Genomic DNA, 115,343 nt, shown 5'->3' with positions numbered 1-115,343 from the left:
GCCCGTGTACTCCTACGCCGACGCCATCCGCGAATCCGTCTGGGTCGACACCCGGCTCGACGGGGACGACGACGGGAAGACCGACCGGGTCGCCGTCGACATCGTCCGCCCCCGCGAACCCGCCGCGCAGGGCCGCAAAATCCCCGTGATCATGGACGCCAGCCCGTACTACTCCTGCTGCGGGCGCGGCAACGAGAGCCAGAAGAAGACGTACGACGGAGGCGGCGACGTCGTCCAGATGCCGCTGTTCTACGACAACTACTTCGTGCCCCGCGGCTACGCCTTCGTCGGCGTCGACCTGCTCGGCACCAACCGCTCCGACGGCTGTGTCGACGTCGGCGGGGCCTACGACATCGGCAGCGCCAAGGCCGTCGTCGACTGGCTGAACGGCCGCGCCAAGGGCTACACCACCAGGACCGGCTCCCAGAAGGCCGCCGCCAACTGGACCAACGGCCGTACCGGCATGATCGGCAAGAGCTACGACGGCACCGTCGCCAACGGCGTCGCCGCGACCGGTGTCGAGGGCCTGGAGACCATCGTGCCGATCGGCGCCATCTCCTCCTGGTACGACTACTACTTCCAACAGGGCGCCCCGCTCTACGACTCGGGCCCCGAGTGGCTCTCCGACTACGTCGAGAGCCCGGCGGCACGCGAACGCTGCGCCGCCGTGCAGCAGCGGCTCGTCGACGAAGCGCCCCGCAGCGGCGACTGGACCGGCCTCTGGCAGGAGCGCGACTACGTCGAGGACGCCGACCGGGTGAAGGCCAGCGTCTTCGTCGTGCACGGCATGCAGGACCTCAACGTCCGCGCCAAGCACTTCGGCCAGTGGTGGGACGCCCTCGCCAAGAACGGCGTCGACCGCAAGATCTGGCTGTCCCAGACCGGCCACGTCGACCCCTTCGACTTCCGCCGCACCGCGTGGGTGGACACCCTGCACCGCTGGTTCGACCACGAACTCCTCGGCTACGCCAACGGGATCGACCGCGAGCCGATGGCCGACATCGAGCGCGCCCCCGACCGCTGGACCACCGACAAGGTGTGGCCGCCGCGCGGCACCGACACCACCGCGCTGCGCCCCGCCAAGGGCGACGCGGCGGGCGTCGGGACACTGGGGCTCAAGACCGGCTCCGGCACCGAGACCTTCACCGACGACCCGGCCCTCGGCGAGCTCGACTGGGCGGACCGGATCGAGCAGCCGACCGCCGAGAAGGCCGGATTCCTCAGCCGCCCGCTCACCAAGGACCTGCGCCTGTCCGGCTCCTCCAAGGTGACGGTCACCGCGACCCCGTCCACGTCGACCGCGCACCTGAGCGCCGTCCTCGTCGACCTCGGACCCGCCACGATCCGCGACTACGGCGGCACCGGCGAGGGCATCACCACGGGCACCGACCGCAGCTGCTGGGGGCCGAGCACCAGCGGCGACAGCTCCTGCTTCCTCAACACCGCGACCGCGACCACCGACGTCAACTCGACCGTCTTCAGTCGTGGTTGGGCCGACCTCGGCACCGCCACCGACCCGGAGCACGGCAGCGCCCTCACGCCCGGCAAGCCGTACACCCTCACGATCCGGCTGGCCGCCGCCGACCACGTCGTCCCCAAGGGGCACCGGCTCGCCCTCGTCGTGGCCGGCACCGACCAGGGCCTGATCGACCCGCCGTCCACCCGGCCGACGCTGCGCCTCGACCTCGCCCGCACCGCCGCCCGCGTCCCCGTCGTCGGCGGCGCCGCCGCCTTCGCGTCCGCCACCTCGGGCGCCGTCACCGCAACCCCCCACTCGCCCGCGGCCGAAGGCGTGCGTCCCTACCGCCTCGACCGCCCCGTACCGGGAGGCAGCAACCGATGAGAGCACGTCCGCGCACGCTCGCCCTGGCCGCCGCCGTCGCGGCCCTCACCGTGCCCCCCGTGACGGCGGTCCCCGCCGGAGCGGACGCGGGCCCGCCCCGCACCGGCTTCGAAGAGACGCACGGCGCCCGCTGGACCACCCAGCCCGAGGAGAGGAAACTCCTCGCCACCGTCGACAAGGCCTCCGCCGAGGTGTCCGTCTCCCGCATCGGCGAGACCAAGCAGGGTCGCCCGCTGAACCTCGTACGCGTCGGAGCCCACCGCGGCGCCACGACCGTGCTGCTGATCTGTTCCCAGCACGGCGACGAACCGTCCGGCCGCGAGGCCTGCCTGACGAAGATCCGCGACCTGGCCTACGCCAAGGACCGCGCGACGCGAGCCTTCCTGTCCCGGACGACCCTCCTCGTCGTGCCCACCGCCAACCCCGACGGCAACGCCGCCGACACCCGCGGCAACTCCGACGGCATCGACATCAACCGCGACCACATCGCCCTCCAGACCGCCGAGGCGCGCGCCATGGCGGCCGTCATCCGCGACCGGCGGCCCGACGTCGTCTACGACCTGCACGAGTACGGGGCCACCCCCGAGTACTACGACAAGGACCTCTTCGACCTCTGGCCGCGCAACCTCAACACCGACCACGCCGTCCACGACGAGGCGAAGTCGCTGTCCCTGGACTACGTACGGCCCGCCGCCGAGGGCGCCGGATACTCCACGGGCACCTACGGCATCTGGACCGACCCGGTCACCGGCGAACCGATCAAGCAGACCGCGGGGGACGGGCAGGAGCGGATCCTGCGCAACGTGTCCGGCGTCAAGAACTCCGTGGGGCTGCTCATCGAGAGCCGCGTCGACCCCGACACCCCCGCGGAGGAGGCCGATCCGGCGCTCGTCAACCAGCGCCGCCGCGACTCCCAACTCGCGGCGCTGGGCGGCCTGTTCCGGTACACCGCGGAGCACCGGGACGCGATCCGGGAGGCCACCTCGGCGGCCCGCGCCAAGGGCTTCGAGGACGACGGGCCGATCTATGTCGGTGGCGCCGACAACGACCCCGCCGAACCCGCCGAGATCATCCAGGACCCGCCCTGCGGATACCGGTTGAGCGCGGCGCAATACGCGGAGTTCGGGGACGAATTGGCGCTGCACGGCATCACCGTCCGGAAATCGGGCAAGGGTGCGTTCGTGCCCCTTGGACAGTCCGAGCGGGCACTGGTCGCGTTGCTCCTCGACGCGCGCGCGACCTACCACTTGACGGAAGCGGAGCCCGACACACGCTGCTGATCGGGTTACTGGAGTGTCAGGTGTGGTAGGTCGTAAGGGGTGACAAGCCCTCAGAAGACTCCCAGCGACGCACCCATCCCCGAGGAGGGAGCGACCGGCGAGCGGAGCCCCGCCACGGACCGGATCGTGTTCGGCGTCACCGCCGTGCTCACTCTGGCCTTCGTGGTCTGGGGCGTCGCCGCCACAGACAACCTCGAGAGCGTCTCCAGCACGCTCCTCAGCGGCCTGATGCACAACGGCGGCTGGGCGTTCGTGCTCGCCGCGACCGGCTTCGTGGTCTTCGCCCTCTGGCTCGCCATGAGCCGCTACGGGAAGATCCCTCTCGGCAAGGAGGGCGAGGAACCGGAGTTCCGCACGGTCTCGTGGATCGCGATGATGTTCAGCGCGGGCATGGGAATCGGCCTCATGTTCTACGGAGTGAGCGAGCCGCTCGCGCACTTCACGACGCCGCCGCCGGGCACCGACCCGGCCGACGCCGCCCAGGGCATGGAAATCGCCATGGCCACCACCCTGTTCCACTGGACCCTGCACCCGTGGGCCATCTACGCCGTCGTCGGCCTCGCCATCGCGTACAGCACGTTCCGGCGGCGCAGGCGGCAGACCATCTCGTCGGTCTTCGTCCCGCTCCTCGGTGAGAAGCGGGCGCACGGCACGTGGGGCCGCGTGATCGACATCATCGCGATCTTCGCGACGCTGTTCGGCTCCGCCGCCTCGCTCGGCCTCGGCGCCCTTCAGATCGGCGCCGGCCTGGAGGCGGCCGACTGGATGGACAAGGCGAGCACCGGCCTGCTCGTCGTCATCATCGCGGTCCTCACCGTCGCGTTCGTCGCCTCCGCCGTCTCCGGAGTGGAGAAGGGCATCCAGTGGTTGTCGAACACCAACATGGTGCTCGCGCTGCTGCTCGCGCTCTTCCTGTTCGTCGCGGGCCCGACGATCCTGATGCTCGACATGCTGCCGACGTCGCTCGGCGCGTATCTGCAGAACTTCCCGCAGATGATCGGCCGCACCGAGGCGTCCAGCGGCAAGGGCGTCGCGGACTGGCTGAGCAGCTGGACGGTCTTCTACTGGGCGTGGTGGATCTCCTGGTCGCCGTTCGTCGGCATGTTCATCGCCCGCATCAGCAAGGGCCGCACGATCCGCCAGTTCGTCGGCGGCGTGATCCTCGTGCCGTCGACCGTCAGCCTCATCTGGTTCGCGATCTTCGGCACCACGGCGATGAGCCTCAAGGAGGACGGCAGGCTGGCCGGGGCGGACACCCCGGAGACCCAGCTCTTCGGCGTGCTCCAGGAGTACCCGATCGCCACCGTCACCGGCCTGCTCGTGATGATCCTCGTCGGCATCTTCTTCGTGTCGGGCGCGGACGCCGCGTCGATCGTGATGGGCACCCTGTCGCAGAAGGGCGCGCTCGAACCGGGCAAGTTCGTCGTCATCTTCTGGGGCGTCGTCACCGGCGCCGTGGCCGCGATCATGCTGATGATCGGCGACGGTTCCGGCGACGCGCTCACCGGTTTGCAGAACCTGACGATCCTCGTGGCCGTGCCGTTCGTCATCGTCATGATCGGCATGTGCTGGGCGCTCCTGCGCGACCTGCGCCGCGACCCGCTGATGGTCCGCGGCGAGATGGGCATCGAGGTCGTCGAGCAGGCGGTCGTCGCCGGACACGAGCAGTACGGCGGCGAGTTCGAGATCCGGATCGGCCCCGGCAGCAGCCTGGAGACCGAGGGAGACCCGATCGGCAAGCACCACGACGACTGATCGTCGATCGGCATCCGCGTACGAACGGGTGGGGCGTGGTCCGGTTCGGACCACGCCCCACCCGTTTCCGCGTCCGTACCGGCAGTACGCGACCGGGGACCGGCTCAGCCCTCGACGAGGTCGGCCGCCTCCCGCGCGCAGCCCCACGCCACCGTCACCCCGGCGCCGCCGTGCCCGTAGTTGTGCACCAACACCCGCCCCGACGCGGCGACTTCACGCTCCACGCGCACCGCGGGGCGCGCCGGGCGCAGTCCCACGCGGTGGTCGAGTATCCGCGCCCCGGCGATCTCGGGGCGCACCCGCGCGCAGCGCCGCACGATCTCCTCGGCGGTCGCCGGGTCCGGCTCCAGCGACCAGTCGTCCTCCTGGGCGGTGCCGCCCAGCAGCAGCCCGCCCGGCTGGGGCAGGAAGTACGTGGTGGCCGCGGAGGCCGGGTCGGCGGTCGTGAACCACGTGTCGACGCCCGGGTTCTCGACGACCACCAACTGGCCGCGCACCGGGCGCACGGATCCGTCCCGCGCCAGCTCGCGGGCCGCGAGTCCCGTGCAGTTCACGACGGTCGGCGCGACGTCGAGCGCCTCGTCGAGCGAGCCCACGGCGCGCTCCTCCACGGTGACGCCCGCAGCGCCCAACTCGCCGCGCAGCCAAGCGAGATGGGCGGGCATGTCGATCAGCGGGAGGCGCGCCGCGAGACCCTCCGGGGTGTCGCGCAGCCCGGCCACCTCACCGGCCCACGCCCCGAGCCCGTCAAGACGCGCATCCCCGTGTACGCCGTCGACCAGGCGTACCCCGGTCTCCTCCGGGCGCGCCGCCCACTCCTCGTACCGCCGCAGCGAGCGCAGCGACCACGCGCCCACCAGCTCCATCGGGTCGATCCGGTACGGCCACCACAGGCCGCCCGCGACCGCCGAGGTCGTGCGCTCGGCGGCGTCCCGCGACCACACGCGCACCGGGCGGCCGCGCCGCACGAGTTCCAGGGCGGTACTCAGGCCGATCACACCGCCGCCGACCACGATCACTTCACTGCCGCTGTCACTGATCATCCCCGGACGCTAACGGAATGTCCCATGCCGTGCGCAGGCCGGGTGCGCGCTGGGGATACTCACCACATGTCTGCCGACGACTACGCGACCTTCGGCCTGGCACCGGCGATGCGCGCCGGTGGCGTCCTCGCGGACGGGGACTATCAAGTCCACCGTGACTTCATGGACTTCATCGTCGACGGCCGCCCGCTGCTCTTCCAGCTCTCCGACCTCGACGCGGTGTCGCCGCTCGCCGCCGACATCCCGCCCGCCATCTTCGTCCACCACGTCAAACGCCTGCTCCTGGAGGCGGAGGCGCCCCTTCCCGACGGCCGTTGCGTGATCTACGGGTGCCCCGAGTGCGAGGGCATCGAGTGCGGGGCGGTGACGGCGGTCATCGAGCGGGACGGCGGCGCCGATGGCGAGACCTACGTGTGGCGGGACTTCGCGTGGCAGACCGACGAGCGTGCCGACCTGGAGCTCAACGGGTACCACGGCATAGGCCCGTTCCGCTTCCGGGCCGCCGAATACCGGGCGGCGCTCGGCCAGTTGCTGAACGCGGCGGACGCGCCGGCGCCGCGCCGCAAGGTGCTGCTCATCGGCGCGCGCGTCGCCGTCCTCGCGAAACTCGCGGCGGCGCTGCGGACCATCGGGGTCGGCGCGGACATCACGCAGGACGCGGCCGGCGTGCCGCCCGAGGAGCTGCGCACGTACGAGGTGGTGGCCTTCGGTCGCGCCGTGGAGGAGTCCCAACGGGCGGCGGTTCGGGGGGAGTTCGAGCGGGCGGGGGCGGACGTGGCGTACGTGGACGGCTGGGCGCCGATCATTCCGCTCCTCGTCGCCCAGATCGAGAGCGCGCTGGATCGCAGTCCGGCGGCGCGGCGGCGGCTCACGCGGTTGGTCGCGGCCGACGGGGAGGCGGGGGTGGAGGTCACCTCCACGTGCCGTGTCCGTCTCACGGCCTACCGTCTCGACCGTCTCTACCGCTCCCATGTGCATGAGGTCTTCGACGCGGTCCTGGAGCCGGGGCGGCACCGGATTCGGCTCGCCGCCAAGGTGACGAAGGGGGACGCCTACCTGGTGGCCCGCACCACCGACTCCGTCCTGACCACCCCCATGCCCCACTGACCCACCCCACACCCCGGGGCTCCGCCCCGAACCCCGCTCCTCAATCGCCGGAGGGGCTTGATCGGGCCCACCCGCCGCGGCCTCGCACCCCGCTCCTCAAGCGCCGGAGGGGCTGAGATGGGGCGTCGCGCGCCGCCTTGGGCAGTCTGCCGCCTGGGGCGGCAGGGTGGGCAAGGCGGCACCACGGTGCGGCGCAACGGAACGAGGGGGCCGGCCCCGCCGCCCGGCGCGCCCGGCAGGGCCCCGCTAGGATCGGCGCCCTGATGACTGCAACGCTCGTAGCCAAGAATCTCGCCGCCGGGCACGGCGACCGTACCCTCTTCGCCGGTCTCCACCTCGTCGTCGCCCCCGGCGACGTGATCGGCCTGGTCGGCGCCAATGGAGCGGGCAAGTCCACCCTCCTGCGCCTCCTCGCCGGCCTCACCACCCCCGAAGAGGGCGAGATCCGGCTCTCCCCGCCGACCGCCACCGTCGGCCACCTCCCGCAGGAGCCGGACCGCGTCCCCGGCGAGACGGTCCGCGCGTTCCTGGCCCGCCGCACCGGCGTCGCCGCCGCCCAGCGCGCGATGGACGAGTCCACCCAGGCCCTCGTGGACGGCGCCCCCGGCGCCGACGACGCGTACGCCACCAGCCTGGAGCGCTGGCTCGACCTCGGCGGCGCCGACCTCGACGAGCGGGCCGACGAGGTCGCGGCGCAGCTCGGCCTGGAGGTGGGCCTCGACCAGGAGATGACGTCCCTCTCCGGCGGCCAGGCGGCCCGCGCCGGCCTCGCCTCGCTCCTGCTGTCCCGCTACGACGTCTTCCTCCTCGACGAGCCCACCAACGACCTCGACCTCGACGGCCTGGACCGCCTGGAGAGCTTCGTCCGCGGCCTGCGCGCCGGCACCGTCGTCGTCAGCCACGACCGCGAGTTCCTCACCCGCACCGTCACGAAGGTCCTCGAACTCGACCTCGTCCAGCAGGAGATCAACCTCTACGGCGGCGGTTACGCCGCCTACCTGGAGGAGCGCGAGGTGGCCCGCCGCCACGCCCGCGACGAGTACGAGGAGTACGCCGACAAGAAGGCCGCCCTCGAAGGCCGCGCCCAGATGCAGCGCTCCTGGATGGACAAGGGCGTCAAGAACGCGCGCCGCAAGGCCACCGACAACGACAAGATCGGCCGGAAGTTCCGCAGCGAGGCGAGCGAGAAGCAGGCCGCGAAGGCCCGCCAGACGCAGAAGATGATCGAGCGCCTCGACGTCGTGGACGAGCCCCGCAAGGAGTGGGAGCTGCGCATGGAGATCGCGGCGGCGCCGCGCTCCGGAGCGGTCGTCGCCTCACTGCGCGACGCCCGACTGCGGCGCGGCGACTTCGAGTTCGGCCCGGTGACGCTCCAGATCGACTGGGCGGACCGCGTCGCGATCACCGGGGCGAACGGCTCCGGGAAGTCGACCCTGCTCGCCGCGCTGCTGGGCCGCATCCCGCTGGACTCCGGCCACGCGACGCTCGGTTCGGGCGTGGTGATCGGCGAGGTCGACCAGGCCCGCGCCCTCTTCCACGGCCCGGAAACGCTCCTGGAGGCGTTCGGCGCGGCCGTCCCCACCATGGAACCGGCCGACGTCCGCACGCTGCTCGCCAAGTTCGCCCTGAAGGCGGACCACGTGCTGCGCCCGGCGGCCACCCTCTCCCCGGGCGAGCGCACCCGCGCGGCCCTGGCCCTCCTCCAGGGCAGAGGCGTCAACCTCCTGGTCCTGGACGAGCCGACCAACCACCTCGACCTTCCCGCCATCGAGCAGCTGGAATCGGCCCTGGCGACGTACGAGGGCACGCTGCTTCTGGTCACCCACGACCGCAGGATGCTGGAGGCGGTCCGGACCACGCGGCGCTTCGAGGTGGCGTCGGGCAAGGTGACCGAGCTCTGAGGGGCGCGGGGAACCGCGCGAGCCCGGCCACGGCCGACCGCGCAGCTCCCCGCCCCGTCACCCCCGGACGGGGTTACGCCAGCCCCGCCTTGCGCAACGCGTCCGCCATCGCCGAGTTCGCCGGCGGCGTCGCGGGACGGCCCTTGCCGCCCCCGGACGAACCGGCGCCACCGGAACCCCCGCGGCCGCCGCCCTGCCGGGACTGCCGCGGCGGCTTGCGGTCGCCACCCCGGTCACCGCGCGGGCCACGCTCACCGCGCTCCCCGCGCCCGCCGCCCCCGCCGGAGGCCTTCTCGTCGTCGAGGCGCAGCGTCAGCGAGATCCGCTTGCGCGGCACGTCGACGTCGAGGACCTTCACCTTCACGATGTCGCCGGGCTTGACCACGTCCCGCGGGTCCTTGACGAACGTACGGGACAGGGCCGACACGTGCGCGAGCCCGTCCTGGTGCACGCCGATGTCGATGAACGCCCCGAAGGCGGCCACGTTGGTGACGACGCCCTCCAGGATCATCCCCGGCTCCAGGTCGCCGATCTTCTCGACGCCCTCCTTGAAGGTGGCCGTCTTGAAGGCGGGCCGCGGGTCGCGCCCCGGCTTCTCCAGCTCCTTCAGGATGTCCGTGACGGTCGGCAGACCGAACGTCTCGTCCACGTAGTCGGCCGGCTTCAGCGAACGCAGCGTCCCCGTGTCGCCGACCAGCGAGGCGACCTCGCCCCCCGTCGACTTCGCCATCCGCCGCACCACCGGGTACGCCTCGGGGTGCACCGACGACGCGTCCAGCGGGTCGTCGCCGCCCCGGATCCGCAGGAAGCCCGCGCACTGCTCGTACGCCTTCGGGCCGAGCCGCGCCACGTCCTTGAGGCCCTTGCGGTTGGTGAACGGGCCGTTGGAGTCGCGGTGCGCCACGATGTTCTCCGCGAGCCCGGCGCCGATGCCGGACACGCGCGCGAGGAGCGGCGCGGAGGCGGTGTTCACGTCGACCCCGACACCGTTCACACAGTCCTCGACCACCGCGTCGAGCGAACGCGACAGCTTCACCTCGCTGAGGTCGTGCTGGTACTGGCCGACACCGATCGACTTGGGGTCGATCTTCACGAGCTCGGCCAGCGGGTCCTGGAGGCGCCGCGCGATCGACACCGCCCCGCGCAGCGAGACGTCCATGTCGGGCAGCTCCTGCGAGGCGAAGGCCGACGCCGAGTACACCGAGGCGCCCGCCTCGCTCACCATCACCTTGGTGAGCTTCAACTCCGGGTGCTTGGCGATGAGTTCACCGGTGAGCTTGTCGGTCTCGCGGGATGCCGTGCCGTTGCCGATCGCGATCAGGTCGACCGCGTGCTCCTTGGACAGCTTCGCCAGCTTGGCGATCGCCTCGTCCCAGCGGTTGGCCGGCACGTGCGGGTGGATGACGTCCGTCGCGACGACCTTGCCCGTCGCGTCGACGATCGCGACCTTCACACCCGTACGGAAACCGGGGTCGAGCCCCAGCGTCGCGCGCGTGCCCGCGGGAGCGGCCAGCAGCAGGTCCCGCAGGTTCGCCGCGAAGACCTTGACCGCCTCGTCCTCGGCGGCCGTGCGCAGCCGGGTGCGCAGGTCGAGGCCGAGGTGCACCTGGATGCGCGTGCGCCACGCCCAACGGACCGTGTCCTGAAGCCACTTGTCACCGGGACGCCCCTGGTTCCGGATCCCGAACCGGTCGGCGATGATCGGCTCGTACGAGGAGGTGGCGTCGCGGTCCTCCGCGGCGGCCGGCTCCTCCGGCTCCAGGACGAGCTCCAGCACGTCCTCCTTCTCGCCGCGCAGCATCGCCAGGACGCGGTGCGAGGGAAGGTCGGTGAACGGCTCCGCGAAGTCGAAGTAGTCGGCGAACTTGGCGCCCGCCTCCTCCTTGCCGGACTTCACCTTCGCCGCGAGCCGGCCGCGCCCCCACATGCGCTCGCGCAGCTCGCCGATGAGGTCGGCGTCCTCGGAGAAGCGCTCGGTGAGGATCGCACGGGCCCCGTCGAGCGCGGCCTGCGCGTCGGCGACGCCCTTGTCGGCGTCCACGAACGCGGCGGCGGCCGCCGCCGGGTCCACCGACGGGTCGCCGAGCAGCCCCTCCGCCAGCGGCTCGAGCCCCGCCTCGCGCGCGATCTGCGCCTTCGTGCGCCGCTTGGGCTTGAAGGGCAGGTAGATGTCCTCCAGGCGCGCCTTGGTGTCGGCGGCGCGGATCTGCGCCTCAAGGTCCGAGGTCAGCTTGCCCTGCTCGCGCACGGAGTCGAGGACGGCGGTGCGCCGCTCCTCCAGCTCGCGCAGGTACCGCAGCCGCTCCTCCAGGGTGCGCAGCTGGGCGTCGTCGAGGGACTCCGTCGCCTCCTTGCGGTAGCGGGCGATGAAGGGCACCGTCGAGCCGCCGTCAAGCAGCTCGACAGCGGCCTTCACCTGCCGCTCCCGTACGCCGAGTTCCTCGGCGATCCTGCTCTCGATGGACCCGGGACCGGATCCAGCAGTGGTGCCAACTGTGGGTGTCGCCACGATTCCCGTACCGCCTATGTCGACTGAGGTTGCGCGGCAATTGTGGCAGGTGGCACCGACACCCGGGGATCAGGGAGGTCAGGCGCGGTGCGCGCGGCCGGACCGGGAGGCGCCGCCGAACAGCCGGGCGAGTGCCCGGAACGGCAAGGTCACGACGGTGGCGACGGCACCGGCGATCTGTCGAAGAATGTCGGCGATGGCACGGAACATGCGAATTCCCCTCTCGTGTGTCCGGCCGCACGGTGCGGCCCGAACACCCGAGTACCTCACCTGCGCCGATTGAGACCTACGCGGCCTTGCCGATCAGGTCCGCGGGGAACGCGCCGTTGCCGAGCGCCGCGCCGACGAAGACCGTCGCCAGCTCGGTGAGCCGGGCGACGCCCGCCTCGCCGAGGTGGTCGTAGGGGGCGCGGTCGAGGGCGTCGGTGCGGTGCTCGATCTCGGCGCGCAGCGTCACGCCCTCCTCGGTGAGCGTCAACTCCTCGGCGCCGGTGAGCAGTCCACGCGCGCGCAGCCGCTCGGCGGCCGCGTCGTACTCGGCCCGGTCCCAGCCGCGCGTGGCGAGCAGCCACTTCGGGGCCATGCCCTTGCCGGTGGCGACATGGCTCACGAGGGCCTCGACCGGGTCGAGGCCGGCGCCGAGCAGCGCCGCGATGTGCCCGTCGCCGCGGTGCTCGCGCAGCAGCGTCGCGGCGTGCCAGTACGCCATGTGCGGCGCCTCGGGGACGTCGAGGTCGGCGTGGGCCGCGTACAGGGGGCGGGCGTGCCGGGTGCAGGCCTCCGTGGCGCGCAGGGCGAGTTCGGCGGCCTCGGCCATCTCCTTGGAGGCGAGCGCCTCCTCGCCGATGAGGCGGCGCAGCGTCGTGTCGACGGCACGCGCGCGTGCCGCGAGCACCGCCTGCGGCGACGCCGTCTCCCACACGGCGGGCACGTGCCGGGCCACCAGCTCGTGCTTGAAGTTGTAGAACGTGGCGGTCACGGTCCCGGCGCCCACGGCGCCCATGGGCGCGGACCGCGCGGCGAGGTAGGCCGCGCTCGGGTCACTCACGCCTATGGCGGCGAGCTCCTTGCCCAGGTCGGGCGAGAAGTAGTGGGTCGAGTGGAACGGGTTGAGCACGTTGTGGCAGTGGCGGGCGGCGCGCAGGCGGGAATCCGAAGTCATGCCGGTCACGTTACCGACCGGTCGGTACGAGTGGGAGCACCGGCCGTCCGGCGATGGCAGGAAAGGTGGGACATTCGTCATTGCGGCCATGCGGCCAGGGCCCGAAGAATGAGCCCCATGCCGCCGCCGCGCACCGTCCTCGTCCTCCTCTTCGACCAGGTCCAGAGCCTCGACGTGACGGGCCCCGTGGAGGTCTTCTGCGGTGCCGCGCTCGCCGCGGGGGACGCCGACGCCGGGTACCGGGTGCGGACCGCCTCCCTCGACGGGGAACCGGTCCGCACGTCCAGCGGGCTCACCCTGGTCCCGGACCACGCGCTCGCCGACGCCCCGGCCCCGCACACCCTGCTCGTCCCCGGCGGCCAGGGCACCCGGGACCCCGACCCCCGCCTGATCGACTGGCTGCGCTCGGGCGCCCCGCGCGCGCAGCGCCTCGTCTCGGTCTGCACCGGAGCGATCCTGCTGGCCCGCGCGGGCCTCCTCGACGGCCGCCGCGCCACGACCCACTGGGCGTACTGCGACCGGCTGGCCCGCGACCACCCGCGGATCGACGTCGACCCGGACCCCATCTACGTACGCGACGGAAACGTGGCGACGTCCGCGGGCGTCACCGCGGGCATCGACCTCGCCCTGGCGCTCGTGGAGGAGGACCACGGCCGGGACGTCGCGCTCACGGTCGCCCGCCACCTCGTCGTCTTCCTGCGCAGGCCCGGGAACCAGGCCCAGTTCAGCGCCCAGCTCGCCGCCCAGACCGCCCGCCGCGAGCCGCTGCGCGAGGTCCAGCAGTGGATCAGCGAGCACCCCGACGACGACCTGAGCGTCGAGTCCCTGGCGAGCCGCGCCCGCCTCTCGCCCCGTCAGTTCGCCCGCGCCTTCCAGGCGGAGACGGGGCTCACGCCCGGCAAGTACGTCGAGCGCGTCCGTGTGGAGCACGCCCGCCGCCTCCTGGAGGACACCGCGGACGGCGTGGAGGAGATCTCCCGCGCCAGCGGCTACGGCACCCCGGAGGCGATGCGCCGCGCCTTCCTCAAGACCCTCGGCACACCCCCGGCGGAGTACCGCCGCCGCTTCCACGCACCCCTGGGCTGAACACCGCCCGCCGACACCCCGGAAAGGCATGCCATGCAGATCGCCGTCGTCCTCTTCGACCGGTTCACCGCCCTCGACGCCATCGGTCCCTACGAGACCCTCGGGCGGCTGCCCGACGCCGAGGTCGTCTTCGTCGCCGAGCGGCCCGGTCCCGTCCGGACCGACACCGGCGCCCTCGCCCTCGTCGCCGACAAGGCCCTCGACGAGGTGCCGCACCCGGACATCGTCGTGGTGCCGGGCGGGCCGGGCCAGTCGGACCAGATGGACAACCGCGTGCTGCTCGACTGGCTGCGCGCGGCCGACGCCCGCAGCACCTGGACCACGTCCGTGTGCACCGGCTCCCTGCTGCTCGCCGCGGCGGGCCTGCTGAAGGGGCGGCGCGCCACCTCCCACTGGCTGGCCCTGGACGCCCTCACGGGGTTCGGCGCCGAGCCGACGGGGGAGCGCGTCGTCGTCGAGGACAAGTACGTCACGGCCGCCGGGGTGTCCGCCGGCATCGACATGGGCCTGACCCTCGTCGGGAGGATCGCGGGGGACGAGCACGCCCAGGCCGTCCAACTGCTGACGGAGTACGACCCGCAGCCGCCCTACGCCGCGGGCTCCCCGGACAAGGCGCCCGCGCACCTGGTCGAGGAGTTCCGCTCGAAGAGCCGGTTCATCCTGCGCTAGACGCGGGAGCCGTCGCGGGCGGCACGGTCCACGCGAACCGCGGCGCCCGCCGCTCCAGGAACGCCGCGACGCCCTCCGCCGTCTCCCCGCCCGCGCGTGCCTGCGCGGCCCAGTGGGCGTCCCGGTCCGTGCGACCCGCCACGAACTCCTTGGCGGCGGCCTGCGTCAGCTGGGAGCGGGCGGTGAGGGTCGCGGTGAACTCGGTGACCCGGTCGCCGAGTTCGGCCTCGGGCAGCACCTCGTCCACGAGGCCCGTGCGCAGCGCCCGCTCGCTGTCGATCAACTCACCCGAGAACAGCAGGTACTTGGCGGTCGCCGGTCCCACGAGCGCGGCCAGACGGCGCGTGGACGAGGCCGGGTAGACGATGCCGAGCTTGGCCGGTGTGACCCCGAACCGGGCCCCCTCGGCGGCGAACCGCAGATCGCAGGCGGCCGCCAACTGGCTCCCGCCGCCCACGCAGAACCCGCGCACCACGGCGAGCGTCGGCTTGGGGAACGCGGCGAGCGCGTCCTCCGCCGCGACCGCGAGCCCCTGCGCCGCCCCCTCGCCCAGCGTCGAGATGTCGGCCCCGGCGCAGAACGTCTCCCCGGCCCCCGTGAGCACGACGACCCGCACCCGCGGATCGGCCGCGAGCCGTGCCAGCAGCGGCGGCAGCGACGCCCACATGGCGTCGGTCATGGCGTTGCGCTTCGCCGGATGGTCGATGACGACGGTGGCGACACCGTCGGCGACGGCGTGCGTGAGCTGCGACGGGGAGAGGGAAGCCATGGCCGGATGCTAACCGTGCCCTCGCGGGGACCGGCGTGCCGGGCGGCTCGTAGAACAAGCTGAAGACGGTGCAAGCCGGACACGATCAGGGCTGGAATGATCAATTCTCCGGCCTGGTCGGACAGGGGCGGTCAAATCGCGTCGATACACGCTGACTTCTGGTCAGTCCCGCGGTCCGGACCTGGTGATTCCCAACACTCGAAGCGTGGTGACAATCGAGCGCAAGGGCGGCGACCTGACAATGGGCGACCAGGGGTGGGGATCCCACCCGAGTCCTCAGGACAGCGGGGCAGCGCCCCCGGATGGTCCGGCGGGCGGGCCGCTCCCGTACGAAGGGGTCTGGCGGTTCACGGCGCAGGCGGTCGACGCCTCCGTGCCGCAGGCCCGGCGCGCGGTGCGCGAACTGCTCGCCCGGCAGGGCGTGCCCGCCCCGGACGACATGGTGCACGGGCTGCTCGTGATCGTCTCGGAACTCGTCACGAACGCGGTGAAGCACGCGGCCGTGGTCTCCCCGATGCTCGCCGTGGAGGTCGCGGTCGGGCCCGAGTGGGTGCGGGTGTCCGTCGAGGACGAACACCCCTACAAGCCCACGGCGCTGGAGGCCACCAGCGGCCAGACCGGCGGCCGCGGCCTGCTGCTGGTGCGCGAGATCACCGCGGAGGCGGGCGGCGTCTGCGACGTCGCGAACACCGCGAGCGGGGGCAAGGTGATCTGGGCCGCCCTGCCCCTCAAGCCCGAGAGCGCGGGTGCTACCAGCCGGCCTTCTGGCCCGTCAGTTCCCTGACGGCGGGACGCGCCGCGTCGAGGACCGTCATGAACCACGCGGAGAACGGGTCCTCGGCGTGCCGCGCCGCCAATTCCTCGGCGGTCACGAACGCCGTCTCCCCGACCTCCTCCGGGTCGGGGTTCAGCGACGCCTGCACGAGGCCCACGAAGAGGTGGTTGAACTCCTGCTCCACCAGGCCCGAATCCGGGTCCGGATGGTTGTAGCGCACCGTGCCGGCCTCGGCCATCAGCGAGGGCGAGACCCCCAGCTCCTCGAACGTGCGGCGGGCGGCCGCCGCGAACGGCGCCTCGCCGGGGTACGGATGACCGCAGCAGGTGTTCGACCACACGCCGGGGGAGTGGTACTTGCCGAGCGCCCGCTGCTGGAGCAGCAGCCGCCCCTGCTCGTCGAAGAGGAACACCGAGAACGCTCTGTGCAACTGCCCGGGTGGCTGGTGCGCCGCGAGCTTCTCAGCGGTGCCGATCGTCCTGCCGTCCTCGTCGACGAGTTCCAGCAAGATCGCTTCTCCGGTGCCGTTCGACGAGGTGCTCGCCGTGGGGGCAGGTGTGATCGGCATACCCATCCTTCGTTTCGTTCCTCGAACCAAGTCTGCCGTACGGGACGGACAGTTCCCCCACCGTCGGTGTCCCGAAAGTCCCGTCCGGCCGCCCGGCCGGGCCGGACCACCGTAGGCGCCGGTCAGACGCCGAACGCGGCAGGGTAGGTGATCGTTCCCCGCGGGAGCTGCCCGGAATCGTCGGTTTCATCCAGTACGAGAGCCATCATCGCCTCGTCCGGCACGTCGAAGCCGGGCCGGATGCCGTACTTCGAAGCGGGCGTGAAGCCGAACCGCGGGTAGTACTCGGGGTGCCCGAGCACCAGCACCAACCGCTCGCCCCGCGCGCGTGCCGCCTCCAGCACCGCGCGTACGACGGCCGATCCGGCGCCCGTGCGCTGGTACTCCGGCAGCACCGCGCAGGGCGCCAACGCCGCGGCAGGAGCGCCGTCCACGGTGCAGCGGGTGATCAGCGCGTACGCCACGACCGTGCCGTCCGGCGCCTGCGCCACGTACGACAGACCCGGCAACCACGCCGCCTCGTCGGCGCGCAGCGCGTCGACCAGATCGGCCTCGTCCTCGGTCGGGAACGCGGCGGCGTTGACGGCGTGCACGGCCGCCCGGTCGGCCTCGGTCTCCGGACGGGTACGCCACTCGTCCGTGGGACGCGGCGCCTTCTGTACGGCGTCGTTTTCGGACAACCCGAGAACCCCTCTCAGTGGCACAAGCGTGCTTCGTGCTCCGCGTGGCCGGTCGGCTCCAGCTGGAACGTGCAGTGCTCCACGTCGAAGTGGTCGCCGAGGCAGCCCTGCAACTCGTGGAGCATCTTCTCGTGGCCGATCGAGCCCAGCATCTCCGGGCTCACCACCACGTGCGCCGAGAGCACCGGCATCCCCGAAGTGATCGTCCAGGCATGCAGGTCGTGCACGTCCTCGACGCCGGGCAGCGCCAGTATGTGCGCCCTGACCTGCGCCATGTCGACGCCCTTGGGGGCCGATTCGAGCAGCACGTTCAGTGTCTCCCGCAGCAGCTTCACCGTACGCGGGACGATCATGAGGCCGATCACGAGGGAGGCGATCGGGTCGGCGGGCTGCCAGCCCGTGGTCAGGATGACCGCCGCCGAGATCAGCACCGCCAGCGAACCGAGCGCGTCGGCGGCGACCTCCAGGAAGGCGCCGCGCACGTTCAGGCTCTCCTGCTGGCCCTTCACCAGGAGGGACAGCGAGATCATGTTGGCGACCAGGCCGATCAGACCGAACACGATCGTCTGCCCGCCCGCGGTCTCGGCCGGCTCGATGAACCGCTCGACCGCCTCGTACAGCACATAGCCGCCGACGCCGAGCAGCAGCAGGCAGTTGGCGAGCGCGGCGAGGATCTCGGCGCGCGCGTAGCCGAAGGTGCGCTGGTCGCTCGGCGGGCGGTTCGCGAAGTGGATCGCGATCAGGGCCATCGCCAGGCCGAGCGCGTCCGTCGCCATGTGCGCGGCGTCGGCGATCAGCGCGAGCGAGTCGGCGAGGATGCCGCCGACGATCTCCACCACCATCACGGACAACGTGATCGTGAGCGCGACGCGCAGCCGTCCCCGGTGCGCGGCGGCGGCCGTCCCCGTCGTCGGTCCGTGACTGTGCCCGTGGTCGTGATCGTGACCGAGGCCCATCGAAAACCCCCTCCGTATCGGTCCCGCGCGACGCCCTGGTCGGGGGCGACGATCACAGTGAACTACGGGGAGGGGGTATCCGCAAACATGGCGGTGAACACCGTTGTCATGTGCCCTGACCTGCGTAAACGCTGTGCTGCGTGTACGCAGGTCAGAGCGTCGGAGCGATCACTTCCCGGCCGCCTCCGGGTGCCGCAGGCACCAGCCGGCCCACGCCGACTCGACCATCTCGCGCACGCCGCGTTGCGCCTTCCACCCGAGCTCCTCCTCGGCCAGCGCGGAGGACCCCACCGCGCGCGGGGCGTCACCGGGACGGCGCGGCTCGACGACCGCGGGCGTGTGGTTCCCGGTCACGTCCGCGATCACGTCGATCAGCTCGCGCACGGAGGCGCCCTGCCCGGTGCCGATGTTCAGCGTCAGGTCACCGCTCGCGCCCGGCGCGGCCAGCCGCCGGGCCGCCGCCAGGTGGGCCTCGGCGAGGTCGGCGACGTGAATGTAGTCACGTACGCAGGTGCCGTCCGCGGTCGGGTAGTCGGCGCCGAAGATCCGCGGGGCCTCGCCGCGCGTGAGGCGGTCGAAGACCATCGGGATCACGTTGAAGACGCCGGTGTCCGAGAGCTCCGGCGCGGCGGCGCCCGCCACGTTGAAGTAGCGCAGACAGACCGTCGCCATGCCGTGCGCCTGCCCGACCGCCCGCACCAGCCACTCGCCCGCGAGCTTCGTCTCGCCGTACGGGTTCACCGGCGCGGTGGGCGTCGACTCGGTGATGAGATCCGTCACGGGGATGTCCGGGTTGCCGTACACCGCGGCCGACGACGAGAACACGAAGCGGCGCACCCCGGCCGCCGCGACCGTCTCCAGGAGCGCGGCGAGCCCGCCCACGTTGTCCCGGTAGTACATCTCGGGCTTCTCGACGGACTCGCCGACCTGCTTGTGCGCGGCGAGGTGCACGACCCCCGTCACCGCGTGCTCCGCGCACACCCGCGCCACCAGCTCGGTGTCCAGCGCCGAGCCGCGGACCAGCGGAATCGACGCGGGCAGCCGCGCGGGCACCCCCGTGCTCACGTTGTCGAGGACGACGACTTGCTCGCCCGCTTCCGTCATGGTCCGCGCCACATGGGCGCCGATGTATCCGGCTCCGCCGGTGATCAGCCACGTCATGGCGCACCACCCTAAGACCGAACCGGACTTCTCCCGGTTCGTGAACCCGGCTACCCCCGGTTACGGACCCGGGCCGACCCTGGTTTGTGGCCCGCGTACTTGATCGTCAATGATGAGCGCGCGGTCGGCCCCGTGCCGACCGCATGAGACAGGGGCCAATCGGGCGGTAAACGGGCAGCGAACGCCCGGTGGCGCCATCCGATAGCCTCTGCCGACATGCCGCCCGGCCGCGCGTTCGCGCCGGGTGCTCCACCATGCATGAGCCCGGCGCCCACGCGCGTCGGCATCCAAGGAGTGAGTTCGTCTGTCGACCGCCATCGTCACCGGATCGCCGGTCCCCGGATCGTCCCTGGAGGGGGATCTGCGGGCGCTCGGCTTCGACGTGCGGCTCGCCCAGGACCCCGCGGACGCCGAAGCGGCGCTCGCGGCCGTCCCCGGCGACCAGCGGGTCGCGGTCGTCGACGCGGGGTTCGTGGGCCACGTCCACGCCCTGCGCCTCGGCCTGACCGACCCGCGCTTCCCCGCCGCGGCGATCCCCGGCGCGCTCACCGCGCAGCCCGCCGCCCGCCAGGCGCTGACCCGCGCGGTCGCGCGGACCGGCGTCGACCCGGACGTCGTGGCCAAGAGCCTGGAGACGGACGGCACCGCCGTGCACCGCCCCGAGCTCGGCGAGCTCGTCGCCGCGGTGCCCGCCGACCCGCAGGCCCGCAACGAGGCGCGGCAGGCCCTCGCCGCCGTCGACGACGAGGCGATCCGGCTGCGCACGGCGGTCAAGGCGCGCGACGGCTTCTTCACGACCCACTGCATCAGCCCCTACTCCCGCTACATCGCGCGCTGGTGCGCACGCCGCGGCCTGACCCCGAACCAGGTCACCACCGCGTCGCTGCTCGTCGCGCTGATCGCGGCGGCCTGCGCGGCCACCGGCACCCGCGGCGGGTTCGTCGCGGCCGGTGTCCTGCTGCTCGCCTCCTTCGTCCTGGACTGCACCGACGGGCAGCTCGCCCGGTACTCGTTGCAGTACTCGACGATGGGCGCCTGGCTCGACGCGACGTTCGACCGGGCCAAGGAGTACGCCTACTACGCGGGCCTCGCGCTCGGCGCGGCCAACGCGAGCGGCGACGACGTCTGGGCGCTCGCGCTCGGCGCCATGGTCCTCCAGACCGGCCGCCACGTCATCGACTTCTCGTTCAACGAGGCGAACCACGACGCCGAGGCGCTGGGTGAATTGGCGGGGGCCAGCCCCACCGCGTCCCTGTCCGGCAAGCTCGACTCCGTCGGCTGGACGGTCTGGGCGCGCCGCATGATCGTGCTGCCGATCGGTGAACGCTGGGCGCTCATCGCGCTGTTCACCGCGTTGACCACGCCGCGCATCACCTTCTGGATGCTGCTCATCGGCTGCTCGCTGGCCGCCTGCTACACCACCGCGGGCCGCGTGCTGCGCTCGGTGACCCGCAGGGCGCGCCGCACCGACCGCGCCGCACAGGCGCTGCGCGACCTCGCCGACTCGGGCCCGGTCGCCGACATCGTCGCCAAGGTCCTGAAGGCCTCGGCCGCCCCGGTCGTCGCGGCCGTCGGAGCCGCCGCCGTCGTCGCCGTGAGCGCGCTCACCGACTTCGGCAGCGCCTGGCCGGTCGTGGCCGCCGCCGTGTACTGCGTCACGTCGGGCGTCGCCGTCGCCCGCCCCCTCAAGGGCGCCCTCGACTGGCTGGTGCCCCCGGTCTTCCGGGCCGGCGAGTACCTGACGATCCTCGTCCTCGCCGCCCGCGCGGACGTCCAGGGCGCCCTGCCCGCGGCCTTCGGCCTGGTGTCGGCGGTCGCCTACCATCATTACGACACGGTGTACCGCATCCGCGGCAACGCCGGGGCGCCCCCGCACTGGCTGGTGCGGACGATCGGCGGGCACGAAGGCCGGACCCTGGTGGTCACGGTCCTGGCCGCGCTGCTCACCCCCACAGATTTCGCCACTGCGCTCACGGTGTTCGCCGTGGCCGTGGCACTCGTGGTGCTCGCAGAGAGCATCCGCTTCTGGGTCCTCTCCGCTCGTCGCGGAGAGCCCGCCGTACACGATGAAGGAGAACCCGCATGATCGGCCTCGTCCTGGCCGCCGGCGCCGGCAGCCGGCTCCGTCCCTACACCGAGACGCTTCCCAAGGCGCTCGTGCCCGTCGTGGGCGAGGGGACCGAGAACGAGCTCTCCGTACTCGACCTCACGCTGAAGAACTTCGCGGAGATCGGTCTCACCGAGGTCGGCATCATCGTCGGCTACCGCAAGGAGGTCGTCTACGAGCGCAAGGACGCGCTCGAGGCGAAGTACGGCCTGAAGCTCACGCTCATCGAGAACGACGTGGCCGAGAAGTGGAACAACGCCTACTCCCTGTGGTGCGGCCGTGACGCCATGAAGCACTCGGTGATCCTCGCCAACGGCGACACCGTGCACCCGGTCTCCGTCGAGAAGACCCTGCTCGCCGCCCGCGGCGACGGCAAGAAGATCATCCTCGCGCTCGACACGGTCAAGGACCTGGGCGAAGAGGAGATGAAGGTCGTCGTCGACCCCGACAAGGGCGTCCAGAAGATCACGAAGCTGATGGACCCCTCCGAGGCCACCGGCGAGTACATCGGCGTCACCCTCATCGAGGCCGAGGCCGCCGAGGAGCTGGCCGACGCCCTCAAGGCCACGTACGAGCGCGACCCGCAGCTGTACTACGAGGACGGCTACCAGGAGCTCGTGAACCGCGGCTTCAAGATCGACGTCGCGCCCATCGGCGATGTCCCGTGGGTCGAGATCGACAACCACGACGACCTGGCCAAGGGGCGGGAGATCGCGTGCCAGTACTGACGAGACTCATCCCCTCGCCGGTCGTCGTCGACATTCGGCCGGGGGCGCTCGACGACCTGGCCAAGGTCCTCGCCGACCAGAGGATCTCGTCGTCCACGGGCCGCCTGGCCATCGCGATCAGCGGTGGTTCGGGCGCCGCCCTGAAGGCCCGTCTTGAGCCTTCGCTGCCGAACGCCGAGTGGTTCGAGGTCGGCGGCGGCACCATCGACGACGCGATCAAGCTGGCCGACGACGTCAAGAAGGCCGGGCGCTACGACGCCCTGGTCGGCCTCGGCGGCGGCAAGATCATCGACTGTGCCAAGTTCGCGGCGTCCCGCGTGGGCGTGCCGCTGGTCGCCGTCGCGACGAACCTGTCGCACGACGGCCTGTGCTCGCCGGTCGCGACCCTCGACAACGACGCGGGCCGCGGCTCGTACGGGGTGCCGAACCCCATCGGTGTCGTCATCGACCTCGACATCATCCGCGAGGCGCCGGTGCGTTTCGTGCGCTCCGGCATCGGCGACGCCCTCTCCAACATCTCCGCGGTCGCGGACTGGGAGCTGGGCGCCCGCGAGCGCGGCGAGGACATCGACGGCCTGGCCGCCGCCATGGCCCGCCAGGCGGGCGAGGCGGTGCTCCGGCACCCCGGCGGCGTCGGCGACGACGACTTCCTCCAGGTGCTCGCCGAGGGCCTGGTCCTCACCGGAATCGCCATGTCGGTCTCCGGCGACTCGCGGCCCGCCTCCGGCGCCTGCCACGAGATCAACCACGCCTTCGACCTCCTCTTCCCCAAGCGCGCCGCCAGCCACGGCGAGCAGTGCGGCCTGGGCGCGGCGTTCGCGATGCACCTGCGCGGTGCCCGCGACCAGTCCGCGTACATGGTCGAGGTGCTGCGCCGGCACGGGCTGCCCGTGCTGCCGGAGGAGATCGGCTTCACCGTGGACGAGTTCGTCAAGGTCGTGGAGTTCGCTCCGCAGACCCGTCCGGGCCGCTTCACGATCCTCGAGCACCTCGACCTCTCCACCGATCAGATCAGGGACGCCTACGCCGACTATGCAAAAGCCATCGGTAGCTGAACTCCGCCCGGTCGTTCACCCCGCCGGGGTGAAGGACCGCAGGAGCGGTGAGCACTGGATGGGCCGGCTCTACATGCGCGAGGTCTCGCTGCGTGTCGACCGCCACCTGGTGAACACCAAGGTCTCGCCCAACCAGCTGACCTACCTGATGACCGTCTGCGGCGTCCTCGCGGCTCCGGCGCTCCTGGTGCCGGGCATCTGGGGCGCGGTCCTCGGCGTCGTCGCGGTGCAGCTGTACCTGCTGCTCGACTGCGTCGACGGCGAGATCGCGCGCTGGCGCAAGCAGTACTCGCTGACCGGCGTCTGGATGGACCGGGTCGGGGCCTACCTCACCGACGCCGCCGTCCTCGTCGGCTTCGGACTGCGCGCCGCCGACCTGTTCGGCAGCGGCCGGATCGACTGGCTGTGGGCCTTCCTCGGCACGCTCGCCGCGCTCGGCGCCATCCTGATCAAGGCCGAGACGGACCTCGTGGGCCTGGCCCGCGCGGCCGGCGGCAAGGAGCAGGTCAAGGAGTCCGCGTCCGAGATGCGCTCCTCCGGCATGGCCCTGGCCCGCCGGGCCGCGGCCGCGCTCAAGTTCCACCGGCTGATCCTGGGCATCGAGGCGACGCTGCTGATCCTGGTCCTCGCGATCGTGGACCAGATCCGCGGCGACCTGTTCTTCTCGCGCCTGGGTGTGGCCGTCCTGGCGGGCATCGCGCTCCTCCAGACCCTGCTCCACCTGGTCTCCATCCTCGCGTCGAGCAGGCTCAAGTGACCGGGGAAGCAAGGCAGTTGAAGGTCGGCGCGGTTGTCATCACCATGGGCAACCGGCCGGCCGAGCTGCGCGCCCTCCTCGACTCGGTCGCCAAGCAGGACGGCGACCCGGTCGAGGTGGTCGTGGTCGGCAACGGCTCCCCGGTCCCGGACGTCCCCGAGGGCGTACGGACCATCGAGCTGCCGGAGAACCTCGGCATCCCCGGCGGACGCAACGTCGGCATCGAGGCCTTCGGCCCGTCCGGCTCCGACGTCGACATCCTGATGTTCCTGGACGACGACGGCCTGCTGCCGCTCACCGACACCGCCGAGAAGTGCCGCGCGGCCTTCGCCGCCGACCCGGGTCTCGGCATCGTCAGCTTCCGCATCGCGGACCCGGACACCGGCGAGACCCAGCGCCGGCACGTGCCGCGGCTGCGCGCCGCCGATCCGATGCGCTCCTCGCGCGTGACCACGTTCCTCGGCGGCGCCAACGCCGTGCGTACGCGGGTCATCGCCGAGGCCGGACCGCTGCCCGCCGAGTTCTTCTACGCCCACGAGGAGACCGACCTCGCCTGGCGTGCCCTCGACGCGGGCTGGATGATCGACTACCGCGCCGACATGGTCCTGCACCACCCGACCACGGCGCCGTCGCGGCACGCGGTCTACCACCGCATGGTCGCCCGGAACCGCGTCTGGCTGGCCCGACGCAACCTGCCCGCGCTCCTGGTACCCGTCTACCTCGGCGTCTGGCTGCTCCTGACGCTGGCCCGCCGGCCCTCGGGACCTGCGCTGAAGGCCTGGCTCGGCGGGTTCAAGGAAGGCTGGACGACCCCCTGCGGGCCCAGGCGCCCCATGAAGTGGCGTACGGTGTGGCGGCTGACCCGACTGGGCCGACCCCCTGTCATCTGACAAGCTCGTGTCTGACGGCATGGGGGCCGCGGACCGGCCCCCGGCCCCGCTCCCATGCCCTTCCAGGCCGCGCTCTTGAAGACGAAAGTTCCTCTTGTGAGTGAGACAACGCATGACGCCGGAGTCGCGGTGACCGCGCCCCCGTCGCCCGACGACGGGCTCTCCCCGAGCGAGCTCGCCGCCAAGTACGGCTTGTCCGTCAGCGGGGCGCGCCCCGGTCTGTTCGAGTACGTGCGGCAGCTGTGGAGCCGGCGCCACTTCATCCTGGCCTTCTCGCAGGCGAAGCTGACCGCCCAGTACAGCCAGGCCAAGCTCGGCCAGGTGTGGCAGGTGGCGACGCCGCTGCTCAACGCGGCGGTCTACTTCTTCATCTTCGGGTTGCTGCTGGGTGCCAGGAAGGGCATCCCGCACGACATCTACGTGCCGTTCCTCGTGACCGGCGTGTTCGTCTTCACGTTCACGCAGAGCTCGGTCATGGCGGGCGTGCGGGCGATCTCCGGCAACCTCGGCCTGGTGCGCGCGCTGCACTTCCCGCGTGCGTCGCTGCCGGTCTCGTTCGCTCTCCAACAGCTCCAGCAGCTGCTGTTCTCCATGGTCGTGCTCGTACTGATCATGCTCGGGTTCGGGATCTTCCCGGCCTGGTCCTGGCTGCTCGTGGTGCCCGCCCTGGTGCTCCAGTTCGGCTTCAACACCGGTCTCGCGCTGATCTTCGCGAGGGCGGGCGCCAAGACGCCCGACCTCGCGCAGCTGATGCCCTTCGTCATGCGGACCTGGATGTACGCCTCCGGCGTCATGTTCAGCATCCCGGCGATGCTCGCGGACAAGAATGTGCCCTCCTGGGTCGGCGACGTCCTCCAGTGGAACCCGGCCTCCATCTACATGGACCTGATCCGCTACGCCTTCATGAGCGATCACGGCTACGGCTCCGGCTACCTGCCGCCGCACGTGTGGGCCTTCGCCCTCGGCTGGGCCGTCGTGTTCGGCCTGTGCGGGTTCATCTACTTCTGGAAGGCAGAGGAGCGGTACGGCCGTGGCTGACCTCGACAAGATCACCGACGCCCGCGTCCCGACGGTCATCGCCGACGAGCTGCACATCGTGTACCGCGTCAACGGCGCCAAGACCGGCAAGGGCAGCGCCACCTCCGCGCTCAGCCGCATGCTCAAGCGCGGCGAGGAGCGGGGCGTGCGCAAGGTGCACGCCGTCAAGGGCGTCTCCTTCACGTCGTACCGCGGCGAGGCCATCGGTCTCATCGGGTCGAACGGCTCGGGCAAGTCGACGCTGCTGCGCGCCATCGCGGGGCTGCTGCCGGCCGAGAAGGGCAAGGTCTACACCGACGGCCAGCCCTCGCTGCTGGGCGTGAACGCGGCCCTGATGAACGACCTCACGGGCGAGCGCAACGTGATCCTCGGCGGTCTCGCCATGGGCATGTCCCGCGAGGAGATCAAGTCGCGCTACCAGGAGATCGTCGACTTCTCCGGCATCAACGAGAAGGGCGACTTCATCACGCTGCCCATGCGGACGTACTCGTCCGGCATGGCCGCGCGGCTGCGGTTCTCGATCGCGGCCGCCAAGGACCACGACGTGCTGATGATCGACGAGGCCCTGGCGACGGGTGACCGCAAGTTCCAGAAGCGCTCCGAGGCCCGCATCCGTGAGCTGCGCAAGGAGGCCGGCACGGTCTTCCTGGTGAGTCACAACAACAAGTCCATCCGCGACACCTGCGACCGGGTCCTGTGGCTCGAGCGCGGGGAACTGCGTATGGACGGTCCGACGGCAGAGGTACTCAAGGAGTACGAGAAGTTCACGGGCAAGTAACCGCCCGCTTCCGGACCACGTCATAGAGGCCCTACCGGCTTCCTTCCGGTGGGGCCTCTGATATGCCTGTAGGTACCAAGTAACTGGCGATCAGGGTCAAGCGAGGGTCAACTTCCTTGCCCTGAAGGAATCTTGGCGTCAATCGGTGTGTTGTTGTGATGCGCGGAACACCCCGACGCGAGGGCGGGCGTTGTACAACGTAAGCTGTACCGGCCGTATTCGCGGCAAGTGGGGCGATAAGGCGCGACATCCCGATCCGTCCGGGGCTGGGCGGCCGTGCGGACGGCCGGGCGGCGTGTCCGAAATGGGATGTATTGGGTCCGCAGTGTAGAACGGGAGTCGTGACGGCAATGGCGATGGAAACTCTCCAGCTCCGCGGGGCTTTGGCCGTCGTCGGGGAAGCGGGCCCCGCCCGGTGAGCGCGCGCCCCCGAACGCGCCCCGAGAGCCCTGAGGAGTCAGCGAGCCCGGTGAGCGCCACCCTCGACAAGGCGGCCGCGGAGAACTTCCCCGTGGCCCCCTTCTTCCTGCCGCGCGCCTGGCGCGACGACCTGATGGCCGTGTACGGCTTCGCGCGCCTGGTCGACGACATCGGCGACGGCGACCTCGCCCCCGGCGGTGCGGACGCCCGGCTCCTCGGCGTGTCACCCGATCGGGCCCACGACCGGCTCGCACTCCTGGACGCCTTCGAGGCCGACCTGAACCGGGTCTTCGACGGCGTGCCGGACCACCCGCTCCTGAAGGCCCTCCAGCCCACCGTCCGGCGCCGCTCGCTCACCCCCGAGCCGTTCCTCGGCCTCATCGCCGCGAACCGCCAGGACCAGCTGGTCACGCGCTACGAGACGTACGACGACCTGCTCGCCTACTGCGAGCTGTCGGCCAACCCCGTCGGCCGCCTGGTCCTCGCGATCACCGGCACCGCGACCCCCGAGCGCATCCGCCTCTCGGACGCGGTCTGCACCGGGCTCCAGATCGTCGAGCACCTCCAGGACGTGGCCGAGGACCTGGACCGCGACCGGATCTACCTGCCGGCCGAAGACCTGAAGAAGTTCCACGTCGACGAGGCGGACCTCGCCGCGCCGAGCGCGGGCGCATCGGTGCGCGCGCTGGTCGCGTACGAGGCCGAACGCGCCCTGAAGCTGCTGAATGAAGGCACCCCCCTGGTGGGTAGCGTCCACGGCAGGTTGAAGCTGCTGCTGGCAGGGTTCGTCGCAGGGGGGAAGGCGGCGGTCCACGCGATCACCGCCGTGTCGTACGACGTGCTTCCGGGACCACCCAAACCCACCAGAGCGCGGTTGCTGCGCGAAGTGGGAGCGACTCTGCGAGGAGAGGGGTGAGCAGGACCGTGGAGTCAGACCAGACCGTGTCGGCACCGGTGCTCGCCGCATACAGCTACTGCGAGACCGTCACCGGGCAGCAGGCCCGCAACTTCGCCTACGGGATCCGGCTGCTGCCGACCGCCAAGCGGCGCGCCATGTCGGCGCTCTACGCGTTCTCGCGCCGCGTCGACGACATCGGCGACGGCGGCCTGGAAGCCGGGATCAAGGCGCACCGGCTCGACGAGACCCGGGCGCTGCTCGGCCGGGTCCAGGACGGCAAGGTCGAGGAGGACGACACCGACCCGGTGGCCGTCGCCCTCGCGCACGCCGCGAGCCGCTTCCCGATCCCGCTGGACGCGCTCGACGAACTGATCGACGGCGTCCTGATGGACCTGCGCGGCGAGACCTACGAGACCTGGGACGACCTCAAGGTCTACTGCCGGTGCGTCGCGGGCGCCATCGGCCGGGTTTCCCTCGGCGTCTTCGGCACCGAACCGGGGGCGCGCGGCGTCGAGCGGGCGCCGGAGCTGGCGGACACGCTCGGGCTCGCGCTCCAACTCACCAACATCCTGCGGGACGTGCGCGAGGACGCCCTCGACGGGCGCACCTACCTGCCCGCCGACGACCTCGCCAAGTTCGGCTGCTCCGCCGGGTTCCACGGCGCCGTGCCGCCGCCCGGCTCGGACTTCGCCGGGCTCGTCCACTTCGAAGTGCGCCGCGCCCGCGCCCTGTTCGCCGAGGGCTACCGGCTGCTGCCCATGCTCGACCGCCGCTCCGGCGCCTGCGTCGCCGCCATGGCCGGCATCTACCGCCGCCTCCTCGACCGCATCGAGCGCGACCCCGAGGCCGTGCTGCGCGGCCGGGTCTCGCTGCCCGGCCACGAGAAGGCGTACGTCGCCGTGCGCGGCCTGTCCGGCCTGGACACCCGCACCGTCGTGCGCGGCGTCACCCGCGCCGCCCCCAGGAGGCGCGCCTGATGGACACCCCGGGCCCGAGTGACGCGCAGGGAACGAAGCGGCGGGCAACCCTCCGCGGTGACGCCGCGTCCCTGCATGCAACGGTCGGTCGCGCGTTCGCCACACCCGTCGAACCCGGCCCCGCACAGGCCGTACGCACCACCGAGAGCACCACCCAGGGGGAGGGCGCATGACCGAGCGGACCACGCCATCCGACGCGCGCGAGGCGGACGCCGCCGGGGACCGCGCGCGGCCCACCGCGGTGGTCGTCGGCGGTGGGCTCGCAGGGATCACGACCGCGCTCGCCCTCGCCGACGGCGGCATGGACGTCACCCTCCTCGAAGGACGGCCCCGGCTCGGCGGCCTCGCGTTCTCCTTCAAGCGCGGCGACCTCACCGTCGACAACGGCCAGCACGTCTACCTGCGCTGCTGCACCGCCTACCGCTGGTTCCTCGACCGCGTCGACGCCACGTCCCTCGCGCCCCTGCAGGAACGACTCGACGTGCCCGTACTCGACGCCGAGCGCAACCGTCTCGGCCGGCTGCGGCGCACCGCGCTGCCCGTGCCGCTGCACCTCGCGAAGAGCCTCGCCACCTACCCGCACCTGTCGCTCGCCGAGCGCGCGGCCGTCGGCCGCGCCGCGCTCGCCCTCAAGGGCCTCGACCCCACCGACCCGGCGCTGGACGGACGGGACTTCGGCTCCTGGCTCGCCGAACACGGCCAGTCGCAGCGGGCCATCGAGGCGCTGTGGGACCTGGTCGGCGTCGCGACCCTGAACGCGGTGGCGGGGGAGGCCTCGCTGGGCCTGGCCGCCATGGTGTTCAAGACCGGGCTGCTGTCCGAACCCGGCGCCGCCGACATCGGCTGGGCCCGCGTGCCCCTCGGTGAACTCCACGACACTCTCGCCCGCAAGGCGCTCGACTCCGCGGGCGTACGCACCGAACTCCGTACACGCGTCACCTCCATCTCCCGTACGGACAACGGGCGTTGGGCCGTCGAGGTTCCCGAGGGGCCGGACAGTTCCGGCCACGTGCTGCGCGCCGACGCCGTCGTGCTCGCCGTGCCGCAGCGCGAGGCGCACGACCTGCTGCCCGCAGGCTCCCTCGACGACGCCGACCGGCTCCTCGGCATCGACACCGCGCCGATCCTCAACCTGCACGTCGTCTACGACCGCAAGGTCCTCAAGCGGCCCTTCTTCACCGCGCTCGGCTCCCCGGTGCAATGGGTCTTCGACCGCACCGACGCCTCCGGCCTGACCCGGACGCTGCCGGGCGGCCAGTACCTCGCCGTCTCCCAGTCGGCCGCTCAGGACGAGATCGACGCCCCGGTGGCGGCCCTGCGCGAACGCTACGTACCGGAGCTGGAGCGGCTGCTGCCAGCCGCGCGCGGCGCCACCATCCACGACTTCTTCGTCACCCGCGAGCGGACGGCGACCTTCGCGCCGACCCCCGGCGTCGGCGAACTGCGGCCCACGGCCCGCACCAATGCCCCCGGCCTGTACCTGGCCGGCGCGTGGACCGCCACCGGGTGGCCCGCGACCATGGAAGGCGCTGTCCGCAGCGGCACCAGTGCCGCCGACGCGGCCCTCGCCGCGCTCGGCCGCCCCCGCGGCCACCTGTTCCGGGAGGCGGCGTGACCAGCGGACCTCCCGCAGGCGACAGCACCTGCGAACTTCCCACGGTGGGAAAGCCACACACGGCGAATCCGGCTGTATCCACCCGGGGGACAACCCCCGGACCCCCGGCCGACACGCAGCAAGGCCGGGGTGTCCCGAGCGGACACGACCCGGTGAACTTGAGCCAACAAGGAGAGACTGTGCCACCAGTGCCCTCGGCCCCAGAGGCTGCCGACGCGGTGGACGTGACCGCGCTTTTGGAGCGCGGCCGAACCCTGGCCACCCCCGTGCTCAAGGCGGCGGTGGACCGCCTGGCACCCCCGATGGACACCGTCGCCGCCTACCACTTCGGCTGGATCGACGCCGCCGGCAACCCCGCCGACGGCGACGGCGGCAAGGCCGTGCGCCCCGCGCTCGCCGTGCTGTCCGCGCAGGCCGCGGGCGCCGCCCCGGAGGTCGGCGTGCCCGGCGCCGTCGCGGTCGAACTCGTCCACAACTTCTCGCTGCTGCACGACGACCTCATGGACGGCGACGAGCAGCGCCGCCACCGCGACACCGTGTGGAAGGTGCACGGCCCGGCGCAGGCGATCCTCGTCGGCGACGCCCTGTTCGCGCTGGCCAACGAGATCATCCTGGAGCTCGAGACCGTCGACGCGGGCCGCGCCACGCGCCGCCTCACCACCGCCAGCCGCGCGCTGATCGACGGCCAGGCGCAGGACATCGGCTTCGAGCACCGCGAGCGCGTCAGCGTCGTGGAGTGCCTGGAGATGGAGGGCAACAAGACGGGCGCCCTGCTCGCCTGCGCCTCCTCCATCGGCGCGGTCCTCGGCGGCGCCGACGACGCGACCGCCGACGCCCTGGAGAAGTACGGCTACCACCTCGGCCTCGCCTTCCAGGCCGTCGACGACCTGCTCGGCATCTGGGGCGACCCCGAGTCCACCGGCAAGCAGACCTGGAGCGACCTGCGCCAGCGCAAGAAGTCGCTGCCGGTCGTCGCCGCGCTCGGCGCCGGCGGCCCGGCCTCCGAGCGGCTCGGTGAACTGCTCGCCGCCGACGCCAAGGACGTCGACTTCGACACCTTCACGGAGGCGGACTTCGCCGCCCGCGCCGCCCTCATCGAGGAGGCCGGCGGGCGCGAGTGGACCGCCGAAGAAGCGCGGCGCCAGTACGCCGTCGCCCTCGAAGCCCTGGACTCCGTCCAGATGCCAGCCTCGGTGCGCGCGCAGTTCGTGGCGCTCGCCGACTTCGTCGTCGTCCGAAAGAGATGATCACTATCGGCCGTATATGACTCGCGTCGCCGGCCGGTGCCTCGCCAGGGCATCGGCCGACGGTTACCCAGCATCAGAACCACTGCATGAAGGGATAGCCATGACAGCGACGACCGACGGAAGCACCGGGGCCACGGCCCCGCAGGCGACCTCGGCCACCACTGCCCAACTGACCGAAACGACCTCTGAGACGGCCGGGACACAGGCTGCCGCCGGCCGAGCCATACAGCGCGCCACGGACTTCCTGCTCGCGCGGCAGGACGACCGGGGCTGGTGGAAGGGCGACCTCGACACCAACGTGACGATGGACGCCGAAGACCTGCTGCTGCGCCAGTTCCTCGGCATCAGGGACCAGGCCACCACCGACGCCGCCGCGCTGTTCATCCGCGGCGAGCAGCGCGAGGACGGCACCTGGGCCACCTTCTACGGCGGACCCGGCGAACTGTCCACCACCATCGAGGCCTACGTCGCGCTGCGCCTGGCCGGCGACTCACCGGACGACGCGCACATGGCCAAGGCCTCCGCGTGGATCCGCGAGCGCGGCGGCATCGCCGCGGCCCGCGTCTTCACCCGGATCTGGCTGGCCCTGTTCGGCTGGTGGAAGTGGGACGACCTCCCCGAACTCCCGCCGGAGCTCATCTACTTCCCCAAGTGGATGCCGCTCAACATCTACGACTTCGGCTGCTGGGCCCGGCAGACCATCGTGCCGCTCACCATCGTGTCCGCGAAGCGCCCGGTGCGCCCCGCGCCGTTCCCGCTGGACGAATTGCACACCGACCCGAGCGACCCGAACCCCGCCAAGCCTCTTGCCCCGGTGGCGAGTTGGGACGGAGCGTTCCAGCGGCTCGACAAGATCATGCACGGCTACCACAAGGTGGCCCTGAAGCGGCTGCGCAAGGCCGCGGTCAACTCCGCGGCCCGCTGGATCATCGAACGGCAGGAGAACGACGGCTGCTGGGGCGGTATCCAGCCGCCCGCCGTCTACTCCGTCATCGCCCTGCACCTGCTCGGCTACGACCTCCAACACCCCGTCCTCAAGGCCGGTTTGGAGTCCCTGGACCGGTTCGCCGTGTGGCGCGAGGACGGGGCCCGGATGATCGAGGCCTGCCAGTCCCCGGTGTGGGACACCTGCCTGGCGACCATCGCGCTCGCCGACGCGGGGCTGCCCGCCGACCACCCCGCGCTCGTCAAGGCCGCCGAGTGGATGATCACCGAGCAGATCGACCGGCCCGGCGACTGGTCCGTACGCAAACCCGCCCTCGAACCCGGCGGCTGGGCCTTCGAGTTCCACAACGACAACTACCCCGACATCGACGACACCGCCGAGGTCGTGCTCGCGCTGCGCCGCGTCGCCCACCCCGACCGGGCGCGCGTCGAGAAGGCCATCGAGCGCGGCGTGCGCTGGAACCTCGGCATGCAGTCGAAGAACGGCGCGTGGGGCGCCTTCGACGTCGACAACACCAGCCCGTTCCCCAACCGGCTGCCGTTCTGCGACTTCGGCGAGGTCATCGACCCGCCGAGCGCCGACGTCACCGGGCACGTCGTCGAGATGCTCGCCGTCGAGGGCCTCGCGCACGACCCGCGCACCCGCCGCGGCATCGACTGGCTGCTGGCCGAACAGGAGGACAACGGCGCCTGGTTCGGCCGCTGGGGCGTCAACTACGTCTACGGGACGGGGTCGGTGGTGCCCGCCCTCGTCGCCGCCGGGCTGCCCGCCTCGCACCCCGCGATCCGACGCGCCGTCGCGTGGCTGGAGTCCGTCCAGAACGAGGACGGCGGCTGGGGCGAGGACCTGCGCTCGTACCGCTACGAGGACTGGAAGGGGCACGGCGCCTCCACCGCCTCGCAGACCGGATGGGCGCTGCTCGCGCTGCTCTCGGCGGGGGAGCGGGAGTCGAAGGCCGTCGAGCGCGGAGTCACCTACCTCGCCGACACCCAGACCGACGACGGCACCTGGGACGAGCCGTACTTCACCGGTACCGGTTTCCCCTGGGACTTCTCGATCAACTACCACCTGTACCGGCAGGTGTTCCCGCTGACCGCGCTCGGCCGGTACGTCCACGGCGAGCCGTTCGGCGACCAGGGCGCCGCCGCCAAGGGGAGCTGATGACCGCGCAGCCGGCGGGCCGTCCGTCGGACTCCGCGCCGCTGCTGGTCGCCTGCGCGCTCGGCATCGAGCACCTCGCGCTGCGCAGCGGCAGCCGGGCCGGGGCCACCGGCCCCGTGACCGTGCTGCGTACGGGCATGGGGCCGAAGGCCGCCGAGCGCGCCGTGGCGCAGGCCCTCGCGGACCCCGCGCTGCGCGGCGCCGCCGTGCTCGCCACCGGGTTCTGCGCGGGCCTCGCGCCCGGCATGCACCCCGGCGACCTGGTCGTGGCCGAGGAGACCCGGGACACGCACGGCAGCACGCCGTGCGCGGATCCGGAGCTCCTGGTCAAGGAACTGGTCAGGGCGCTGCCCGGACGCACCGTGCACACCGGGCCGCTGACGGGCTCGGACCATGTGGTGCGCGGGCACGAGCGCGGCGACCTGCTCGCCACCGGCGCCATCGCCGTCGACATGGAGTCCGCCGCGACCCTGCGGACGGCCCGCGGCACCGGGAAGCGTCCCGTTGCCGCCGTCCGGGTGGTCGTGGACGCCCCAGAACATGAACTCGTCCGGATCGGCACGCTGCGCGGTGGACTATCGGCTTTCCGTGTCCTTCGTGCCGTCCTTCCAGCCTTTTTTGAATGGCACCGTTCTTTGCTGCTCCCTCGGAGGTGAGCCCAGATGGCCATGCCGCTTCGTCAATCCATCAAGGTCGCGACCTATCTCGCTGAACAGAAGATCCGCAGGCGGGACAAGTTTCCGCTCATCGTCGAACTGGAACCGCTCTTCGCCTGCAACCTGAAGTGCGAGGGCTGCGGAAAGATCCAGCACCCGGCCGGAGTGCTCAAGCAGCGCATGCCGGTGGCGCAGGCCGTCGGCGCCGTCCTCGAATCGGGCGCGCCGATGGTGTCCATCGCCGGCGGTGAACCGCTGATGCACCCTCAGATCGATGAGATCGTGCGGCAGTTGGTGGCCAAGAAGAAGTACGTCTTCCTGTGCACCAACGCGATGCTGCTGCGCAAGAAGATGGACAAGTTCACGCCCTCGCCGTACTTCGCCTTCACGGTGCACATCGACGGCATGCGCGAGCGCCACGACGAGTCCGTCGCCAAGGAAGGTGTCTTCGACGAGGCCGTCGAGGCGATCAAGGAGGCCAAGCGGCGCGGCTTCCGGGTCACCACGAACTCGACCTTCTTCAACACCGACACCCCGCAGAACATCATCGAGGTGCTCAACTACCTCAACGACGACCTCCAGGTCGACGAGATGATGATCTCGCCCGCGTACGCCTACGAGAAGGCGCCCGACCAGGACCACTTCCTGGGCGTCACACAGACCCGCGAGCTGTTCAAGAAGGCGTTCACGGGCGGCAACCGGCGGCGCTGGCGGCTCAACCACTCGCCGCTGTTCCTCGACTTCCTCGAGGGCAAGGTCGACTTCCCGTGCACCGCGTGGGCCATCCCCAACTACTCGCTGTTCGGCTGGCAGAAGCCCTGCTACCTGATGGCGGACGGGTACGTCCCCACCTACAAGGAGCTCATCGAGAAGACCGACTGGGACGCCTACGGGCGCGGCAAGGACCCGCGCTGCGACAACTGCATGGCGCACTGCGGCTACGAGCCGACGGCGGTGCTCGCCACCATGGGGTCGCTCAAGGAGTCCATCCGCGCCATGTCCGAGACCGTCGCCGGGAACCGTGGGTGACGGCCGCATGAACGCCGGAGAGCCGGTCTCACTGGGCCTGCCCGAGCTGCCGGCCCGACCCATCGCCGAGCGGCGCGTCAGCCGCCGGATCCAGGTCGGGCCGGTGGCGGTCGGCGGCGGCGCGCCGGTGTCCGTTCAGTCGATGACGACGACACGGACCTCGGACATCGGGGCCACGCTGCAACAGATCGCCGAGCTGACGGCGTCGGGCTGCCAGATCGTGCGGGTGGCGTGCCCCACGCAGGACGACGCCGACGCGCTCGCGACCATCGCGCGCAAGTCGCAGATCCCCGTGATCGCGGACATCCACTTCCAGCCGAAGTACGTGTTCGCGGCCATCGACGCAGGGTGTGCCGCGGTGCGCGTGAACCCCGGCAACATCAAGCAGTTCGACGACAAGGTGAAGCAGATCGCGCGGGCCGCCGCGGACGCCGGCACGCCGATCCGCATCGGCGTCAACGCCGGTTCGCTGGACAAGCGGCTGCTCGCGAAGTACGGAAAGGCCACCCCGGAGGCGCTCGTCGAGTCGGCGCTGTGGGAGGCCTCGCTCTTCGAGGAGCACGGGTTCCGGGACATCAAGATCTCGGTGAAGCACAACGACCCCGTGGTGATGGTGAACGCCTACCGGCAGCTCGCCGCCGCCTGCGACTACCCGCTGCACCTGGGAGTCACCGAGGCCGGGCCCGCCTTCCAGGGCACCATCAAGTCCGCCGTGGCCTTCGGGGCGCTGCTCTCCGAGGGCATCGGGGACACCATCAGGGTTTCGCTGTCCGCGCCGCCGGTCGAGGAGGTCAAGGTCGGCAACCAGATCCTGGAGTCGCTCGGCCTGAAGCCGCGGCGCCTGGAGATCGTCTCGTGCCCCTCGTGCGGGCGCGCGCAGGTCGACGTCTACAAGCTCGCCGACGAGGTGACCGCCGGGCTCGACGGCATGGAGGTGCCACTGCGGGTCGCCGTCATGGGGTGCGTCGTCAACGGCCCCGGCGAGGCCCGCGAGGCGGACCTCGGCGTCGCCTCCGGCAACGGCAAGGGACAGATCTTCGTGAAGGGCGAGGTCGTCAAGACCGTTCCCGAATCGAAGATCGTCGAGACGCTGATCGACGAGGCGATGAAGATCGCCGAACAGATGGAGAAGGACGGCGTCGCGTCGGGGGTACCCGACGTCACCGTCGCTTGAGTTCTTACGTACGGACGGGAAGGGGGCTCGAGCGTGACGATTCTGGAAACGATCCGGGGGCCGCGCGACCTGAAGGCACTGAGCGAGGAGGAGATCGCCGAACTGGCCCACGAGGTCAGGGAGTTCCTGATTCACGCGGTCGCGAGGACGGGGGGACACCTCGGGCCGAACCTGGGCGTGGTGGAGCTGTCCATCGCGCTGCACCGGGTCTTCGAGTCGCCGGTCGACCGCCTCGTGTGGGACACCGGCCACCAGAGCTACGTGCACAAGCTGTTGACGGGGCGTCAGGACTTCTCGAAGCTGCGCGGCAAGGGCGGCCTCTCCGGCTACCCCTCGCGCGAGGAGTCCGAGCACGACGTCGTGGAGAACTCGCACGCCTCCACCGCGCTCGGCTGGGCCGACGGCCTCGCCAAGGCCCACCAGGTGCAGGGCGAGCGCGGGCACGTCGTCGCGGTCATCGGCGACGGCGCGCTGACCGGCGGCATGGCCTGGGAGGCGCTGAACAACATCGCCGCCGCCAAGGACCGGCCGCTCATCATCGTCGTCAACGACAACGAACGCAGTTACGCGCCGACCATCGGCGGCCTCGCCAACCATCTGGCGACGCTCCGCACGACCGACGGCTACGAGAAGGTGCTCGCCTGGGGCAAGGACGTCCTGCTGCGGACCCCGGTGGTCGGGCACACCGTCTACGAGTCGCTGCACGGCGCCAAGAAGGGCTTCAAGGACGCGTTCGCGCCGCAGGGCATGTTCGAGGACCTCGGCCTCAAGTACGTGGGCCCCATCGACGGCCACGACGTGGGCGCCGTCGAGTCGGCGCTGCGGCGCGCGAAACGCTTCCACGGCCCGGTCCTCGTGCACTGCCTCACCGAGAAGGGCCGCGGCTACGAGCCCGCGCTCGCCGACGAGGCCGACCGCTTCCACACCGTCGGCGTGATGGACCCGCTCACCTGCGAGCCCCTCGCGCCGTCCAACGGCCCCTCCTGGACCTCGGTGTTCGGCGACGAGATCGCCGCGATCGGCCGCGAGCGCGAGGACGTCGTCGCGATCACCGCCGCGATGCTGCACCCGGTGGGACTCACCGAGTTCGCCCAGGAGTTCCCCGACCGGGTCTGGGACGTCGGGATCGCCGAACAGCACGCCGCCGTGTCGGCCGCGGGGCTCGCCACGGGCGGACTGCACCCGGTGGTCGCGGTGTACGCGACCTTCCTCAACCGGGCCTTCGACCAGCTGCTCATGGACGTGGCCCTGCACAAGTGCGGAGTCACCTTCGTGCTCGACCGGGCCGGAGTCACCGGCGTCGACGGGCCCTCCCACAACGGCATGTGGGACATGTCCGTGCTCCAGGTCGTGCCCGGCCTCCGGATCGCCGCGCCGCGCGACGCCGACCAGCTCCGCGCCCAGCTGCGCGAAGCCGTCGCCGTCGACGACGCGCCGACCATGCTGCGCTTCCCGAAGGAGTCGGTGGGCGAGCCGATCGCGGCGGTCGACCGCGTCGGCGGCATCGACGTACTGCACCGCACCGAGGGGGCGCGGGTGCTGCTCGTCTCGGTCGGTGTCATGGCGCCGGTGTGCCTCCAGGCCGCCGACCTGCTGGAGGCGCGCGGCATCAACTGCACGGTGGTGGACCCGCGTTGGGTCAAGCCCGTCGACCCCGACCTCGCGCCGCTCGCCGCACGGCACGAGCTGGTCGCCGTCGTCGAGGACAACAGCAAGGCGGCGGGCGTCGGTTCGGCCGTCGCACTCGCCCTCGGCGAGGCCGAAGTCGACGTGCCCGTACGCCGGTTCGGCATCCCCGAGCAGTTCCTGCCGCACGCCAAGCGGGGCGAGGTGCTGGCCGACATCGGGCTGACACCGGTGGACATCGCGGGCCGGATCGCGACCAGCCTGAACCTGGCCGCGGCGACACCGGAACCGGCCGCGGACAAGGAGAGGAACGCATGAGCAAGGAGTTCGACCTCGGCACGCTGCTCGCCGAGCGCGGCGCCGAACGGTACGAGCTGCACACCACGTACCTCAACCACCAGCTGCCGAAGATGCTGCACACCATCGGCTTCGACAAGGTCTACGAGCGGGCCGAGGGCGCGCACTTCTGGGACGCCGACGGCAACGACTACCTGGACATGCTCGCCGGCTTCGGCGTCATGGGCCTCGGCCGCCACCACCCCGTCGTCCGCAAGGCGCTGCACGACGTCCTCGACGCCTCGCTCGCCGACCTGACCCGCTTCGACTGCCAGCCGCTGCCGGGTCTGCTCGCCGAGAAGCTGGTGGCGCACAGCCCACACCTGGACCGCGTGTTCTTCGGCAACAGCGGTACGGAGGCGGTGGAGACGGCGCTGAAGTTCGCGCGGTACGCCACCGGCAGGCCGCGGATCCTGTACTGCGCGCACGCCTTCCACGGCCTGACGACCGGATCGCTGTCGGTCAACGGGGAGGACGGCTTCCGCGACGGCTTCGCCCCGCTGCTGCCCGACACGGCCGTCCCGCTCGGCGATCTCGACGCGCTGGCACGGGAGTTGAAGAAGGGCGACGTCGCCGGACTCATCGTCGAACCCATCCAGGGCAAGGGCGTGTACGAGGCGCCGCCCGGCTATCTGCGGGCCGCGCAGGAACTCCTGCGGAAGCACAAGGCGCTGCTGATCGCGGACGAGGTGCAGACCGGGCTCGGCCGGACCGGCGACTTCTACGCCTACCAGCACGAGGACGGCGTCGAGCCGGACCTGGTGTGCGTGGCGAAGGCGCTGTCGGGCGGCTACGTGCCGGTCGGCGCCACCCTCGGCAAGGACTGGATCTTCAAGAAGGTCTACTCCTCCATGGACCGGGTCCTCGTCCACTCGGCGAGCTTCGGGTCCAACGCGCAGGCCATGGCGGCGGGCCTCGCCGTCCTCGCCGTCATGGAGGACGAGGAGACGGTCGCGAACGCGCGGGCCATGGGGGAGCTGCTGAAGTCGCGGCTCACCGAACTCGTCGACCGCTACGAGCTGTTGAGCGACGTGCGCGGCCGTGGGCTCATGATCGGCATCGAGTTCGGACGGCCCAGGTCGCTGAAGCTGCGCAGTCGTTGGACGATGCTCCAGGCCGCGCGCAAGGGACTGTTCGCGCAGATGGTCGTGGTGCCGCTGCTCCAGAAGCACCGGATCCTGACCCAGGTCTCCGGCGACCATCTGGAAGTCATCAAGCTGATCCCGCCGCTCGTGATCGACGAGAGCGACGTCGAGCGGTTCGTCGAGGCGTTCACCGCCGTCATGGACGACGCGCACAGCGGCGGCGGGCTGATGTGGGACTTCGGCAGGACACTGATCAAACAGGCGGTCGCGAACCGCTGAGCGCGGACGCGGCTCCGTGTCGCGGCCATCCGTCGAGGCGGACGCGGTGTCGGGCGGGGGCTTTTGCCTCTGAGGCAAGAAAGTTGCCGCAGAGGCAAGGGTCTGGCTGAATCGAGAGCATGAGCCCTGCCCTCCCGCCGGACGGGCCGGACGGTGCGGAGGTCCCGGAACCCCCGGAACTTCCCGCCGTCGCGCCCCAGCTCCGCGAACTGCGCCGCCGCGCCGCCCTCACGCTGGAGGCCGCCGCCGCGTCCGCCGGCCTGTCCCCGGCGCACCTCTCCCGCCTGGAGACCGGACAGCGTCAGCCGTCGCTGCCGATGCTGCTCTCACTCGCCCGTATCTACGGTACGACGGTGTCCGAACTCCTCGGCGAGACCCCCGCCGACCGGGACGCCGTCGTCCGGGGCGGGGCGCTGGAGTCCACCGAGGCCGGGGGCTGGACGTACCGGCAGGCCGGCTCGCCGGGCCGCGGCATGCAGGCGCTGCGGGTCCACGCGCCGTACGGGTCGCAGGGCGGCGTCGTGCGGGTGCACCCCGGCGAGGAGTGGCTGTACGTCCTGTCGGGGCGGTTGAGGCTGCGGCTCGGGGACACCTCCTACCGGCTCGACCCGGGGGACAGCTCCCACTTCGACTCGCTCACTCCGCACCGTATCGCCGCCGTCGACGAGGGCGGCGTCGACTTCCTCTTCGTCCACACCCTGCTGCAGAGCCCGACGGCCGCCCTGTGCCTCGGCCCGGCAGCGGGACTCGTCAAGGAGACCCGCCATGGGTGAACCCATCGAGCCGACCGCACCCCCCGCCCGCCGCGACATCGAGGACAAGCTCCCGCGCGGGATCTGGGTCCGTGTCCTCGTGTACGTCTTCGCGGGGCACGCGCTGGCCGCTTTCATCTACATGCTGTTCGCGCTGGGCGGGGGAGAGTAGGCCCCGGCCGCCCCGGCCGTCACTCCAGCAGGCGCTCGCGCAGCCGCTCGCGGGTGGCCGGGGTGATCCGCAGGCCCTCTTCGAGGTAGCGGTCCGTGCTGCCCCAGACCTCCTCGATGGTCTCCAGGCCCGCGTTCAGGTACTCGATGCGGGCGTCGAAGAGCGGGCTGAGCAGCTCCATGACCTCCTCGGAGTAGGCGTCCTGGGAGGTGGCGGTGCGGTGCACCTTGTAGCGGCGGTGCTTCTCGTTCGACTTGAGGTAGTCCGCCTCGATGGCGTCGCGCTCCACGCCGACCGCGATCAGCGTCACCGCGATGGACAGGCCCGCACGGTCCTTGCCCGCCGCGCAGTGCATCAGCGCGGGCAGGCTGTCCTCGGCGAGGGAGTGCAGCACGCGGCTGTGCTCCGCGGTGCGCTCCTTGATCATCGTGCGGTAGGAGTCGACGAGGCGGTCGGCGGCGCGGCCACCGGAGAGGATCCCGCGCAGCTGCTCGATGTCGCCGTCGCGGACCATCGCCCAGAACTCTGCGCCGTCGGCCGGGTCGTTGAGCGGCAGGTTCAGATTGCGCACGCCGGGCAGCTCGACGTCCGCGCCCTCCAGCTTCTGGTCCGCGGCGTTGCGGAAGTCGAAGACGGTGTGCAGGCCGAGGGAGGAGAGGAAGGCCGCGTCCTCGGCCGTGGCATGGGCGAGGTGGCCGCTGCGGAACAGAACGCCCTGGCGCACGCGACGGCCGTCCACGGTGGGAAGGCCTCCCACGTCTCGGAAGTTGCGCACTCCGGTCAGCTCGGGCTCGGTGGACGGTGCGTGCTGCGTCACAGGGGCTCCTCCCGTTCGGTGCACCGGCGTTGAGTCGCCGGCGGGCGCGCTCCTGACGATACGACATCGGTTCCAGGGGCAACCATGTGTCCGATTTAGGGCCATCCGTCCCAACTGTTCATGGATGGGAGGGGCTTGGGGGCGTGTGCGTGAGCGGCGTCATGTTCGTCACCCTGCGTGGCGATCGGCCGGGATTCCCGCGGCGCGAATTCCCCAAGGTATGGCGTTGGTAAAGCGGATTCGGCGACGCAGGGTTACACAGCAAACCCTCAGATGACCAAGGAATGGGCCGCCGAAGCGAATTCGGCGTTTGTCGCCGCCTTTGCCGTTCGCCTAATGTCCCCAATCAATCCGGTCGGAACGCCTAGTCCTGCCGCCGCCCGGAATCCTTTCGACTACCCGTCACGGCAGGAGCGGGGGACCCACACGCACGACGCCGCGCAGGGAATTTCCCGAAGCGGCTAGGGGTGAAGCCGGTCCCGTACGCCGGGCACGGCCGGGCATCTCCAGCCCGAACCCGACAGCTCACCTCGTAGGCGACGGAGAGGAAATCCCCCATGCCCGCAAAGGGAAAGCACCGCCTTTCGCCCTCCCGCCGCATCGCCCGCGTCGCCGCCGTCGCCTCCGCCGGTGGCGTCGCGATCGCCCTGCCGCTGATGGGCGCCTCCGGCGCCCAGGCCGCGACGGACGGCGGCGCCGCCGACACCTCGACGTACACCGTCAAGGCCGGTGACACGCTCTCGAAGATCGCCAAGGCGCAGGACGTCGAAGGCGGCTGGAAGAAGCTGTACGAGGACAACAAGGACGTCGTCGGCTCCGACGCGGACCGCATCCAGATCGGCATGAAGCTGGAGCTCGGCGGCGCGGCCGAGAACGACTCCGCGGACTCCGCGGACGATGCGGCCACCACCACGCAGACGAGCGCCACGACCACCGCCTCCGGCGACTACGTCGCGCCCGTCGACGGCGCCTCCGGCACCGGCTACGGCAACTCCGGCTCCATGTGGTCCAGCGGCAGCCACACCGGCGCCGACTTCTCCGTGCCCACCGGCACCTCCGTGAAGGCGATCGCCGACGGCACCGTCGTCTCCGCCGGTGACGGCGGCGCGTACGGCAACGAGGTCGTCATCGAGCACGCCGACGGCCACTTCTCCGAGTACGCCCACCTGTCGTCCATCAATGTCGCCCAGGGCGCCAAGGTCACGGCCGGCCAGGAGATCGCCAAGTCCGGCGCGACGGGCAACGTCACCGGGCCGCACCTCCACTTCGAGGTCCGCACGACCGCCGAGTACGGCTCGGACATCGACCCGATCGCGTACCTCAGCCAGCACGGCGTGGACGCCTGAGACACCGAGCGCGGCGGCCGTCGGCCGCTCGCTCCGTCCGGCGCCCGGGGATCCTCCCCGGGCGCCGGACCCGTTTCCGCGCTTATTCCCCAGATGGCGAGTGGGCTATCTCACCACGCGTCAACCCCTGGCTACGGTCGCGTAGGTCACACCTCAGGGTGAAAGATGTGTGGTCGTGGCAAACGAATCGAGCGCAATCACGGGTTCACTGAACGGCACGATCCGGTCCTACGCGGCCGTGGGCGACAGTTTCACCGAGGGCGTGGGCGATCCCGGCCCCGACGGGAAGTTCGCGGGCTGGGCCGACCGGCTCGCCGTCCTCCTCGACGACCGCGTCCCCGAGGACACCTTCAAGTACGCGAACCTCGCCGTGCGGGGCAAGCTCCTCGACCAGATCGTCGCCGACCAGGTGCCGAAGGCCGTCGAGCTCGCCCCCGACCTGGTGACCCTGGTCGCGGGCGGCAACGACATCATCCGGCCCGGCACCGACCCCGACGACGTGGCCGAGCGCTTCGAGAAGGCCGTGGCCCAGCTCGCCGGCGCCGCCGGGACCGTCATGGTGGCCACCGGCTTCGACACCCGCGACGTGGCCGTGCTCAAGCACCTGCGCGGCAAGATCGCCACGTACAACATGCACGTCCGGGCGATCGCCGACCGCCACGGCTGCCTGATGCTCGACCTGTGGTCCCTCAAGTCCATCCAGGACCGGCGCGCCTGGGACGAGGACCGCCTGCACCTCTCGCCCGAGGGGCACACGCGGGTGGCGCTGCGCGCCGGTCAGGCGCTCGGCCTCGACGTGCCGGCCGACCCCGAGCAGATGTGGCCGCCGCTGCCGCCGCGCGGCACGCTGGAGGTGCGGCGCGACGACATGCACTGGGCGCGGGAGTTCCTGGTGCCGTGGATCGGGCGCCGGCTGCGCGGCGAGTCCTCCGGTGACCGGGTGCAGGCGAAGGGCTTCATCGACCCGCACATCGTCAAGGCGCATCTGCAGTCGGCGTCCTGACCGTCGGCGTTCCGATCAGCTGAGGCGCGGCCGCTGGCGCGGCCGGGACGCGCTCCAGGACTCCGCCCGCGAACACGTCGTACAGCGGCAGCGTCTCCAGGTGGACGTAGCCGATGTGGCAGTCGCAGACCGCCAGCGGGCAGGCCCTGGGCGCGAGCGCCGCACGGTACGAACCGTCGTACAGATTGCCCAGCTCGTCCCGGACGAAGTGGCAGCGGCGCACGGTGCCCTCGCCGTCCACCGAGATCACCGAGGAACCGGTGCGGCACGGCAGCCCCGCCGAACGGTGCGGGTGCCGGCTGTACGGGAAGAGGGGGTCCACGGCCGTCCAGGCCGCGGCCTCCTCGTCGGTGTAGGTGCGGCCCTCCGCCGCGTTCACCCACAGGTAGACCTCGGCGGGCAGCGCCGCGCGCAGCGTCCGCGCGTGCTCCAGGTGCTCCGGGAAGCCGACGACGCCGACGCTGAACCGGATGCCCCGTTCTGCCAGGTCGCGCGTCTTGCCGAGGAAACGCTCGTACGGGGTCTGGCCCGGGTGGTACGTGCACCACAGGGCCAGCTTCTCGGGGTCGGCGTCGGCCAGCCACTCCGTGCGGCAGCTCAGGTTCGTCTGGATGGCGACGCGGCGGACGTGCTCCCGGTGCGACAGCTCCACCATCGCCCGCCGGTACCAGGACCGCACCAGGCCCTCACCCCAGGGCGTGAACAGGATCGAGAGCCGGTCCTCGCGCCGCGCGCCCGCCCACGCCGTGAACCGCTCCAGCGCCGACCGGTCCGCGCGCAGCTGCTCGGTGCTGTCGCGGCGCTTGGCGAACGGGCAGTAAGGACAGTCGTAGTCGCAGGAGGCCAGCGGGCCCCGGTACAGGATCGTCAGGTCCATCGGGCGGTCACCTCGCCTCGTACGCGGCCATCGCGGCGCGCACCGAGGGGGAGAACAGGGCCGGGCCGAGGGCGTCCGAGTGCGCCAGGCCCTCGGGGGTCAGGCGCAGGAGACCGTCCGCCGGATCGGCCAGCCAGCCGCGCTCGCCGAAGGCGCGCAGCTCGGCGGGGAAGTCGTCGTGCGGATCGGAGCCGAAGCGGGACCGGTAGTCGTCCAGCGGCATCCCCTGCGCCTGGAGCAGCGACTGAAGGAGGTGGCGGCGCCGCGCCTCGTCGGCGTCGACGCGGCGGCCGTGCACCGCGTGCCCGAACTCCGCGGCCGGCAGCGCCGTGTAGCGGTCGATGATCCCCCGGATCTCGCGCATGTCCACGGCGTAGTCGAACGAGTAGTGCACGCTCGCCGTGTACGAGCGGGCGCCACAGCCCAGGCCGATCATGCCGTCGGTCTGGCACGCGTAGTCGTCGGGGCCCTGGGCGGGGGCGTCCGCGCGGCGGAACATGCGCATCGACACCTGCTCGTACCCGTGGGCCCGCAGATGGTCGCGGCCCTGGCGGTACAGGCGCAGCCGCTGCTCGTCCCAGGCGCGGTCGGTGAGCGGGGCGACGCCCCGGCCGAGCCCCGTCAGCGGCCTCACGTACAGCGGGTACAGGTACAGCTCCTCCGGGCGCCAGGCGAGCGCGGCGTCGAGCGAGGTGCGCCAGCTCGCCGGGGTCTGGCCGTCGATGCCGTAGATCAGGTCGATGTTCAGGACGGGGATGCGCGCGTCGCGGATGCGGCCCAGCGCCGCTTCGACGTCCGCGCGCCGCTGCGGGCGCACGGCGGCCCTGGCCTCGGCGTCGACGAAGCTCTGCACGCCGATGCTCAGGCGGGTCGCGCCGCGCTCGGCGAGGACGGCGAGCCGGTCGGCGGTGGCCGTCGCGGGCGAGGTCTCCACCGACAGCGGGACGGCGCGCAGGTCCGCGCCCATGCGCAGCTCGGCGATGTCGCACAGCCGGGCCAGCTCGTCGGCGTCGAGGTACGTGGGCGTGCCGCCGCCGAACGCGGCGTTGGCGAACCGGAGGCCGGGGCGGTCGGTCCCGGTCTCGGTGCCGGTGCCGGTGCCGGTGTCCGCGTCGTCCAGTGCCTCGCGCACGGCGACGGCCTGTCGTTCCAGCGCGTCCAGGTACCGGGTCGTCAGGTCGTCGGGGGCGCCGATGCGCGTGAAGAGGTTGCAGAAGCCGCAGCGGACCTCGCAGAACGGTATGTGGAGGTAGAGGGAGAGCGCGTCCTTGGGTTCGTGCCGCCACAGGTCGCGCAGTGCGGGCCGGTCCGGCAGCGGACGGTAGGCCGTCTTGTGCGGGTAGGCGTACACGTAACTCTGGTACGGGCGGGTGGAGTCGGTGGTCGCGGGTGTCGCGAGTGCCTCGGATGCGGGTGCCGCGGGCGTCACCGGCGCGTCGGTCGTCGTGCTCATGCGGTCGGCTCCAGGAAGAAGTGGGCGTAGGGGACGGTCCAGACGGCCTCGTGGCCGAGGCGGTGGCCGGTGTAGCCGTCGTCCCCGTACGTCGTGCCGTGGTCGGAGCAGACGATCGTGAAGCAGCGGCGGCGCGAACTCATCGCCGCGAAGAGGCGTCCGACGTGCCGGTCGATGTACTCCAGCGCGGCGGCGTGCGTCGCGCGGGTGTCGCCCGCCGCGCTGGTCGCGTCGGGCAGATGGAACCAGTTGGGCTGGTGCAGTGCGGAGGCGTTGACGAACAGGAATAGCCGCTGCCGCGACGGCAGTTCGGCGACCACACGCTCGGCCCGCGCGACCTGCGCCTCGAACGACGTGGGGGACGCCACGCCGAACTCCGGCTCCCAGTGGCTCTCCTGGAAGAAGCCGGGCAGTACGTCGCCCAGCGCGCCCTGTTTGTTGAAGAAACCGACGCCGCCGACGCACACGGTCCGGTAACCGGCCCCGGCCAGGCCGGAGACGAGGTCCGGTGTGTCGAAGACGTAGGTGCGGCCCGCCGTCGTCTCGCTGCCCGCGAAGCGCGCGGCGAACAGTCGGGGATGCGGGCCCGGTGTCGCGGGCGTCGGCAGGAAGCCCGCGAACATCGCCTGGTGCGAGGCGTAGGTGAAGCTACCGGGCGCGTGCCGCTTCTCCCAGGTGCCGCCCGGAAGGTGCCGCGCCAGGTTCGGGATGCGTCCCTCGGCGGCCAGTTCCACCGCCACGTCGTGGCGCAGGGTGTCGAGCGTGAGCAGCAGGAGGTCGTCCCGGCCGACGACCTCGTTCATGTCGGGCGTGGCCGGTGCGGCGGGCGCGGTGGGCGTGTCGGGTCCGCGGGGCGCGGTAGGCGCGGTGGGCGTGTCGGGTTCGCCGGGCGCGGCTGGCCCAGTAGGCGCAGCGGGTGCGGATGCGGCCGGTGCTCGGGGCGGTGCGGTCGGTTCAGGAGCGGGCATGCGGGGTCCTTGCGGGGTCGTGCGGTGGGAGGAGGGGAAGGAAGGGCGGGGCCGGCGCGAGCGGGCCGGGGGAGCGGGCGAGCACGGCGGCGACCTGGGCCGCGTACGTGTCCTGCCCCTCCGCGCCACTGCCGGGCAGGCCCGTGAGGCGGGGCAGCAGATCGCCGAACGCGTTGACCTCGCCGACGGTGAAGCGCCGCCAGCCGATGGCGGGCAGCAGGTCGACGCCGACGCAGAGGGTGCGCGGGAAGCAGGCCGCCGCGCGCTCGCAGACGTCGAGGGCCTCCGCCCAACCGTCGCCCGCGGCCTCCATGGCGGCCGCCAACTCGCCGCGGGCGCCGCCCAGATGGAGGTTCGTCAGCGGGAAGCGGCTGGTGCGCACGACCGCATGGGTGGCGCGGCCCGCCACCACGACGACCCGCAGGTCGGCCACGCGCGCGTGCAGCGACGCCTTCGGTACCCAGCGCTCGATGTGCAGCCCGTCGGGCGCCAGCGCGTCGACGACGGCGGCGATCTCCCGCTCGTCCGTGTAGCGCCGCACCCGAAGGGAGTTGTGCAGCACGCCGCCTGCCGACTCCACGGACGTCGTCGCGCGCAGCCGCCCCGGGCCCGCCGTCTCCAGCGCCAGCACCCCCGAAGCGGAGGAGCCGTGCGCCGGCTTGACGAAGACGCGCGGCATGCGGTGCTCGGCCATCAGCGCGCGCACGTCGTCCCAGCCGCGTACCGCGACCGCGGCACCGGAGGTGGGCGACGCGGGCACCGGCACCCCCGACTCCGCGAGCACGCCGTGGCAGCGGCGCTTGTCGAAGAGGACGGCGAGCTCGTCCGGATCGTCGAGGCGGACGCCGCCCTCGAGCGAGCCCACGGCGGCCAGGAAACGCCGGTACCAGCGGGCGCCGCCCTCGACCCGCGTCGGATCCGGCATGTCCCGCAGCGCCCGGTCGACCGCCGCGTCCTCACCGGGCGAGTCGAGGCGGACGATCTCGTCGTCGGCGAAGCGGGCGCCGCCCTCGCGCAGCACGTCGCGCCAGGCCACGACCCGGGGCGCGGGCAGTCCCGCCCCGCGCACGGCGTCGGCGAACAGCCGCACCCGGCGATTGTCCGGATTGCCGACGACCGCGAACCGCGCACGGTTCGCCGCGCCCGCACCGCCCACGGCGGCCCCCGCCCTACTCGCCGACGCTGACACAGCGCCCCTCCCAGCCCCTGCCCCGGGTGGTGACGGCGAGGTCCACCGCGACGCTGTGCGACGACAGCTCCGAACGGAACCGCTCGACTACCTCCGGAGACATGAAGTGGTGGTGCAGGTCCAGGGAGCGGAGGTGGGTGAGGGGCCGACCAGCCAGCAGCGCCGCCCCGCCCTCGTCGCTGAGCGCCGTCCCCCGGAACTCGACCACGGGCAGTCCGTGGAACCACCTGAGGTGCTGCCCCGGATAGCCCCTGTGCTCTGCGTACGTCATGCGTGCGTCCCCCCCGATTCCTCTGTCCCCGACCCCTCTGTCCCCCACCCCTCCGGCTATTCGCCGACCGCGACGTACCGCCACACGTCGCCGTCGCCGTCGTCGTCCTCGTCCGCGTCCCCCCGGTCGAGATCGAGTTCGACGCCCGCCGGGGCGAGCGACTCCTCGATGCGTGCGCGCAGCGCGTCACTCAGGTAGTTGTGGTGCAGATCCAGCTTCTTGAGGTGGCCGAGCGGCTGTCCGGAGACGAGCGCGGTGGCGCCCTCGTCGGTGAGGACCCCCATGGACAGGTCGAGCGTCTCCAGCCGGGCCACCACGGGCGCCGCCGCCACGGCCGCGGCGATCTTGTCCTGGATCTCGCTGTTGCGCAGCGCCAGATGGCGCAGGCTCGGCAGCCGGTCGCCCGTGAGGAACGGCGCCAGGTCGGCGGTCGTCGCGTCGCCCCCGTACTCCGGCGTGCCGAGCCACAGGTCGAGACGGGTCAGGGCCGGGAGATCGCTTGCCGCTATCCCCCTGACGGCCTCCGCGGGCATGCCGCCGGTCTGCGCGGTCAGCGTCCGCAGCCGCTCGTGCTTCACCGCCGAGAACGCCAGGTCGGTCCCGCCCCGCACCCCGAACTCCTCCAGCTGCGGGAACCCGTTGAGCAGCGGCGCCGGATCGCCCTGGATGATCCAGGAGATCTCGCACTCCTCACCGACCAGGTCCCCCACGAACAGGGCCCGCAGCGACGTAAGCCGCTCCCGTGCGCCGAGCAGGGTGGACACCACCGTCTCGGGGCTGTTCTCGTACGGGTCGGACCACGCGCCGACGATGAGCGCGCGGACCCGCGTGAGGTCCACGGCCTTCGCGAACCGGGCGAACGCCTCGGCCCACTCCTCGTCGCTCTCGTACGCGTCGACACCGATCCGCCAGGCGACCGCGTCGGCCGCGGGCAGCTCGGTGCGCTGCTCCGCGTCGGCGAGCGGGAAGTCGAAGGCGGGCAGGCCATGCAACTCGTGCAGATGTTCTCCGATGGTCATGTCCGCGCGCTCCTGAGCCAGTCCGAATGGTGGATGGGAGCAGCGCGTCGGTCCGCGTGCCCCGGCGATCTTCCGACCGCAGAGGAAGTTGTACCAACCGGCACTGACAACGCCCGCCGCCGGTCCGCCGGAGCGGAGTACGGGGAGCGGCACCGCGTCGCCCTCCGCCCCGCACCCGGTCAGCGTGCGGCCGTCAACTCCGCCTTCTCCAGGCCCAGTTCACGGGCGAGCGCCTCGTCCACCCATTCCTGCGTACGGGTGCGGGACACCGTGCCCCGGTACGCCGTCATCTGCACGGCGAGTCCGTCGAGGAGTGCCGTCAGCCGCAGCGCCGTCGCCGTCGGGTCCGGGCAGCTGAACTCGCCCGCCGCGACGCCCTCGGTGACCACGTCCGCGAGCGCCGCCTTCCACTGCCGGTCGAGGTCCTGCGCGACGTCCCGCAGCGCGGGCTCGCGCAGCGCCGCCGCCCAGCCCTCGATCCACAGCCGCCAGCCCTTGGCCGTCCCCGTCGGCGCGTACCAGCGCACCGCGGCCCGCAGCCGCTTCAGAGCCGTCGTGCGGCGGCCCAGCAGCTTGCGCAGATGGGCCAGATCGCCCTCCGCGGCATGGGTGAACGCGGCCGCGACGAGCTTCTCCTTCGTCGAGAAGTGGTACAGCACCAGCGCGTTGCTCACGCCGAGCGCCGAGGCCACGTCGGCGATGCGCACGGCGGCGACCCCGCGCGCCTCGATCTGTTCGATGGCGGCCTTGAGCAGCTCTTCACGCCGCTCGGCCACGCTCAACCGGACTCTGGTCACGCGGCCAGCCTAGTCGGCGGGGTCGCGGCGGGGCTCGGGCCGCGTCTGGATCGTGAGCGCGCTCGCGACCGGATTCGTGGTGCCGGTCAGGTGGTTGACGTCGCGGGGCGCTGCCCCGGACCCAGGCTGCTCAATCGCCGCAGGGGCTCGAAAGGGGGTCGGAGCCCTCACGGGATGGTGAGGGCCGCCGCGGTGATGAACAGCACTTGCAGGGCGGTGCGTGGGACGAGGGGGTCGCCCTGAGCGACGTTGCGGCGGGCCGCCGAGACGTTGGCCGGGAACATCGCGACCAAGAGCGCGACGAGGCAGATCGCGGCGAGGCGCTGGGTCGCCGGGACGAGGACGCCGATGGCTCCGGCGAGTTCGAGGATCCCGGTGAGCGTGACGAGGAGGTCGGGGCGGGGCAGCGCGGGCGGGACCATGCCGATGAGGTCGGCGCGGAGCTTCGGATGGAAGTGGGCGAACGCGGTGAGCAGGAACATCGTCGCCAGTCCGACCCGCAGCGCGGGCTGCCAGGCGTCCAGCGCGTCGATACCGGCGATTCCGGCGATCCGGGCGCCGCCGAAGCCGACCAACAGAGCGACAAGAGGTTCCATGGTGCCTCCAACCCTGAACGCTTGCACGGAACTTACCATTGGAAAGTTAGGGCTGCTCCGCAATGTTGTCAACGGTAAGATGCCGTCCATGACTGATCGGCCCTACCACCACGGAAACGTCCGCCGGGCGGCGCTCACCGCGGCCGTCGAGGCCATCGAGCAGGGCGGGCCCGCCGCGCTCAGCCTGCGCGACGTGGCCCGCCGGGCCGGTGTCTCGCACGCCGCCTTCACACCCCACTTCGGCTCCAAGGCCGGACTGCTCACCGCGTTGGCGGCCGAGGGCTTCGACCTGCTGGCCGACGCCGTGACCGCCGCGGGGGACGACCTCGTGGAGGCCGGGGTGGCCTACGTGCGGTTCGCGACGACGCACCCGGCGCATTTCGAGGTGATGTTCCAGTCCAGCCTGCACAACGCCGCCGACGCCCAGCTCCTCGCCGCGCAGGACCGCGCCGGTCGGGCGCTCACCACGGCGCTCTCGGCGCGGGCCGGCGAAACCACCGAGCTGGCCGCCTGGTCGATCGTCCACGGCTTCGCCGACCTGTGGCTGAGCGGCGCCCTGCCGACCGGCCTCGACGAGGACCCGGGGGACGCCGTGCGACCGGTTCTCCGCATGCTGTCGTTCACCCAATGACCCGAACCGGGACGGGTGTCGCGACCGCGCGCGCGTCCAGGCTCATAGCGGCGACGCTCATCCGTACCACCCGAACCTCTCCGCCAGGACCGGCAGCCGGTCCGCGACGATGGCGTGCGCGGCGGCCCTCGGGGTCGTCCCGTCGCCCTCCGCGCGCGCGAGCATCTGATCGATCAGCGCCCGCATGGAGCGCCGCGTGTACGCGAACGCCTCGTCGGCGTCCGCGCCGATGTCGCCGAACAGGGTCCACCACCACCAGGCGTTCGTCCCCGAGTTGACCACCACGTCCGGCAGAACCGTGATCCCGCGCGCGGACAGCAGCGCCTCCGCGTCCCTCAGGACCGGCATGTTCGCCGCCTCCACGATCCAGCGGGCCGTGATCCGCTCCTGGTTCGCCGCGTCGATCGCGTACGACACGGCGGCCGGGACCAGCACGTCCGCGTCCGCCGACAGCCAGGCGTCGCCGGGCAGTTCACGGTCCCCGGGCCGCAGCCGCTCCCGGTCCACGGTGCCGTACGCGTCGCGGGCCGCGAGCAGCGCCTCCACGTCGAGCCCCGCGTTGTTGGCGATCGTGCCCTTCAGGTCGGCCACCGCCACGACCGTGAGCCCCGCGCGCGCGAGGAAGCGGGCCGTGGCGCCGCCCATGGTGCCGAGCCCCTGGAGCGACACACGTGTGCCCTCGTACGGCACCTCCGCGCGGTCGAGCGCGACGAGGACGGCCTCCGCGACCCCGCAGCCGCCCACCAGCTCGTCCAGACCGATGCCGTCGACGTCCACCGCGAAGGCGTCCGCCAGGCGCCGACGTGCCGCCTCCTCGTCGTCCAGGAGCGGGTACACGGCCTGGATCGACGAGACGAGCCCCGCCTCCGTCGCCGCCTTGTCGACCAGGTCCTGCGTCAGACCGAGGTCCTCGCCCGTGGTCCAGAAGGACTCGATGTACGGACGCATCGCCTTGAGGTACCGCACCAGGACGCCGTACGCCTCCGGGTCCCGGGGGTCGCAGTCGATCCCGCCCTTGGCGCCGCCCAGCGGAATGTAGTGGCCCCGCGGGTTGTAGTGCAGCGCCTCCTTCATCGTCATCCCGCGCGCGAGGCCCGCCACCTCGTCGAGGGTGCACCCCGCACGCATGCGCAGGCCACCACTGGACACGCCGCGCACCAGACGGTCGACCACCAAGTAGCCGCGCCGCCCGGTGAGGTGATCGGTCCAGGTGAGCTCGATGAGGGGAGCGGTCTGGGGCGTGGCGGGTTGGGCGGTGGTGGCGGGGGTGGGCGGCGTGGGGGCGGCCATGCGGTCTCCTCGGGGGGCGGTGGTTGGCGTGAGGGGAGGGGGACTGTGACGGCCCAGCGCGGCGGATTCGTGGTGAGAGGTCACAGTGACTTCGCGATGATCGGGTGCATGGTGGATGGTGCAGGGTGGATGGCTTTACTGAATCGGCGGTCAGTATTTGGAGTTGTCGAGGGCGCTGTCAATCGGTGGCGGCGGGAGGTGGGGTGGGCTCAGGTTCGCTGCTCGGGCACACAGGAGGGGGCCGGTGCGTTGTCAGTGGTGCCGCACATAATGAGATGACTGATCGATCAACGGGAGGCGCCGTGTCACGTTCTCTGACTTCCGGGCTGCGCTCGCTCCAGCCCGATGCCTTTGGCGCCGAGCCCACAGGGGCCCGACTGGACCGGATCCGCCGGTCGCCGAACTTCGCGGACGGTTCCTTCCAGAACCCGGAGGGCGCGCGCACGCGGCCCGACGGGTCGATGCTCGAGTTCGCCAAGACCTATTTCCGCAAGGAGGAGCGCGCCCGCCGCGCCCCCACGGGCACCGTCCCCGTGCACGCCACGACCCTCGCCGACCTGGCGAAGCCGTCCGCCGGCGGCCTGCGGATCACATGGATGGGGCACTCGTCCGTGCTCGCCGAGATCGACGGGGTGCGGGTGCTGTGGGACCCGGTGTGGGGCGAGCGCTGCTCGCCGTTCCCCTTCGCGGGGCCCAAGCGGCTGCACCCGGTGCCGCTGCCGCTCGCCGCGCTCGGTCCGGTCGACGTGGTGGTGATCTCGCACGACCACTACGACCACCTGGACATGCCCACCATCAAGGCGCTCGCCCACACGGACACCGTGTTCGCGGTGCCGCTCGGCGTCGGCGCGCACCTGGAGCACTGGGGCGTGCCCGCGGACCGGCTGCGCGAGCTGGACTGGCACGAGTCGACGCAGGTCGGTGGGGTGACGCTGACCGCCACGCCCGCCCGCCACTTCTGCGGCCGCGGCCTGCGCAACGCACAGCACACCCTGTGGGCGTCATGGGTGGCGGCGGGGCCCGAGCACCGCGTTTTCCACAGTGGTGACACCGGCTACTTCGCGGGCTTCAAGGAGATCGGGGCCGAGCACGGCCCGTTCGACATCACGATGATCCAGATCGGGGCCTACTCCGAGTACTGGCCGGACATCCACATGACCCCGGAGGAGGGCATGCGCGCCCACCTCGACCTTCAGGGCGGGCCCGCGGCCGGGCCGATGCTGCCGATCCACTGGGGCACGTTCAACCTGGCGCCGCACGCCTGGACCGAGCCCGGCGAGGAGACCGTCACCGCCGCCCGCCGGGCCGCCGCACGCGTCGCGCTGCCGCGCCCCGGAGAGCCCTTCGAGCCCGGCGCCGCGCAGCTGCCCACCGAGCAGTGGTGGCGGGCCGTCGCGGCGGTGCCGCGGGGCGGCTGGCCGGTTGTCGCGGGGCCCGCGGCGGGGGCGGAGGAGACGGAGATCGTGATCGCCGGGTAGGCGGGGGCGGCGGCACCGTCCGGCAGTCCCTTCCGGACCCCGCCCCGTCGCACCTCACGCCCTCCGCTGCGCCCGCAGGACCGTGTCCCGGTGGTGGTGGGTGCCCGGTGGCGTCGGGGCGGTGCGGGGGCGGGTTTCGTTGAGCTGGATCTTCCAGTCGGCCGGGGCGAGGAGTGCGGCGATGTCGTCGGCCCAGTAGTAGTCGGCGGGGTCGAACTCGGAGGTGGCTTCCGTGTGCTCCTCCAGGTCCGCCAGGGCGTGCGTGACGAAGAGCAGTGTGCCGCCGGGAGCGACCGCGTCGACGATGCTGCGCAGCGCCGGCAGGCCCGCCCTGCGCAGCAGCGGGAAGTACTGCATGGTCACCAGGTCGAAGGCACCCGCCGGGGGAGGCGTGACGGCCAGGTCGGCCCGTGCCCAGGAGACCCGGCCCGCTACGTCGGGGCCCGCTGCGGCGGCGCGGCGCAGCGCGACCTCGGAGACGTCGACCGCCGTGACCTGCCAGCCCTGCCGGGCCAGCCACAGCGCGTCGCCGCCCTCGCCGCAGCCGACGTCGAGCGCCTGGCCGGGTGCCAGGTCCGTGACCTCGGTGACGAGCACGCCGTTCGGGTTTCCGCTGAAGAGCTGCTCGCGGCTGCGGTAGCGCTCGTCCCACTCGTGAGCGGTGGCGTCGTGCGCCGTGCTGCTGTGCGCGGAGTCGCTCTCAGCGGGGGCGCTCTGTGCGGTGTCGCTCACGGCGGGGGCGTTCTGCGCGGTGTCGGTCTCAGCCAGGTCGCTCTGCGCGGTGTTGGTCTCAACGGTGTCGCCCTGCGCGGGGGCGCCCTGCGCCGTGTCGTTCCGGGGTGTCTCGGTGGCCATGGTGTGCGGTCCTGTCTCTCGCGGGTGGCTGCCCTCGACGCCAAGGTCGCCCCACCCGCGCGTACGGGCAAACTTCTTTGCGGAAAACGCAAAACGCGGGCACGGTGGAGTCATGGGCGACGCGGGCACGGGACGTACGGGCCAGGACGACTTCGGCGGGGTGCTGGCCGCGGTCGGGCCGAGGCTGCGGGAGCTGCGCCGCCGCCGGGGCGCCACTCTGACGGCCCTGTCGGAGACCACCGGTATTCCGATCAGCACCCTCTCCCGCCTGGAGTCCGGGCAGCGCAAGCCGGGGCTCGAACTGCTCCTGCCGCTGGCCAGGGCCTACGAGGTGACGATCGACGAGCTGGTCGGCGCCCCGGCCGACCTCGACCCGCGCGTGCAGCCGCGGCCGGTCACACGCAACGGGATGACCGTCGTCCCGCTGACCCGCAAGCCCGGCGGCCTCCAGGCGTTCAAGCAGATCCTTCCCGCGGGACTGACCGACGGCCGCGAGCCCGAGCCGCGTTCCCACGAGGGCTACCACTGGCTGTACGTCCTCAAGGGGCGGCTGCGCGTGCTGCTCGGCGACCAGGACTTCGTCCTCACGGAGGGCGAGGCCGCCGAGTTCGACACCCATCTCCCGCACTGGTTCGGCAACGCCGACGAACGCGCCGTCGAATTCCTCAGCATCCTCGGCCCGCAGGGCGAACGCATGCACATCAAGGCGCGCTTCCGCCTGGACGAGAACTGAACGCATGCGCGGGTGAGCGCCCGTCACCAGCGGCTGCACGGCGAGTACTTGGCCCGTGGCGAACGGGCGTGCGACGGCGCGCGGACACATCACGGCGTCGTAATCGCTCGTAGGTACGAGGGCTCATACCAGAGCGGGACCTCGGGCGTTGGAGTTTGTCAACTGCCCCTCGCGTATGTGGCACCCGCGACTACCGTGTGTGCTCGCTGTGCGACGCCCGGTCGCGCTGCCCGCTGTCTGTTCACCTCCCGATCCCCGAGGACAAGGTCGCCGAATGTCCCAGCTTCGCCAGCCGGCCACCCGCGCGGACCGCCGCGAAGGCGGTCGGCACGGCAGGCCGACCGGGCGGGCCGCGCCGCACCCGACCGAGACCCACATACGCTCCCAACTGCTGCGCATCGCCGTCCTTCCGCCGCTCGCGGTGGCGCTCGGCGCGAGCGCGGCCGTGCTGTACGTCCTGCGTCACGCGGGGGTGCGGCCCAGCCTCACGCTGTGGGCGGTGCTCGCCGGGGCCTGCGTGGTGACGGTCGCGGGCATCGTGATCGCCGCCGTCGCCGCGGGCCGGACCGCCGCCCTCGTACGCGACCGGCTGCTCGCCCTGCGCCAGACGAGCGCGCGCGGGCAGGCCGAACTGCGGGCGCTCGTCGAGCAGTTGCGCAAGGGGGAGGACCCGCCGCCGCGCCGTGCCCCCGCCATCGGCGCGCCCGGCGGCGACGACTTCGACCGGCTCGCCGTCGACCTCGCGCGCACCCAGGACGTCGCCGTCACGGCCGTCGTGCAGGCCACCCAGCTGTCCAGCCAGACCGGCAGCCGGCAGAAGGTCGAGGTGTTCGTAAACCTCGCCCGGCGCCTGCAGTCGCTGGTGCACCGGGAGATCAACCTCCTGGACGAGCTGGAGAACCAGGTCGAGGACCCCGACCTGCTCAAGGGCCTCTTCCACGTCGACCACCTGGCCACGCGCACCCGTCGGCACGCCGAGAACCTCGCGGTGCTCGGCGGCGCCGTCTCGCGCCGCCAGTGGAGCCACCCCGTGTCCATGACCGAGGTGATGCGCTCCGCGATCGCCGAGGTCGAGCAGTACTCGCGGGTCAAGCTCGTGCCGCCGATCGACGGCACCCTGCGCGGGCACGCCGTCGCCGACTGCATCCACCTGCTCGCCGAACTCGTCGAGAACGCCACGGTGTTCTCCGCCCCGCACACGCAGGTCCTGCTCCGCGCCAACGCCGTCACCTCGGGGCTCGCCATCGAGGTGGAGGACCGCGGCCTCGGCATGCCGGTCACCGAGCAGAACAAGATGAACGCGCTGCTCGCCGACCCCGACCAGGTCAACGTGGCCAGCCTCCTCGCGGACGGCCGCATCGGTCTCTTCGTCGTATCGCAGCTCGCGCGGCGGCACGGCATCACGGTGCGGCTCCAGACCAACATCTACGGGGGAGTGCAGGCGGTCCTCGTCCTGCCCCAGGACCTCCTCGGCGGCGACGGTGACACCGGCGGCGGGGGTGTCCGCGTCCCACGCGTGCGCAAGGCCGCCGCCGCGGCGACCGCCAACAGCGTGCTCGGTGCGGAACAGGCCGACCGGTCCGAACAGGCCAAACACGCCGAGCGGGCCGGACAGGGCGTGAACGCGAACGCGGCCGCGAGCGGGCTTCTCGCGACACCGCCGTCGTCCGGCTCGGACCCCCACGGAACACGGCCCGCGCCCGCCACCACCCCGCCCCCGGCGCCCTTCTCGCCCGCACCCGCGGTACCTCCGCGCCCGCCCCTCGCCACGCCTCCCGCGCATACGCCCCCCACGGGCACACCCGCCGTCACCCCCGCCCCTCGCACACCCGTCGGCCACGCCCGCACGGGAAGCCCCGCAAGCGCCAGGGCCACCGGCACCGCCACCCCCCTCCCGCAACGCGTCACCGGCGACCCCCGCCCCACTCCCGCCGAAGCCGTCCCCGGGATCCGCCCCGAGGACCGTGAGGCCACGGCCGACTTCGAGCCTCCGGTCGCCCGTCACGAGAGCGTCGTGCGCGGCACCATGGGCCGTCGGCCCCAACTGCCGCGCCGCAGGGCGCAGGAGCACATCGCCCCGCAGTTGCGCGGCGGCCCCGCCCCGCGCCAGGAGGACACGCCGCCGGTCGGCCACGATCCCGGCCTCATGGCCGCCTTCCAGCGCGGCATCACGCTCGCCGAAGCGGCCGAGCCCCGCGCCCCCGGCGATGCCGGGCCGCACGCCCAGCGCGACGACGCCGGGCGACCGACGGGCCCCGACGGGCAGGGCGGTGCCCGCGCATGACCCCGCAGACGCCGCACTCGCGTCCGCCCCCGGCCCCGGCCGCGTCCACCCGCCCCACCACCCGCACCGGTCCCTGCCACCACCGCCGTACCCGCCGTTCCCCCCACCTTCAGCACCACACCGAGCAGTCCACCAAGGAGTCGATCCCCCATGGCGAGCGATGTGCCGACGGGTCATGTGTCCGATCTCGACTGGCTGATGAGCGGCCTCGTCCAGCGCGTTCCCCACACCACCAGTGCCGTGCTGCTCTCCTCCGACGGACTCGTCAAGTCCGTCCACGGGCTCGACGCCGACAGCGCCGACCACATGGCGGCCCTCGCCTCGGGTCTCTACTCGCTGGGCCGCAGCGCCGGCATCCGGTTCGGCGACGGCGGTGACGTACGGCAGGTGGTCGTGGAACTCGACTCGGCGCTGCTCTTCGTGTCGACGGCGGGCTCCGGCACCTGTCTCGCCGTCCTCGCCGGGCGGGACGCCGACGCGGCCGTGCTCGGCTACGAGATGGCCATGCTCGTCAAGAGCGTGCGGCCCTACCTGGTGACAGCGCCGCGCCAGGCCTCCGCCGAGCCCACGGCGATGAGGAATTGACGGTGGCGGCCCCGCAGGACGGGCCATGGCTCGACGGCGCCGCGGGCCGGCTCGTGCGTCCGTACACCATCAGCAACGGACGTACCCGGCCGAGCACGTCGATGGATCTGCTCTCCCAGGTCATGGCCACCGGGGCGACCCCCCTCGGCTACCTGGGTCCGGAACACAGCCAGGCGCTCGACCTGTGCGCGCGACCCACGTCGGTCGCGGAGATCGCCGGCCGTCTGCTGCTCCCGGCGGCCGTGACCAAGGTGCTCCTCTCCGACCTCGTCGACTGCGGAGCGGTCACGACCAAGCCCCCGATGTTCCACGACAACCCCACTGACCGGTCCCTACTGGAGGCAGTGCTCGATGGACTACGACGACAGCTCTGACCCTTTCCCCACAGCACTGAAGATCTTGGTCGCGGGCGGGTTCGGGGTCGGCAAGACGACCTTCGTGGGGGCCGTCAGCGAGATCGCTCCGCTCAGCACCGAGGAACTGCTCACCACGGTCAGCGCGGCCACCGACAACCTCGACGGCATCGAGAACAAGGTCGAGACGACGGTCGCCATGGACTTCGGCCGGATCACCCTCGACCCGGCGCACGTGCTCTACCTGTTCGGCACGCCGGGCCAGGAGCGCTTCTGGTTCATGTGGGACGAACTGTCCGAAGGCGCCCTCGGCGCGGTCATCCTCGCGGACACGCGCCGCCTGGAGGACTGCTTCGCCGCCGTCGACTTCTTCGAGGAGCGCGGCATGGGCTTCATCGTCGCGATCAACGAGTTCGACGGCGCGTACCGCTACGAACCCGAGGAGGTGCGCGCCGCCATCGACCTGGACCCCGCGGTGCCCGTCGTGCGCTGCGACGCGCGCATCTCCAGCTCCGGCATCCAGACGCTGCTCACCCTCGTGCGGCATCTGCTCGCGCACACCCCGGCGGCCGTCCTGTGACGTACGACGGGACCAGGCGGCTGCTGCTCACCCCGCAGGACAAGGAGGGGGCCGAGCGGGGCCGCCGGTTGCGCAGGCTCGACCTCGGACAGCGGCCCGAGCCGGTGTTCGACCGGTTCGCGGACCGCCTCGCCGAGGTGACGGGCGCGCCGTACGCGATGGTCAACTTCATCGACGAGAACCGGCAGTTCTTCGCCGGTCTGCACACCCCCGACGGCGACCACCGCGGCGGCGAACTGGGCGCGGTGGCCGCCGGGTCGACGGAGAGCGGGGTCGCGCGCTACATGGCGCGCGACCACGGCTACTGCCCCCACGTGGTGGTGCGGCGCAAGGCGCTCGTCCTGGAGGACGTGTGCGACTACCCGCGCTTCGCGGGCAACCCCGTGGTCGACGAGATCGGCATCCGCTCCTATCTGGGAGCGCCGTTGATCGACGAACGCACGGGCCTCGCGCTGGGCACCGTGTGCGTGGTCGCGACGGAGCCCCGCCCCTGGGGGAGGGCGGGGCTCGCGACCATCAAGGGGATGGCCGGTGAACTCATGGAACTGGTGCGCGGGCGCGGCGACCTGCTCCAGTGAGCCCCGCGGCCTCGCGGAGTGGTGACCGTCAGCCGCGCGCGTCCTTGCGCTGCTTGACGTACCCGCCCGCGGCCAGCGCGGCCACGAGGATCGCGGAGACGAACAGCTGGTCGCGTCCTTCCGCGGTGGTGGCCATCACCACGAACACACCTGCGATCGCTGCCAGAGCCAGCCAGGTCAGGTACGGGAAGCCCCACATCCGGACGGTGAGCAGTTCGGGCGCCTCGCGCTCCAGACGGCGGCGCATCCGCAGCTGGGCGAGGCAGATGAACACCCAGCCGACGAGGATGGCGACACCGGTCGTGTTCATCAGCCAGGTGAACACGGTGTCGGGCCACCAGACGCCGGCGAACACCGCGAAGAAGCCGAAGAGGCAGGACGCGAGCACGGCGGCCACCGGCACGCGGCGGTGCACCCGGCCCAGGAAGCGGGGGCCGAGGCCCCGCGAGACCAGCGAGTAGGCCATGCGGGACGAGCCGTAGATGTTGGCGTTCATCGCCGACAGCAGGGCGACCAGGATGACGGCCTGCATGATGGTGCCGGCGGCCGGGATGCCGAACTCGTCGAGGACCGTGACGTACGGGCCGTCGGCGGCGACGTTCGGGTCGTTCCACGGCACCAGGGCGACGACCAGCGCCATCGACCCGACGTAGAAGAGCGCGATGCGCCACACGGCGGTGCGTACGGCGCGGGCCACGTTCTCGCGCGGCTTGTCGGACTCGGCGGCGGCGATGGACACCGTCTCCAGACCGCCGTACGCGAAGACGGCGGTGAGCAGGCCCGCGATCAGCCCGGAGGTGCCGGTGGGGAAGAAGCCGCCCTCGCCGGTGAGGTTCGAGGCGCCGGGGGCGTCGCCGAAGACGCCGCAGATGCCGAGCACGCCGAGGACCAGGAACGCGCAGATCGCGGTGACCTTCAGGGCGGAGAAGAAGAACTCGAACTCGCCGAAGTTGCGCACGGCGGCCAGATTGCTCAGGCAGAAGAACACCATGAAGACGGCGACCCAGCCGTAGGCGGGCAGGAACGGCACCCAGCCGTGCATGATCTGCCCGGCCGCCGTCGCCTCCGCGGCCACGCCGCAGGTGAGCATGGTCCAGTACATCCAGCCGGAGGTCGCGCCCGCCCAGGCGCCGAGTTCGCGCTCGGCGTGCACGGAGAACGAGCCGGTGGCGGGCCGGGCGGCGGACATCTCGCCGAGCATCCGCATCAGCAGCATCACCACGAACCCGGCGCCCGCGAACAGCAGGACGACCGCGGGTCCCGCGGCGGCGATCCCGGCACCGGACCCCACGAAGAGGCCCGCCCCGATGACACCGCCGAGGGCGATCATCGAAAGGTGCCGCTGCTTGAGGCCGTGGCCGAGGCTCGCGCCGGTGGAGGTGTCCTCGACGTCGCCGGGCGTGACGCCGACGTCGGATCCGGCGTGCGGCCGGTCCGTGACGGAGGTCCGTGTCATGGTCGTGCCTGTTCGCTATGTGAGACGGGTGGAAATGCGGCGTCAGTATGCGATGAGTGATCGTGCCGTGCGTCGGGTGTCCGTTATTCGGACAAGATGTTCGTTCAGCGTGGCGAGGGTTGCCCGGTGAGGGTGTGACGGCGCGGCTGTGGCGGGTGGGCCTGTAGGAAACCTGGGGCGCCGCTTAAGAAAACCTCGATGGACCCGGGGCCACCGCGTACGCAAGAGTCTGCGGTGACGGCGGGCCGCCCGGCGCGGCCCCCGCACACCCACCACCCACTCTTCCCGGCACGCGGGCCGGTTCGCCCTGCCCGCGTGCGCGAGACAGGAGCCGAACCGTTGAAGGCGCTGGTCAAGGAGAAGGCCGAACCGGGCCTGTGGCTGACGGACGTCCCGGAGCCGGGCGTCGGCCCCGGTGACGTACTGATCAAGGTCCTGCGCACCGGGATCTGCGGCACCGACCTGCACATCCGCGGCTGGGACGGCTGGGCGCAGTCGACCATCAGCGCACCGCTGGTCGTCGGCCACGAGTTCGTCGGCGAGGTCGTCGAGACCGGCCGCGACGTCGCCGACATCGCGGTGGGCGACACGGTCAGCGGCGAGGGCCACCTGGTCTGCGGCAAGTGCCGCAACTGCCTCGCCGGCCGTCGCCACCTGTGCCGGGCGACGGTCGGCCTCGGCGTCGGCCGCGACGGCGCGTTCGCCGAGTACGTGGCGCTGCCCGCCTCGAACGTGTGGGTGCACCGCGTCCCCGTGGACCTCGACGTCGCCGCGATCTTCGACCCGTTCGGCAACGCCGTGCACACCGCCCTGTCCTTCCCGCTGGTCGGCGAGGACGTGCTGATCACGGGCGCCGGACCGATCGGCCTGATGGCGGCGGCCGTCGCCAGGCACGCCGGCGCCCGCAACGTCGTCGTCACCGACGTCAGCGACGAGCGCCTGGAGCTGGCGCGCAAGGTCGGCGCGAGCCTCGCCCTGAACGTGGCGTCCTCGACCATCGCCGATGGCCAGCGCGAACTCGGCCTGCGCGAGGGCTTCGACGTGGGCCTGGAGATGTCCGGCAACCCCGTCGCGATGCGCGACATGCTCGCGAACATGACCCACGGCGGCAGGATCGCCATGCTCGGCCTGCCGTCCGAGGAGTTCGCGGTCGACTGGGCGCGGATCGTCACCTCGATGATCACCATCAAGGGCATCTACGGCCGCGAGATGTTCGAGACCTGGTACGCGATGTCGGTCCTCCTGGAGGGCGGCCTCGACCTCTCCCCGGTGATCACCGGCCGCTACGCGTACACCGACTTCGACGCGGCGTTCGACGACGCGGCGAGCGGCCGCGGCGGCAAGGTCATCCTCGACTGGACCTCCTGAACTCCCCCTCCGCACCCAGGACTTCTCCGCACCCAGGACTTCTCCGCACCCAGGACTTAAGGACTTACGGCATGTTCGACAACGTACGCGAAGACCTCCGGGCCACCCTCGACGAGATCGTCGCCGCCGGCCTGCACAAGCCCGAGCGGGTCATCGGCACCCCCCAGTCCGCCACCGTCGGCGTCACGGCGGGCGGCAAGCCGGGCGAGGTGCTGAACTTCTGCGCCAACAACTACCTCGGCCTCGCCGACCACCCCGAGGTCGTCGCCGCCGGGCACGCGGCCCTCGACCGCTGGGGCTACGGCATGGCCTCCGTCCGCTTCATCTGCGGCACCCAGGAGGTCCACAAAGAGCTGGAGGCACGTCTGTCCTCCTTCCTCGGCCAGGAGGACACGATCCTCTACTCCTCCTGCTTCGACGCCAACGGCGGCGTCTTCGAAACCCTTCTCGGCCCCGAGGACGCGGTGATCTCCGACGCCCTCAACCACGCCTCCATCATCGACGGCATCCGGCTGTCCAAGGCCCAGCGCTTCCGGTACGCGAACCGCGACATGGCCGACCTGGAAGCGCGGCTGAAGGAGGCGTCCGGCGCCCGCAGGAAGCTCATCGTCACCGACGGCGTCTTCTCCATGGACGGCTACGTGGCGCCGCTCGCGGACATCTGCGACCTCGCCGAGCGTTACGACGCCATGGTCATGGTCGACGACTCGCACGCCGTCGGCTTCGTCGGCCCCGGCGGCCGCGGCACCCCCGAGCTGCACGGCGTCATGGACCGCGTCGACATCATCACCGGCACCCTCGGCAAGGCCCTCGGCGGGGCGTCCGGCGGCTACGTCGCGGCGCGCGCCGAGATCGTCGCGCTGCTGCGCCAGCGGTCGCGCCCGTACCTGTTCTCCAACAGCCTCGCCCCGGTGATCGCGGCGGCGTCCCTGAAGGTCCTCGACCTGCTGGAGTCGGCGGGCGACCTGCGCGAGCGCCTCGCGGCGAACACCGAGCTGTTCCGTACGCGGATGACGGAGGAGGGCTTCGACATCCTCCCCGGTGACCACGCGATCGCCCCCGTGATGATCGGCGACGCCTCCGTCGCGGGCCGCATGGCGGAGCTCCTCCTGGAGCGCGGCGTCTACGTCATCGGCTTCTCGTACCCGGTGGTCCCGCAGGGCCAGGCCCGCATCCGCGTCCAGCTGTCCGCGGCGCACTCCACGGAGGACGTGAACCGGGCGGTGGACGCGTTCGTGGCGGCGCGCGCCGAGCTGGGCTGACCGGCTGGGACCGACCGGCTCGGGGCAGGGCTCACCCGTTTGGGAGAATCGCCCCATGATCGAAGCGCGGCGGCTGCACATCCTCCGTGCGGTGGCCGACCACCGCACCGTCACGGCCGCGGCCGCCGCGCTGTACCTGACCCCCTCAGCGGTCTCGCAGCAGCTCACGGCCCTGGAGCAGGAGACGGGCCACAAGCTGGTCGAGCGCGGCGCGCGCGGCGTCCGCCTCACGACGGCGGGCGAGATCCTGCTGCGGCACACCAACGCCGTCCTCGCCCAGCTGGAGACGGCCGAGGCGGAGCTGGCCGCGTACAGCACGGGCGAGGCGGGCACGGTGACGCTCGCCTCCTTCGCCACCGGCATCGGCCTGGTCGTGGGCCCCGCGCTCGCCCATCTGGCGCGCTCGGCGCCCGGCATCCGCGTCCGCGTCCAGGACGCCGAGGGCGACGCCAGCCTGCCGATGCTGCTCGACCGGCGGATCGATGTGGCGGTCGCCGTCGAGTACCGGGGCGCGCCGGGCGCCGACGACGACCGGATCACACGCGTACCGCTGTACGCGGAGCCGTTCGACGCGGTCCTGCCGGACACCCACCGCCTGGCGGACGCGCGGTGGGTACCGGTCGCCGAGCTGGCCAAGGACACGTGGATCGGCCCGTACCCCGGCAACCCCTGCCACGACGTCGTCGTCCTCGCCTGCGAGCACGCCGGTTTCTCCCCGCAGTTCGAGCACTCCTCCGACGACTTCCGCGCCGTCGTCGCCCTCGCCTCGGCGGGCGCGGGCGTGGCACTCGTCCCGCGCTCGGCGCTGCACGGCGTGGACCTGGACCGGGTCGTGGTCCGTCCGATCGACGGGGTGGCCCCGGCGCGGAAGGTCTTCGCGGCGGTGCGGCACGGGGCGGAGGAGCATCCGCTGATCAGGCCGGTGCTCACGGCGTTGGGGGAGGCGGCACAGGGATGACGCGGGTCCGTGGCAACGCGCTGAGGGCCGCCGGGACGGCCGCGTAACCTGCCTGTTTCATATCTGGGATATCGTGCCGAATATGAGACACGATAGTGGGGCGCCGCCGAGCGGCGGCAGCAGCGGTGGTGGCAGTGCCCGTGGCGGCGACATGACTCCGGACCCCGTGGACGCCCGGCTCGGGGCGCGGCTCGCCGAACTGCGGGCCGAACAGGGCTGGTCCCTGGGAGACCTGGCCGACCGCAGCGGCGTGAGCCGGTCCACCCTGTCGCGGGCCGAACGCGCCGAGATCAGCCCCACCGCCGCCCTCCTCAACCGCCTCTGCGCGGTCTACGGGCGCACCATGTCGCAGCTCCTGAGCGAGGTCGAGTCCGCCCCCGCCCAGGTCGTCCGCGCCGCCGAGCAGTCCGTGTGGCGCGACGACTCGACGGGGTTCGCGCGCCGCTCCGTCTCCCCGCCGCTCGCCGGACTGCGCGGCGAGATCGTCGAGGGCACCCTGGAGCCCTACGCCGACATCGCCTACGACCGCCCGCCGGTCCCCGGCCTCGAACAGCACATCTGGGTGCTCGACGGCCGCCTCGACCTCACCGTCCAGGGCGCGACACACCACCTGGAGGCGGGTGACTGCCTCCGGTTCCGGCTCTGGGGACCCACCCACTTCCACTGTCCAGGCCCCGAATCCGTGCGGTACGCGCTGGTGGTGGTCCTCCCGTGACGATCACCTGCACCCGCCTCACGGCCTCGCAGTTCCCCTCCTGCGTCGCCGAATTGGGCTCCCTCCTGGCCGACGTCGTCCGTGGCGGCAGCTCGCTGGGCTTCCTCCACGACCTCACGCCCGACGAGGCCGCGGCCTGGTGGCGCGACTCCGTCGGACCTCCCCTGGAACGCGGCACCCACGCCCTGTGGGTGGCCATGGACACGGACACGGGCCGCTGCGTCGGAACGGTCTCGCTCGCCTTCACCGACAAGCCCAACGGCCGCCACCGCGCCGAACTGATCAAGCTGATGGTGTCCGGCTCCACCCGCGGCACCGGCCTCGGACGGACCCTGCTGGAGACCGCGGAGCGCGCCGCGGCGGAGGCGGGAGTGACGCTCCTGGTCCTCGACACGGAGACCGGCAGCCCCGCCGAGAACTTCTACCGCAAGGCGGGCTGGCACGAGGTCGGCGTCATCCCCGACTACGCAGCCGACCCCGCGGGAGCGCTCCAGCCGACCACGCTGTTCTACAAGCGGCTCCGGGCCCCGGCTCCCGCTCCGGGCGGTGGCGTACAGGAATGACGTCCAGGGCAATGGGGGAGATGCACGCCAGCACGCATCGACCCCACCCCCGGGGCCGTAAGACCGTCCGAGAGGGAGCCGCCAGATGACCGCCACCGAACCGACGTACACGACGAGCGCGCTCAGCACGGGTGACGGCGCCGCCGTGGCCACTTACACCTGGCTGCCCGAGGGCGGCAGGCCCCGCGCCTTCGTGCAAATCGCCCACGGAGCGGCGGAGCACGGCCAGCGCTACGACCGCTTCGCCCGCCACCTCACCTCGCACGGCTACGCCGTCATCGCCTCCGACCACCGCGGCCACGGCGCCACCGCCCAGTCCACGGGCGGCTACGGCGTCACCGACGACGGCGACCCCGCCACCACCGACGCGTGGGTGTCGATCGTCGAGGACCTCAAGGCGATCGGCGACCAGGCACGCGCCCTCCACCCGAACGTCCCGTTCGTGCTGCTCGGCCACAGCCTCGGCTCGCTCCTCGCGCGCGACTACGCGCAGCGGTACGCGGACGACCTGGTGGCCGTGATCCTCTCCGGCACCTTCCGCTCCCTGCCCGGCGCCGACAACGAGGGCGACATCGCGGCCCTGGAGGCGCAGGTCGCCAAGGACGGCCGCGCGGCGCCGTGCTCCTACGTGTCGAACCTGTTCGCCTCCTTCAACGACCCGTACGAGCACCGCACCGGCTTCGAATGGCTCTCGCGCGACGAGGCGGAGGTCGACAAGTACGTCGCCGACGAACGCTGCGGCTTCGACTTCTCGGCGGGCCTGTCCCTGGACTGGGTCCGCGCGGTGCGCCGCGTCAACGACCCGGCGAACCTGGCGCGCATCCCGGCCGACCTGCCGATCCACGTCGCGGTCGGCACCGAGGACCCGTGCCACCAGGGCATGACCCTCGTCCACGAACTCCTGGAGGACTTCCGCTACGTGGGTGTCTCCGACCTCACGTGGAAGGGTTACGAGGGTGCCCGCCACGAAATCCTCAACGAGACCAACCGCGACGAGGTGCACGACGACCTGACGGCGTGGCTGGACAAGAGGGTGCCGTGAGCGCAGCGGGGCCGGCGGGAGCAGGTGCGCGGGCCGGTGCGGGGGCCGGCACCGGCCGCACCGATGCCCGTGGCGCCGATCCGGGCCGTTGTCAGTGGCGTTGGCTACGGTTCGACACATGCTGGACGCCGAGGATGTACGCACCGTAGCCCTGTCCCTGCCGGACACGACCGAGAAGGTCGCCTGGAGCATGCCCACGTTCCGGGTCGCGGGCAAGATGTTCGCCACGCTGCCCGAGGACGAGACATCGATAGCGGTGCGCTGCCCGAAGGAGGAGCGCGACGAACTGGTCCTGGCGGAGCCGGACAAGTTCTGGATCGCCGACCACGAGGCGTCCTTCGCGTGGGTGCGCGCACGGCTCGCGGCCCTTGAGGACGTCGCCGAGCTGCGCGACATCCTCGCCGACTCCTGGCGCCAGGCCGCCCCGTCCCGACTCCTGGACGCCCACCCGGAGTTGGGCCTTCCGCGTGCAGGATGAGATCGCTTGGTTGCGCCCCGATGCCGCGTGGCATGATCCGCTCGCGAAGGCGAGCCGTACGGTGCGGCGTGCCGCGGCGGACGTGAGAGGGAGCGTGGATGGGCGACCGGGTGGGCGACGGCGGAGGTGTGTCGAAGCGGGGCATCTGGACCCGCGACTTCGGCCTCTTCTTCACCGCGAGGGGTGTCGCCAAACTCGGCGACAGCATGCTGCCGGTGGCCCTCGCGGCGGGCCTGCTGCAGTACGGGCACGGGGCGGGGGCGGTCGGCCTCGCCATGGCCTCGTCGGTGGCCTGCTTCGCGGGGCTCGTCATCTTCGGCGGGGTGCTCGCGGACCGGTTCGACACCCGCCTGCTGATGACGGGCGCCGACCTGGCCCGCCTGGTCACGCAGTCCCTGGCGGCCGCCATGTTCTTCACCGGCCATGTGGTGCTCTGGCACATCTGCGTGATCGGTGCGATCAACGGCGCGGCCGCGGCCGTCTTCCAGCCCGGCGTGGCCGGTACGGTGCCGCGTCTCGCGTCGGACGTCCAGGCGGCGAACGGGGCGATCCGGGTCGCCGAATCCGGGGCGCAGCTGGCGGGCCCGGCCGTGGCGGGTGTGCTCGTGGCGGTCGCCTCCCCGGGGCTGGTCTTCGCGGCGCACGCGGGCACGTACGGCCTGAGCGCCCTGTGCCTGATCCTCCTGCGCCTGCCACCACTGCGCACCACCGGGACACACCCGTCGGAACAGGCACGCCCCCGCGGTGCCTTCCGCGCCGAACTCGCCGAGGGATGGCGGGAGTTCAGGTCCCGCCGATGGCTCTGGGGAGTCATCTCGGTGTGGTGCGTGCTGATGATAGGAGCGTGGGGCCCGGCGGTCCCCCTGGTGGCCGTGCAGGTGACACAGGAGTACGGCTCGGGCGCCTACGGCCTGGTGAACTCGGCCCTGGGCGCGGGCACCGTCATCGGCGGACTGCTGGCCCTGCGCGTGCGCCCGCGCCGCATGCTGCGCGCGGGCGCCCTCGCCCTGTTCGGCTTCGCCCTGTTCCCCGTGACGGCGGGCGCGGGCCTGGGAGTGCCGTGGATGATGGCGGGCTGCGCGGTGGCAGGCGCCGGCATGTCGTTCTGGGGCGTGATGTGGGCGACGAGCGTGCAGACCCAGGTCCCGCGCGAGGTCCTCAACCGCATCCACGCCTACGAGGTGGCCGGCTCCATCGCCATGCAGCCGGTGGGCCAGGCGCTGGCCGGACCGGCGGCCGCGGTGTTCGGCACGCACCAGGTCCTCATGGCGGGCGGAGCGATCACGTTGCTCGTGGCGACGACGATGCTCGCGGTCCCGGCCATCAGAGGCCTCGTGCGCGCCGACGCCGCCCAGCAGCCCCTGCACACCCCCCTGCCTACGCCGGAACCTCGACCGGGCCGGGACTACGGGAGAGCAGAAACCCACTGATCCGCTCCCGCAGCGTCGCCGCGTCGAGCCCGTGCCCGGCGACGTGCTCCTCGACGCTCCCGTACCGCCGCAGCTCCCGCCGCCCGACGCCGAGCCCGAGCACGCGGTGCGGCAGATCGGCGAGCGCGTCATTGGCGGCGGCGACGGAGGTCCCGGCGAGATACGGCTCAACGACCACGACATCAGCGCTCCGCCCGTCACCCCCACCGACAGCCCGCCGCAGCGCACCGGCATCGAAGGGCCGCACGGTGGTGGCGTACAGCACGCTCACGTCGAGCCCTTCGGTGGCGGCGAGCACGTTGTCCAGCATGGGCCCGACGGCGACGACCACGCCGCCCCGCCCCTCCCGCACGGTCAGGAACCGCTCCCCGTCCACGGCCAGCCCCTCCCGATTCCCCTGCACGGACAACCGCACGTACACCCGCTCGTCCCCGGCCCCGACGGCCTTCCGCAACAGCGCCTCGGCCTCGTCCGGATGTCCGGGCACGTGCACGCTCCACCCGTCGAGTGTGTCGAGCAGCGCGACGTCGCCGGGTGCCATGTGCGTGAACCCCCCGGACGAAACGTCGTACGACGCCCCGGCGCTCACCAGCACACCGCCGACCCCCTGATGCCCGAAGTCCAACTTCACCTGCTCAAAAGGCCGTTCAACGAGAAAGCTGGCGAAGGTGTGCATCACGGGCCGCATCCCGGCGAGCGCGAGCCCCGCCCCCGCCCCGACGAGCAGCTGCTCCCGGATCCCGACATTGATCACCCGCTCGGGATGCCGCCGAGCGGCCCCGGCGAACTGGGCGGCCCCGATCTCGGCGAGCACGACGGCGACGCGGGGATCCTCGTCGAGGAGCTGGGCCAGAACGGGGGCGAAGCGGTCACGCATGGTGTCCATGGAGGTTCCTTCCGGAGGAGAGTCTCTCTTGGGGGAGCGGGTTCTCACGTTGGGGGAGTGGGATCTCACGTTGGGTGAGTGGGCTCTCACGCGAGCTTCGGCTCGACGCGGGCGACGACGACGTGCGGCCGCCCGGGGTGCGGCGCGGTGAAGGCCTCGTACAGGGCCTGGTGGTCGCGCCCGTCGGCACTCACGGTCGACCAGCCGGCCGCCTCGAACCGCGCGGCGATGCCGCCGGCGCGGCCGTAGGTGGCGGAGAGGTTGTCGACGACGACGGTGTGCAGCCGCTCGAGGCCGGCGGCACCGGCGAAGGCGATGGCCTCGTGATTGCTGCCCTCGTCGAGCTCGGCGTCCCCGACGAGAACCCACACGGCGGGCTCGTGCCGCCCCTGGGCCCGAAGCCCCAGCGCGGTCCCCACGCCGATGGGAAGCCCGTGCCCCAGCGACCCGCTCCCGATCTCCACGCCCGGCACGAGCACGCGGTCGGGGTGGTGCCCGAGCCGCGACTCGTACCCGCCGAACCCGCTCAGCCACGCCTCGGGCACGAACCCCTTGGCGGCGAGCACGGCGTAGTAGGCCGTGGGCCCGTGCCCCTTGGACAACAGGAACCGATCGCGCCCCGCGTCGTCGACGCTGTCCGGCCCGACCCGCAGCACGCGGTCGTACAGCACCCACAGCACGTCGAGGGTGGAGGTGGCGGCGGGGCCGTGCTTCTCGTCCCCGGTCATGAGGCTCATGAGCCGAGGCAGATCTTCGTAGCGATAGGTGGTGTGGGCGAAGGCGCCGGTGGCGCTGGTCGAGATGGCGAGGTCATCCGCTGTGGTCGTCATGGAACGAAGCGTGCAACCTCAACTTTGCTTGAGGTCAACCCCTGCTCCCGCGCCGCGCCGGACCCGGCCGCGCGCCGGAAGTGATTCACGACCACCGCCCCGAGTGCGGTATGGTTTCTCTGCGCGTTCGGCCAGGGGGAAACCCCAGGTCAGTGAACGGGCACCGGGACGTGGCGCAGCTTGGTAGCGCACTTGACTGGGGGTCAAGGGGTCGCAGGTTCAAATCCTGTCGTCCCGACAAGTTCGAACGATCGAACGCCGCAGGTGAAGGGCCGTTTTCGAACGGCCCTTTTTCTGTTGCTTCCACGCTCCCAATGGGAGCGCGGCGAGTGGGAGCGGGCTCCCGGTGTCCCCTTGTCTGATTGCTCCCACTCGGGCCGATGCGCACATATTCGATTCCTTGCGCTCACGTTCACATCCGTGCCCGGTTTGTTACCGGCGGCTCCCCGTCCTATGAGCTCATAACAGGATCTTGCTGTAGTGCCCTGGTCGGGCGTGACTGATGTGACGATCCGACCGTTCGGGTGGGTGTGACGACTCGGCCGTGGATCGTGGACGACGACTTGTGGGCGCTGATCGCGCCGCTGCTGCCGCCCTGGCCGAAGCGGTCGCCGGGCCCGAAACCGGTGCCGGACCGGCTGTGCCTGCAGGGCATCCTGTACGTCCTGCACCAGGACATCGCCTGGCAACTCCTGCCTCTGGAGCTGGGGTTCGGCTCCGGGCAGACCTGCTGGCGGCGCCTGGACCGCTGGCAGCAGGCGGGGGTCTTCGAGCAGCTGCACAAGATCCTGCTCGCGAAGCTGAACGCGGCCGGCGAACTCGACTGGACTCGCGCGTGCGTGGACGGCTCCCACGTCCGCGCAAAAAGGGGGGAGCCGCGACCGGTCCGTCGCCGGTCGACCGCCGGAAAACGGGCAGCAAGCACCACCTGATCTGCGACGGGAAGGGCACCCCACTCCATGCCCTCACCACCGCGGCGAACGTCAACGACATCACCCAGACCCTCAACCTGATCGACGGCATCCCACCGGTCGCGGGACGGCCCGGCCGTCCCCGCCGACGCCCCGAGGCTCTGCTCGGCGACAAGGCGTACGACTCGAAAGCCGTCCGCCGTGAACTGCGCAAACGCCGGATCATGCCCGTCATCTCCCGCAAGGGCGCCCCGAATATCAAGGGTCTGGGCAAGCTCCGCTACGTCGTCGAGCAGACCTTCGCCCTGCTCCATCAGTTCAAACGCCTCGCCGTCCGTTGGGAACGACGCCTCGATCTCCACGACGCCTTCATCTCGTTGGCCTGCGGCCTGATCTGCTGGCGCCGCCTCAAGAAGGCCGGAGCATGATCGCGTTACGAGCTCTATGGGTGGGGAGTGTCTTTTCCTTTGTGTAAGCCCTGGTGTGGAGGCTTCTCTTTTGTCGTGTGTAAGGGCTACTGATTGTCGGTGACTCGGTCGCCGTAGAAGCCGGCGAGGGTGTTGATGGCCGTTTTCCAGTTGCGGGTCTGGCCGGTGACGTTGGGCTGGTTGGGCCGCCGGTCGCGGATCACGAGGTAGAGCACCTTCAGGGCCGCCTCCTCCGTGGGGAAGTGCCCCCGGCGCCGAGTTGCCTGGCGGAAGCGGGAGTTGAGGCTCTCGATCATGTTGGTCGTGTAGACGACCTTGCGGATCTCGGGCGGAAATCTGAGGAAGACCACGAAGTGCTCCCAGCTCCGACGCCAGGTCGCGATCAAGGCCGGGTAGCGGTCACCCCATTCGGCCTCGAATTCGGCGAAGCGGGCCTCGGCGGCATCCGCGTTGACGGCCGTGTAGACCTGCCGGAGCTCTTTGGCCAGCACGGACCAGTCCTTGGTGGAGGCGAAGCGGAGGCTGGCGCGGACCATGTGGACCACACACAGCTGGACGTCGGCCAGCGGCCAGATGTTCTGGATTGATTCGGGCAGTCCCTTCAGGCCGTCACAGCAGGCGATCAGGACGTCCTGGATGCCGCGGTTCTTCAGTTCCGCCAGCCAGGTCATCCAGGTCTTGGCCCCCTCGCCGCCGCTGCCGACCCACATGCCCAGCACGTCCCGTTCCCCTTCGAGGCTGATGCCGACGGCGATGTAGACGGGACGGTTGGCGACCGCGCCATCACGGATCTTGATGACGATGGCGTCGATCATGACGACCGCGTACACGCGGTCCAGTGGGCGCTGGCGCCAGGCGTCGAGCTCGGTGGCGACCTTGTCGGTGGCCCGGGAGATCAGGTCCCGTGAGACCTCCATGTCGTAGATCTCCGCGAGGTGCGCCTGGATTCGTGGTCAGGCCCTTGGCGTACAGCGACACGATCGCCTCGTCGAAACCCTCGACCCGCCGCGTGTGTTTGGGCACGATTAGCGGTTCGAAGCTGCCCGCCCGATCCCGAGGCACCTCCAGATCGACCGGCCCGACATCGGTCAGCACGGTCTTCTTCGACGTGCCATTGCGGGAGTTGCCCGCCCCGGCCCCAGCACGGTCCCCGCGCTCGTAGCCGAGATGCTCACTCAGCTCCGCCTCCAGCGCGCCCTCCAAGACCAGCTTTACCAGCCCCTTCAGCAGCCCGTTCTCCCCGACCAGGTTCAGTCCCTCGGTGCGAGCCCGGGCAACCAACTGCTCGGCCATCTCCCGGTCCAGCTCGGCTTGCCTTGCCAACTCCGCCCCCGTCTGTACGTTGTCCGCACTCTCGCGGGGGTTTCCACGCTTGATCCCCATAGTGATCCTTCCCGGCAGAGACTACGTCTCATGCCAACCGGGTCACACCGGGGCACACACAATCTTTAGGACAGTCCCCCTGAGTGGTGCATCTGCTGCGGAATTCCTTCCGCTATGCCGCCCGGCAGGACTAGGACAAGGTCGCCCGTCTGCTCAGGCCGGTCTGCACCGCCGCCACCGAGGAGGCCGCGCTGGACCGGTTCGCGGAGTTCGCCGATGCCTGGGGCCGGAAGTATCCGGCGATCGTGAAGCTGGGGGAGAACGCCTGGGGGAGGAGTTCACTCCGTTCCTGCGGTTCGACACCGAGATCCGCCGCATCGTCTGCACGACCAACGCGATCAAGGCCCGCGGATACTTCCCCAACGAGCAAGCCGCCCTGAAGTGGGTCTAAATGGCGATCATGTCCCTCGATCTCACCTGCAAGGGGCAGACCCGCTGGACCATGCGCTGGAAGACCGCGCTGAACGCCTTCGACATCACCTTCGACGGCCGCCTGACGGCAGCTCGTCAGTAGGTACAACAGCCCCAGTTGCACCGCTCGTGTGACAGCCCCACAGGTGATAACTGGCGTGACGAGTGATGCCGGGTCTGGCCATGGTGGGCGAGGCCCTGGGGGGCCGAGATGATGGAGCGGGCCCGGGCTGGCGGGGTAAGCCTTACCGAGGAGGGAGGTCTAATGCAGCAGCTGACCAAGCGGGTGCTGGAGGGCGAGTTGACCGCCCACCTGCGCCACGAGCCGGGTGAGCAGGCTGAGGGCGGCCGGGACAACTACTGACCTCTCCGAGGCGTTGTCGGAGAGTCTGACTCGGGAAGGGGTGTGAGTCCTGTGCCGATGAGACAGCCGTCGATGAGATGCGGAGAACGTCGGATTCTGCGCAAGCCGCGTCGGACGGCCTGCTCCAGGTGGTCGCGATTGTTGAAGACCATGTTGGCGGTGGTGGTGCGCCGCAGCAGGGACCATATGCCTTCGACGGGGTTGAGGTTGTGGGCGTAACTGGGCAGTTGAATGATGGTGAGCCAGTCCTGGCAGGCTGCCCATCGGCGCAGATCGGTACTGCGGTGAAGGTTGAGGTTGTCCCAGATGAGAACGATGGGTGCGGCAAGCTGGAGGTGTGCTCGCACGATCAGGTTGCGGTAATCGTGCCAGGTGAAGCCGCTGTGGTCGCCTCGGAGGTGTCCCTGTATGCGCGGACGGTGGATCAACCGGCTGCGGTGTCGGGAGTGATAGCAGGCCAGGGCAGCCAGCATGTCCCGGCCGCGGGAGCCGCCGATGAACCGCACGAGGGGCCTGTCTCCGCGTGGCGCCCAGGTGCGGCTGTGGTGCGGACGCCATCGAGACCGCGGCCTCGTCCTCAAAGACGAGCCGGGCCCCGAGCGCCGCCGCGATGGTTTTGCGGACGGCCATGTCTCTTTCACCCACCCGGTCACGACCTGCTCGTCTCGTTCTACGGCCCGCCGGACCGGTTGCAGGCACCGCCACCCGTGACGATGCAGCAGTTCCCACATGGCGCGGACCGACACCTCGATCCCGAGCGTGTCGGCGATGAGCAACCGGACACGGGGCAGGGTCTACCGCTCGTACGGCCACCCGTGGGCCACCGCACCGGCGAGCATTACGGGCTCCAGCAGGGCGGATGCCCCTTGGTCCACCTTGGGCCGCTTGGCGGGACCGCTGCTGGCCAGAGCCCTTCTGCTACTTTTTGGCCCGGGTGGGGCCGCATCCGGCTGTGGCCGCAGCGGTGGTCGGGTCCAGTGTCTAGCGCTGGAAGCGCGCGAGATCACGCTGCGTTGGTGCCAGTGGCGTCTGTTGTCGTGGGCACAGGGACGACCTCGACGCTCATTCCGCGTGCGGTGAGGTCGCGTACGGTCTGGTGGAGCGTGATCTGGGAAAAGGCGAAGAGTGAGTCGGGGGTGAGGGTGGCCCCGGACTTATGCCGGACGGCGAGGACGAGCCGGCGGGGTGTGAAATCCTCCGCCAGTCTGATTCGCCCGCCACTGTCCCGTGTGACCCGGCGGATGAACTGGGCCCTTGCTTCGTGGGAGTTGAGCAGGAGCTCGACAGCTACCTGGGCCTGCCCGAGGAGGTGGCTGAAGGTGCCGGAGGAACTGGTCTGTTTGACGAGGATCAGGGTTCCGTCCGGCGTCAGCAGGTCGCAGATCTCGACGCGGTCGGTGCGCTTGAGGGGGTTGTTGATGAATTCGCCGTCGAGGAACAGCCAGTCCGGCCGAGCCTTGGCGACTGCTTTGTTGTAGGCCCTTTCGGTAGCGGCGCTGGGCCAGGGCGGCAGGCCATACACGGCCGTGTCAGTGAAGATTCGCCGCAGGCCGTCGCGCACGGAGTCGATGTAGCCGGCGCCGAGCTCGTGCCAGTTACCGTCCAGGAGGCAGTACTTCCGTGAGCCGAGTGAGATGTCGGCCTGGATCCAGTCCAAGGCGTGGGTGGTTGCCAGCGGGATGGAGGATCTGGGCGACGCGTCGCGGTGGAGGGTCACCGTGCCGTCGCGCAGGGCGGTGAGGCGGCTGCCGGAGTGGTGGATCCGGGCCCGGGTGAGGACGTAGTCCAGGTCGAAGTCGTCGGACAGGAAAGAGTCGGTGCTGCTGATACGGGTCCGGTACGCGGTGGCTTCGGCGTACGTGTCGTGCAGGTCGAGAGGGACGGAGAACGAGATCCGTCCGTCGGGGGGAGCTCCGAGCAGACGGTCGAGGGCGGCATCGAGCCTGGCGCGGGTGACGGCGTCGGTGACCGGGACGATGTGGTCGACGAATTCCAGCTCGGGGTGCGGAATGTCGTCCTGGCAGACCCGGGTGATCGTGCGCAGGTCCTGGACCAGATCTGTCGGCTCGATGCCGAGAGGAAGTCGCAGGCCGACGCCGCCCTGGGCGGTGAAGGCCCGGCCGTTCGCGTGGCGGCTGCGGGTGAGCGGGATGTTGTCGAGCTGGCCGCCGAGGTGGCGGACCACCCGCGCCTGGTCGCGGATGCCGAGTGCCGGAACAGAAGTGCCGGCCGGCACCAGTGAGATGTCGGTGCGGGGCCGGCCGAGCGCTTTGGTGATGGCGCCGCTGATGTGCCGGGGGTCGATCATGCGGATGGCGAAACGGAGGCCGAACCGCTTGTCCTTGAGGGCGTCGGGAACCATGCGGTAGCCGTTGCCGCAGGTCACGGCGTACACCTGGTCGGCGACGGCAAGAAGTAGCAGGGCGCCGGTGCGGCGGACCGGTTCGAAGACCGGGATTCCGGTGGTGCGGGCGTTGGGGGCGCACCAGGTGTCGGCTTCGTCCTCCTTGCCGTAGGTGAGGTAGAGCGCGGGCACACCGAGGACCTCCGGGTGATGCAGTTCGGCGCCCAGCCGGTCGAGCTGTTCGTGGTCGAGGGCCTCGAACATGGCTTCCGGGGTCGGAGAGACCGTGGAGAGCCGGTAGACGGTGCGGACTGCGGTGTGGGTGGCCATGACGATGTCTCCGAGCGTCTGTGTGCGTGGGGGCATGGTGCGAGAAGACAGACGAGATCTCGCCTGTATACGTGGAATGATGATGGCGGCGTGTGTACGTTGTCAACGCACTTCAAGTATTCCCGGGCTCCTGGCGCTGCGTGTACGGTGGCCCCATGACGGATCAAGCCGCACCTGCCACCGGCCCCCTCGTCACTGGATCGGAGATCGCCAGGATCGCCGGGGTCACCCGCGCCGCCGTATCCAACTGGCGGCGTCGCTACGACGACTTCCCCGCCCCTTCGGGTGGCGCGGCGAGCAGCCCGTTGTTCGCGCTCGCCGAGGTCCAGGCGTGGCTGGAGAAGCAACGGAAGGGGCAGGACGTCTCGGCCGAGGTCCAGGTGTGGCAGGAGCTGCGGGCCGCCTACGGAGACGACATGGTCGCTGGCCTCGCGGATGTGGCCGAGCTGCTCTCCAAGGGGCAAGGGCGTCGCCCGCCGGGGTTGCGCCTGCCGCGAGAGGCGGTGGCCCGGGTGCGCGCACTCGTCGAATCCGAGCGGCCCGTTGACGTCGTGAACGCACTGATCGACCGTTTTACCGACGCCGTCCGCCGCGCCGGGTCGGACCAGCTGACATCGCCTCGCCTTGCCCGCGCCGTACGCCACTTCGCACCGCCGCCGGCGCCCGGAGCGACGGTCTTCGATCCTGCCTGCGGCATCGGTCTGCTGCTCCTCGCCGTCGCCGGGCAGACCGGGGCGCACTGCCGTGGACAGGAGTCCGATGCCGACTCAGCGCGGCTTGCCACGGTGCGCGCCGCCCTGTCCTCGGTGCCCGACACCCGGATCGAGACGGGTGACTCGCTGCGCGACGACCGGTGGCCCGACCTCCGGGCCGAACTGGTGGTCTGCGATCCGCCGGTGGGAGTCACCGGATGGGGCCGCGAGGAACTCCTGCTCGATCCACGCTGGGAACTCGGTACACCCTCCAAGGCTGAGGGCGAACTCGCCTGGCTGCAGCACGCCTACGCACACACCGCGCCGGGCGGGCACGTCGTGATCGTGCTGCCCGCCTCCGTCGCCTACCGCAAGGCCGGGCGAAGGATCAGGGCCGAACTGGTCCGCCGAGGCATCCTCACCCAGGTCGTGGCCCTGCCTCCGGGTACGGCCTCCTCGCATGCCCTCCCCATCCACCTCTGGACCCTGCGCCGCCCCGGGCCGGGCGACACCCCGCCGGCCACGGTGCGCATGGTCGACCTCACCGCCAACGATCCCGACGGCGACCTGGACCCGCGCCCCGAGCAGACCGGAGACATCCCCCCGATCAACCTTCTCGACGACACGGTCGACCTCACGCCGGGCAGCCACCTCCAGGCCGGGCACCGCGACTATCCCGGCGAGTTCACGGCCCTCCGCGGCGACCTGGAGGAGCAGTTGCACCGTCTGACCGCACTGCTGCCGCAGCTCCGGCCCGGTGCCGGGGCGGGCTCGCTCGACGGCGCCACGGCGGGCGTCGCCGAACTCCTGCGGGAGGGCCTCGTGACCTTCGACGGCCCGGACCCCGTCTCCGCCAGCGACCAGCTCGACACCGACTACCTCCAGGGCTTTCTGCGCAGCCCGGCCAACACCCGCCGAGCCACCAGCGCCTCCGGCACCTACCGGATGGAGGCCAAGGGCGCCAGGATCCCGCAGCTGGCCATCGAGGAACAGCGCCGCTACGGTGCGGCCTTCCGCGGCCTCACCGAATTCGAGGCGTCGATGCGGACCGTGTCCGAGCTCAGCCGCCGACTCGCCGACCTGGCCCGCGACGGCCTCTCCTCCGGTGCCCTGGCCCCGGAGGACTGAGGACACCCGGCGGGCGGCTCCGAGGGCGGTGCATCCGCAGCCCCGGAGCCGCCGGTTCCTCCGGGATCGGAAGGAACCGGCTCGGCTGCCCGCTCCAGTTCATTCCTGGGCCGGCAGGAACTCGCTCGGCTGCCCGCTCCAGCTCACGCTCAGCGCCTCGCGCGCCCTCGTACAGGCGACGAAGAGCAGGCAGCGCTCGCGCAGCAGATCGGCTTCGTGCTGCGGTGCATCCGCCTCCAGCGGGGTGATCTCCCGGGCGAAGGGCACCGTTCCGGTCGTGACGCCGAGTACGGAGACCGCCCTGAACTCCAGCCCCTTCATGGCGTGCATCGTCGCCAGCCGGATCCCCGGCGTCTGAGCCGCGACCTGCCCCTTCACCCGCACCACCGGGATCCCGGCGGCCTTCAGCCTGGCCTCTGCCGCGTCGAGTGCCAGGTTGAACCGTGCGCAGACTCCGATCTCGTGCGGGGCGAGCCCTTCGCCGAGCCAGGCCCGCACCCGCTCCACGAGCGCGGTGTGCTCCTCCGCCTGGGTGGTGTACCCGCCGGCCTCGGGACGGCGCCCGTGCAGCAGCGAGCGGTAGCCGGCCAGGGAGTCGGCTCCTTCGCCTTCCAGCGCGTCCACGCTGACCGGGGCGAGCAGTCGCGCCGACCAGACCAGGATCTCCTCGGTGGAGCGGTAGTTGAGGCGCAGTCGGAAGCTGCGCCCTGCGGTGGCGATGCCCAGCGAGCCGAGCGTCACCCGGGAGTCGTAGATCCGCTGGTGCGGGTCGCCGGTGAGGAACAGATCGTCGGGGCCGGGAGCGACGGCGGCCCGGAGCACCCGCCACTGCGCGGGGTGCAGGTCCTGCGCCTCGTCCACCACGACATGGTCGTACGGGGCCGGACCGGCGGCGAGCAGGTCGGCCGCTCGGGCGCAGACCCGCAGGTGTGTGGTGGCGCCACGCTCCTGCAGCAGCTTCTCGAACCGCTCGACGCCGCTCCACACCAGCTCGCGCCGGGCCGCGCCGAGCCCGGTGCCGCGTCCGCGCCGGCTCGCCGCGAGGTAGCCGTCCAGATCGCGGATGTCCTGCCCGAGGACCACATGTCGGTACTCCTGTGCCAGGAATCGGTCCTGGAACGGCAGGTCCAGCTGCTTGACCGCCTTCTCCCACAGCTGCCGCTGGTCGCGGTCGCCCACCGGCTTCGGTGCGGAGCCGGTGTGCTGTCGCACCACGCCGTTGGCGTAGGCGTCGACCGTCGTCACATCGACCCGGGCGAGCAGGTGCTCGTCCTCTTCGAGAAGAAGACCGAGCATGTCGCGCAGCCCGGAGGCCAGTGCGTTGGTGTACGTCGTCAGCAGGATCCGGCTGTTCGGTGACCGCCCGAGCAGGTGCTTCACGCGGTGCAGCGCGGCCACCGTCTTACCCGTCCCGGGACCGCCGGTGACCTGCACCGGTCCGCCGTACGACGTGCGGAGGGCGACCCTGCGCTGGGACGGGTGCAGAAAGACCCGCCAGGCCGCGAACGGCTTCGCCAGGACCTCCTCCAGTTCGTGCGGGCCGGTGACGAGGCGGATCCGGGCGGTGGTGTTGCTGATGACGGTGGCGAGGTCCTCGACCGGCTCGGGTGGTGCGTCCACCGGGCGGCGCACCGCCACCACGTCCCGGTAGACCTCCTCCGGTGAGAAGCCCTCCGCGAGGTACTGCAGGACCTCCAGCTGGTCCTCGGGCAGCAGTGTCGCGAACGCCTCCAGCTGTGCCTTGTCCGCCATCGAGCGCGCGGCGCGCAGCACCTGTGCGTCGATGCCCAGTTCGCGCAGGACCCCGTCGGAGACGCCGGAGAACAGCAGCTTCGGCGCCTTGCGGGACGCCGTCTCGTACAGCGGCGTCAGTTCGTCGAGCGCGACCGCGTCACGTACCTCCAGGCCCCGGGTGGCGGTGTTCGCGCTGTACAGGCGCTTTGCCGCCCACGTGTACGCGTCGTCGTGCGGCAGCACATGGACGAGGAGGAACAGATCGCTGCCGTCGTCCGGCGCGAGGACCACACCGCGCCAGAAGTCGGTGATCCGTATGGTGCGCATCCGCCGGTCGCGGGCGTTCTCCACGGATTCCAGGTGCAGGCCCTTGTCGGCGTTGAGTTCGGCCGCGGTGAGGGCCTGGAACTTGGCCATGGCCTTGCGGACGCCGGCTCTGACCGGCTTCTCCAGGGTTTCGTATCCGTCCCAGAAGCTCTGGGCGAAGGCGAGTCGGGGCATGGGCCGAGGCCCCCTTTCCATCGGTATCAGGTGTCAGTCGGCGGATCCGGCGAGGCGGGCGGCGAGTTCCCGGAACGTCCGCAGCAGCGCCGCGGGTTCCGAGGTGAGGTCGAGGCTGTGCTGGAGCAGCCGCAGACCGCCGGTTCCGCGTACCTCGGTGGCCCGCTCGGGCAGCCGGCCCGCCGCGTACACCAGATGTGCCTCGCGCAGGCCGAGCACGGTGGCGTAGGCGAGCGCCTGGTACAGGTCGGCGTTCGGATAGCCGTCGGACTTGTACGGCTTCTCGGTCTTGTACTTGGCGTCGACGACGGCGACGGGTGTGCGGCCGTCCGCGGCGTACACCACCAGATCGGGCTTCATCCGGACCCGGCCGCCGAGGTCGAGGTGGTGTACGTCCTGCAGCCGCGCCGTCAGACCGTGTTCCCGGAGGGCCTCGCGCAGTGCGACCGTCACGAAGTCCTCGAAGAGCTTGTTCATGTCCAGCAGGAAGCCGTCCAGGGCGAGCGGCCCGGGCCGGTGCTCCGGCGAGGTGGAGCGCAGTACGGCTTCGGCGAGGCGCAGGGCGGGCTGGTACCGGGAGTTGAGACGGGACGGCTGCCAGAGCGGCAGTTCCTGGCCGCGTACCAGGGGACCGGCGTCCGCGAGGCGGACCCTCTGGTGGGCGAGGCGGCGCCGCACAGGCCCTGGCACGTGCGGCAGCCGCAGCAGCCTCTCCACCGCGGCGCGCAGGATGCGGTTCTCGGCGGTGTCGGCGGTGTACGCGTCGTAGACGATCTCGACGGGCGGGGTGCGGCCGAAGTGCCGCCGGATCTGCTCGGCCTCCCGCAGCCGGCCGCGTACCACCAGCGCGGACTCCGCCACCTCCCGGTAGCCCTGGAGCACCCCCTGCCGCAGTGCTCCGTCGATCTGCCGCTCCACCGCGTACGCGAGAGCGGGCACCACGTCGTCGTGCGCACCGGTACCGACCGCGCCCTCACGGCTGTCACGCCAGGCGCCGGCCGGGTTCAGGCTGAAGCCGAGCAGGAAGAACAGCCGCCCCACCGGCGTCTTCGGCGCGATCCGCAGGACCGTCCCGCCGGGCAGCCGGACCGCACCGACCTGGTTGCCCGCCCGCAGCCGCCAGTGTCCGGGCCGCTCGGGATCCGGCGCGACGCTGTCGAGGAACCGCGACGCGACGAGGGCCCGCCCGACGGCCGCGTCGAGCGGCACGGACACGGTGTCGCCGTACTCCCACAGCGTGATCTCGTCAGAGATGTCCCTCTGCTGCTCCGGGGCCGTGCCGCTCATGCCCGCCGGGTCCGCTCGCGCAGCGCGTCCAGGCCGTAGCGGGCGGCGATGTCGAGGCCCTCGCCGTAGTGGTGTTCCTCAAGCAGCGGGAGGATCTTGGTGCGCCAGGTCCGGTCGAGCCCGCCCTCGCGGTAGACGCCGGGCTTCATCAGATAGGACGGGCCGATGGCGAAGTCGGGGTCGTCGATCGCCTCGTTGAGGGCGTCGAGCAGGCTGGCCGGCTCGGGGTCCTTGCCCTCGCGCTCCAGCCAGCGGGTGAGCAGGCCCGCCGTGGGCTCCACCCGCGGGGAGAGCTCCACGAACGCGAAACGGCGCCGCATCGCCGCGTCCACCAACGCGATCGACCGGTCCGCGGTGTTCATGGTGCCGATCACGTACAGGTTCGGCGGCAGCCCGAAGTCGTCCCCCGAGTAGGTCAGGCGCACCGAGCGCGTGCGGTACTCCAGGAGGAAGTACAGCTCGCCGAAGACCTTCGCCAGATTGGCCCGGTTGATCTCGTCGATGATCAGGAAGTGCGGCACATGCCGATTGCCCTCGCGCGAAGCGGTGTCGGCGAGTTCCCGCAGCGGTCCCGCCGTCAGCCGGAACGCGACCTCCCGGGTCTCAGGGTCCTCGACCGGCCGGAAGCCCTCGAAGAAGTCCTCGTACGCGTACGACGGATGGAACTGGACGATCTTGACTTGCTCCGGGCCGCCGCCGAAGTACTCGGCCAGCTGCAGCGCCAGATACGTCTTTCCGGTGCCGGGCGGCCCGTAGAGCACCATCTGCCGCTCGTCGAGGAGGAGTTCACGCAGTTCGTCGACGAAGGACCTGTCGTGGACGAGTAGCTTGTGGGCGAACTCCTCGGTGACCTCGGGGAGCGTCAGGACGCGCTGCTCGGTGGAGGAGTCCAGGACCTGCCCGGCCTCCTCCGAGGCGGTCCCTGCGCCGCCGGTGAGCGCGGCGAGCTGCTCCAGGACGGAGGTCAGGTCGACCACGTCGTGCTGGGCGGAGAGCTTCTGCTGTATTTCCTCCGGCAGTTCCTCGTACGGGTGGCTCGTCTCCTGCCAGGACACCGTGCGCCGCAGGTTGGAGAGCCCGCCGGGGGAGCCCGACTGCACCAGGTCGCCGGTGATCCGCCCAAGGTGGAGCAGACCGTCGCTGAGGGTGGCGACGGTGTCGCCGATCCGCATCTGGGTGATGAAGGCGTGCAGTTCGTCGACGAGTCCGCGCTTCTGGTGGTAGGTCGCCGAGCCCTCATAGCCTTCCTCGACGAAGCGGCGCAGCACGCTCTTGGTCGGGTCGGGCTCGTCCACCTGTGGAAGGTGTGCCGCATCGAGTGAGACGACGCCCTCCTTCAGCCAGAGCTGACGGACCAGGTTGTGCCCGGAGACGTTGTTCCCCCGCACCAGCCAGGCTTTCTGCGGAGCCCGCCAGCTCTGCGGCAGGAAGTCGCCGAGGCGGTGCCCGTCGTCGGTGCTGCGCCAAGTGCCGGGGCCTGTGGCTCCATAGCCGAGAACCAGTGCGGCCGCGGCGGACGGCGAGTTGCACTCGATGTCGCGGGACGCGGTCCACGTGTCGGAGCGGGGCCCATCGGTCAGCGTCCCGCTGTCCCGCAGTTCGGCACGGAGCCGGCGGGCGGCAGGGGGCAGCCCCGGCCAGTCCTCCGCCGATACCGCCGATCCCGCGGTCACCAGGAACTTGTGCGATCCGCTGTCGCCGAGCTCGGCGAGCAGGTGGCCGCGGGCCTCCCCGGCGTCCTTGGGCAGGGCGATCCGGAAGTCCGGGAAGCCGGGTAGACGGTCGGGGAGCTGCGGCATGGGGACCTTCCGTGGCGTGGGCGGGTCGGCGGTACGAAGCACGTCCAGCGTACGTGTTGACGGTGTCAATGGGTGTGTGCGGCGTGTAGAGCGCTCACCACACCCCGTTCACCTACCGGCGCTCGGGGAGCACCTGGGCACTGTCCCGGTGCTTCCGCGCCGTCGGGACGGGCGCCTGAGAGTGGCCGGCGAGGTCGTTCAGCTTCACGTGCAGGGCGTCCTGATCGGCGTAGTCCCCGCGTGTGGCCGCGGCGCGCAGTTCGTCCCAGGTGGTCAGGACGGAGCGCCGTACGGACTCCGGGAAGCGGCCGAGCTCGGCGTCGTGGGCCGCGAGCATGGACCGCCAGGTGGCGGTGTCGATCTGCCGCCACAGGCTGCGGGCGTTCTCCGTCGCGGCCCGCATCGCGGGCAGATCCATCCGCTCCCGGGCCGCGTCCAGGGCGCGCCGTGCGTCGCCCAGCTCTCCGGCCAGCCGGCCAAGACCCAGCTCCCGGCCCCGGCGTGCACCGATGGACACGTTGGCCGTCCAGCCGCGTGCGTTCCGGCACGTCTCCACCGTGTCGCGGGCCTCGTCGAGGAATCCGTCGAGGGACCGGCCGAGGGTTTCACCGCGCACGGTCGCGGTGAGCTGCTCGGTCAGTTCCGTGAAGGCGTCGCGCTCCGCGTCCTTGAGCTCGTCGCCGAAGTGGGCGAGATGGGTATGGACCTCGTCAAGGAGATGAGCGGCGTCGCGGCCGATTCCGTCGGCGACTGCGCTGCGGCGCAGCCGCGCTCCCTGCTCCTCGCCGTCGCCGAGGCGGTAGGCGAGGTGCACGGTGCGGTTCTCGTCGATCCGTACGCGCAGGACGAGCCGCTCCGCACCTCCAGAGCCCGCGCCGAGGAGATGTGTGTGCTGTCCACAGAACTCGTTGCGGGCATGGGACTTCTCGTGCGGTCCCTCGACGAACCGGAAGGTCAGCGCGGTGGCGGTGTCCGGCCGTACCTGGAGGTCCTCGATGTTTTGCCAGTCGGTCGGGTACGTCGTTCCGGCGGGGAAGACGACCGCGACGGTGCCGTCGTCGAGGGCAAGTCCCAGGTTCTGGGCGGTGACCTGCTCCGGCTGGTCGGTGTGGAAGAGCGCGTCACAGGCTGAACACGCCGTCAGACCGGAGGCGTTGACCATCTGGCACCGGGGGCACTTCAGGCCGCCCGCGTCCAGCGGTTGGTCGCAGTCCCGGCACACGGTGGACGTGGTGGAGTTCTGCCGGCAACCGCAGTGCGGGCATTCGGCGCGGGCCGCGACGGGGGCGGACGCCCGCAGCCCGGAGAGATCACGGGCACAGATCGGGCAGCTCACGGTCCCCTCGGAGGCGGGCACATGGCAGTCGGGGCAGTCGATCGTCGCTGTGCCGAGCAGCGAGGCACCGCAGTCGGGGCAGGCGCTCTCGGTGAGCGGGATCCCGGTGGTCAGGCACCGTTCGGAGGGACAGGGGAGAGCGGATACGAGCCCGGCCTCGATGCCGGCGCCCAGCGCGACGGCGGCCATCGGGTCGGTCTCGCTGTTCACCTTCTCCTCACCGAACAGTTCGGTCAGCAGGCGGCGGACGAGCGGGATACGGGTCGAGCCGCCGACGAGGAGGACCTTGTCGATGTCCCCGGGCGTCCTGGACGTCTCGCGCAGCACGCCGCGGGTGATCTCCAGAGAGCGGGCGATGTCAGCGCTGATCAGCGCCTCGAAGCCGTCGCGGGTGACCTTGCCCGTCCAGGAGCCGCCGTTCTCTCCCAGCGGCGCGAGGATGATCTCCGCTGCGGGAACGTCCGAGAGCTCGATCTTGGTCCGTTCGGACGCGGCGCGGATCCGCGCCGCGTCGCCGGTCCCGGAGAGGTCGCGGTCGCCGAGCCGTTCCTCGATGAGCATCCGGTAGAGCGCGGAGTCGAAGTCGGCTCCGCCGAGCGACTTGTCCCCGCCGAGGCCGTACACCTTGAAGTACCCGGGTCCGATGATCAGCAGCGATACGTCGAAGGTGCCGCCGCCGAGGTCGTAGACGAGTACCGAGCACATGTCGTCGTCGTCCTCGACGAGGCGCTCGACTCCGAAGGCGTGGGCCGCCGCGGTCGGTTCCTCCAGGGTCCGTACGACGGTGAAGCCCGCCAGCTCCCCGGCTTCCCGCACCGCCGCGAACTGCGGTTCCGTGAAGTACGCCGGTACGGTGATCACGGCCCGCCGGAAGGGTTCGCCGGCGGTGTTCTCGGCGTCCGTGCGCAGCCGGCGCAGCAGGATCGCCGAGATCTGCACGGGCGTCAGCCAGTGGGCGCCGAGCCGGATCTCGACCCCGCCATCCCCGTCGGTGGATTCCCGCACCGGTGGTGCGTCCGCGGGCCGTTCGGCGAGCAGCCGCTGTACGTCGTCGTCGGCGTGGCGGCGGCCGATCAGTCGCTTCACCTCGGTGATCACGGAATTGGGCAGCCGGTCGCGCACGCCGAGCGCCTCGCTGCCCACCAGGAGGGACCCGTCGGCGTCCACACCGACGGCGGACGCAGTGGCCTGCTCGCCGTGGCGGTTGGGCAGGACGACCGGAACGCCGCCGTCCATCCAGACGGTGACGGAGTTGGTGGTGCCGAGATCGATTCCGAGCGTGCGGTACGGCATGGCGTGCCCTTCGGGCTGTCTGGACGGGTCAGGGGTGTGCGGTGCGTGCTCAGCGGCGGCGCTTGGAGGGCTTGCGGGGCAGTGGCTGCCGTCGCCGGGCGCGGCTGGTGCGGCGCGGCTGGTTCCGGCGTTCTCGCGTGGGCCCGGCTTCCGGCGGCCCGTCGTGTGCTGCCGGTTCGGCGGCGGGCACGGGTACGGGTACGGGTTGAGCTGCTGGTACTGGTTTCGGTGTGGGCGCGGGCCCGGGCACGGCGAGGACGACGTCGGCCCGGCGCAGGCATTCGGTCCCGTGCCGGAAGCCGGTGACGGTCTCCCGTAGGACGGTGCCCTCGGGGGCGGCCGGGTGCGGTTCCACGCCCGTCACCCGCGTCTCCACCGGGTCGGGTGTCTTCCCCGTCAGGTCCATGGGACGGACGTCGTGGCGGGCGAGTTCGGCCCGGAGCATCCGGTGGGCGGCGTCCGTCTGCTGCTGCACGGCGGCAGCGAGCCGTCCGGTGGGGTCTGCTTCGGACCGTCCGAGCTCCTCGGACCGGGCCGCCGTGTCGGCGAGGAGGTCGTCGAGCGGCAGCAGCGCGGTGAGCAGGCCGGTCAGCCGGGCTTCGGCGTCGTCGCGCTTACGGGAGAGCGCCGCGACGCGGACGCGCAGCTTGCTCAGCTCGTCGGGGCCGGGCGGGGGAGTGGTCACTGCGGTGCGGGGCCTTCCGGTGCGGCGGTGGACGGGAGGGGAGGAGTGAGCAGTTCGGCGACGAAGGAGTCGCCCGGGGTGCGGGCTGCGTCGTGGGCGGCCTTCAGGGCGCGCTCGCGGTCCGTGCCCCGGGCACGGCGAGCCCGGGAGATCGCCACGCCCGCCGCCTTCGCGAGGTCCCCCTGACCGATGCCCGGCCGGGCGTTCGGAACGAGCTCGAAGACGGTGGGGCCGAAGTAGGGCATGGGTGTGCGGGAGTGCGCGGTCACAGGGTCTCCTGGGTGTACGGCGGCCGACCGTCCTGGTCCGGCGGCGGTTCGGGGCAGTCGAAGAGCCCGGGGAACAGCTCTGATTCGAAGTCGAAGTCGAAGTCGAGGGCGATCTGCTGCTCGGTCTCCATGTGCAGCGCGTCGGCGGTGCGTTCGTCGCGTACGGCACCGGCGGGGTCGCCGTTGGCACGGCGTTCGCGGGCGCGCCGGTGGTGCGCGACGGCGACGAGCTGGTCGTACTCCACGTGGCGACCCGGGGTGATCAGCAATCCGGCTTGCAGGGCGATGAGGTCGGACGGGCGTCCGGCGTCTACCAGTTCCGCGGCATGCGGCAGGACGGTCTCCAACGCCTGCTGTTCGGCCTCCGCCCCGGTGAGCCGGGCGAAGGACGCGGCGGCGGCGAGCAGCAGGGGCACCTGCAGGGTGTAGCCGTCGGCCCGTGCTTCGAGCTGTCGGACGGCCGTCTCGCGCAGGCTATGGGCGAGGTCACCGTCGCTGACACGGTCTGCCCGCTCGTCCCAGGAGGGATGTACTTCCTCCCGCTGCCGCAGGGCCCTGCGCGCCTCGGTCTTCTTCCCGGCAAGGGCCTTCTCCGCGATCCGTTCCGTCATCCGGGCGCGGTACCACGCGTGCACCTCACGCAGTTCGTCGACCGGTTCCTCGGCACGGAATCCGCGGTGCAGGAGTTCCCGGACCCGCTCAAGGCCGGGCTGCCTGCCTCGCCTGGCTCCCGTGATGACGGCGGCGACCTCGGAGAGTTCCAGGGCGTCAAGCGCGCGCAGTGCCTCTGCGGCCGCCGGATCGCCCGGCAGCACGCTCAGTGCCCGCTGGAAGCGGGCACGGCCCTGCCTCCTGTCCTTCCGACGCAGCACCTCGGTGCCGCGCCGGACCAGTGCGGCCGCCAACTCCGTGGCGAGAACGGTGTCTTCGGGAGCGAGCGCGTGCGCGGACTCCAGCCAGTGGATGCGCTGGACGAGCGAAGCCCGCTGGTAGCCGTTGCCGTCCTGGCCCGCGCTCAGCCCGGCTTTGCGGGCCATCTCGTGGTGCCACGGGTCGAGTACGAAGCCGAGACGGGCGGCTGCCGTGAGGTCGTCGAGGGTGTCCCGCCACTCGCCTTTCCCGAACTGCTCATGGGCTCTGGTGGCCAGGGCCCGGGCGAGGTGCGGCGCACAGGCTCGGTGGGCGTCGGACTCCGCCTGCCAGGTGGCGGGTTCGCCGTGGCGGCGGGTGTACGCGGTGAGGAGAGCGCGGTGTTCGCCGCACTCCTCCAGCTGCCGGGCGGCTGCGTCCACGGTGACGGGCGAACCCATCCACAACCGGCCGCCGAACAGCAGTCCCGAACAGGGGGGAGCGGTCTCGCGTGTGGGCAGCGGCCAGGCGTCGGCTGGGCACAGGCAGCCAAAGCCGTCGACGCAGCTGCCGAAGCAGTCCTCCATGCGCAGGTAGCCGCGTTCGCCGCGGACGAGCTCGCCGCTGTACTCGTACTCCTCGACGTTCCAGGCGGTCTCCCAGGCGTCGAGGACGTCGTGGCCGTCGCGTTCGTCGACCGAGCGGAGCGCTGTACGGATCCGGCCGGCCAGCGTGTCGCGAGCGGACCGCCACTCCTGGGCGCCGATGGGAGCGCCACGCCGGGCCGTCACCAGTGCTTCGAAGCGGAGCGGGTCCTCTTCGTGGAGCAGCAGGTGCCAGACACCGATGGTGAAGACCGCGTCTGCCGGAGCGACCGCCTCTCCTGTCGCGAGCGAGCGCAGAGTGCCGATCGCGAGCGCGTGTACCAGGGCGGTGCGGCGGTTCCCGGACGGGTCCGGGACGGCGTCCAGGACCTGACCGATCGTCCCCTCAAGGGCCGCCTGCCACACCAGCCGCCACAGCACATGCGCCGGGCAGCACAGGCAGGGCGTCTCGCCGGATGCGGCCTCCGGGGCGTCGAGCACGGTGCGGACGTCGCAGTCGCAGCCGATGTCGCAGGGCTGGTCCTCGCCGCTCGCGGGCGGGGTGTCGTCGAACGCGGCGAGCCAACTGTGGACCGCGCCGGGCCAGTTGCCCGCGCGTTCGGCGAGCAGGGCGCGGAGCGCGAAGTAGGAGGCGCGGTCGCCGTCGGAGAGGCCGGCGCGGGCTGTGGAGATGCGGTCCAGCAGGTTGAGCGAGTACGCGAATGTGCCCGTGCCGTAGGCGCGTTCAGCCTGACGGAGCATGCGGGTGGCGTCGGTGATGTTCAAGCAGGTCCCCCATGTGCACGTGGTGCACGGTTGACCTTATGGGGCCCCTGTTGGCGTGGTCAACGGACCGTCAGATATCGGACGGCGTGGCCAGTTCCGCTCGTACGGTCTTGCCGCCGGGTGGGCGTGGCACGGTTTCCCAGTGGTCGGCGAGGAGGGTTACGAGGGTGAGGCCCCGGCCGCCGGTGGAGAGGTCGTGATCCTCGGTGGCGGTGCGTGGGAGGTGGTCGCCGCGGGCGTCGGAGACCTCGATGAGAAGGCGGCCGGGGTGGGGCAACGGGGTGTAGGTCAGGGCGAGTTCGAAGTCCCGGCCGGGGGCGCGGCCGTGCAGGACGGCGTTGGCGGCGAGTTCGGCGACGACGAGTTCGGCACGCTCCGTGACGTCTGGCGGGAGGCCCCAGGTGTGGAGTTCGGTGACGGCGAGGAGCCGGGCGAGGCGTGCGCCGCGATGGGTGGACGACAGTCGCTGCCTGAACGTCAGTGTGGAGGTGGCGAGTTGGGGTGCGGTGCGGTTCATGAGGCCAGCGTGGCCCGCGCGGGCGTGGAACGGTGAGAGGCGCGGCCCGTACGGGGCGTCACCGTACGGGCACATGGGGTGGACAGTACGGGGCGTACGCCGTCACTGTGAGTGCGTGATCGTGCGGGCGCGAAGGGGTGGCGGATGAACATCGTCGGAGAAGGGGCCGGAGTGCTTCCCGAGGGGGAAGGTGATGGGGAGCGGGAACCGCATCCGTCGGACAGTCTGCGGACGTTCGGGGCCGTTGTGCAGGCGTTGCGTGAGCATGCGGGGCTCAGTCGGGTGGAGTTCGGCGAGCGGGTGCGGTTCTCGAAGCACACCGTGGAGTCCGTGGAGCTGGGGCGCCGGATGCCGGACGAGTCGTTCGTGGAGCTCGGGGAGGAGGCTACGGGGAACACGGGGGCGCTACGGAAGTCGGCGCGGTATCTGTCGCGGGGGGAGGTGGGGTTGGCGGCGTGGTTTCGGGAGTGGGCTCGGCTGGAGCGGACGGCGGTGAGTCTGTGTACGTACGAGTGCAGGCTGGTGCCGGGGTTGTTGCAGTCGGAGGCTTATGCGCGGGCGGTGTTCGAGGGCACGATTCCGGTGGTGACGGACGAGCGGCTCGAAGCGCTGTCGGCGGCGCGGGCGGAACGGCAGCGGATGCTGGTGGAGCGGCCGACGACGTTGTTCAGCTTCATCGTTGAGGAGCATGTGTTCAGGCGGCGGTTCGGGGATGCGGAGGCCATGCGCGCAATGCTTGATCACGTGCTGGAGCTGACGTCTCGGCGGAACGTGACGTTGCAGGTGGTTCCGTTGGACTCGGCGCTGCACGCGTGCCTGGACGGCCCGGTGCGCCTGCTGGAGACGCCGGACCGGCGGCGGGTCGGATATGCCGAAGGGCAGCAGAGCGGACGACTCATCTCGGACGCGAATGAGGTGAGTCTCCTTCACCAGCGCTATGACACACTGCGCTCGCAGGCCCTCAACCCACAGGAAACCAGGGCCCTTCTGGAGAGACTGCGAGGAGAGCGATGACGAGCGGTACGGCGGAACTGTTCTGGTTCAAGTCCAGCTACAGCGGCAGTCAGGGCGACGACTGTGTCGAGATCGCGATCGCCGAGCGGGCCGTCCACGTAAGGGATTCCAAGGATGTGGCGCGTCCGGCCTTCGCTGTTGGCCATGAAGGCTGGGGACGGTTCGTGCGGTTCGCGTCGGAGCGCTGATACGTCGAAGGGGCGCCGCCCGCTGGGTAGCGGGCGGCGCCCCTTCGCGTTGTCCGGACGTCAGCCGTCCTGGCGGGCCGGGTGGCGCGGGCCCTGACCCGGCGGCGGGGTGAGTGTGGACCGGTACGTGCCGGAGTCGCTCTCGTCGAGCGGGGTCTCCAGGGTGAGGCCGGCGGCGGCCATGCGGTCGTACTCGGCGAGGATCAGGTCCTTGGTGCGGTAGGTGCCGTGGGCCTTGATGTCGTTGTCGCGGGTGACGTTGAAGGTGTCGAGGATGTAGGCGGTGTCGTCGCGGGTGATGCCGTAGAGGTGGAAGAAGAGGGCGTCGAGCTCGGCGCGGATAACGGCGCGGCGGTCGGGGTTCCATTGGAAGGGCGTGCCGGTGTCGCCGAAGTCGCGAGCGAAGGGGGTCATGTCGTGGGAGGTGTAGGCGAGTTCGAGTAGGCGCGCCGAGATGCAAGGGAGGTGTACCGCGAGAGAGTCGGGGGTGGGTGTGGGAAGTTGACGGACGATGAAGAATCCCATTGATGTTCCACCAATGGATTGACGGGCGGCGTAGTCGAGAACGAATGACGACCAGACGGCAGATAGGAGCGCGCTATGCGGAGAGAGCGCGAGCGGGAACTTGTGCCCGAATCCATGGCTTGGAGCAACTGAGCAGATCATGGTGCGTTCGTCACTTGCTCGACAAATGTCGCGCCAGCCCAGTACCCATTCCGAATCCCATCCCTTTGTCGCAAGCCGACTCCGAACGCCCGGCGCCTTGATCTCCTGACCACTCTTGTCGAACTCTCCGGTGGGGACGTCTAGTTCGGGGACCCAGTAGCGAGGTAGCGGCGCGGCCTGCGAGTCCTGGTGCTGTTCCACGGTGAAGCGCGGGAGGGTGCCCTTGTTGAGCTGCTTCTCCGTGGCGTTCTCGTACGTCGAGAATCGGTGGTCGTAGTGGTGGAGCATCTTCCCCTCGTACAGTGGGAGCATGCATTCACCGGCCTTGGTGAAGATGTTGCCTTCTAGATTCCACCCATCGGCGATTAGGTGTTCATGCGTGCGGAACTTGTCCGAGTCCGTGTTCATCATGAACATGAGCTGGAACCTTACGTCCCACGGGTTGCCGTCCTTGGTGCCTTCTTTGATGAGCACAGGGACCCGCTTATGGATTCCAAGTGTGATCTCCATGTCGCGGCGTGTTCGGAAGACTGGGCAGGTTCCGGTATTTGGGCTCATCGCGAGAATGTCTGCCGCTGTTAGTGTGTAACTTCGGTCTGGGATCTGTTCGGGCTGGCGGACCTTGAACACCATGCGGATAGGTTCATGTACGCCGCCTGATCCGCGGAGTGTGAATAGGCAGAAGCGCAACTGATTGTGGACCTCGGGGAATACCTTGTCCTCATTCTCGAAGTCGAACAGTGCGACCAGCTGCCCCTGAGTAACCAGGTTCTTGAAGAAGTGCTGGTTGAACGAGTCAGTGGCAATCCCGGAGGGAATGATCTGCCCGCTATGGCCGCGAGGTGCCATGGTGATCCGGGCGTGCTCCGCGAAGAGCGAGTACGTATTGAGGCGCCCAAAGGCTGTCAGTGGGAACCGCCCAGAAGAATGCGCGAAGTGCTTGAATCCGTCGTTCTTGCGCTGCTCTTCCTTGAACAGTGCGTATAGCTGAGGATCTTCAGCTGCCAGCGCGCTGATCATCTTGTTGCGGGCCGTCATGTTGGCCGCTTCAGCGATGTCGGATCGATTCGAAGCGAAGAACTCGCGTGCGTCGACCTGGACTTGATCCCACGGCGGGTTTCCCACCACCGCATCAAATCCCCCGGCCCACCCGGTCCCCGCCTGAACCCCCGCCCCACTCTCCGGAACCGCGAACACGTCCGGAAACTCCAGATGCCAGTGGAAGAACCGGTACTGCTGCTTCAGCCGCAGAACCTCCGTATGCGTCGCATCCGGAACCCCCGCCTGATCCCGCCCCCGCAGCGCCCGGAACACCTGATCCGTCGGCGCCTCCGGCGCCCCAGCCCACTTCGGCCAGACGAACGCCGCACACCATGCATCCGCTGCATGCAGATCCTGCACGTACGCGGACGACTCCACGTACTCGCGATACGCCCGCTCCTGCGCGTGGACGTCCTCCAACGACTCCGCGCGCGCCGAGACGATCCGCCGCAGCGCCTCCGCGTAGATGTCGTTCCCCGGCAGCGGCTCCGCGTCGAAGAGTAGTTCGTCCTGCCCGCCCCGCTGCGTCTTGTTCCGCTTGACGAGACCCGCCGCGTATTTCTTGTCGTCGCCCTCGATCGGCTTGAACGCCTCGTCCGGAACCCCGTCCGCGAGGAGCTTCGGCGTCGCGCCGATCAACCCGTTGCCGTGCTTCACATGCGCGTCCAGGAACCCCAGCGCCTTCCCCGGCTCCATCGCCTCCAGCCACAGCGACACTTTCGCCAGCTCGACCGCCATCGGGTTGAGGTCGACGCCGTAGATGCACCGCGCCACGACCTCCCGCAGCGCATGCCGTACCGCGTCCACCGTCGGCTCCGGGTTGTGCTCGCGCACCGCCGCGACCCGCTTGGCGATCCGCCGTGCCGAAGCGACCAGGAAGTGCCCGGAGCCGCACGCCGGGTCGCACACGGTCAGCCCGAGCAGCTCCTCCACGATGTCGTTCGCCGGATCCGGGCGCCCGCCCGCCGACGCCCGCTGCTCGCCGCGCTTGACCGCGTCGTCGATAACCGGGTCGAGGGTCGTGTCGAGGAGGCACTCGATGAGGGACGACGGGGTGTAGTAACTTCCCGTCGTCTTACGGCTGTTGCCCGCCACTTCGACCAGTTCGAACGACCGGTCCGTCGCCGAGTGCTTCGGCTCCAGTTCGAGGAGCGACTCGTACACCGACCCGAGTTCCTCCGCGTCCAAGTGCCGGTAGTCGACGGCCCGCCAGCGCCGCGCGCCCGGGTCGCGGACCTGCGCCAGGTGCTCGACGGCCGTGAGGAGCGCTTCGTTGGTCAGCTTCAGCCCGTCCAGCGGTTTGTCCGCCTCCTTGCGCGAGAACAGTCCGCCGAGGCCGGGCAGAGCCAGCTCGGGCCGGCCGCCCTCGGTGCCGAGCGCGTCGAGAACGAGCCGCAGCGCCTCGTACTGGTCGCCGTGCGCGGTGCCCTGGCGCCGACGGGCCCGCCTGCGCAGCCGGGCCGAGGAGAAGTACTTGGCATACGTGTCCCGCGCCTGCTCGTCCGCCTCGGGGTCGAGGAGCGCATCCCGGTCCTCGGCGACGAACACGAACAGCAGCCGGTAGACGAGTCGTAGCAGCGCCGCCTGGAGCGCCTTCGGGTCGGTGTTCTCGCGCAGCCGCGTGTTGTCCGGGTGGCGCAGGAAGCCCGTACCGAGAACCGTCAGCGCCTTCTGCACACCGAGCCGCAACTGGTCCAGGGCCCGCGCGCCGGAGGTGACGGCCTCGGTCCGCCACTTCTCCAGCCAGCACCCGGACGCCGCCGCCCCCTCCGCCACCTCGAACCGTGACGCATGCAGCACGCAGTACAGCAGCACGAACTCGCTGAACAGCTCGCCGTCGAAGATCGCCTCCAGGTCGAACTCGACGTACGCGGCCGTGGCGAACGACGACGAGTCGCGGAGCAGCCGCAGCGTCCGCCCGTTGGTGAGGACCGCCCACAGATGGCTTTCGACCCGGTTGAGGCAGTCCTGGACCAGGGACTGCGGCGGGACCTGCCCGGCCGCCGGCCGCTTGTCCGGCTCCTGGTTCCACGGGATCAGGTGGAGCAGGGCGGGCCCGTGCCGGTGCGAGATGCGGAACCTGGTCTCCGTATCGGAATCGGCGCGGATCCCGTCCGGCCCGACCTCCGTCAGCGTGCCGAAGTCCAGCTTGCGGAAGAGCTGGGAGAGCCAGTCGGAGGAGGCACGGCCCGTCGGGTCGGCGGCGGGCGCGCCGGTCACCGGGTCGGCAGGCAGCGCGGTGCGCAGTTCGCGCCAGAGGGGCTTGAGGTACTCCCAGGCCCTCTCGGCCTCGTCGCGGACGGCGACCGAGCCCGGAAGACCGTAGTCGGCGGACTTGGTGCCCGGCAGGTTCCGCGCCTCGGCGATACGGACGAGCATGTCGCCGGGGAGCAGCCCGCCGACGGTGGTGACGGCGGTGAAGACCGGTGCGGTACGGGTGGCGGCGGACATCAGGCTTCGGCTCCGGTCACGGTAGAGGCGGAAGAAGGAGTAGAAGGCGTAGCAGGAGAGGCGGGCTGCTGCGGCAGGTACACGTACACACCGAGGACGTCGGCGGGCTCCTGCGGTACGACCTTCAGGCCGCGCACGATCTCATCGCCGGCCTTGCGTACCCGCCGGTGCGAGGCGTCGAGGTCGGCGGCGAGCGCGACACCGTACTCCGCGATGTGGCCGGACAGGTCCGGCAGTCCGTCCAGGGTGCGGGTGATCTGGTTGCGGGCCAGCTGTTCGTGGGTGTTGGCGGCGGCCCGCGCCCCGAGGAGCGATGCCGCCGCGTCGTCGTCCAGCCAGCGCGCCCGCGCCGGGAGACCCTCGAAGGCGAGCAGGCGGGCGTCCTCCGCGACGATCTGGCGTTCGCCGTTGCGGGACGGCAGCGTCAGGTGGAAGCGGTAGCGCACCAGAAGGAGCGTGGTGCGGGTGGTGACCGCGTCCGTGGTGACGACGCCGCAGCGGCGAGCCGGACGAGGGCCCGGAGTGTTCGCGTCGAGGGCCGAGTCGAGGACGTACGAGGCGAGCGCGCCGACCGCCGGGTCGGTGCGGACCAGGGCCGCCTCGCCGCGCCCGATCGCCGGACTGGTGCGGAACGGGATCTCCCGGTCCTCCTCCACGATCCGCCCGCCGAGCACCGCAGCGAGCCCGTCGCGCACCCCGGCCGGGGTGCCGCCGACCTGCGCGGCGAAGTCGCCGGAGCCGTCGCGCGGGTCGCGGACCTGGGCGTCCAGGTCGCGCAGCGCCTCCAGGACGAAACCGCGGACCTCCTCCGAGCCACCGAGCGCGGCCCGTACGGCGGTGACCTCGCGGGCCACCTCCTCGGGGTGGATGGCGCGCTGCGCGTACTTCGAACGGGACGTCCGCTCGCGCTCGGCGGCCGAGTTCCACTCCCGTTCCATCCGGTCGAAGGACTCCTGGTGCCCGTCGAACTCGAAGAGGCTCTCCTGGGTGCCCTGCCTGCCGTGCAGGAGCAGCCATTCGACCACCGCGTCGGTGACGCCGGAGGCCGTCTCGTCGGGGACGGAGACCGAGATGCCGAGGTCCTTCTTGATCTGCCGGTGCTTGGCGAAGAGGACTTCGAGGACCTTGCCGTCGATGCCGTTGTCCTCACCGAACATGGTGATCACCCGGACCTGGTCGCGTTTTTGCCCGTACCGGTCGACGCGGCCCTCCCGCTGGTCGTGCCGGGTCGGGTTCCACGCCAGGTCGTAGTGGATCACCGCGTCGAAGGAGTGCTGGAGGTTGACGCCCTCGGAGAGGCAGTCGGTGGCGATCAGGACACGGCGGACGGCCGGGTCGTCCGCGTTCTCGGCGGCCAGCTTCTCGATGCGCTCCAGGCGCTGCTGCGGGGAGAGCGTGCCGGTGACGGACGCGATCAGTGTCTTCGTCCCCAGCTTCTTCTCCAGCTGCTCCGCCAGGTACTCGGCGGTGGGGATGTAGCGGCAGAAGACGATCGGGCTGTAGCCGTCCGCGATCAGCGACTTGAGGTGCTTGGTGAGGGCCTTGAGCTTGGTGTCGGACGCCGGACCGTACAACTCGGCGGCGCGAGCGGAGAGTTCACGCAGGCGCGGGTCGCCCTGCTCGCTCTCCGCCGCGCCCGGTGCGACGTCCATGCCCTCAAGCCGGTCGCTGTCCGAGGAGTCGCGGGTCAGCGGGGCGCCGAGGGCGTCCGCCTCGGCGGCGGTCCGGGCGGCGGCCGACTCGGAGCGGGTCTTGAGGGTGCTGGCCGCGGCGGCCGGCGAGGACACCATCGAGCGGAGCAGCGCGATCACCGACCACCAGGCGATCCTGGCCTCCCGCTTGCCCTGCAACTTGGCCGTCTCCACCCGGTCGCTGGCGTAGGCGATGGCGTCGTCGAGCAGCGCCCGGTAGGCGGGGGCCAGCTTGTACGGCTCGTCCTTGGTCCACCGGTCGGAGGGGAACGCGGTCCGCTCGGCGAGGGAGTCGTCGGCGAGACCGTCCTCCTTGGTGAGGTACTCGCGGACGTCGGCGCGCTTGCGAGCGACGAAGTGCTCGGCGAGACGGGCCCGGCCCGCCGGGCTCTCCAGGTCGACCGTGGCCAGGTCAGGGCGGACCAGACCGAGCAGATTGCGGAACGCGGACTCCTTGCCGGAGTGCGGGGTGGCCGTGAGCAGCAGCAGATGCCGGTCCTCGTCGGCGGCGATCCGCCGCAGGAGTTCGTAACGGAGCTGACTGGTGGCCGAGGAGGACGCCGGGCCCTGCGCGTCGTCAGCCGCGACACAGGTGTGCGCCTCGTCCACCACCACCAGGTCCGGACAGTGCCGTACGAAGTCCTCGCGGTGCCGGGTCGACTTGATGAAGTCCGTCGAGATGATCGTGAACGGGTGCCGGTCGAAGAGCGACTGGCCCAGTTCCAGGCCGCGCTCCAGACGCGACACGGTGGAGGCGAGAACCAGCTCGGCGTCGATGCCGAACTTCTCCCGCAGCTCCCCCTGCCACTGCTCGGCGAGCGCGGGGGAGCAGAGCACCGCGAGGCGGCTCGCCTCGCCCTGCGCGAGGAGCTCCTTGACGATCAGACCGGCCTCGACGGTCTTGCCGATGCCCACGTCGTCCGAGATAAGGAGTCGCACCGTGTGCTGCCGCAGCGCCATCAGCAGCGGCACCAGCTGGTAGGCGCGCGGCTCCACGGCGATCGACGCCAGCGCGCGGAACGGGCCGGCCCCGGAACGGAAACCGATCCGCAGCGCGGTCCGCAGCAGGCCCGCCGCCCGCTGGTCACCCAGGTCGGCCGGGCTCGGCGCCGCGAACTGCGCGGGCCGCACCTCCTCGAAGGCGGGAAAGACCGCCGCGACATCGTCCTCGCCGCCGCCCAGCGGGCGCAGCACCAGCATGCCGGAGGCGCTCTCGGGGAGCACCACCCATTCCCGGCCGCGGGCGGTCACCAGCGAACCGGCCGTGTACGTGGGGCTCATGAGGTCTCTCGGTTCCTTCGGGATCGTGGGGATGGTCGGGAGGGGCGCGGTGCCGGGCGTACGGGTCAACGAGTGTGGAAATAGTCCGCGTTGCCGTCGGCGACAGCGTCCCAGTCGGAGCCGGCCGGGAAGCGCAGGACGTCCCAGCCGGCCTCCTCCAGGCGGTAACCGGCCTCGGCGTCGCGGGTGGAGTCGGCGGCGTGACCGGGAAGGTCGACGAAGACCGCGAGGTTGGCGCCGTCGATCCGGAACACCAGGTCCGGCTTGGCGGCGGCCTCCGGCACCAGGACGTCGACCTCGTCCGGCAGCCGGTAGCCCTTGGCCTTCAGCCAGCCGAGGAGGTCACCCGACGCGATCAGGGCGGCAAGGTCGGTCTCCAGCGGAGTGCTGACCGCCGGGACTTCGGCTCCGGCCCGAGCGGCGGGCGTCGCAAGGCGGTGGAACTGCTCGCTCCGCGACTCGCCCCGGTCTTCGCGCACGGTGTCCGCGGTCGCGAGACGCAGCAGCAACGGGCGGGCCGCGTGGCGGCTCAGCTGCCGGTGGTGGGTCTGGTTGCCGTACGTCAGGAGGCAGGCGTAGCAGCCGCGGGCGCATTCCTCGCCGCCCGCAGGACCGCCCAGGTCCTCGCCGGTGTCCGGGTCGAAGTGACAGATCTCCAGGGCCTTGCGGGCCGCCTTCCGCAGCGCCTTGCGCTCCTGCCGCAGGCGGCGCAGCACACCGGCGCCGCCCTCCGCGGCCTCGGTGAACAGCAGCCGGCGGCGCGGTCCTTCGGGCGGCGGCAGGAGTTCGGCCGTCAGCTCGGAGTCCTCCAGCTCGAAGGCCGCCTCGATGCCCCGCTCCAAGGCGTACAGGACGGAGAACGCGACCGGCTCGGGCAGCGGCTCGTCCAGCGTCGCCACCAGGATGTTCCGCCGGTCCTCCACATACGGCAGGACCCGCTTCTTGCGGCGCTTCTCGTTGCCGTCCTCGTCGACCACCGGCATCCCCGTGCCCTCCACGGCGTCCGCCGCGGCCCGGTCGTTGAGCCAGCGGCCGTCGCCCAGGTCCAGCCAGTAGCCGTCCTGCACGTCGTCCTTGTCACGGACCCGGCCCAGGTTGGTGATCCGGACGGTGGCCGAGTCGCCGTAGTCCAGATCGAGGACAGCGGCGCCCTCGCCGTCCGAGACCTGTGAGGTGAGACGGCCCTTGCGGACGCCGTGGTCCTGGAAGGCGTACGAGGTCTCCAACCGGAAACCAGCCCGGCGCCGCTCCTCCTCGTCGGAGGAGATCCGCTCGCGCGGCGTGGTGTACACGGTGTGCAGATGGATCAGGCCGGTGCGCTTCCCGGTCAGCTCCTCATCGCACATCGCGCAGCGGTCGAGGCCGGGGCGCACCGGGTGGTGGTAGCCGCAGGAGTCGCAGCGGCGCGCCTCCGCGGTCGCCAGGTCGCCGGAGGCGTCCGGCGGCAGCTGGATCCGAGTCACTTGGTAGCGGGCGCCCTCGTGGTAGATCAGCGCACCCGGGCCGAACTCGCGGATCGCCAGGAACCGCGGGCGCTGCAGATAGTCGCCGTCGGCGTTGCGCCGGTTGCCCGAACGCGGGATGTACGCGGCCAGCGGCAGCCGCGGGAAGCTGTAGCCAGGCAGGAAGCCCTCGGAGGCCAGATAGCGGTAGGGGTTGAAGTCGCTCATCACCGACTTGCTGTCGGTGGAGCGGTTGAGCAGCAGATTGGTCTGCGTCTCGGCCTCCCGGCGGCGCGTGCGGGCACGGCCCTGCTCGCCCTGGCTGAGGGTGTGGTCCACCACCCGCTTGTTCTGCTCGTACTGGTCGAGGACCGCGGCCCGGAACAGGTCGCGCCAACGGTCGAAGGAGGCGTCGAACCTGTCCGGGGCCCGCTCGACACAGTCCTCGATCCACTCGTCGTACCACCAGGTCGTGTCCTGGAAGTCGGAGACCAGCGGCGCGAGCACGGCACGCGCGGCGGCGACCGCACGGCGCCGGGCCTCCTCGTCGAGCGACTTGTCACGGATGTGCGTGTGCAGCGGCAGTGCCATCCGCGGGTCCGGCCGGTCCCCGCTGTCCGGGTCGTACGCCACGTCGACGACATCCGGGACGGCCGTACCGAGCTTCATCCCGGTCTCCGCCAGCCAGATGCCCTGGACGTGGCTGCGGACCAGGTCCTCGTTGGCGAGATCGAGGCGCGGCGGCGAGACCTGGCCGGAGACCATCTGCTCCGAACGGCGGAAGTAGTACTGGTCGTGGCTGTTGCCCGTCGCGCAGTACGTGGTCACCAGGGCGGGCTGTCCGGAACGGCCGGCCCGGCCGGAGCGCTGCGCGTAGTTGGCCGGGGTCGGCGGCACGTTGCGCATCATCACCGCGTTGAGCGAGGAGATGTCGACGCCCAGCTCCATCGTCGGCGAGCAGTAGAGCAGCGGCAGTTCGGCCGTTCGGAACTCCTCCTCGCGAAGCAGCCGGTCCTCCGGCGGCACCTGCGCGGTGTGCTCGCGGGCGTAAAGACCCGCCAGCTCGGTCGCCGCGTCGCGGTACAGATCGCGGAAGAAGGGATTGACGCGCGGCCCCTCGCCATGACTGTAGGTGCGGGTCAGCGGATCGATCGCGCCCGTCTCACCGCTTCCGGCCCGCCACACGATCGCGGCGGCCGACACCCGGTACCCGGTGCGCTTATCCGCCGCACGCCGACGGAACGCCGGTCCCGACCGCTCCGGGGCCGCCTCCACCTCACGTACCAGATCGGCCTTGCGGAGCACGGTGAGCAGGGTCTCGATCACCCCCTGCACGTCGTCCTGCGGAGCGTCGCGCAGCGCGGGCACGTTCCGCCGCAGGTACTTGCCGAACTTTCCGCGCGGCGACAGGAAAAGCGCGGAGCGCTCCATGCCGGGGCGGGAACCGTACGGGTAGGCCGTGCCGACGTCCGGCTTGTCGCTGTCGCCGAGCACCCAGGGCCCGGTCAGCCGCTCCTCGCTGGCGCCCTTCAGCGCGTCGAAGTCGTCCCGGAAGTACTGCACGTCAATGGCGAGGTGCCGGCGCATGTAGTCCAGGAGCGTGCGGGCGATCTCGGCACGCAGTTCCGCGTCGATCTCGCGTAGCACCGGGTGCGCGCCTTCCCCTGCCCAGCGCTCGTCGCGGGCCGCCACCCAGTCCAGGTCCTCGTAGTCGATCCGCAGCAGTCCGGTCTGCTCCAGGTTCGGCATGGTGATCCGCCAGCCGCGCTCCAGATCGCGGTACAGGCGGTAGCCGACGACGTCCCGGAAGGTCTTCGTCGCCCGCTTCTCCATGGACGGCGGCTGGTCGGCGACACCGGTGTACTCGCGCGGCGAAAGCCCCATCACCTCGGTCACCGCCAGCGTCAGGTCGTCGTGGCGCACCCCCTCCTCACCGGAGCGCACCACCGCCGCGTACAACGCCCCGCGCAACTGGGTGACTTGGGCGAAGTCGTTGAAGTGGCCGGCCTGCAGCGAGGCGTCCTGACGGTTGTCGACGAAGGTGAGGAGCTTACGTGCCTCCTTGTCCAGGCTCTTCTCCGGCACCGCGCGCAGCGACTTGAGAATGGAGGCCGAGATCAGCGACGTGGCCGAGGAGCGACCCTCCTGGTCGAGCGTCGCCAGCTTGGCGAAGTCACGGCCGCGCGTCTGCTCGTAGGACACCTGGCAGTGCACACAGAACAGGAACGGCGCCGGGACGAACGCCGCTTCCAGACCTTCGCCGCTCTCCACACCGAGAGAGTCCACGACGACGTGGACGGGCACCCGCTCCCGGTAGGACTTCTTCACCACCGTCACGCCGTTCGCGTCGGGCTCCAGCCAGGACTCCGGAAGCCGCCGGTCGTCCACGGCCCGCTGAGGATCGGCAGGCCAGACGTAGTCCTCGCCCGGCACCCCGACGTACAGATAGCCCTCGCCCTTGCGGCCGCCGGAGGCCGAGGTGTCACGCCGTGGCTCGTAGCGGAAGACACCGTCACGGCCCTCGGTGCGCCACACGGTGAGGTACTCCTGCCCGCACTCCCGGCAGAACGACAGCGGATACAGCGGCATGCCGCCGCTGCCCGGCTTCTCCAGCTGGAAGGTGCGGGTCAGCGGGCGGGTGAGCGGGTTCTCCAGGGTCGTGAACACGGTGTCGCCCTTGGAGAGGAACTGGTGCAGGCGGAAGGCGAACAGGGGCCGCTCGGTCACCGGGTGCTTCGCCTGCGAACCGGCCTCCAGGGTGGCGCGGATCGCCGCCCGGACCTGGTCGGAGGGGATCCCGGACGCCGCGGCCAGCTCCTCGGCGGCCGACTCGATGGTCCGCGGCGCACAGCGGCGCAGCCGCCCGGTGCCCGGCTCGTCCTCGAGCCCGAACCGGGACTCCACCCAGCGGGCAAGGGGGTCCTCGGTGAGCGCCTCGTACGCGCGGGGCGCCGCGGGCATCCGCAGCCGCTCGGCGGGCACCGCCGCAGGGGCCTGGCCGGTGGCCCGGACCAGGGTCTCGCCGATCACCCGCGTGGGGAGCACCGTGGTGCCGAAGAGCCGACCCGCGACCTTGGCGACCTCCCGCCGCTGGTCCTCCCAGGTGCCCTCGGTGGACATGGTCGCCGAGGTGCCGATGCACTGCAGCGTGTCGGACGCCTTGCATGCCTCGCGGACCCGACGGATCAGCAGCGCGACATCCGCGCCCTGCCGGCCCCGGTAGGTGTGCAGCTCGTCGAAAACGAGGAATTGCAGGCCCTCGGCGTTGCGGATCAGACCGTCGCGGTCGTCCGGCCGTGTGAGCATCAGTTCCAGCATCACGTAGTTGGTGAGCAGGATGTCCGGCGGGTTCTTCCGTAGCTCCCTGCGCCGCTCCTCGTCCTCCTGGCCCGTGTACCGGGCGAAGGTGACCGGCTCGCGGCCCTCCCCGAAGCCGTGCCGCAGGTACTTCTCCAACTCCTTGAGCTGTGAATTGGCCAGCGCGTTCATCGGGTAGACGACGATCGCCCGCACCCGGCGCCGGGCCCCGGGGCCGGCCGCGTCCCGCTCCTTCAACACCTGGTTCACGATCGGCACGATGTAGGACAGTGACTTGCCGGACCCGGTGCCGGTGGTGAGCACGTACGAGTCGCCCGCCCGGGCGGCCTCGATCGCCTCGCGCTGATGGCGGTGGAAGGTGAGCGGCCGGCCGTCCGGACGGCGGGCGTCCTCCTTCTTACCGGCCTGGAAGATCTCGGCACAGCGGGGATGCAGGATTCCGTCCCTGACCAGGTCGGTGACCTGGCCGCCGTCGGCGAAGAACGGATTCAGGGAGAGCCAGGGGTCGGGCCACTGCGACTTCGAGGCCAGATCGTCCTCGACGAAGTTCTCGATCCGGGCGTCACGGATGACAGTGGCGCTGCGGGTGAAGGTCGCGTACTCGTCGATCAGGTTCGCGTGGATGCCGAAGACGTCCATGGTCTCGGGCAGGCGGGGCGTGCGGCGCGGCACCGGGGCCGGCTTCACGGCAGTGGGCCGCGGCATATCTGCGCGGAGCCGGGCCACCGGGTCCATCGCCGTCCACTCCGGGGCCAGCAGGCCGACCGTCTCGTCGTGGGCGAGCGCGTGCGGGATCAGCGCCTCGCGGACCAGCGTGGCGTTCTCCGGCCGGTTGTCGGCGTCCTTCTCCAGGAGTCGGGAGACCAGCCGGACCAAGGCCGACGGCAGATCGGGCCGGACGATGGTCAGCCGCGGCGGCGGGTCGTACTGGTGCTGTACGGACAGCTCGTAGGCGGTCCGCGCCGAGAACGGGGGACGACCGATCAGCATCTCGTAGAGGACGCAGCCGAGCGCGTACAGATCCGCTGCGGCGGAGACCGGATCGGCGCGGAACTGCTCGGGCGCCATATAACGGGCCGTGCCGACGCTCACTCCGGTGCTGGTCAGCCGCGTCTGGTCGGGGTCCTCCACAATCGAGCCCATGCCGAAGTCGAGGATCTTCACGGTGCCGTCGCGCAGCAGCATGGCATTGGCCGGCTTCAGGTCACGGTGGACGACGCCCGCGGTGTGGGCGGCGGCCAGACCGGCCGCGATCTGCGCGCCGATCGCGGCGACCCAGGAGACCGGGAGCTGCGGCTCCTCGTCCATCAGCAGGCCCAGGGTGTGGCCGTCGAGCAGCTCCATCGCCAGATAGGGGAGACCGCTGGCGCCCGGCCCGTCGTCGACGCCGCCGGCGATCAAGTGGGTGAGGTTGGGGTGCCCCTGGGAGAGCATGCGCATGATCTTCACCTCGCGGCGGAAGCGCTGTGTCTCCTTGTTGCCCTCCGCCGTGTCGACCAGCAGGCCGGTGCGGTTGCGCAGCACCGTCTTCACCGCGACCTCGTGGTGAGCCGTGCCGGGGGTGGCCTGTTCGTCCACCGCCCGGTACACCTCGCCCATGTTGCCCCGGCCGAGATCTCCGGTGATCCGGAATCGTCCACCGACCTGATCAAGGCCCACTGCTGCTCCCCGTCTCATGCGTTGTGGTCGAAGTCGAAGGTGAGTATCCCGTACGTAGCGTACACCTTGAATCGACTAAAGCGTGCGTGAATAGCTGTTGACGTTGTCAACGCGCATCTCGTACGCTCATGTTGCACCGTGAAAGAGGGGGTAGTCGTGGCGCTTGGGGTGGCAGGTGGAGAGGCCGGGCCGGGAGGTCTGCGGGCGATGGCGGAGCTCCTCGCGGGGCTGCGGCGCTCGGCGGTCGGCGGAGTGGTGCCGGAGACGGTCTTCCGGGTGCGGGCGCGTGCGCTGGGGCTCGGCGAGCGGGAGCAGGACCGGCTCCGTGCGGAGCTCGGGAAGATGGGGCTGCCGGTGCGTCAGATTGCGGTGCATGCCGAGGACGACCCACAGGTGGGGCGCACGGTTGCACAGAGAAGTGAAGAAAATGTGCGCACGGTGGAAATGGTGCCCTTCCGGGACGCCGTGGTGAGGCAACTGCTCGCGCGCTACCGGGACTCCGAGGGGTATGCGACGGCGCGTGCGCTGGACGGAGTGGCCCGGCTGTGCGGTCTTTCGCCGCGCGAGGCCACGGAGCTGCGGCGCGCGGTGCGGGTGAGGGACGGGGGAGCGGCGGACGTCCCGGTGCAGGATGCGGGACCCGGGCGGGCGGCGGATGCACAGGGGAACGGGACCGGTGCCGTCCCTGCCGCGAAGGTGAAGGCTTCTGCCGTTGGCGCCAGCGCCGTGGGGGAAGTGAAACCCCGTGGCGTCCTTGATCCTGCGGGGACGGTCCCGGTCGCCGCCGCGCCAGTCTCCGCAGATGGGATACGGCCCGGTGCCACGCTTGATGCCGCCGTGGCGGCTGCGCACGCCGTGATGGAGGAGGACCGCTTCAGGAAGGACCTCGGCACAATCCTGCTGAAAGCCGAGGAGGAGGTCGGCCTCGCCGTGCTGGTGCGCGGCGGACCGCGTCTCATCGGGCAGGAGCCGGATGCGAAGGAACTGGCGAGCCTGGAGCGCGACCACGTCAGGGCCCGTGCCCAGCAGTGCCTGGTCTTACACAATCAACGGCTGGTGCACAAGGTGGCCCAGCCCTACCAGGGGCAGGGGCTCGACTACGAGGATCTGATCCAGCACGGCATGCTGGGGCTGATGCGGGCCGTCGTGAAGTTCGACGCCTCCAAGGGGTTCAAGTTCTCGACGTATGCGACGTGGTGGATCCGGCAGGCGATCACCCGGTCGATCGCCGACTACGGCTCTCTCATCCGTATCCCGGTGCACATGCACGAGCAGATGCGGAAGGTCGCGAACGCCGAGCGCACCTTGATCGGCCAGGGGAAGCGGGCCGGGGTCGTCGAGGTGGCCGTGTTCTGCGACATGTCGGTGGGGCGAGTCGAGGAGATCCGCCGTCTCAGCCAGCGCACCGACTCGCTGGACCGGGTCATCCGGGACGGGGTGACGCTCGGCGACTTCCTGGGGCAGGAGCGTCCCGCGGCGGCGCCGGACGCCCTGGTGATGAGCGCGATGGTCATGGACCAGGTCATGGACATCATCGACGACAACTTCTCGCTGCGCGACGCACGCGTACTGGTGCGACGGCTGGGGCTGGACGGCGACGAGCCGTCGACCCTGGACGAGTTGGGGAAGGAGTTCGGGGTCACGCGGGAGCGCATCCGGCAGGTCGAGTCCAAGGCCAGGAGCCGATTTCGCGGCCTCTTGCATGATGCCGGCGTGCTTCCCGCGCGGTATCGGTTGGAATCAGGTGCGTTCACGAGCGGAGAGTCGTCAAGCGCGGCATACGTACAGACCGCGCGGTCCGGCGTCAATGAGCAGGCAGATGCGGTGCCGACCGTTGAAGCGGGGACGCCTGCTGAGCCGGAGGGTTCAGCCGTGCCGCCGGAAGGGGCAGACGCAGTGAACCCCACCGAGACCATGCCGTTGGACGAGGTGGCCCCGACGCCCGTAGCCGACCAGGAGGAACCGACCACGACGGCGGAACCGGAGATTCCTGTGCCGGCACCCACCTCCACCTCACCGACGCCGTCGGCGGACAGAGGCCTGGGCGCCGAAGCCGGGATCGGTGTGCTCTCCGTCGGGGCTCCGGAAGCAGTTCCGCCGACGGCGTCGGCCGAGACCGGGGAACAGCCGGTGGCGGTGCCGACTCGGCCGCGAGGAAAGGCGCAGGTCCCAGGCCCCGCGGCCGACTGGGAAAAGGCGCAGCAACTGGCCGTTGCCCTCACCGGAACGGTTCAAGGCCTCGCTGAGTACGCAGTGCTCGCGCTCGGTGTGACGGAGCTGACCACGGTGCTCGGCCCGGACGCGGCCGAGGCGGTACGACGGGCCGCTTACGAGCGGGGAACGCTGGAACGGCGGGTGGTGAAGGCGCTGGAGGTCCTCCGGTACGCCTTCGACATCGTACGGAAGGCGGGCGTGCGGCCGGAGGATTTCCTTGACCGGCCGGCCGTCTCGCTGGACGGCAGGACACCAAGGCAGTGCCTGGCGATGCGTCCCCTTACGAGGGACGACATGAATCTCGCCGTACGCAAGGCGGTGTGGGAATTCCCGGTACCGGCCGCCCGTGCGGCGGGAGGCGAACGAAAGAAAGCGGATCGTGCCCCGGAGCGGGGCGACAGATCCGCCGATCCGGCTACGGCCGTCCCAGGGATGCGTGCGAGGCCTGTGCCCCGCGAGACGGAGCGCCCCACGGCGTCGGCGGCTGAGTCACCCGTGGCCAAGACAATGCCGCCCATGCCGGTCCAACCGGAACCTCCCCAGGTGTCGGGGGAATCCGCTGCAACGGAGACGTCGTCCGTGCTCGGGGAGAAGGTGCCGGCCGAGCCCGGCATGTGCCGCGAGGCCGCTTCGAGGCCAGCCCTCGCGCGCGACCTGCACGCGGCGCAGCTGGCAGCTCTCCGGGACCGGCACATCCGTCAGTTGCTTGCGGAACGGGATGCCTCGCAGGCACGTCTGGCAGCAGCCCGTGACGAGGCCGACGACGAACTCGACGCGCTGGAGGACATGTTGCTCCAGCGCATGGACCGGGCACTGCTCCGGCAGCGGCAGCAGCTGGGCGCCGCGGCGCAGGAATCCGCCGTCCGGAACCGAGCGGAGCTCGCCCGGGTCACCGCCCGCGCCGAAGAGGCCGAGCGCGCGGAACTCGCTGCCCGCGATCACGCGAGGGACGCTGCGTCGCATGCGTCCTTGGCAGCTGGGCGCGCGGACACCGCCGAGCAGCACCGGCTTGCGGCCGAAGCCCGCCTCGCGGACCTGGAAGTGCGGCTCCAGCAGGCCGAGGCCCTGCTCGCCGAACGCGACGCCTACTACCAAGTCGTCCAGCGGGAAGTGACGGCGCGGGTGAACGCGGCCGAGCAGCAGGCCGCGCACCGGGTCGCCCAGGCCGAGCGGAACGCCTGGGCCCGGATATCTGATCTGGAGTCGCAGCTCGCCGCGGAACGCGCGGCACCGCCCGGACGCATCCCGATCCGCGACCGCTGGCGCCGGCCCTGATCCCACCGCGTACTCGATCTCCCCCCCAGGAGCACCACCATGGACCCCCGACAGGAACTCATCGCGTCCCTGCGGCGCCGGCTGGTCGGCCCCGCCGCGGGCCAACACGAAACCTTGCACGCGCCACCCGACCGCGAATACCTCATGGGCACCCTGTACCCCCAGGACGCGGACCTCCAGCGGCAGTTGGACCTCGCTGCCGAGGAGCCCGAGGGGCCCGCCGCCGAGCCCAGCACCGAAGAGAGCGAGCCCGTCACCGACCCCGTGCCCGAGTCGAACTCCTGGCTGCCTTCCTCGCTCGGCATCAGCTTCTACACGGACGCCACCACCGTCTCGGTCCGTTGCGTCGGCGCCCACTACCGGACCGTCACCACTCCGGGCGAACGAGGCCGCCGCTGGCAGCGCCACCCGCTCCCCGAGGAGACCCACACCGTGGCCCCCGACCGCGACCGGGTCGCCGTACTAGACGGCCGTGCGGAGATCCGGGTCCGGCGCCGCTCCTTCGGCGGCGGCCACCTCGTCACCGTGGCCCTGGTCAACAGCGCACACCATGATCAGACCCAAGGGAAGGCCGCCCCCTGGGACCACATGCTCTTCCAGACCGAGTTGTCCGTACGACCCGAGGACGGCGATGTCCTGCCGTACCCGAGCATCGAGCTGGCCAGCCGAGACCCCGAGGAACAGGAACTCCGGCTGCAGTACCGCCATGTCCTGACGCACGCGGTCGGACACGGCTGCGCGGTCGAGGAACGCTGCGAGGAGACCGGCGACGGCCGGACGGCCCTGGGACTCCACGCCGCCGTGATGCCCGAGGCCGAGGTCAGCGGCGTACGGGCCGCCGGCTTCACCGGATCCGCCGTGCTGAACGTACGCCACCTCGCGGACCCCGCCGTCTCCCTGGAACAACTGCGCGAAGAACTCTGGGAGTTCGCCGCCGACTACCGTGCCTGGTACGTGGGGCAGCACTCCACGGACATCCCCGACTGGGGCCGCGAGGCCGCCGACCGGATACTCGCCCGTATCCGCGCCGCCGTCACCCGGATCGAGTCAGGCATCCGCACCCTCTGCGACCCCGCCCGCCCCGAACTGCTGCACGCCTTCCGCGCCGCGAACCACGCGATGGCCCTGCAGATGCGGCACTCCGCCCGTGACCAGGCGGGGGAGCGCCGCGCCCGCCGCGACCCGATGCTCCTCGACCCCGAGCCCGATCCGTCCGCATGCTGGCGGCCCTTCCAGCTCGCCTTCTTCCTGCTCTCCCTGGACGGCGTCGTCGACCCCGGTCACCCCGACCGCGCCACGACCGACCTGATCTGGTTCCCGACCGGTGGCGGCAAGACCGAGGCGTACCTCCTGCTCGCCGCGTTCGTCATGGTGCTGCGCCGCGGGGCCGAGGACGGCGGCGGCACCGCCGTCCTCAGCCGCTACACCCTCAGCCTGCTCACCACCCAGCAGTTCCAGCGGGCCGCCACCACCGTCTGCGCCCTGGAGACCCTGCGCCGCGCCGACCCGGCCCGGTACGGAGAGGAACCGTTCTCCATCGGCCTGTGGGTGGGCGAGGCCACCTCACCGAACTCCTACGCCAAGGCACACACGGCCTTCGAAGACGTACGCGGAGCAGCCCACCCCGAGGACGTCTTCATCCTCGACCGCTGCCCGTGGTGCGGCACCCGCATCCTGCCCGCCCGCAAGTCCCCGGACATCGCGGACTACGGCGTACGCACGACCCCCAGCTCCTTCGCGTTCTTCTGCCCCCGCGAGGACTGCGCCTTCCACGGCGAACTGCCGGTCGCCGTGGTCGACCAGCACCTCTACGACCGGCCGCCCACCTTCGTCCTCGGCACGGTGGACAAGTTCGCCCGGCTCGCCTGGGAATCCCAATCGGGGCGGCTCTTCGGAGCGGACAGCGCCAACCGGCCCCCGGAGCTCGTCATCCAGGACGAACTCCACCTGCTCACCGGTCCGCTCGGCACGACCGTCGGCCTCTACGAGTCGGCCGTACTCGGACTCTGCACCGCTGCCGACGGGACCGGACCGAAGGTCGTGGCCTCCACCGCCACCATCCGCCGCTCCGGTGAACAGATCCGCGCGCTGTACGGCGGTGGCGTCCAGCTCTTCCCACCCGCCGGCCTTGAGGCCCGCCACTCGTACTTCGCCGAACCCGACACCACTCGGCCGGGCCGCCGCTACCTCGGCGTCATGGCCCAGGGCCACACCGCGGGCCGCGCCTCCGTCGCCACCACGGCGGCCATGCTCCAGGGAGCGTACGAACTCCCCGCGGAGCACCGTGACGACTACTGGACCCTGGTCGCCTACCATCACAGCCTCCGCGAACTCGGCCGCACCGTCACCGCCGCAGCCGACGACATCCCCGCGCAGCTCACCGGCCTCGACACCGGCGACGGTGTACGGGACCTCCCGGACCACCAGGTACAGGAACTGACCAGCAACCTGCCGCGCGCTGAACAGCCCGTACTGCTCGACCGGCTCGAACAGCCCTGGGACGACCCGCGGGCGATCTCCTTCCTGCCGTGCACCAACATGCTCTCCGTCGGTGTCGACGTGAAGCGGCTCGCGCTGATGCTGATGCAGGGCCAGCCCAAGACCACCGCCGAGTACATCCAGGCCACCAGCCGCGTCGGCCGGCACAACGTTCCCGGACTCGTCGTCACCTTCTTCAACGCCACCCGCCCGCGGGACCGTTCGCACTACGAGACGTTCGACGTCTACCACCGCTCGCTGTACCGGCACGTCGAGCCGACCAGCGTCACTCCCTGGTCGGTACCCGCGCGCCGTCGCGCCCTGCACGCCGCACTCGTCATCCTGGTGCGCCACCGGATGGGGCTCTCGGCGGAGGACCAGGCGGGGCAGATCCTCGACCGAATGCCCGAAGCGGAGGCCCTCACCGAAGAGGTCGTGGCACGGGCCGCCGCCGCGGACCCGACCGCCGCCGAGCCGGTACGCAAGGAACTCGCCGGCCTCCTGGCCGACTGGGAGGAAGCGGCCCGCGCGGCACGCAAGGACGGCCGTGCCCTGTACTACCGCAGTCAGGGCAAGGGCCAGTCCAACCTGATCATGAGCTTCGAGCAGCGTTACGGACTGTGGGAGACGCCGAACTCGATGCGCAACGTCGACCGTGAATGCCAGGTCACGGTGAAGGGAACCGACCTGTGAACCGAAAACTCCGTGTCCGCCAGGCGCAGACCGTGCTGCCCTTCGGGGTCGGCGCGGTGCTCGACGTCCAGGGCGAGTCCTTCGTCGCCACCGGTATCGGCGACTGGCCCCGCAACAAGCAGTGGATCGAATCCGCCCGGCTCGCCGACCGGCTCGGCATCACCGGTCTGTACGCGGCCCCGACTACTGTCAACGACCGCTACGACACGCCGGACGCCCCGGGCGCGCCCTACATCCGCTTCCCCTCCTGGCTCTTCTGCGGCGCCTGCCGCCGCATGAAGCGCCGGCGGATCGCCGACGAGCAGCCGGGGCACGCCCCACGCTGCACCTTCTGCTCGCCCGGCCGCCCACTGACCCCGATGCGATTCGTGCAGATCTGCGCCGGCGGACACCTCGGCGACGTCGACTGGTGGTTCTGGGCCCACTCACAGCGCGATACGGAACAACGCCAGCAGTGCGGCGAACGCGAACAGCTCCGCTTCCTCGTCGCCGAGCGAGCCTCCGGCCTCGAAGCCCTCTCCGTCGCGTGCACCGCAAAGGGCTGCGGCGCGTCCCGTGACCTGCTGGACGTCCTCGGCACGCACGGCATGCGCTGCTCGGGCCGGAACCCCTGGCAGCGGGTGCACGAGGCCGCCATGTGTGAGAAGCCCGTGCAGATCGTGCAGCGTACCGCAGGGAACCTGTACTACCCCGTGGTGCACTCGGCGCTCGACATCCCGGAGACCGACGCCACAGCCCCGCACGCCGACACCACACTCGCGGAACTCGTCCGCGGCCACGACCTGTGGATCTCCCTGTGCCGCTTCGCGGGAACACCGCGTGCCGAGGTGTTCCGCGGCATGATCCAGGACGAGACCGGCGCCGACGACGCACTCCTCGACGCCCTGCTCGCCGAGGAGAACGGTGGGCCCGCACCCGCACATCCTGCCGGTCCCGCCGGGGCAACCGGCGTCGCCCGCCCCGACCTCAGCCGAGAGGAATGGGCTGCCTTCATCGCCCCGACACCGCCCGCCACCCGTGACTTCGCCCTGCGCACGACCACCCTGGGGCTCGGCCAGGAGACCGCCGAACCCTGGGCGAGCCTGCACCGGAGCCTCGGCCGGATCGTCCTCGCCGACCGGCTGCGCGAAGTGCGGGCACTGTCTGGCTTCACCCGCGTCACCCCGGACGCCACCTTCGTGCCCGCCGACACCTCCCGCCGGCTCAAGTGGCTTCCGGCCGTAGAGGTCTTCGGCGAAGGCATTCTGATCACTCTCGACGAACAGCGACTGGCCTCCTGGGAAAAGGACGACCGGGTGTACCGGCGCGTGGACGGCATGCGCGAGGACCTCGACCGCTCCTTCCAGCGCGACCGCCTGGCGGCACTCACCGGCGTAGCTCTCTCACCTCGCTTCGTCCTCCTGCACACCCTGGCCCACCTGCTCATCCGCCAGCTCGCCTTCGAGTCCGGCTACACCACCGCGAGTCTCCGCGAACGTGTCTACGCCCGGCCCGAACACGGCCAGCACGGCATCCTCGTCTACACCGCGGCCGGAGACGCCGAAGGAACCCTCGGCGGGCTCGTCCGGCAGGGCGAGGCACCGTACCTGGCCGAAACCCTCCTCCGCACCACCGAGGCCGCCGCCTGGTGCTCCGCCGACCCGCTCTGCGCCGAACACACCGGCCAGGGCTTCGGGAACCTCAATCGGGCCGCCTGCCACGCCTGCGCGCTGCTTCCCGAGACCAGCTGCGAGAGCGGCAACACCCTCCTCGACCGGGCCCTCGTCATCGGCAGCGACCACGTGCCCGGTTACTTCGAACCGATCGTCGCCGCGGCACGCGCCGCAGCCGCGCAGGTTCTGCAGGAGGCCCGCCGATGACCTTGACCTACCGCGATCTCACAACCGCCCAGCGGCGCTCCCTCGACAGCCTGCCCTTCGACGGGAATCACCTGGTCAGTGGTCCACCAGGCAGTGGAAAGAGCATCCTTGCCGCCCAGCGAGCCGTGATGCTCGCGCTGACCGGGACCCCTGTGGTGCTGCTCACCCGTTCCAACCTGCTCCGCCAGTCCCTGACCCCCATGGTCCGCGGGCTCGGACCCGACGACGGCAGCATCCGGGTGGCGACCGCCCACTCCTGGCTCGCCGAGTGGTACGGGGGCGGCGCCCCGAAGAGTCCCGACGGCTGGTTCGACTGGCCTGCCCTCTACGCGCGAGCTGCCGAGACAGGCCCCCTCCCCGGACTCACCCTTGTGATCGACGAAGGACAGGACTTGCCACCGGAGTTCTACCGTCTGTGCCTGCTGCTCGGCGCCCGCACCACCGTCTACGCCGACGAATACCAGCGCCTCACCGAAACCCACTCCACCCTCGAAGAGATCAGCCGACGCCTGGGCGGCCCCGTCAGAACGCAGCTCGACGGAAACCACCGCAACAGCCGGCAGATCGCCTCCTTCGCCGCACACTTCCACACCGGCTCCGAACTCCCGTCCCTCCCCGAAGGAGACGGACCGTCCCCGGCACTGCACCGCCTTGCCCCAGGCAGCACCACCGAGCTCCTCATCGGGCTCACCCAGCGCAGGCCCCAGCACACCATCGGAGTGATCCTGAACTCCGCACAGGCCCAGTTCGACCTGCTGGTG

Annotated in this window: 90 protein-coding genes, 1 tRNA gene, 2 pseudogenes and 1 riboswitch (2 of these 94 only partly in view); of the genes and pseudogenes, 56 read left to right on the top strand and 37 right to left on the bottom strand. The window is 71.3% G+C overall.

Annotation, left to right across the window (positions count from 1 at the left end; translation table 11 throughout):
- The 3 genes in view from ACYBSK_RS24475 to ACYBSK_RS24465 are tightly spaced (at most 39 nt apart) and all read left to right on the top strand, a layout consistent with a single transcriptional unit that may run on beyond the window.
- A protein-coding gene (locus ACYBSK_RS24475; RefSeq protein WP_460243335.1) for a Xaa-Pro dipeptidyl-peptidase crosses the window boundary here: on the top strand, positions 1-1,843 show its 3' portion. The gene continues 143 nt to the left of window position 1, outside the view; the window shows 1,843 of its 1,986 coding nt (coding positions 144-1,986); the start codon falls outside the window, past its left edge; its stop codon occupies positions 1,841-1,843.
- On the top strand, positions 1,840-3,123 hold the full coding sequence (locus tag ACYBSK_RS24470; protein ID WP_460243334.1) for a M14 family metallopeptidase: 1,284 nt from the start codon (positions 1,840-1,842) through the stop codon (positions 3,121-3,123). Before ACYBSK_RS24475 ends, ACYBSK_RS24470 begins: the two co-directional genes overlap by 4 nt.
- 39 nt (positions 3,124-3,162) lie before the next feature.
- Complete coding sequence (locus ACYBSK_RS24465) at positions 3,163-4,878, top strand: BCCT family transporter (protein WP_460243333.1); 1,716 nt, start codon at positions 3,163-3,165, stop codon at positions 4,876-4,878.
- A gap of 104 nt (positions 4,879-4,982) precedes the next feature.
- Here ACYBSK_RS24465 and ACYBSK_RS24460 read toward each other — a convergent pair whose 3' ends face one another.
- Positions 4,983-5,921, bottom strand: coding sequence for an FAD-dependent oxidoreductase (locus ACYBSK_RS24460; protein WP_460243332.1), 939 nt, complete (start codon positions 5,919-5,921; stop codon positions 4,983-4,985).
- 66 nt (positions 5,922-5,987) lie between these two features.
- Here ACYBSK_RS24460 and ACYBSK_RS24455 point away from each other — a divergent pair, with 66 nt between their 5' ends.
- Complete coding sequence (locus ACYBSK_RS24455) at positions 5,988-7,028, top strand: oxidoreductase (protein ID WP_460243331.1); 1,041 nt, start codon at positions 5,988-5,990, stop codon at positions 7,026-7,028.
- Positions 7,029-7,291: 263 nt separating this feature from the next.
- Entirely contained in the window at positions 7,292-8,929 is a 1,638-nt protein-coding gene (gene abc-f, locus ACYBSK_RS24450; RefSeq protein ID WP_460243330.1) for a ribosomal protection-like ABC-F family protein, read from the top strand.
- Between the two features lie 73 nt (positions 8,930-9,002).
- Here the strand turns inward: abc-f and ACYBSK_RS24445 are convergent, their stop codons facing one another.
- The 3 genes from ACYBSK_RS24445 to ACYBSK_RS24435 form a co-directional block, all read right to left on the bottom strand.
- Positions 9,003-11,438, bottom strand: coding sequence for a Tex family protein (locus tag ACYBSK_RS24445; protein WP_460243329.1), 2,436 nt, complete (start codon positions 11,436-11,438; stop codon positions 9,003-9,005).
- A gap of 78 nt (positions 11,439-11,516) precedes the next feature.
- Positions 11,517-11,648, bottom strand: a complete 132-nt coding sequence (locus tag ACYBSK_RS24440) for an LPFR motif small protein (protein WP_457479353.1) — start codon at positions 11,646-11,648, stop codon at positions 11,517-11,519.
- Between the two features lie 76 nt (positions 11,649-11,724).
- Positions 11,725-12,600, bottom strand: coding sequence for an SCO6745 family protein (locus ACYBSK_RS24435; RefSeq protein WP_457479352.1), 876 nt, complete (start codon positions 12,598-12,600; stop codon positions 11,725-11,727).
- A gap of 117 nt (positions 12,601-12,717) precedes the next feature.
- Here ACYBSK_RS24435 and ACYBSK_RS24430 point away from each other — a divergent pair, with 117 nt between their 5' ends.
- A complete protein-coding gene (locus ACYBSK_RS24430; RefSeq protein WP_460243328.1) occupies positions 12,718-13,686 on the top strand; it encodes a GlxA family transcriptional regulator in 969 nt (322 codons plus the stop codon).
- Positions 13,687-13,719: 33 nt separating this feature from the next.
- A complete protein-coding gene (locus ACYBSK_RS24425; RefSeq protein ID WP_460243327.1) occupies positions 13,720-14,355 on the top strand; it encodes a DJ-1/PfpI family protein in 636 nt (211 codons plus the stop codon).
- On the opposite strand, the gene ACYBSK_RS24420 is transcribed toward ACYBSK_RS24425, so the two are convergent.
- Positions 14,342-15,124, bottom strand: coding sequence for an enoyl-CoA hydratase/isomerase family protein (locus tag ACYBSK_RS24420; RefSeq protein ID WP_460243326.1), 783 nt, complete (start codon positions 15,122-15,124; stop codon positions 14,342-14,344). The genes ACYBSK_RS24425 and ACYBSK_RS24420 overlap by 14 nt on opposite strands.
- Before the next feature lie 241 nt (positions 15,125-15,365).
- Here ACYBSK_RS24420 and ACYBSK_RS24415 point away from each other — a divergent pair, with 241 nt between their 5' ends.
- Positions 15,366-15,908 carry an ATP-binding protein gene (locus ACYBSK_RS24415; RefSeq protein ID WP_460247088.1) on the top strand — a complete coding sequence of 181 codons (543 nt, stop codon included), beginning with the start codon at positions 15,366-15,368 and terminating at the stop codon, positions 15,906-15,908.
- On the opposite strand, the gene idi is transcribed toward ACYBSK_RS24415, so the two are convergent.
- The 4 genes from idi to galE all read right to left on the bottom strand — a co-directional run bounded on the left by idi (position 15,874) and on the right by galE (position 19,264).
- Positions 15,874-16,467 carry an isopentenyl-diphosphate Delta-isomerase gene (idi, locus tag ACYBSK_RS24410; protein ID WP_460243325.1) on the bottom strand — a complete coding sequence of 198 codons (594 nt, stop codon included), beginning with the start codon at positions 16,465-16,467 and terminating at the stop codon, positions 15,874-15,876. The genes ACYBSK_RS24415 and idi overlap by 35 nt on opposite strands.
- 122 nt (positions 16,468-16,589) lie before the next feature.
- Positions 16,590-17,147 (bottom strand): GNAT family N-acetyltransferase, encoded by a 558-nt coding sequence (locus ACYBSK_RS24405; RefSeq protein WP_457479347.1) that lies wholly within the window; start codon positions 17,145-17,147, stop codon positions 16,590-16,592.
- A gap of 14 nt (positions 17,148-17,161) precedes the next feature.
- Positions 17,162-18,103, bottom strand: coding sequence for a cation diffusion facilitator family transporter (locus ACYBSK_RS24400; RefSeq protein WP_457479346.1), 942 nt, complete (start codon positions 18,101-18,103; stop codon positions 17,162-17,164).
- Between the two features lie 168 nt (positions 18,104-18,271).
- Positions 18,272-19,264: a UDP-glucose 4-epimerase GalE gene (gene galE / locus ACYBSK_RS24395; protein ID WP_457479345.1), complete on the bottom strand. Its 993-nt coding sequence runs from the start codon at positions 19,262-19,264 to the stop codon at positions 18,272-18,274.
- A 304-nt stretch (positions 19,265-19,568) separates the two neighbouring features.
- Here galE and ACYBSK_RS24390 point away from each other — a divergent pair, with 304 nt between their 5' ends.
- The 20 genes from ACYBSK_RS24390 (at position 19,569) to ACYBSK_RS24295 (ending at position 40,990) form a co-directional block, all read left to right on the top strand.
- Positions 19,569-21,350 (top strand): DUF5941 domain-containing protein, encoded by a 1,782-nt coding sequence (locus ACYBSK_RS24390; protein ID WP_460247087.1) that lies wholly within the window; start codon positions 19,569-19,571, stop codon positions 21,348-21,350.
- Positions 21,347-22,099 carry a phosphocholine cytidylyltransferase family protein gene (locus ACYBSK_RS24385; RefSeq protein WP_457479344.1) on the top strand — a complete coding sequence of 251 codons (753 nt, stop codon included), beginning with the start codon at positions 21,347-21,349 and terminating at the stop codon, positions 22,097-22,099. The genes ACYBSK_RS24390 and ACYBSK_RS24385 overlap by 4 nt, the downstream gene beginning before the upstream one ends.
- Positions 22,087-23,154, top strand: coding sequence for an iron-containing alcohol dehydrogenase family protein (locus tag ACYBSK_RS24380; RefSeq protein ID WP_457479343.1), 1,068 nt, complete (start codon positions 22,087-22,089; stop codon positions 23,152-23,154). Before ACYBSK_RS24385 ends, ACYBSK_RS24380 begins: the two co-directional genes overlap by 13 nt.
- Positions 23,132-23,911 (top strand): CDP-alcohol phosphatidyltransferase family protein, encoded by a 780-nt coding sequence (locus tag ACYBSK_RS24375; RefSeq protein WP_457479342.1) that lies wholly within the window; start codon positions 23,132-23,134, stop codon positions 23,909-23,911. Before ACYBSK_RS24380 ends, ACYBSK_RS24375 begins: the two co-directional genes overlap by 23 nt.
- A gap of 17 nt (positions 23,912-23,928) precedes the next feature.
- Positions 23,929-24,801 (top strand): glycosyltransferase family 2 protein, encoded by an 873-nt coding sequence (locus ACYBSK_RS24370; protein WP_457481838.1) that lies wholly within the window; start codon positions 23,929-23,931, stop codon positions 24,799-24,801.
- 96 nt (positions 24,802-24,897) lie between these two features.
- On the top strand, positions 24,898-25,839 hold the full coding sequence (locus ACYBSK_RS24365) for an ABC transporter permease (RefSeq protein WP_457479341.1): 942 nt from the start codon (positions 24,898-24,900) through the stop codon (positions 25,837-25,839).
- Complete coding sequence (locus ACYBSK_RS24360) at positions 25,832-26,617, top strand: ABC transporter ATP-binding protein (RefSeq protein WP_457479340.1); 786 nt, start codon at positions 25,832-25,834, stop codon at positions 26,615-26,617. Before ACYBSK_RS24365 ends, ACYBSK_RS24360 begins: the two co-directional genes overlap by 8 nt.
- A 469-nt stretch (positions 26,618-27,086) precedes the next feature.
- Positions 27,087-27,953, top strand: coding sequence for a squalene synthase HpnC (gene hpnC, locus ACYBSK_RS24355; RefSeq protein WP_457479339.1), 867 nt, complete (start codon positions 27,087-27,089; stop codon positions 27,951-27,953).
- Positions 27,950-28,912, top strand: a complete 963-nt coding sequence (gene hpnD, locus ACYBSK_RS24350; protein ID WP_460243324.1) for a presqualene diphosphate synthase HpnD — start codon at positions 27,950-27,952, stop codon at positions 28,910-28,912. Before hpnC ends, hpnD begins: the two co-directional genes overlap by 4 nt.
- Complete coding sequence (locus ACYBSK_RS24345) at positions 28,912-29,085, top strand: DUF6380 family protein (protein WP_460243323.1); 174 nt, start codon at positions 28,912-28,914, stop codon at positions 29,083-29,085. The genes hpnD and ACYBSK_RS24345 overlap by 1 nt, the downstream gene beginning before the upstream one ends.
- Complete coding sequence (gene hpnE, locus ACYBSK_RS24340) at positions 29,082-30,527, top strand: hydroxysqualene dehydroxylase HpnE (RefSeq protein ID WP_460243322.1); 1,446 nt, start codon at positions 29,082-29,084, stop codon at positions 30,525-30,527. The genes ACYBSK_RS24345 and hpnE overlap by 4 nt, the downstream gene beginning before the upstream one ends.
- 188 nt (positions 30,528-30,715) lie before the next feature.
- Entirely contained in the window at positions 30,716-31,774 is a 1,059-nt protein-coding gene (locus tag ACYBSK_RS24335; protein WP_457479335.1) for a polyprenyl synthetase family protein, read from the top strand.
- Between the two features lie 100 nt (positions 31,775-31,874).
- Positions 31,875-33,881: a squalene--hopene cyclase gene (shc, locus tag ACYBSK_RS24330; RefSeq protein WP_457479334.1), complete on the top strand. Its 2,007-nt coding sequence runs from the start codon at positions 31,875-31,877 to the stop codon at positions 33,879-33,881.
- On the top strand, positions 33,881-34,537 hold the full coding sequence (locus tag ACYBSK_RS24325; RefSeq protein ID WP_460243321.1) for a phosphorylase family protein: 657 nt from the start codon (positions 33,881-33,883) through the stop codon (positions 34,535-34,537). The genes shc and ACYBSK_RS24325 overlap by 1 nt, the downstream gene beginning before the upstream one ends.
- A 6-nt stretch (positions 34,538-34,543) precedes the next feature.
- A complete protein-coding gene (gene hpnH / locus ACYBSK_RS24320) occupies positions 34,544-35,566 on the top strand; it encodes an adenosyl-hopene transferase HpnH (RefSeq protein ID WP_385768145.1) in 1,023 nt (340 codons plus the stop codon).
- Between the two features lie 7 nt (positions 35,567-35,573).
- Positions 35,574-36,740, top strand: a complete 1,167-nt coding sequence (ispG, locus tag ACYBSK_RS24315; protein ID WP_457479332.1) for a flavodoxin-dependent (E)-4-hydroxy-3-methylbut-2-enyl-diphosphate synthase — start codon at positions 35,574-35,576, stop codon at positions 36,738-36,740.
- 33 nt (positions 36,741-36,773) lie between these two features.
- Positions 36,774-38,684, top strand: coding sequence for a 1-deoxy-D-xylulose-5-phosphate synthase (gene dxs / locus ACYBSK_RS24310; RefSeq protein WP_460243320.1), 1,911 nt, complete (start codon positions 36,774-36,776; stop codon positions 38,682-38,684).
- Entirely contained in the window at positions 38,681-40,066 is a 1,386-nt protein-coding gene (locus ACYBSK_RS24305; protein ID WP_460243319.1) for an aspartate aminotransferase family protein, read from the top strand. Before dxs ends, ACYBSK_RS24305 begins: the two co-directional genes overlap by 4 nt.
- 119 nt (positions 40,067-40,185) lie before the next feature.
- Positions 40,186-40,839, top strand: coding sequence for a helix-turn-helix domain-containing protein (locus tag ACYBSK_RS24300; protein ID WP_460243318.1), 654 nt, complete (start codon positions 40,186-40,188; stop codon positions 40,837-40,839).
- A complete protein-coding gene (locus ACYBSK_RS24295) occupies positions 40,832-40,990 on the top strand; it encodes a DUF6126 family protein (protein WP_460243317.1) in 159 nt (52 codons plus the stop codon). The genes ACYBSK_RS24300 and ACYBSK_RS24295 overlap by 8 nt, the downstream gene beginning before the upstream one ends.
- A 19-nt stretch (positions 40,991-41,009) precedes the next feature.
- Here ACYBSK_RS24295 and ACYBSK_RS24290 read toward each other — a convergent pair whose 3' ends face one another.
- Positions 41,010-41,807 carry a tyrosine-protein phosphatase gene (locus tag ACYBSK_RS24290; RefSeq protein ID WP_460243316.1) on the bottom strand — a complete coding sequence of 266 codons (798 nt, stop codon included), beginning with the start codon at positions 41,805-41,807 and terminating at the stop codon, positions 41,010-41,012.
- 386 nt (positions 41,808-42,193) lie between these two features.
- A riboswitch (cyclic di-AMP (ydaO/yuaA leader) is annotated at positions 42,194-42,359 on the top strand.
- Between the two features lie 5 nt (positions 42,360-42,364).
- Here ACYBSK_RS24290 and ACYBSK_RS24285 point away from each other — a divergent pair.
- Positions 42,365-43,153, top strand: coding sequence for a M23 family metallopeptidase (locus tag ACYBSK_RS24285; RefSeq protein ID WP_460243315.1), 789 nt, complete (start codon positions 42,365-42,367; stop codon positions 43,151-43,153).
- A 220-nt stretch (positions 43,154-43,373) separates the two neighbouring features.
- Positions 43,374-44,156 carry an SGNH/GDSL hydrolase family protein gene (locus tag ACYBSK_RS24280; protein ID WP_460247086.1) on the top strand — a complete coding sequence of 261 codons (783 nt, stop codon included), beginning with the start codon at positions 43,374-43,376 and terminating at the stop codon, positions 44,154-44,156.
- Here the strand turns inward: ACYBSK_RS24280 and ACYBSK_RS24275 are convergent.
- From ACYBSK_RS24275 to ACYBSK_RS24240, 8 genes are all read right to left on the bottom strand, one after another.
- On the bottom strand, positions 44,128-45,033 hold the full coding sequence (locus tag ACYBSK_RS24275) for an STM4011 family radical SAM protein (protein ID WP_460243314.1): 906 nt from the start codon (positions 45,031-45,033) through the stop codon (positions 44,128-44,130). The two genes, ACYBSK_RS24280 and ACYBSK_RS24275, sit on opposite strands and share 29 nt — an antisense overlap.
- A 7-nt stretch (positions 45,034-45,040) precedes the next feature.
- Positions 45,041-46,486, bottom strand: a complete 1,446-nt coding sequence (locus tag ACYBSK_RS24270; protein ID WP_460243313.1) for an STM4012 family radical SAM protein — start codon at positions 46,484-46,486, stop codon at positions 45,041-45,043.
- Positions 46,483-47,289: an STM4013/SEN3800 family hydrolase gene (locus tag ACYBSK_RS24265; protein ID WP_460243312.1), complete on the bottom strand. Its 807-nt coding sequence runs from the start codon at positions 47,287-47,289 to the stop codon at positions 46,483-46,485. The genes ACYBSK_RS24270 and ACYBSK_RS24265 overlap by 4 nt, the downstream gene beginning before the upstream one ends.
- A 151-nt stretch (positions 47,290-47,440) precedes the next feature.
- Positions 47,441-48,610 (bottom strand): STM4014 family protein, encoded by a 1,170-nt coding sequence (locus ACYBSK_RS24260; protein WP_460243311.1) that lies wholly within the window; start codon positions 48,608-48,610, stop codon positions 47,441-47,443.
- Positions 48,611-48,623: 13 nt separating this feature from the next.
- A complete protein-coding gene (locus ACYBSK_RS24255) occupies positions 48,624-48,914 on the bottom strand; it encodes a hypothetical protein (protein ID WP_460243310.1) in 291 nt (96 codons plus the stop codon).
- A 56-nt stretch (positions 48,915-48,970) separates the two neighbouring features.
- Positions 48,971-49,933 carry an STM4015 family protein gene (locus ACYBSK_RS24250; RefSeq protein WP_460243309.1) on the bottom strand — a complete coding sequence of 321 codons (963 nt, stop codon included), beginning with the start codon at positions 49,931-49,933 and terminating at the stop codon, positions 48,971-48,973.
- 179 nt (positions 49,934-50,112) lie between these two features.
- Complete coding sequence (locus tag ACYBSK_RS24245) at positions 50,113-50,730, bottom strand: TetR/AcrR family transcriptional regulator (RefSeq protein ID WP_460243308.1); 618 nt, start codon at positions 50,728-50,730, stop codon at positions 50,113-50,115.
- Between the two features lie 167 nt (positions 50,731-50,897).
- Positions 50,898-51,326 carry a DoxX family protein gene (locus ACYBSK_RS24240; RefSeq protein WP_457479318.1) on the bottom strand — a complete coding sequence of 143 codons (429 nt, stop codon included), beginning with the start codon at positions 51,324-51,326 and terminating at the stop codon, positions 50,898-50,900.
- A gap of 88 nt (positions 51,327-51,414) precedes the next feature.
- On the opposite strand from ACYBSK_RS24240, the gene ACYBSK_RS24235 reads away from it, so the two are divergent.
- Entirely contained in the window at positions 51,415-51,957 is a 543-nt protein-coding gene (locus tag ACYBSK_RS24235) for a TetR/AcrR family transcriptional regulator (RefSeq protein WP_460243307.1), read from the top strand.
- 57 nt (positions 51,958-52,014) lie between these two features.
- Here ACYBSK_RS24235 and ACYBSK_RS24230 read toward each other — a convergent pair whose 3' ends face one another.
- Entirely contained in the window at positions 52,015-53,247 is a 1,233-nt protein-coding gene (locus ACYBSK_RS24230; RefSeq protein WP_460243306.1) for a glutamate dehydrogenase, read from the bottom strand.
- A gap of 275 nt (positions 53,248-53,522) precedes the next feature.
- Between ACYBSK_RS24230 and ACYBSK_RS24225 the strand changes: the two genes are divergently transcribed.
- Positions 53,523-54,725: an MBL fold metallo-hydrolase gene (locus ACYBSK_RS24225; RefSeq protein ID WP_460243305.1), complete on the top strand. Its 1,203-nt coding sequence runs from the start codon at positions 53,523-53,525 to the stop codon at positions 54,723-54,725.
- Between the two features lie 54 nt (positions 54,726-54,779).
- Here ACYBSK_RS24225 and ACYBSK_RS24220 read toward each other — a convergent pair whose 3' ends face one another.
- On the bottom strand, positions 54,780-55,457 hold the full coding sequence (locus ACYBSK_RS24220) for a class I SAM-dependent methyltransferase (protein ID WP_460247085.1): 678 nt from the start codon (positions 55,455-55,457) through the stop codon (positions 54,780-54,782).
- A gap of 235 nt (positions 55,458-55,692) precedes the next feature.
- On the opposite strand from ACYBSK_RS24220, the gene ACYBSK_RS24215 reads away from it, so the two are divergent.
- From ACYBSK_RS24215 to ACYBSK_RS24190, 6 genes are all read left to right on the top strand, one after another.
- On the top strand, positions 55,693-56,313 hold the full coding sequence (locus tag ACYBSK_RS24215; RefSeq protein WP_460243304.1) for a helix-turn-helix domain-containing protein: 621 nt from the start codon (positions 55,693-55,695) through the stop codon (positions 56,311-56,313).
- A 274-nt stretch (positions 56,314-56,587) separates the two neighbouring features.
- Positions 56,588-58,597 carry a sensor histidine kinase gene (locus ACYBSK_RS24210; protein ID WP_460243303.1) on the top strand — a complete coding sequence of 670 codons (2,010 nt, stop codon included), beginning with the start codon at positions 56,588-56,590 and terminating at the stop codon, positions 58,595-58,597.
- A 150-nt stretch (positions 58,598-58,747) separates the two neighbouring features.
- Positions 58,748-59,182: a roadblock/LC7 domain-containing protein gene (locus ACYBSK_RS24205; RefSeq protein WP_457479312.1), complete on the top strand. Its 435-nt coding sequence runs from the start codon at positions 58,748-58,750 to the stop codon at positions 59,180-59,182.
- A 2-nt stretch (positions 59,183-59,184) separates the two neighbouring features.
- The gene (locus ACYBSK_RS24200) at positions 59,185-59,556 is read left to right on the top strand and encodes a DUF742 domain-containing protein (RefSeq protein ID WP_457479311.1); all 372 of its coding nucleotides are present in this window, start codon (positions 59,185-59,187) and stop codon (positions 59,554-59,556) included.
- Positions 59,534-60,115 carry a GTP-binding protein gene (locus tag ACYBSK_RS24195; RefSeq protein WP_457479310.1) on the top strand — a complete coding sequence of 194 codons (582 nt, stop codon included), beginning with the start codon at positions 59,534-59,536 and terminating at the stop codon, positions 60,113-60,115. Before ACYBSK_RS24200 ends, ACYBSK_RS24195 begins: the two co-directional genes overlap by 23 nt.
- Positions 60,112-60,693: a GAF domain-containing protein gene (locus tag ACYBSK_RS24190; RefSeq protein ID WP_457479309.1), complete on the top strand. Its 582-nt coding sequence runs from the start codon at positions 60,112-60,114 to the stop codon at positions 60,691-60,693. The genes ACYBSK_RS24195 and ACYBSK_RS24190 overlap by 4 nt, the downstream gene beginning before the upstream one ends.
- 28 nt (positions 60,694-60,721) lie before the next feature.
- Here the strand turns inward: ACYBSK_RS24190 and ACYBSK_RS24185 are convergent, their stop codons facing one another.
- On the bottom strand, positions 60,722-62,149 hold the full coding sequence (locus ACYBSK_RS24185) for an amino acid permease (RefSeq protein ID WP_457479308.1): 1,428 nt from the start codon (positions 62,147-62,149) through the stop codon (positions 60,722-60,724).
- Positions 62,150-62,488: 339 nt separating this feature from the next.
- On the opposite strand from ACYBSK_RS24185, the gene tdh reads away from it, so the two are divergent.
- The 8 genes from tdh (at position 62,489) to ACYBSK_RS24145 (ending at position 69,965) form a co-directional block, all read left to right on the top strand.
- Positions 62,489-63,517: an L-threonine 3-dehydrogenase gene (gene tdh / locus ACYBSK_RS24180; RefSeq protein WP_457481835.1), complete on the top strand. Its 1,029-nt coding sequence runs from the start codon at positions 62,489-62,491 to the stop codon at positions 63,515-63,517.
- A gap of 71 nt (positions 63,518-63,588) precedes the next feature.
- Entirely contained in the window at positions 63,589-64,779 is a 1,191-nt protein-coding gene (locus ACYBSK_RS24175; protein ID WP_460243302.1) for a glycine C-acetyltransferase, read from the top strand.
- 55 nt (positions 64,780-64,834) lie between these two features.
- Positions 64,835-65,737 (top strand): LysR family transcriptional regulator, encoded by a 903-nt coding sequence (locus ACYBSK_RS24170; RefSeq protein WP_457479306.1) that lies wholly within the window; start codon positions 64,835-64,837, stop codon positions 65,735-65,737.
- A gap of 151 nt (positions 65,738-65,888) precedes the next feature.
- Positions 65,889-66,452 (top strand): helix-turn-helix domain-containing protein, encoded by a 564-nt coding sequence (locus tag ACYBSK_RS24165; protein ID WP_457481834.1) that lies wholly within the window; start codon positions 65,889-65,891, stop codon positions 66,450-66,452.
- A 2-nt stretch (positions 66,453-66,454) separates the two neighbouring features.
- Positions 66,455-67,015, top strand: a complete 561-nt coding sequence (locus tag ACYBSK_RS24160) for a GNAT family N-acetyltransferase (protein ID WP_457481833.1) — start codon at positions 66,455-66,457, stop codon at positions 67,013-67,015.
- An 85-nt stretch (positions 67,016-67,100) separates the two neighbouring features.
- Complete coding sequence (locus ACYBSK_RS24155; RefSeq protein ID WP_460243301.1) at positions 67,101-68,057, top strand: alpha/beta fold hydrolase; 957 nt, start codon at positions 67,101-67,103, stop codon at positions 68,055-68,057.
- Between the two features lie 118 nt (positions 68,058-68,175).
- Positions 68,176-68,535, top strand: a complete 360-nt coding sequence (locus ACYBSK_RS24150) for an MmcQ/YjbR family DNA-binding protein (RefSeq protein WP_457479304.1) — start codon at positions 68,176-68,178, stop codon at positions 68,533-68,535.
- 98 nt (positions 68,536-68,633) lie between these two features.
- Entirely contained in the window at positions 68,634-69,965 is a 1,332-nt protein-coding gene (locus ACYBSK_RS24145) for an MFS transporter (RefSeq protein ID WP_460243300.1), read from the top strand.
- Here ACYBSK_RS24145 and ACYBSK_RS24140 read toward each other — a convergent pair.
- Positions 69,913-70,851 (bottom strand): transketolase family protein, encoded by a 939-nt coding sequence (locus ACYBSK_RS24140; RefSeq protein ID WP_460243299.1) that lies wholly within the window; start codon positions 70,849-70,851, stop codon positions 69,913-69,915. The genes ACYBSK_RS24145 and ACYBSK_RS24140 overlap by 53 nt on opposite strands.
- Before the next feature lie 86 nt (positions 70,852-70,937).
- Entirely contained in the window at positions 70,938-71,588 is a 651-nt protein-coding gene (locus tag ACYBSK_RS24135; protein ID WP_460247084.1) for a transketolase, read from the bottom strand.
- A 257-nt stretch (positions 71,589-71,845) separates the two neighbouring features.
- Here ACYBSK_RS24135 and ACYBSK_RS24130 point away from each other — a divergent pair.
- Together ACYBSK_RS24130 and ACYBSK_RS24125 are read left to right on the top strand one after the other, a co-directional pair.
- Positions 71,846-71,919 (top strand) — tRNA-Pro (locus ACYBSK_RS24130).
- 310 nt (positions 71,920-72,229) lie between these two features.
- Positions 72,230-73,020, top strand: a protein-coding gene (locus tag ACYBSK_RS24125) for an IS5 family transposase (protein ID WP_460246943.1) whose coding sequence is annotated in 2 segments (ribosomal slippage) — positions 72,230-72,545 and positions 72,545-73,020 — 792 coding nt in all. Because the reading frame shifts where the segments join, the coding sequence is not laid out codon by codon here.
- A gap of 86 nt (positions 73,021-73,106) precedes the next feature.
- Here ACYBSK_RS24125 and ACYBSK_RS24120 read toward each other — a convergent pair.
- A pseudogene (locus ACYBSK_RS24120) lies at positions 73,107-74,403 on the bottom strand (IS256 family transposase).
- Between the two features lie 83 nt (positions 74,404-74,486).
- Here ACYBSK_RS24120 and ACYBSK_RS24115 point away from each other — a divergent pair.
- Positions 74,487-74,917, top strand: a pseudogene (locus tag ACYBSK_RS24115) (transposase); the annotation flags it as partial.
- Between the two features lie 254 nt (positions 74,918-75,171).
- On the opposite strand, the gene ACYBSK_RS24110 reads toward ACYBSK_RS24115, so the two are convergent.
- Both ACYBSK_RS24110 and ACYBSK_RS24105 read right to left on the bottom strand, forming a co-directional pair.
- Complete coding sequence (locus tag ACYBSK_RS24110) at positions 75,172-75,924, bottom strand: transposase (protein WP_460247083.1); 753 nt, start codon at positions 75,922-75,924, stop codon at positions 75,172-75,174.
- A gap of 257 nt (positions 75,925-76,181) precedes the next feature.
- A complete protein-coding gene (locus tag ACYBSK_RS24105; protein WP_460243298.1) occupies positions 76,182-77,888 on the bottom strand; it encodes a TIGR04141 family sporadically distributed protein in 1,707 nt (568 codons plus the stop codon).
- A 119-nt stretch (positions 77,889-78,007) separates the two neighbouring features.
- Between ACYBSK_RS24105 and ACYBSK_RS24100 the strand changes: the two genes are divergently transcribed.
- Positions 78,008-79,672 carry an N-6 DNA methylase gene (locus ACYBSK_RS24100; protein WP_460243297.1) on the top strand — a complete coding sequence of 555 codons (1,665 nt, stop codon included), beginning with the start codon at positions 78,008-78,010 and terminating at the stop codon, positions 79,670-79,672.
- Between the two features lie 99 nt (positions 79,673-79,771).
- Here ACYBSK_RS24100 and ACYBSK_RS24095 read toward each other — a convergent pair whose 3' ends face one another.
- The 8 genes from ACYBSK_RS24095 to ACYBSK_RS24060 all read right to left on the bottom strand — a co-directional run bounded on the left by ACYBSK_RS24095 (position 79,772) and on the right by ACYBSK_RS24060 (position 91,312).
- Positions 79,772-81,907 (bottom strand): UvrD-helicase domain-containing protein, encoded by a 2,136-nt coding sequence (locus tag ACYBSK_RS24095; RefSeq protein ID WP_460243296.1) that lies wholly within the window; start codon positions 81,905-81,907, stop codon positions 79,772-79,774.
- A 33-nt stretch (positions 81,908-81,940) separates the two neighbouring features.
- Positions 81,941-83,194: an McrC family protein gene (locus ACYBSK_RS24090; RefSeq protein ID WP_460243295.1), complete on the bottom strand. Its 1,254-nt coding sequence runs from the start codon at positions 83,192-83,194 to the stop codon at positions 81,941-81,943.
- Positions 83,191-84,993, bottom strand: a complete 1,803-nt coding sequence (locus ACYBSK_RS24085) for a DUF4357 domain-containing protein (protein ID WP_460243294.1) — start codon at positions 84,991-84,993, stop codon at positions 83,191-83,193. The genes ACYBSK_RS24090 and ACYBSK_RS24085 overlap by 4 nt, the downstream gene beginning before the upstream one ends.
- Positions 84,994-85,105: 112 nt before the next feature.
- Positions 85,106-87,622, bottom strand: coding sequence for an Hsp70 family protein (locus ACYBSK_RS24080; protein ID WP_460243293.1), 2,517 nt, complete (start codon positions 87,620-87,622; stop codon positions 85,106-85,108).
- A 49-nt stretch (positions 87,623-87,671) separates the two neighbouring features.
- Positions 87,672-88,307: a nucleotide exchange factor GrpE gene (grpE, locus tag ACYBSK_RS24075; protein ID WP_460243292.1), complete on the bottom strand. Its 636-nt coding sequence runs from the start codon at positions 88,305-88,307 to the stop codon at positions 87,672-87,674.
- Complete coding sequence (locus ACYBSK_RS24070; RefSeq protein ID WP_460243291.1) at positions 88,304-88,576, bottom strand: hypothetical protein; 273 nt, start codon at positions 88,574-88,576, stop codon at positions 88,304-88,306. The genes grpE and ACYBSK_RS24070 overlap by 4 nt, the downstream gene beginning before the upstream one ends.
- Positions 88,573-90,795 carry a hypothetical protein gene (locus ACYBSK_RS24065; RefSeq protein WP_460243290.1) on the bottom strand — a complete coding sequence of 741 codons (2,223 nt, stop codon included), beginning with the start codon at positions 90,793-90,795 and terminating at the stop codon, positions 88,573-88,575. Before ACYBSK_RS24065 ends, ACYBSK_RS24070 begins: the two co-directional genes overlap by 4 nt.
- Positions 90,796-90,865: 70 nt before the next feature.
- Entirely contained in the window at positions 90,866-91,312 is a 447-nt protein-coding gene (locus ACYBSK_RS24060) for an ATP-binding protein (RefSeq protein ID WP_460243289.1), read from the bottom strand.
- A 144-nt stretch (positions 91,313-91,456) separates the two neighbouring features.
- On the opposite strand from ACYBSK_RS24060, the gene ACYBSK_RS24055 reads away from it, so the two are divergent.
- Both ACYBSK_RS24055 and ACYBSK_RS24050 read left to right on the top strand, forming a co-directional pair.
- Positions 91,457-92,326, top strand: coding sequence for a helix-turn-helix domain-containing protein (locus tag ACYBSK_RS24055; protein WP_460243288.1), 870 nt, complete (start codon positions 91,457-91,459; stop codon positions 92,324-92,326).
- Complete coding sequence (locus ACYBSK_RS24050) at positions 92,323-92,514, top strand: DUF397 domain-containing protein (protein WP_338702539.1); 192 nt, start codon at positions 92,323-92,325, stop codon at positions 92,512-92,514. The genes ACYBSK_RS24055 and ACYBSK_RS24050 overlap by 4 nt, the downstream gene beginning before the upstream one ends.
- A gap of 60 nt (positions 92,515-92,574) precedes the next feature.
- Here ACYBSK_RS24050 and ACYBSK_RS24045 read toward each other — a convergent pair whose 3' ends face one another.
- From ACYBSK_RS24045 to ACYBSK_RS24035, 3 genes are all read right to left on the bottom strand, one after another.
- Entirely contained in the window at positions 92,575-96,441 is a 3,867-nt protein-coding gene (locus ACYBSK_RS24045; protein WP_460243287.1) for an Eco57I restriction-modification methylase domain-containing protein, read from the bottom strand.
- 230 nt (positions 96,442-96,671) lie between these two features.
- Positions 96,672-99,644: a helicase-related protein gene (locus tag ACYBSK_RS24040; RefSeq protein ID WP_460243286.1), complete on the bottom strand. Its 2,973-nt coding sequence runs from the start codon at positions 99,642-99,644 to the stop codon at positions 96,672-96,674.
- 65 nt (positions 99,645-99,709) lie between these two features.
- Positions 99,710-106,081 carry a protein kinase domain-containing protein gene (locus ACYBSK_RS24035; protein ID WP_460243285.1) on the bottom strand — a complete coding sequence of 2,124 codons (6,372 nt, stop codon included), beginning with the start codon at positions 106,079-106,081 and terminating at the stop codon, positions 99,710-99,712.
- A 189-nt stretch (positions 106,082-106,270) separates the two neighbouring features.
- On the opposite strand from ACYBSK_RS24035, the gene ACYBSK_RS24030 reads away from it, so the two are divergent.
- The 4 genes in view from ACYBSK_RS24030 to ACYBSK_RS24015 are tightly spaced (at most 39 nt apart) and all read left to right on the top strand, a layout consistent with a single transcriptional unit that may run on beyond the window.
- Entirely contained in the window at positions 106,271-109,552 is a 3,282-nt protein-coding gene (locus tag ACYBSK_RS24030; RefSeq protein ID WP_460243284.1) for a sigma-70 family RNA polymerase sigma factor, read from the top strand.
- Between the two features lie 39 nt (positions 109,553-109,591).
- On the top strand, positions 109,592-112,723 hold the full coding sequence (locus tag ACYBSK_RS24025) for a helicase-related protein (protein ID WP_460243283.1): 3,132 nt from the start codon (positions 109,592-109,594) through the stop codon (positions 112,721-112,723).
- Positions 112,720-114,582: a DrmB family protein gene (gene drmB, locus ACYBSK_RS24020; RefSeq protein ID WP_460243282.1), complete on the top strand. Its 1,863-nt coding sequence runs from the start codon at positions 112,720-112,722 to the stop codon at positions 114,580-114,582. The genes ACYBSK_RS24025 and drmB overlap by 4 nt, the downstream gene beginning before the upstream one ends.
- A protein-coding gene (locus ACYBSK_RS24015) for a DEAD/DEAH box helicase (RefSeq protein ID WP_460243281.1) crosses the window boundary here: on the top strand, positions 114,579-115,343 show its 5' portion. 321 nt of this gene lie beyond the right edge of the window; 765 of the gene's 1,086 nt are visible here — the first part of the coding sequence; the start codon lies at positions 114,579-114,581; its stop codon lies off the right edge, out of view. Before drmB ends, ACYBSK_RS24015 begins: the two co-directional genes overlap by 4 nt.

The sequence above is a fragment of the Streptomyces sp. BYX5S genome, assembly GCF_054724165.1.
The sequence above is the reverse complement of the archived record's forward strand: the minus strand, read 5'-3'. Positions and strand labels throughout refer to the sequence as shown.

Coding starts and splice junctions, on each gene's coding strand:
- ACYBSK_RS24470 (WP_460243334.1), top strand. CDS start 1,840: ATGAGAGCACGTCCGCGCACGCTCGCCCTGGCCGCCGCCGTCGCGGCC.
- ACYBSK_RS24460 (WP_460243332.1), bottom strand. CDS start 5,921: ATGATCAGTGACAGCGGCAGTGAAGTGATCGTGGTCGGCGGCGGTGTG.
- ACYBSK_RS24455 (WP_460243331.1), top strand. CDS start 5,988: ATGTCTGCCGACGACTACGCGACCTTCGGCCTGGCACCGGCGATGCGC.
- abc-f (WP_460243330.1), top strand. CDS start 7,292: ATGACTGCAACGCTCGTAGCCAAGAATCTCGCCGCCGGGCACGGCGAC.
- ACYBSK_RS24440 (WP_457479353.1), bottom strand. CDS start 11,648: ATGTTCCGTGCCATCGCCGACATTCTTCGACAGATCGCCGGTGCCGTC.
- ACYBSK_RS24435 (WP_457479352.1), bottom strand. CDS start 12,600: ATGACTTCGGATTCCCGCCTGCGCGCCGCCCGCCACTGCCACAACGTG.
- ACYBSK_RS24430 (WP_460243328.1), top strand. CDS start 12,718: ATGCCGCCGCCGCGCACCGTCCTCGTCCTCCTCTTCGACCAGGTCCAG.
- ACYBSK_RS24425 (WP_460243327.1), top strand. CDS start 13,720: ATGCAGATCGCCGTCGTCCTCTTCGACCGGTTCACCGCCCTCGACGCC.
- ACYBSK_RS24420 (WP_460243326.1), bottom strand. CDS start 15,124: ATGGCTTCCCTCTCCCCGTCGCAGCTCACGCACGCCGTCGCCGACGGT.
- ACYBSK_RS24415 (WP_460247088.1), top strand. CDS start 15,366: ATGGGCGACCAGGGGTGGGGATCCCACCCGAGTCCTCAGGACAGCGGG.
- idi (WP_460243325.1), bottom strand. CDS start 16,467: ATGCCGATCACACCTGCCCCCACGGCGAGCACCTCGTCGAACGGCACC.
- ACYBSK_RS24400 (WP_457479346.1), bottom strand. CDS start 18,103: ATGGGCCTCGGTCACGATCACGACCACGGGCACAGTCACGGACCGACG.
- galE (WP_457479345.1), bottom strand. CDS start 19,264: ATGACGTGGCTGATCACCGGCGGAGCCGGATACATCGGCGCCCATGTG.
- ACYBSK_RS24385 (WP_457479344.1), top strand. CDS start 21,347: ATGATCGGCCTCGTCCTGGCCGCCGGCGCCGGCAGCCGGCTCCGTCCC.
- ACYBSK_RS24375 (WP_457479342.1), top strand. CDS start 23,132: ATGCAAAAGCCATCGGTAGCTGAACTCCGCCCGGTCGTTCACCCCGCC.
- ACYBSK_RS24345 (WP_460243323.1), top strand. CDS start 28,912: ATGGACACCCCGGGCCCGAGTGACGCGCAGGGAACGAAGCGGCGGGCA.
- hpnE (WP_460243322.1), top strand. CDS start 29,082: ATGACCGAGCGGACCACGCCATCCGACGCGCGCGAGGCGGACGCCGCC.
- shc (WP_457479334.1), top strand. CDS start 31,875: ATGACAGCGACGACCGACGGAAGCACCGGGGCCACGGCCCCGCAGGCG.
- ACYBSK_RS24325 (WP_460243321.1), top strand. CDS start 33,881: ATGACCGCGCAGCCGGCGGGCCGTCCGTCGGACTCCGCGCCGCTGCTG.
- hpnH (WP_385768145.1), top strand. CDS start 34,544: ATGGCCATGCCGCTTCGTCAATCCATCAAGGTCGCGACCTATCTCGCT.
- ispG (WP_457479332.1), top strand. CDS start 35,574: ATGAACGCCGGAGAGCCGGTCTCACTGGGCCTGCCCGAGCTGCCGGCC.
- ACYBSK_RS24305 (WP_460243319.1), top strand. CDS start 38,681: ATGAGCAAGGAGTTCGACCTCGGCACGCTGCTCGCCGAGCGCGGCGCC.
- ACYBSK_RS24300 (WP_460243318.1), top strand. CDS start 40,186: ATGAGCCCTGCCCTCCCGCCGGACGGGCCGGACGGTGCGGAGGTCCCG.
- ACYBSK_RS24295 (WP_460243317.1), top strand. CDS start 40,832: ATGGGTGAACCCATCGAGCCGACCGCACCCCCCGCCCGCCGCGACATC.
- ACYBSK_RS24285 (WP_460243315.1), top strand. CDS start 42,365: ATGCCCGCAAAGGGAAAGCACCGCCTTTCGCCCTCCCGCCGCATCGCC.
- ACYBSK_RS24275 (WP_460243314.1), bottom strand. CDS start 45,033: ATGGACCTGACGATCCTGTACCGGGGCCCGCTGGCCTCCTGCGACTAC.
- ACYBSK_RS24270 (WP_460243313.1), bottom strand. CDS start 46,486: ATGAGCACGACGACCGACGCGCCGGTGACGCCCGCGGCACCCGCATCC.
- ACYBSK_RS24265 (WP_460243312.1), bottom strand. CDS start 47,289: ATGAACGAGGTCGTCGGCCGGGACGACCTCCTGCTGCTCACGCTCGAC.
- ACYBSK_RS24255 (WP_460243310.1), bottom strand. CDS start 48,914: ATGACGTACGCAGAGCACAGGGGCTATCCGGGGCAGCACCTCAGGTGG.
- ACYBSK_RS24250 (WP_460243309.1), bottom strand. CDS start 49,933: ATGACCATCGGAGAACATCTGCACGAGTTGCATGGCCTGCCCGCCTTC.
- ACYBSK_RS24240 (WP_457479318.1), bottom strand. CDS start 51,326: ATGGAACCTCTTGTCGCTCTGTTGGTCGGCTTCGGCGGCGCCCGGATC.
- ACYBSK_RS24235 (WP_460243307.1), top strand. CDS start 51,415: ATGACTGATCGGCCCTACCACCACGGAAACGTCCGCCGGGCGGCGCTC.
- ACYBSK_RS24230 (WP_460243306.1), bottom strand. CDS start 53,247: ATGGCCGCCCCCACGCCGCCCACCCCCGCCACCACCGCCCAACCCGCC.
- ACYBSK_RS24225 (WP_460243305.1), top strand. CDS start 53,523: ATGACTGATCGATCAACGGGAGGCGCCGTGTCACGTTCTCTGACTTCC.
- ACYBSK_RS24215 (WP_460243304.1), top strand. CDS start 55,693: ATGGGCGACGCGGGCACGGGACGTACGGGCCAGGACGACTTCGGCGGG.
- ACYBSK_RS24210 (WP_460243303.1), top strand. CDS start 56,588: ATGTCCCAGCTTCGCCAGCCGGCCACCCGCGCGGACCGCCGCGAAGGC.
- ACYBSK_RS24205 (WP_457479312.1), top strand. CDS start 58,748: ATGGCGAGCGATGTGCCGACGGGTCATGTGTCCGATCTCGACTGGCTG.
- ACYBSK_RS24195 (WP_457479310.1), top strand. CDS start 59,534: ATGGACTACGACGACAGCTCTGACCCTTTCCCCACAGCACTGAAGATC.
- ACYBSK_RS24185 (WP_457479308.1), bottom strand. CDS start 62,149: ATGACACGGACCTCCGTCACGGACCGGCCGCACGCCGGATCCGACGTC.
- ACYBSK_RS24175 (WP_460243302.1), top strand. CDS start 63,589: ATGTTCGACAACGTACGCGAAGACCTCCGGGCCACCCTCGACGAGATC.
- ACYBSK_RS24170 (WP_457479306.1), top strand. CDS start 64,835: ATGATCGAAGCGCGGCGGCTGCACATCCTCCGTGCGGTGGCCGACCAC.
- ACYBSK_RS24165 (WP_457481834.1), top strand. CDS start 65,889: ATGACTCCGGACCCCGTGGACGCCCGGCTCGGGGCGCGGCTCGCCGAA.
- ACYBSK_RS24155 (WP_460243301.1), top strand. CDS start 67,101: ATGACCGCCACCGAACCGACGTACACGACGAGCGCGCTCAGCACGGGT.
- ACYBSK_RS24150 (WP_457479304.1), top strand. CDS start 68,176: ATGCTGGACGCCGAGGATGTACGCACCGTAGCCCTGTCCCTGCCGGAC.
- ACYBSK_RS24145 (WP_460243300.1), top strand. CDS start 68,634: ATGGGCGACCGGGTGGGCGACGGCGGAGGTGTGTCGAAGCGGGGCATC.
- ACYBSK_RS24140 (WP_460243299.1), bottom strand. CDS start 70,851: ATGGACACCATGCGTGACCGCTTCGCCCCCGTTCTGGCCCAGCTCCTC.
- ACYBSK_RS24135 (WP_460247084.1), bottom strand. CDS start 71,588: ATGAGCCTCATGACCGGGGACGAGAAGCACGGCCCCGCCGCCACCTCC.
- ACYBSK_RS24105 (WP_460243298.1), bottom strand. CDS start 77,888: ATGCCCCCACGCACACAGACGCTCGGAGACATCGTCATGGCCACCCAC.
- ACYBSK_RS24100 (WP_460243297.1), top strand. CDS start 78,008: ATGACGGATCAAGCCGCACCTGCCACCGGCCCCCTCGTCACTGGATCG.
- ACYBSK_RS24095 (WP_460243296.1), bottom strand. CDS start 81,907: ATGCCCCGACTCGCCTTCGCCCAGAGCTTCTGGGACGGATACGAAACC.
- ACYBSK_RS24090 (WP_460243295.1), bottom strand. CDS start 83,194: ATGAGCGGCACGGCCCCGGAGCAGCAGAGGGACATCTCTGACGAGATC.
- ACYBSK_RS24085 (WP_460243294.1), bottom strand. CDS start 84,993: ATGCCGCAGCTCCCCGACCGTCTACCCGGCTTCCCGGACTTCCGGATC.
- ACYBSK_RS24080 (WP_460243293.1), bottom strand. CDS start 87,622: ATGCCGTACCGCACGCTCGGAATCGATCTCGGCACCACCAACTCCGTC.
- ACYBSK_RS24060 (WP_460243289.1), bottom strand. CDS start 91,312: ATGAACCGCACCGCACCCCAACTCGCCACCTCCACACTGACGTTCAGG.
- ACYBSK_RS24055 (WP_460243288.1), top strand. CDS start 91,457: ATGAACATCGTCGGAGAAGGGGCCGGAGTGCTTCCCGAGGGGGAAGGT.
- ACYBSK_RS24050 (WP_338702539.1), top strand. CDS start 92,323: ATGACGAGCGGTACGGCGGAACTGTTCTGGTTCAAGTCCAGCTACAGC.
- ACYBSK_RS24040 (WP_460243286.1), bottom strand. CDS start 99,644: ATGAGCCCCACGTACACGGCCGGTTCGCTGGTGACCGCCCGCGGCCGG.
- ACYBSK_RS24035 (WP_460243285.1), bottom strand. CDS start 106,081: ATGAGACGGGGAGCAGCAGTGGGCCTTGATCAGGTCGGTGGACGATTC.
- ACYBSK_RS24030 (WP_460243284.1), top strand. CDS start 106,271: ATGGCGGAGCTCCTCGCGGGGCTGCGGCGCTCGGCGGTCGGCGGAGTG.
- ACYBSK_RS24025 (WP_460243283.1), top strand. CDS start 109,592: ATGGACCCCCGACAGGAACTCATCGCGTCCCTGCGGCGCCGGCTGGTC.